The organism is Chryseobacterium sp. TQ-BC-N36, assembly GCF_058382295.1.
Genome location: NZ_CM178175.1, coordinates 1,845,490 through 1,960,832, shown reverse-complemented (window position 1 = coordinate 1,960,832; position 115,343 = coordinate 1,845,490). Strand labels below are relative to the sequence as shown.

The window sequence follows — 115,343 nt, the reverse complement described above, 5'->3', positions numbered from 1 at the left end:
CTTATTGTATGTCTTTTTACTTGTATACTTGGAGGCGTATTCTACAGGTTTGTGATAGAAAAACCTTTCTCTGTTCTTAAAACAAAGGCTTTAAAAAGAATTGTATAATATCTACCATCTTCGGGATTGATTTTCAAAAATTGAATGCTGTTTATTTTAAAAGCGTTTGGCAGATACTTTTTAATAGTTTTGGGCTATTTAGGCGTGATTACTTTCAGAACGGCATTCTTTATCGCAGTTTCTTTGAAACTCCAGTATTCACGGTTTTCAGGCATTTGATTTTCAAGAATAATGAGAGTAGTATCTGTGGAAGGAAAATAGGTGTTAAGGCAGGTGAAGCCATCTCCAAGACCCGTTACTGCATAATAATCCAGCCCTGCCTCTTTGATAAATCTTATATTATACCCGAATCCCATACTTTCCTTCCCGAAAACATTGTGTTGAGAGGTTGTGGAAGGTGTCATCATCTTTTTTTGAAATTCAGGTGAGAGAAGTTTTCCTTTAAATAATGCCTGATCCCACTTTGCCAGATCCAGTACCGTGGAAATGACGCCTGCGGCGGGTGCTATGTCATCATTCAGGAAGGTTTCCTTTACTTTTTCAAACGTATTGTTCCCGTTCATATAACCTGGGACAACGGATAAGTTATTTTTTGCATCATATACCGTTGTTTTGTCCATTTTAAGCCTTCTGAAAAGTGTCTGAGCCAATTCTGTAAAGCTTTTCCCTGTTGTGTTTTTAAGGATTTTTCCCAAAAGCATATAAGAAAGATTTCCATATTTGAACTGAGAACCGGCCTTGAAAGCTGCTGGCTTTTCAATGTCTGTGATTCCATGGGTATGATTCAGAAGATGATGCACCGTCACAGTATCAGCCCAGGTTTGGGTAAGGGAGGGAAGATATTTTTTGACAGGAGTATGAAGATTCAGTTTTCCCTGTTCGGCAGCCTGCAAGATCAAAACAGCGGTAATCTGCTTTGAATTGGACATGATTTCAAACTGATCATCTGTTTTCAGAGGAATTTTCTTTTCGAAATCTTTATACCCATTGGATTTCAGATATTGTATTTTTCCTTTTTGGGCAACCAAAACAACACCATTGAACGCTATGGGACTGGAAGCCGTTATAATACTGTCAATTTTATCAATATATATGTCTTTTTTCTGAGCTGTTACGGTAATAGCTAACAGTGTAGAAAATATACCTGTGAAAAATAATTGTATTTTGGTCATTACTTATGCTGTATTACTGAAAATTGAAATACTCTGAACGGTTGTCCAAAGATTTAAGTTTCCAAATATATCTTTTTCTCAGGATTGAACAAATAATATTTTCGTCAATCCGTATGAGTACAAGCATAAACCCACCGTATAAATATACTTACTTTTATACTTAGTTTTTGAATATTATCAGGATCAGCTGCTATTCAATAATGTTTGACTTGTTTGACTGTGCTATTCAGAAATGATAATCAATTAAATTTCTTTTTTATGGAAAATACACAGCATAAACATGGAATATTTTCTTCCGGAAACGCTGAAAAGCATTCAGAGCCCTCTTCAATGTACAGACAATTTGTGCTGATGGCTTTTATAATGTTCTGCGTCATGTATATCATTATGTATGCGATGATAGACAGCCTTCGGAATCTTATTTCAAATATTAATAATCTATATATGACACTGCTGATGACCTCAGCGATGCTTCTTATTGAATTGTGGATCATGCGAAAGATGTATACCAGCAGAGCAATAAACTGGGCCATCGTAGTTATTGCTGTGGCAACAGGTGTTTTTTCATGGTTCGGAATCAGGGAACAGATGAATGTAGATGACAGACAGTTTGTAAAAAGTATGATTCCCCATCACGCCGCCGCTATTTTAATGTCTGAAAAAGCCCATCTCAGCGATCCTCAGCTGATTACGCTGCAGAAAAATATCCTTAGAACCCAATCCGAAGAAATCCGATTGATGAAACATAAGCTCAGAGAATTTGAAAAAAGGTAGGATGGGAATACTATAAATAATAAGGATATTATTATTCTATTCAGAATATTTTAATAATTTAGTTTCCATGAAAATTAAAATTATTGGTCTTTCTGTACTTGTTTTCTCTGTTATTTCCTGTAAAAAAGATAAAGAATATCCGAAATATGCCGAATTGGAGTCAGGTAACGGAAGCTATACACTTTTTATCAAAAACGGAATTTTCGAATTTTTAAAAACGGAACGTATAAGCTATGATCAGATCGTAACTGCTCCTTTCTCAGAAGGTAAATATGAGATATCTGGAAATGAAATAATTTTAAAAAGTGATAAAGGAAAAAAATACACTTTCAAAATTGGGAACGACGCTGAACTGATCCCGGATAAAATGGATTCCCTGAAAGACCTGAAAGGATTATATCCTGTTCAGATTCTTCATAACAACAAAATGCCGAAAGAAATGGGACGTCTGGATTCTTTAGGAAGAAAAAATGCTTTATGGCTTTACTTTAATGAAAAAGGAAAGGTGGTTAACCAGAGGTTATATAAAAATGGTGAGCTAGTGAAAGATCATTACAAATCTGATATTGTTATAAAATAAAGAATCTGCAAGAGACTTGAAAATAGACAGTATTCAATTTTATTGCAGATAAAATCCTTGCGCCTTATATCAGCCTTCTTCATAGAATTTTACGTCTTTGCGTTTCCAATTATACCTTTCTTATTTGTATTTTTTTGGAAAATCGCAAAGCTTTTTTAATTCTATGTATAATTTTAAGGCGTGAAAAATCAAAGATTTTAACAAGTAAAAGTCAAAAAAATATCAGCACCTTACTTTAGTCAATAAAAAAGGCACCACTTACAAGTAAATGGTGCCTCGTCACTGAATATATTTGAATGTAAAATTGTTTTTTGTTTATCTACTCATTCTGCTTGATTTGTGGGTTATTATTAATCTCTTTGTTAGGAATCTGGAACCTGAATTTATCCGGTGTCAGATTGAATCTTCCAAAAGTATGGTTGGTTCCTGTGTATATACGCTCTAATGGGATATTTAATCTTTTCATATCGAACCAAGCATAGCCTTCACCCCAGAGTTCTATTCTTTTCTGGAGAATAATTTCATTGATCAGTTCACTGCCTGACTTGGTAGATAGGGTATAAGCCTGATCTCTTTTTGAAGTAATATCAAATAATACCTGTCTTGCTTCTGCTTCTCTTCCCTGTCTGGCCAGGGCTTCTGCCTGAATATAATAAAGAGAAGAAGCCCTGATGTAGATATAATCTCCTTCAAAAAGCGTAGGATCTTTAAACTTCCAGCTTACATAAGGCGGATAATTTTTAGTTTTTCCATTAAAGGTATATGCTGCATTCTGGCTGCCATTGAACACTTTCTTACGGTAATCTGTGGCCGGAATAGCTTCATAAAGGCGTTTGTCTATCAGCTTACGGATCTGCGCTGCTCCTGCATAGCCTTCATTGGTATTATCAAACATAGAAAAAAAAGAGGCATAGTAATTTCCGATACTCATCGTAGAAATTGTATTATGAAAACCCCATATTACCTCCGGATTATTAATGTTGGAAAATCCGGTAGTGGTATAGTCATCTTCCGTCATCAGAGTAATTCCCTGCTTACTTTCCCCTGCGTATTGGGCTGCTTTGATATAATCTCCTGTTTCCAGGAATATTTCGGCTGCAATAGCCTTAGCGGTTCTTTGATCGATCTGGGCTCTGGATGGACGGGAATAAGTATCTAAAAGTGAAACAGATTCCTCAATATCTTTCTTGATTTGTGCATACACCTCAGCAATCGTTGATCTTGGAAGACCCTGGCCTGGATTACTGGCAGTAAGAACCAGTGGAAGTCCCGGTTCAGACTGATGTCCGTTATAATCATGAGCATAGAAACGAACCAGATAAAAGTAGGAATAAGCTCTCAAAGCAAGCAGCTGTCCTGCGATGGCTCTGTTTTTTGCATTGGCATTTTTATCCAAACCGTCAAGCAGTTTGTTGATCACAAATATTCTGGCATAGAAAGTAGTCCATACAATTTCAGAAGCGATATTGCTGGCATTGGTGGCTTCATAGTTATAAAACATTCCCAGATGCTGGTTGGTAGACTGGATGACATCGTTAGACATCAGATCAGCACCCGCTTTGATTCCCATGATTCCGAAATCTGAGTGAACCGTAGTACCGCCGGCCCCGTTGCTGCGAAGATCAAGATAGATTCCGCCCAGTATTTTTTCCGGGCTGTTAGCGTCGTTATTTAGCTGTTCCCCGGAAATATCTCCTTCCGGTAACGTGTTGAGATCATTGGCACAGCTGGTAGTAATAAAACCTATAGTTACCGCTGCAATAAAATATTTTATTTTGTTCATTCCTGTTCTTTTAAAAATTAAGTTTAAACCCTAAAGAAACACTTGACAAGAGAGAATAGCGGTACGAATCAGAAACTCCCGTGAGTGAAGCTCTCGGATCATATCCTTTTCTCTTGGACCACAGATAAAGATTGTTTCCCGTTACATAAATTTTCAGACCTGACAAGCCTGCCTGCTGCGCAAAATCATCGGGAAGCTGATAGGAGAGCGTTACATCCTGAAGACTGATATAATCTGATTTAATCAGATAAAGTGTTGAATTTCCATTCTGGTTCGTTGCCGTAAGATCTACCCTTGGCAATGCTGCATTTGGATTTTCCGGAGTCCATGTTTTATCCAGATCTGTTGAATAGTTGGATCCATAGCTATCAGAATGAAATAAGCTTCTGTAAATGTCATCATATCCATAACCTCCGAACTGATAAGCAAAATTGACTGCCAGATTAAATCTCCTGTAAGAAAAATCTGTCCCAAACCCACCATATACCTTTGGAATGGCAGATTTTCCAGTGTTATAGTCGGTAGCCTCCTTATAATTATTGGTAACTGTTCTTTCTTCTTTTTGAGTAGTAGGATTTATCGTTGTCCGGTACCATAAGGCATCCCCGTTTTCAGGATTTACTCCGGCAAATTCTTTGAGGAAATAAGTATAACGGTCCCCACCTTCTGTAAGAATAAACAAACCGGTTACAAGACCTGTATTTCTCTGTTCAGCCGGTAACCGGGTGATCTTATTTTTATAATGAGTGGCATTGGCATAAACTCTCCACTGAAACTCATCACCACGAAGAATATCTACATTTAGATTAGCCTGAACTCCTCTGTTGGTCATATCCCCTATGTTTCCATACTTTACATAAGAACCGGCATTGGAGGGAGGAAGGGGAAGGGTATAAATCATATCCGAAACTTTCCTTTCAAAATAATCTGCATTCAGGGTGATTCTGTTTTTTAAAATGGAGAGCTCAAAACCGGCATTCAGATTTTTCGAAGTTTCCCATTTTAAATCTTTATTCCCTTGCTTCTTCAGAGACAGAACAGGTTTGTCATCCCCGAAATTATTAATTCCATAAATATCCTGATAGGCATAATAATCCCTGCTGGAGCCTCCTAAAAGAATGTTGTCATTTCCCTGCTGACCGTAAGAAGCTTTTAATTTTAAAGAATTAATCACGGTGTTATCCTTTAGAAAATCTTCTTTTGCAATATTCCAAGCTAATCCAAGTCCATAGAAGTTTCCCCATCTGCTTTCCGGCGAAAAGACTGAAGAGCCATCTCTTCGGACATTGGCATTGAAGAAGTATTTACCGTCATAATTATAGAGCAATCTTGTGAAATACCCTTCTACAGCATATTCATAGCCGCTTCCGGACAACCCGGTAATTTTTACAGCATTGTCAAAAGCTTGTGAATCAGGTAATAAAAGCTGTTGCTTTGATCCTGAAAACCCATCATCTTTTATCTTATTCAATTCATGTCCTATAAGCAGGTTAAAGCTGTGATTTCCCAGTTTTTTCTGATAGGTAAGCAATTGCTGGTGGTTTAAGGTATATTTAAAGTTAGAACTCTGTGAAATCGTTCCTCCTACAGAAGAAGAAGTTCCTCCTTCCGTATTTCCGAACTGCAGGTTTCTTGCATTTTCGAGATAAGCCCCGAAATTATAGGTAAAATCCAGCCCTTTGATGATTTCATAATTTAGGCCAAGATTAAGGTTGGTAATATTACTTACCGTTTGAGATTTGTTTTTTTGAAGGTTGCCTACAGGATTTTCGAAAACAGCATAAGATCTTGTGGCTCCGTTGGGTCCCTGGCCGTCTCCGTAATCATATAAAGCATTTCCATACTTGTCATAAAGCCTTTGGTAATTGTTATCCCGCAAGAAAACAGGATAGAAAGGAGCAATATTTCTGGCAAACTGGAATGGGTTGGAAAAACCGCCGGTCTCACCGAAATCCTGTTTGCTGTAAGTATAAGATAAAGCACTGGTTAATTTCAGTTTTGAAGTGATGGAGTAGTCCACATTAGACCTGATCCCGAATCTTTCAAATCCTGAAGAAATCAAATATCCTTTATCATCCAGATAATTAAGCGAAGTATATGATTTTACCTGGTCACTGTTGGCATTGATTCCTACGGTGGCTTCTCTTCTCAAAGCTGGTCTGAAAAGCAGTTTTTTCCAATCGTCCTGATACAGTAATTTCGCATCAGGATTGAATGATCCATCCTTTGAGATCAGTTGATTGAAAGGAACATTATAAACATTGTAACCCAGTTTGGCCAGTGCTGCAAGTCCCACATCATGTGGAGAAGGGCCGGAAGGAACAGCTCCCGGCTGTTTCAGCCTTGCGATTTCACCTATTCTGGCTCTGTTGTAGTAGGCCGTATAATAATCCTGCGGAGAAGTATACACAGAATAATCTTCAATGGATCTGAAGTTAACTCCCGTTCTGACATCAGCTTCAATACTTAATCCCTTGCTTTTCCCTCTTTTTGTATTCACAATAATTACTCCGTTGGCCCCTCTGGAACCATATAAAGCATTGGAGGATGCATCTTCAAGAAAGGAAATACTTTCAATATCCGATGCGGCAATACTGTTGAGATTTCCACTGTACGGAATGCCGTCCAGTACAATTAACGGGTCGCTGGATGCATTGATAGAGCCAATTCCTCTCATCCTGATGGTAGGCTGGGAACCTGGCTGTCCTGAGGAGATTACCTGTACTCCCGCTACTTTTCCTCCAATTCCCTGAAGAATATTTCCGTTTTGAAGATTAGAAAGATCCTTGGCCTTCAACGACTGTACAGATCCTGTAATCTCTTCTTTTTTCTGCTTTCCAAAGGCTACCACCACTACTTCTTTGATGGAGGTTTCCCTGGAAAGGCTGTCTTTGCTTTGGGCAAAACCATATTCCGCGAATAGCAGTAAGGCCAATACACCAAGCTTGCATTGTTTCTTTTTCATTATATTAATCTAGGTTTAAATTTGACTGTGTATTACTGCTGATCCTCTGGTAGAAAATGTAACTTTCTGCCTCCTTTTTCAGGGAGGTTATAAAAAACAGAAGGTTTAAATTTACAGGAGATGTACCCGGATGAAAGAAGCCTTGAACGCTTTGGCTTTAATTCCTACAGTAATGAATGTACCGCTTAAAAGTCAGCACATCATCATGCACATCATATCAAAGCACATGTCTTGAGAAATACAGTTGTGCAGTGAATGGGCAGGCATTTCACAACACATTTGCTGTGTGGAAGCTGTCGCCGTAATGGTGCATAGGTAAGAATTAAAGGTATTCTTATTCATGAGAATAAAGTTTATTTTTTTTTAACTGGGTCAAAATTATTTAATAATTGGTAAACCGGTATAAAGAAGGGATATGAGATAAATCATATTAGTCTACTAAATTAGTAGATTAATATAAAAAAACCAGAATGTATAAATTTATTTATTTGATAATCAGTGTTTTGTTTTATTATTCAAAATGTTAAAAAATGATAAAAAAATTAGATTTTGATAGTTTAATTAAAATTAATATCAATAAGTCTACTTTTTTTATAGACTTTTATTTATTTTATAGCATTATCAATCATTAGAGTAGGCATCATAAGCTTTATCCTGCTATCCGCTCATACTCCTCGCACCTGGCTGAATCCACATTCTGCTGTGGGGTAACCGCTGCTATCAGGGCTAGAATAGAATTATAAATTATAAATTATAAATTATGAATTATGAATGGAAGAAATATACTCAAACCTCTGTGTCAAACCGTGAGATCTGCGGTTAAATAGCCCCTAGATTGTTATATTCAATAGAAATGGGCATTAGCCCGTTTATTAAAAAATAAAATTTCATCTGGCTTCAGCCAAAACCTAAAAAAAGAAGCCCACCTTTCGGCAGACTCCTATAAAAACAAGATTGAAAAGAATTTTATTGTTTGGTAATATCCGGAACAGCCAAAGGAGTCTGGTCCCAACCGCCACCAAGCGCTCTATAGACAGCAACACTCGCCTTAAGTTGGTTCACTTTCTTTTCTACCAGCTCAAACTTTGATTCCAGGGCATCCCGCTGAGTCAGCAGGACTTCCATGTAATCGGCACGGGCATATTTGAACAGGTCGTTGGAAATATCTATAGACTTTGTTAAGGCATTTACTTCCTTCGATTTGATGTTCACACTGCTTTCCAGATTATGGATTTTAGATAACTGGTTTGCCACTTCAATATAAGCTCCCAAAACGGTCTGCTCATAATGATACACAGCCTGAATCTGTTTTGCATTGGCATTGTAATAAGCGACTTTAATGGCTCGTCTGTTGATCAGAGGAGCTGTAAGTTCTCCCGCAAGAGAAAACAGGAATGACTGAGGCTTGATGATGTACAGAGGATTAAAAGCCCGTAAACCGATTCCGGCAGAAAGATCAAGAGAAGGGTAGAACCTTGCTTTGGCCACTTTAATGTCCAGCTTGGCTGCAGCCAGCTCATATTCAGCCTGCTTGATATCCGGACGGTTTTCCAGCAAATCAGAAGGAATTCCTCCGTACACAGCTTGCGGAACAACAGAATCAAAAGAATTCTGGCTTCTTTCTACGGGCTGAGGAAATCTTCCTACCAGATAATTGATCTTATTTTCAGTCTCCACAATCTTTTGCTGGATATCATACTGCATTCCCTGGGTTTTCAGAACCTGGGCTTCAAATCGCTGCACTGCCAGCTCATTGGACCGGGCATTCTTTTTTAAATCCTTGATAATCTCCAGCGCATCATTCTGAATTTTGATATTCTGATTCAGAATAACCAGTTCATTATCCAATGCCAGCAGCTCATAATAAGAATCTGCAATCTCTGAAATAAGATTGGTGGTCATGAAGTTTTTGCCTTCAATGCTGGCAAGATATCGCTGTACCTGAGCTTTCGTTGCATTATGAAGTTTTCCCCAGATATCTGTTTCCCATTGTGCCTGGGCACCTACTCCAAAATCAAATAATGGCTCCGGCATTTCACGGCCGGGTTCTATTTCAGTGTTGGCCTCCATAGCCCCGATATTGGTATAGCGGCTTACCTTATCTACTCCTGCACCGGCTTTTAAACCCATAGAAGGAAGATATTCCCCTTTCCTGGCTTTGATTTCATTTTTAGACATTTCAATTTCCTGAAGAACAATATTAAGTTCCTGGTTATTCTGAAGAGCCTGGCTAATCAGTTCCTGAAGATGAGGATCACTGAAGTATTCATTCCACTTCATTTTTCCTGTATTGATGGTGTCATTTTCTGCCGGACCGTATTTTTCGGGAACGGTTTTATTCTCAGCACGCTGTTCTATTTCGATAGGTTTACAGGCAGTAAGACTTAATAAGAAGACTGCCAGACCTGCATATTGATATATTTTTCTTTTATTCATAATGGATCATGTCTTCGCTTAATGGAGATTCATCTTCGTCTTTAATCATTTTTTTACCATCAGACCACTTGGCAAATATGTAGTAGAGCCCCGGAATAACAATGACTCCGAATAGTGTTCCTATAAGCATTCCTCCCAATGAAGAAGCCCCGATGGTATGGTTTCCGATAGCTCCGGCACCTCTTGCAAAAACAAGCGGAACCAATCCTGCAATAAACGCAAAAGAGGTCATCAGGATCGGTCTGAAACGGGCTTTGGAGCCCTCAACCGCTGCTTCCAGGATAGAATCTCCCGCCTGGCGCCTTTTCACCGCAAATTCAACAATAAGTACTGCGTTTTTACCCAGTAATCCGATAATCATAATTAATCCTACCTGTGCATAAATGTCATTTTCCAGTCCCATTGCTTTTAACAGTAAGAAAGATCCGAATACTCCCACCGGAAGCGAACACAGTACAGCAAAAGGAATGAGGAAGCTTTCATACTGAGCTGCCAGAACCAGATACACAAATACCAGAACAACAAGGAAGACATAGATGGCCTCGTTACCACGCTGCGCCTCATCGTAAGACAATCCTTCCCATGCCACTTTATATCCGTGAGGAAGCGTTTTTGCCGCGGTTTCATTGATGGCCTGAATAGCATCAGCGGTTGTATATCCAGCGGCCGGAAGTCCACGGATTGCAGCTGAATTGTACATATTGTAACGGGTAATCTCGTTAGGTCCCTGTGTTTTTTTCATCGTCATAAAGGCTGAATAAGGAACCATTTCATCACGGTCGTTTTTCACATACAGATTCATGATATCTGTAGGAAGTCTTCTGAATTCCGGGGACGACTGTACATATACCTTAAAGAACTGTCCGAAACGGATAAAGCCCTGCTCATAGGTACTACCGATCAGAATGTTGAGGTTATCCATCGCTTTTCCTATAGAAACTCCCTTCTGCATGGCGGCATTATTGTCAAACACCAGCTCATACTGAGGATAATTGGCAGCAAAGAAGGTGAAGACCCCTGAAAGTTCTTTACGTTTTTTTAGCTGGGCGATGAAATTTTTATTGGCTTTATCAAATTCCTGATAATCGGTAGTTCTGTTCAGATCCAGAAGTCTCATAGAGAAACCTCCAGAAGATCCGAATCCTGGTACAGCCGGTGGTTCAAAGAACTCAATGGTAGCTCCAAGATCTTTTGATTTTTCTTCCAGCTCTTCCATGATTTCCTTTACAGAATGATCACGGTCATTCCAGCTTTTAAGGTTGATCAGACAGGTCCCTGCATTGGAGCCGCGCCCTTCCGTCATAATCTCATATCCAGCCAGTGACGATACAGATTCCACACCGTCTACGCCCATACATATTTTCTGTAAGGTCCTCGAAACTTTATTGGTCTGCTCCAGGGTAGAACCCGGAGGAGTCTGAATAATGGCATAAATAGTTCCCTGGTCTTCATTCGGGATAAACCCGCCTGGCAATACTTTGTTGATCACAAAAATTCCTGCACAGAAAGCAATCAGAATTCCCCATGTCACCACTTTTCGGCTCACAATTTTTCTAAGGAATGAAGCGTATTTTCCGGTTACTTTATCAAAACCGCTGTTAAAAGAGTCTAAAGCTTTGGTGAAAATATTGACTTTTTTAGGCTTTCCATGATGGTTTTTCAATAACATTGCCGCCAAAACCGGAGTCAGCGTAAGCGCTACTACTGCAGAAATCACAATAGAACTAGCCATAGTAATAGAAAACTGACGATAGAAAGTTCCCACCGGACCTGTCATAAATGAAATAGGGATAAAAACGGCTACCATCACGGCTGTAATGGCAATAATGGCTCCGGCAATTTCACCCATCACTTCTTTTACCGCTTTATAAGGCGAAATATTACTGTCTTCCATCTTGGCATGAACGGCTTCTATCACCACAATCGCGTTGTCAACTACAATACCGATGGCCAGTACCAATGCGAAAAGGGTAACAAGGTTGATGGTTAATCCGAAGAACTGGATCACAAAGAATGTTCCGATCAGAGAAACCGGCACGGCAATAATAGGAATCAGGGTAGAACGCCAGTCACCCAGGAAAATGAAAACCACGATGGCCACAAGGATAAACGCATCTCTCAATGTATGCATTACCTGCTCAATAGAAGCATCCAGGAATTGGGAAACGTCATAACTGATTTTGTAATCAACCCCCGGAGGGAAGTTTCCTTTCATTTCTGCAAGTTTTGCCTTGACATCCCTGATTACATCATTCGCATTACTTCCGTAGTTCTGTTTTAAAACGATAGAAGCGGAAGGATGCCCATCAAGATTGGAATAAATATCAAAGAACTCACTTCCAAGTTCCACTTTGGCAATATCTTTCAGCTTTACATTCTCTCCTTCAGCATTGGAACGGACAATGATATTTTCATACTCTTCCGGCTTGTTGTACTGTCCTTTATAGGTCAATACATATTCCAGCGACTGTGCTGCAATACCGGAACTTTGCCCGATTCTTCCCGGACGCCCGATAATACTTTGTTCTCCAATCGCTTTCATCACCTCATCTACCGAGATATCGTAAGCACGCATACGGTCGGGGTTCAGCCAGATACGCATGGCATATCTACGGCTTCCCAGAATCTGAGATTTTGCAATCCCGTGGATACGGTTGATTTCCGGGATGATATTCACCATAGAGTAGTTGTACAGGAATTTTTCATCCATACTTTTATTCGTACTGTAAAGATTCACGTACATCAGCATACTCGGCTGGATCGGGTTTACCACAACCCCTTCTTTCTGTACAAGTTCCGGTAATAGAGGCATTACCTGGTCTACTCTGGTTTTTACCAGTACTACCGCTTCATTAGGATCGGTTCCGGGATCAAAGACCACATTGACAGTAGCTTCTCCGGCACTGGTGGCATCGGTAGTGATGTACCGCATTCCCTGAACACCATTGATGGCATTTTCAATTGTAATCAAAGATGATTTTACCAATACATCTGCACTCGCTCCGGGGTAGGCAATAGATACAGCTACTGTTGTAGGCGCAATTTTAGGAAACTGCTCTGTAGGAAGCTGCTTCATCGCGATGCCTCCCATAAACAGGATTACAACCGATATCACAATGGCGAAAACCGGTCGGTGTATTACTTTTTTAAACATAATGCTGCTTTTGGGTTACTCGGCGTACAGATCCAGATTCGACATTACTTTTTCAGGCTTTTGGTATTTTGAACTGATCTTTTGATTTTCCTGAACCATTCTAAGACCCTCCAGAAGGATTCTGTCATCCTTTCCAAGCCCTGAAGCGACTACATAAATATGTGGTAATTCAGCAGCAACTTTTATTTCTCTGGCATGTACTTTGCCATCTTTGCCGATCACATAAACGTATTTCTTTTCCAGCTCCTCGAAGGTTGCTTTCTGGGGGATCATCATGGCGTTGGCATAAGGGGATGTGATGACGATGTTTCCGGTTTCTCCGTATCTCAGCAGTCCTTTAGGGTTAGGAAATGTTGCTCTGTAGGCAATATTCCCTGTTTCATTGTCAAAGTCAGACTCTATTGTCTGTACAATACCGTCCTGAGTGAATTCTTTGCCATTGGCCATTCTCAGACGTACATGCATTGGATTGCTGTCCTTTTTGGCGTCCATCTGATTAAGATATTCAGCCTCCGGTACATTAAAATATACCCACATTTTACTGTTGTCGGAAAGTTCAGTTACCAGTTCACCTTCATCCACCAGGCTTCCTTTTCTGACATGCAGTTTTCCTACAATTCCATTAAAGGGAGCCCGGATTTCTGTGAATTTCAAATGGGTATTCATTGAAGCAAGTTCAGCCTGGGCTTTTTCATATCTTGCTTTAGCCATCGCCATTTCCTGCGGGGCTACAATGTTTTTGTCTGAAAGGTTTTTGGTATTCTGATATTCGATTTGTGCATATTTCGACTCTGCTTTTGCACGGTTTACATCAGACTCATAAAGATTAGGCATGATTTTAAATAGCAGCTGCCCCTTTTGTACAAATTGTCCTTCATCTACATAAATAGACTGAATGTATCCCTTTTCCTGAGCACGGAGCTCAATATGATTGATAGAACGGATTTGTGCTACATAATCTTTATTGACCAAAGTATCTTTTACAAGCGGACTTGTAACGTTGAATGATGCTGCTTCTGTCTTTTCCTTTTTTTCAGGCTGACAGGCTGCTAACAAGAAAATAAGGCACAGATTAATATACATGAGACTTTTCTTGACCATGATAATATTGTTTTATAATAATTTATAATTGAAAAAATAGAGTTACCTGCTCTCAAATAGAATTGAAAGCCTATAAAAAGATTTCGGGAAAATTATTATAAAATCACAGTCTGATGACCCTGTACTGAATGTACAGATCATCATGTAAAGTTTTTAAATATTCTGACTGAGAAAGTGAAACAGCGATTTTTCTGTCATGAAAGGTAGTGACAAAACCTGAGATCAGGTGCCAGAAACCATCTTTGAAAAGCACAAGAAGCTCTGTAGAATCGGATGTCTCTAGATTGTCGTCATTTTCGTTGTCATTTTCAGAAAGATTAGCTCTGATCTTGTTATAGCGGGGATGACTGATATTGTAAGCATCATTGGTCTCTTGATTTTTAATAAAGGCAAAAGATTTTTTGATGCTTTTTTTCTGATGAACCAGAAGATCTGTAGTAAAGTGAAGATCAGAAGAAGTATCTGTTGAAATATACTGCTGAATTTGCCCATAATACCAACCTAAAACGGTAAGCAAGGCAAATAATAAGCTGTATAAATATTGATAAAATCTTTTCCGCATCCAGAGACAAAGGTAACTAAAACTTAAAAATAAGTGCAACCGCTAAAGATTAAAAAAGTGTTAAAAAGTAATAGTCTTACTGAAAAAATCCGTTTGTTTTCCAGACTTTATTGAAAATTAAAGAGAAGTGGTGTATCTATGAAAGGTAAAATCAATAAACAGGATAGAAAAAAGCTAAAAAATTAAATAGACAAATTTGTCTATTTAATATCTATCTTTGCTTCATGAAACAGAGAGGACAGGCTGTCATTGACAAAATTTTAGATACCGCAGAAAAATTATTCTACGAACAGGGGTATAACAATACCGGAATTAACCAGATTATAAGTGAATCTGATATTGCAAAAGCTTCTTTATATAAGCATTTTGAAACAAAAACTGATTTATTAATTGCCTATATCCAGCGTATGCATCAGCTTTGGTTCAGCAGGCTGGAAGCCAGTGTAAATGCAGTCAGCGACCCTAAGGAAAAGCTGCTGGCCATTTTTGACCATCACACCAAGCGACAGGAAATCAGACAGTATGGAGGATGTCCGTTTATTAAGGCCAATGATGAAGCCGGAACAAGTGATCCCAGGGTGTTAGCAGAGATTCAGGCAACAAAAGTTCACAGTAAGGAATTTATAAAAACACTTGTGATAAATTCCGGTCACAAACAAATGCTTACCGATGAGGATCTTACCGAAATGATCTATGTAATGCTGGAAGGTTCTATAGTTACAGCTTCCGTTTTTAAAAATCCGGATGAGATACAAACAGCAAAGAAAATTATTCAAAAACTGATTTAAAATGAAAACTACAAATAATAAGTGGCTGGAACTCATCATTGTTCTGGCAGCCCCTTTACTTTCTGTTATAGACGTGTTTATTATCAATATAGCCATACCCACTATCAAAAAAGGGGTTCATGCGACCGATGGTGAAATGCAATTCGTTATTGCTGGCTATCTTCTCGGTTATGCTGCTTTTCTGATTACAGGAGGAAGGGCAGGGGATCATTTCGGAAGAAAAAAAGTATTCTTCTGGGGAATGCTTGCTTTTACAGTAACTTCCTGTTTATGCGGGTTGTCACAGTCTGCATTACAGCTGAATATCACACGGTTTTTTCAGGGATTAAGCGCTTCGTTTATGGTTCCGCAGACCATTGCATTTATTCAGATCCTTTTTACAGAGACTAAAGAGCGGGCGAAAGCATTTGGTCTGTACGGAATTACTCTGGGAACAGCTGCTGCAATAGGTCAGGTACTTGGTGGTTATTTATCTGATACACATTGGATGATAGAAGGCTGGAGACTGGTTTTCTTTATAAACCTTCCCATAGGGATTATCACCCTTTGGGCAACCCAGAAATACGTTACTGAAACCCCCAGACATGAAAGTACAAAATTTGACTACACCGGAGTTGTCATATTAACCTTTGCTCTGTTCTTTCTTATTTATCCCCTGATTCAGGGACGGGAGTCAGGATGGCCTTTGTGGAGTTTCGGACTTTTAATGCTCTCTTTTGTTCTGTTTGTTATTTTCATTTATAATCAAAAAATAAAACTGGGGAAAAATGGTAATCCTTTGATTGATGTCAGATTATTTAAAATAAAGGATTTCAATATCGGGCTTACGGCTGTTTTATTTCATTTTATGCTTCATACTGCCTATTTGTTACTGAGTGCCGTATATCTTCAGAACGGACTTGGGATTTCAGCACTGGATTCCGGATTATACTTTATTGCACCGGGGATTCTGTTTGTTGTTTCTTCTGTTATGGCTTCCAGACTGATTGTAAAATATGGAAAGAAAGTACTGCAGATAGGTGTGGTGATTCTTTTCTTTGCATTTTATCTTCAGATGACACTTTGGAAGCCGGGAATCAGTACCGGGCTGATCATAGGATTAATGGCAATGTGGGGATTTGGAAATGGTTTGGTTCTTCCTTCATTATTGAATGTTGCCCTTAAAAATGTGCCTTCCCGGTATGCAGGAAGTGCGGCCGGAATATATTCTACTTTTCAGCAAACCGCTTCTGCATTAGGGGTTAGTGTTATTGGCGGGGTATTTTTCTATTTTTCAAAAGACGGTTGGCAGACAGCTTATCATTTTGGGATTATTGGTGTTCTTATCTGTGTGATTATGGTAGGTTTGATGTTACAATTATTACCGGCTTCTGAACCCGTAGGTGAACATGGGAAGAAAACAATTAAAGCATAATAATCTTGGAGGTTTTTAACAAAATTAATTTTATTTTTGAAATAGCTTTATTCTGCACAATTTTTGCTGTAACAAGCTACTTTTAACGGTTAATACATGACCGCAGTACAAAATTCTCCAATATTATGATGAAAAAATACCTTATTTATATATCGCTTTTAGGAGCACCTTTATTTTGGGGACAAAGTAAAGTGACTGGAAAATCTGCTTATGAGCAAAGCCTGGCTTTATCAGAGAAGGAAAATGAGGCAATGGCATTTGATGCTAATGTCAGGTTAACTGATGCAGAAATAGCTTTGGATAAAAAAATATTCCAGCTCCGTAAACAGTTTCTCAGTGATACAGAAGCGAAGAAAATATCTTTATATAACAGTTCTTTTAATGAATTAAAACCATTGATAGAAAGCAGCAAGCTGTTTGAGCTCCTTCAGGGTATGCCGAAAGGAGGTCTGCTGCATACCCACAGCGGAGGAATAACAGACGTGAAATGGGTCATTTCGGCTGCCAGAAAATATCAGGAATGCTATGTTTACGATCAGAAAGATAATGATCAGTTTATTTTCGGACAGTTGGCTTTTTTTGAAAAAGGAAAAGTTCCGGCCGGATTTGTAAGTCTTGATAAAAAGCTGGCTTCAGATCCTGGTTTTGAAAAAGAACTGCAGGACCTTCTAACCCTGAAAAGGGATAATCTATGTTCTTATACAGATTATTGGATCGAGTTTGAAAAACGGTTTAAGCGCATCAACCTGCTGCTTCCGTATCGTCCTTTCTTTAAGGAGTATTATCTGAAAGGATTTCAGGATCTGATAAAAGACAAGGTGCAGCACGTAGAAATAAGATATATCTTTGATGAACTTTACGATTTTCAGCATGGAAAATATCCTTTGAAAACTTCTGTCACAGATCTGCAGGACATTATTAAAGAAATACAGAAGACAGATCCGCAGTTCACACTGAAGCTGATCTATTCAAGCTTTAAATTCTTGGATAACGAAAGTATTGGAAAACAATTGGAAACTGCTTTTGAACTGAAAAAAGAGTTTCCGGATATGATTTCAGGCTTTGATCTTGTAGCAGATGAAGCTGCCGGGCATCATATCAGTTTCTTTGAGAAAAGCTGGGCAAAAATGAATGAACTTAATAAAAAGTATGGTGTGGAAATACCTCTTTTCCTTCATGCCGGAGAAAGCAATTCTGCCCTGAACAAAAATGTACTGGATATTGTTCCATTGAACAATAAAAGAATTGGTCACGGGCTCAATCTGATTTACTTCCCGAAAACCATGGAACAGATCAGAAAACAGAATAAGCTGGTAGAAGTAAGCCCGATCAGCAATCAGATCTTAGGATATGTAAGCGATCTGAGAAATCATCCTGCAAGAGTGTTATTGAGCAATGGAGTGCAGTGCTCTATCAACAGTGATGATCCTTCCGTATATGGCTATACAGGCTTAAGTTATGATTTTTGGGTTACGCAGGTATATTGGGAACTGGATCTGAAAGCAATAAAAAAACTGGTTTTCAATTCTATTGATTATTCTTCTTTGAATGAAACAGAGAAAAAGAAAGCTGTAGCTTATCTGGACCTGCAATGGAATAATTTTGTTCAGAAAACAAACCAGAGCTTAAACTAAATAAGTTTTTCCTGAAAAGATAAAGAGGCTGCCTCAAAAGTCATATAACTTGGCTTTTGAGACAGCCTTCTGTTTTTAACAGAGATGCCAACTATTTTTTTAATTTTAATCCGGACAGTTTTTTCCTTATATCAGGACTTTGTTTTGACGGACTTACATTGGTCAGAACCAAAGACTCACAGCCATTAAAGATTGCAAAACGCTTTACGGTTTCCATAAAAGGAGTAAGCCATAATTCAGTAGCTATAGCGCCGTTTTCAATATGCAGATGAATAAGCTCAAATTTTTTTTCTTTTCTGTGCGCTTTACAGTCCACTCTTCCAATAAACTGGTCTCCGAACAGGATGGGAAGACAGAAATAACCATACTGCCTTTTTTCTTTTGGAGTATAGCATTCCAGACGGAAATCAAAATCAAAGATCTGTTTGATTCTATCCCGGTGGATAATAGAATTATCGAATGGAGAGAGCAGCCATACACCTGGATCAGCAGGATCAAATGTTTTTTCCAGTATATCATTCTGGATGAAAACAGCGTTTCCTCCCTCAGCATTGACTTTGGAAATTATGCCTTCTTCAAGCATGCTTTGCAGTATCTCATTGACATTCTTCTTCAGGTCATTTCCGTTCCTAAGGTGAGTAATCTGTTTTACTGTGGTAAACCCATAGGAACGAAGATTGGTTTTTACCAGATATTCCGCTAATTCAGCAGACGTAGGTTCTGTAGTGCTAGTGAAAGAAGGTAATACTCTTTCTGACAGATCATAGGTTTTCTGCATTCCGGAGCGTCCGCTGATCATCAGATCTCCCTGCATAAAAAGTCTTTCAAGTGCGAGTTTAGCAGGTTTCCAATTCCACCAGCTTCCGGTTTTTTTGCTTTCATTTTCAAAATCCCTTGCTTTTTTAGGACCCTCATTGCGAATGGTATCTGTGACATATTTCATCACTTTAGGATCTGCATTATAGTAACGGGATTCTCCTCTTTTGATCATCAGCATTTGCGGTAAAACATAGCGGAAATCCTTCATGGGAAGGTAGGATGCTGCATGAAACCAATATTCAAATACTTTACGCTCTTCCACCAGTTCTTCCAGATAATCTGCCTGAAAATCAGGAACCCTTGTCCAAAGGGTATGATGATGGGCACGTTCAACGACAGAGAGTGTATCGATCTGTATATATCCAAGATGTTCCAATGCTTTAAGAACAGCTGTTTTCCCGGTTCCGAACGGCGTATTGTGTATTAAGCCCTGGCTATGTAATGTGATGAGTTTTAATTGCTGTGATGTTAACTTCTTTTCCATCTTTTATATCTGAATGATAGAGATTGTATGATGTTTTTTCAAATATACTGATTTAGCGGAAAGTCATAGGATGAGAAGATAGATAGATCTGTTTACCGTTACAGTTTTAGATCAGCATTTTTTACTATTTCCAGCAACCTGGCAGCAGCCATTGTGCCCATATTGAAGCCATCGTTGATAATACATTCATAAGATTCGTCAAGATATTTTGGAAGAGTACCTTCCGTTATAGCAATAACTTTGGTTTCTGAAGTTGGTATTTTTTTCTTGATAAGAGAGCTGTGCAATCCGGCGAGCGTTTCATCACTCATGGCAAAATATCCGTCAAAACGTTCATAATCCAGGATGATATTCAGTTTTTCTTTTACACTTTCGGCAGATTCACAATAGATTATTTTACACTCTGTTTCTGGTGATTCTTTTAATTTACCGATAAAAAAATCTCTTCTGGTCTGTGTTATTTTCAGGTTTTCATCACCAAATATGGCCAGTATCCTTTTACAGTTGTTTTTTATCAGTCTTTCGGCAGCTGTTTCAGCGTTGAGCCTATTATCGAAAATAATCTCGTCAAAATGATTCTGCGGAATTGTCTTATCAAAAATAACAACAGGAAGATCAATATCTCTGGCTTTCTGCAGGTGGGAGAGGTCTTTCGTATATCTTGTAAGAGAAATAAGGATACCGTCTACCCGGGAGTTGATGCAGGTAACAATATTTTCTATTTCCCTGTTTAAAGATTCTTCTGACGACAGTACAAAAAAATGATAACCCTCTCTGTGAAGTACAGAAGATATTCCTTTAATAATAGAAGGGATAAAAAACATGGACATTTCAGGAATAATAAGCCCAATCATTTTTGATGATTTCTTCCGGAAGTTGATGGCAAAGTCATTCGGGATATAATTAAAGGTTTCTGCTGCCTCTTTTACCTTAAGCTTTACAGCATTGCTGATATCAGGGTGATCCTTCAGTGCTCTGGACACTGTAGATACACTGATATTAAGCATTTCAGCAATGTCTTTTATTGTGACTCTTTTCATTTTTAAGTTAATTGAGGCAATTTTTGGGTTAATTTAGTGATGTTTTGGGAGTAAATTTAAGTTAAAAAATGTTAATTTATACAATTGAAGTGTTATAGAAAAGTTAAAATTAAAATAAGTTATCCACCGCAAACGTTTGCGCAAACGTTTGAATTTAATAATAATTTAACACTGTGAACAAACCATATTTTACATATGGTAAAAAAAATACTTTTAGACCATAATTAAAAAACTCCTAAAAATATGGAATCGAAAATTTTTACCAGACTGTTCATTTTGGGTGCTATGAATACCGCAGCATTTATGTTTTCCCAAAGTACAGAAAACGATACAATTGCAAAAGGTAAAGCAATTGATGAAGTAGTCGTTACAGGGAATTCAAACCCTAAAGCTTCTATTAAAACCAGTACTTCTATTTCAACATTAAAAATGAAGGACATAGAAAATGCTGCCCCAAGAACAACTGCAGAAATTTTCCGAACAATTCCCGGAATACGTTCAGAATCATCAGGAGGGGAAGGTAATTCCAATATTACCGTAAGAGGGGTTCCGGTTTCGGCGGGAGGTTCAAGATATTTACTGATTCAGGAAGATGGGTTACCGGTAATGCAGTTTGGAGACATCGCTTTCGGAACGCAGGATCAGTTTACAAGGTTTGATTCTTTTGTTTCCAGAGTAGAAGCATTAAGAGGAGGGTCTGCCTCTGTTTTTGCAAGTAATTCTCCGGCAGGGATCATCAATTTTATCACAAAAACAGGAGAAAAAGAAGGGGGAAGCATTACTCAGCAGATTGGGCTTAACTATAAAAATTACAGGACTGATTTTGATTACGGAACCCCAATAGCAGAAAATACATACGTAGCGGTAGGAGGATTCTACAGAATAGGAGACGGGCCCAGAAAGACCGGATTTAATTCCAATAACGGCGGACAGTTCAGGCTTTCTTTACTGAGAAAGTTTGATAGAGGTAGTTTCAGAATATACGCAAAGATACTGGATGACAGAACAGCAGCGTATATGCCGATGCCGGTAGGGGTTATGGGAACAGATGCAGATCCTAAATGGTCTTCTCTGCCGAATTACAATATTCTCAGAGGAGCTTTACAAACCATTAATCTGCAGCATGACAGAACCTTAGGGAATGACGGGAATATCTTTAACAGTGATGTTTCAGATGGAATGCACTCTCTTTCTAAAGTGATAGGTGCAGAATTTAATTATGATCTTGGAGAAGGCTGGAAGCTGGAAGAAAAAATTCGTTATGCAGCCAACAGTGGGCAGTTTATTGCCCCGTTTCCTGCGAGTGTAAGCAGAGGTAGTGATTTCTTTACTGCGGGTAATTTTACCAATTTCGGAAGCGCTGTTTATGCAGGAACCAATACTCCGGTCGATATGAATGCCTATTATATGAAGCTGGCTCTTTTTAATGTAAAGCTGAATAACTTCAATAATTTTGTGAATGATTTTAATATCAACAAAAAATGGAACGGATTAAAATTAAATGCAGGTTTGTATAAATCTACACAAAATATCAATATGTCATGGATGTGGAACAATTATATTCAGGAAGTAAACGACAGTAATGCCAGATTGGTTGATGTGAAAAATACGTCCGGAGCATATATAACAGATCATGGTTTACTGAATTATGGAATGAAAGACTGGGGAAATCTGAAGAGAGACTACAATACAAAATACGATATCACTGCCCCACATGCACAGATCGAAATCAATGCAACAGATAAACTGACGATAGATGCCGGAGCAAGATATGATATCGGGAAAGTAACAGGAACGTTCTCAGGAGCCACCGTTACCTATACAAGCCTTGATATGAATGGTAACGGCGTCATTGATATTCCTGAACAAATGGTTGGCTCAAATGATAATATCATTGTTCCTGTAAATTACAGATACGGAATTTTCGGATATTCAGTAGGTGCCAATTATGCGCTGAACAGTAAAAATGCAGTATTTGCAAGAGTAAGCCAGGGTGGAAGTGCTTCTGCAGACAGAATTTTGTTTTCAGGGTATAACTACACCAATAATGATGATCCTGCACTGGATGCTGTAAAGGTAAATAAGGTAAATCAGATAGAAGCCGGATACAAACTGAGAGGAGCCGGATATTTCCTGAATACAACACTTTTCTATGCAGGAACAAAGGAGGCCAATTATGAAGCGACAACTCAGAGAAAAACAGAAAATAAATACCAGTCCCTGGGAGTAGAACTGGATGGATATTACAGGATTACAAAAAGCTTTGAAGTAAAGGCAGGAATCACTTATACTCACGCCGAGATCAAAAATGCACTTGATCCTTCCATTATTGGAAACACACCAAGAAGAACACCTAAGCTGATGTATTCCGTAAATCCAAATTTCAATATGAACAAACTGAATGTTGGCTTTTATTTGATCGGAGCTACAAAAGCTTATACCCAGGATTCCAACAAGTTAATTATGCCAGGTTATGCTATTGTAAACCCTTATATTTCTTATCAGATCATGAAAAATCTTTCGGTAAGCGTGAATGCCAATAATATCTTTAATACCATTGCGGTTACAGAAGCAGAAGAAGGAAGCATCGCAGGCGGAAACGGAATCGTGAGAGCAAGAACGCTTCCGGGAAGCAGCTACAGTGCAAGTGTGAAATTTGATTTTTAATAGTTTGCTCATATGTGGAACGAATTTTTATTCGTTCTGCATTTTAAAAAAATAATAATATGTTTAGACAGGAAGCCATAGAGATTATCAGAAAAGCGATTACAGAAGAAGGAATTCTGGCATCTGCACAACAAAAAGACAATTACGCAAGAGTATGGGCAAGAGATTCTATGATGGCAGGGTATGCCGGAATTTTAATCCATGATGAAGAGATTCTTACGGGGCTTGAAAGATCTATTCTGACATTGGTCAAACATCAGGCAGAAAACGGGCAGATTCCCTCCAATGTGGTGAATGGCAAAGCAAGCTACGGAACACATGTTGGAAGGACAGATGCTACGGCATGGTGGATTGTTACCGCTTGCGAATACCTCAGAATAACATCAGATGACGCTCTTAAAAGCAGTCTGAAAAAAAAGATTTATCAGGCACTTTCATGCCTTAAGACTTGGGAATACAATCAGAGGGGGTTGGTTTACAGTCCATTGGGAGGAAACTGGGCAGATGAATATGTGACGTCGGGCTATACACTGTATGATAATGTTCTCAGATACTGGGCCTTGAAAAATGTATCAGAAGCCTATAATGATCCTGAATTAAAAACGGTATCGGAAAACACCAAAAATCTGATCCAGCAAAATTTTTGCAAAAATGATTCAAATGCAGCCAGGTATCATGAAACAGCTTATGCCAAAGCTTCAGCAAAACCCTTCTTCTGGGCATCTCTGAATGCAAACGGGTATGATGAGCGGTTTGATCTTGCCGGGAATGCACTGGCTCTGCTTTTAGATTTTGAAATTGATGTTCAGGATTTTTCAGAATTTTTAAGGGATATGAGTAATGAGTTTAAGCACTGGATGCTTCCCGTCTTTTACCCGGTTATTTTTCCAGGAGATGATGATTGGCGTCTGCTGGAAAACAATTACAGTTACAGCTTTAAAAACCAGCCTTGTCATTTTCACAACGGAGGATCATGGCCTATATTTTTAGGGTGGCTGTGTCTGGGTCTTAAGAAAAAAGGAATCAAGGAAATTCCTGAAAAAATTATTACACAATACGAAACATTAATGAATGAAAAGGGTGAGCATTTCAGAGAATTTTATTCAACAGACAAGCTTTTGCCACTGGGAACAGAGCAGCTCTGCTTTTCTGCGTCCGGATATATTTTAATGTCATTATAAAGAACCGTTTTCAAAATAACCTGGCTCAAAAAATAAAAAAATGATTGGAGATATTATAGAATTGGAAGATAAACATCTGGCTACAGCCAAAGAGATCACAGAGATACTGAAAAAACATTTTTCGTTAGGCAAAGAAAGGAAAATAGCAATAGGAATTGCTGGAGAAAGTGGCAGCGGAAAATCGGTAACGGCTTTTGCCATTCAGAAAGTTCTGGAACAGGATCATCTTAAGAGTCTCGTTGTACAGATGGATGACTATTTTAAGCTTCCTCCGAGAACGAATCACGAAAACCGCATGCAGTCCCTCGATAATGTAGGTATCCATGAAGTTGATCTTAATACACTTTCCCGGAATATAATGGATTTTAAAAACGGAGTTCCGGAAATAGAAAAGCCTTTGGTGAACTATGGTAAAAACTCAGCCGGTCATGAAATAATAGAAACTTCTGAATACAATATTATTATTGTAGAAGGTACTTATGTCTTTGAAATTGAATCTTTTGATTTTAAAATTTTTATAGACAGGAATTATAAGGATACTTACAGGAACCGGATGAACCGTAACCGCGATGAGCAAAGTGATTTTATAGAAAAAGTACTGGAAATAGAGCATCAGATTATCAGAAATTTTAAAAATGATGCAGATCTTATATTGGGAAAAAACTATGAACTTGTAACCTCCAATTTATGAAAGTAAAAAGAATCATTCCCCATCTGAGCTTCTGGCAAATCTGGAATATGAATGTCGGTTTTTTTGGTATTCAGTACAGCTTTGGACTTCAGCAGACGGCAGTTAATCCTATTTATTCTTTTTTGGGAGCCCATGCCGAGCAGCTTCCTATTCTGAATCTTGCCGGGCCTATTACAGGATTATTGATACAGCCATTGATTGGGGCTATCAGTGATAAAACCTGGAGCCCTAAATGGGGACGCAGAAAACCATTCTTTTTGCTGGGTGCTTTATTTTGCAGTATCGCTTTATTTTTATTTCCCTTCAGTTCTACCATCTGGATGGCCGCAGGTTTGTTATGGATTTTGGATGCTGCCAATAATACAGCCATGGAACCTTACCGTGCATTCATTGGAGATAAACTTCCTGAAGATCAGCAGACTTTCGGATTTCAGATGCAGAGCCTGTTTGTGGGAGCAGGGATTACACTGGCCAATCTTTCACTGTTTGTTTTTCAAAAGTATCTGGGAGGAAATTCTGCGAACGGAGGTATTCCTGTGTGGGTTTATTATTCATTTTTCTTAGGGTCCTTCTGTTCTATTGCATCGGTAGCATGGTCTGTGTATAAAACGCCGGAGATCCCACCCACTGACGAGGAGCTTAAGGAGCTAAGAAAAGCTAAAGAAAGCAGTACGTTTTTTACCCCTTTTATAGAAATAATAATAGCCATCAGAGAAATGCCGAAAATTCTTTGGCAATTGGCATCGGTATATCTCTTCCAATGGTATGCCCTTTTTGTATACTGGCAGTTTATTACTCCAATGCTTAAATGGTCACTGTATGGAGTTTCCGAAGCCGATGACATGAAGGCCAGCCAATTTCTGGAAAACGCGAAAAGTGGAATATCCGTTGCAGTATCCGACCTGACATGGGCAAAAAGTGTGTTGCATCAGGTAGAAGTAGCAGTAGGGCAGACTGGACTTATGAATGGCTCTTATAATATTGTAACCATGTTTTGTGCGTTGCTCTTAGTTCCTTTTGCTAAAAAATTCAGCTCAAAAAACACCTATATTTTCTGTTTATTTCTTACAGGATTGGGAATAATGACGCTACCTTTTATCAAAAATGAATATGGTATTCTTATTCCGATGGTTGCGTTGGGAATCGGATGGGCTTCAATGATGGGACTGCCTTATTCCATTGTTTCCCCTTCTATTCCTCACAGTAAAAGAGGAATTTATATGGGAGTGATCAATATGATGATTGTTATTCCCATGTTGATCCAGACCCTGTCGTTTGGTTTTATTTTTAATAATTTTTTAGGGGCTGATCCCTCATCTGCAATTGTTTTGGCCGGAGTGTTGTTTTTGGCGGCGGGAGGCTGTGTGTTTTTTATGAAACCGGGCCGGCATGTAAATGATGAGTAAAACTATAGAAATGGATCTCTTAATGCATTGAAATGTTCTTTGTATTACCTTTGCTTTTAGCATGAATACCCGGAATAAAAAGAAAAGATCTGAAATCAGGAAAATATGATAAAACCACAACTTATTGGGTTGTGGTTTTTATATTATTTGTGTTGCAGGGTACTTAAGCTATTTTTAATCAAAATTTTATTCAATTGGAGAAAGCTTCAGTATAAAGGTCTTTGGGTATATTGTTTTTAATTTCTGCTCAACAGTTATTTGTTAGCCCATGTAATGATCAATCCCTTCTAAAAATAGCATATATCTGCCGGGCTGAAATTCCCCATAGGAAAACAGATAGATGCTATCATTATTTTTTACATAATGAATTTCTAATCCCTCTTCAGATAAATATGTTTCAATAAAATTATTCCTTAGATTAAAATGGCATTCACTGATAATGGCGTCAAAACTTTCATCATCTATTTCTTTTTTTAAATCTCTTAGCGGACTGTTGTAAAAATCAATTAATCTGATTTTCTGATTTTCAATTTCAAAAACTTCTTTCAGGCATTCTTGTTCATCGCCATCAAATAATTTTTGTCTGGTTATTTCGTTTTTTTTGATCATATTTAATTTGTTATAAGTTTAATATACCCTCAATGATAAACTCTTTTTTAAAGATTTATCTGTATATTTTTGATATGCATTAATTTATTCTTCAATCATAGTCGGATATAATGATATTCCCCAGACTATGTCTTTTAACATATTGGCATAATCTGTATTGGCTTCCTCTGCTAAGAAATTTTTTGCTATCATTACTGCCATTGGATATTTTTGATAAGCCTCTTCTTTTGTATAAATTTCATTATTGTCAATTACTGTTTTTTTTATATCCAGTAATTGATTATAAAAAGAGATGTTCAATGAAGTATCTGGAGACTGTTCATATTCTTCTTTTGCCTGTAATAAGGCTTTTTCAACTATTTCACGATAATATTTTTTCGTTAGCTTGTCTTCTAAATCTGTATACATTTATCTATTTTAAAGTTAAACTTAAAAGATAACTTTTATATTTTACCTAGGAAAGATAATTAAATGTAAAACCACAACTATTGTGTTGTGGTTTTATAGGATATTTTTTTGTTAAAGTTGATATACTATTCTTATCTCCATGAATTCATTTTGTAATTTGAAAAGTTAATTTTCATATCCTCTATCCTGTCTTCAAGAGCTTTAATCCCTGTCTTCAAATACATTACTTTTTCAGATTCATCCAGAATATAAATGATATCAAATCCTGGGCTGGGATTGGGAATAGGAACAGATAATTCAATATTGCTGTCTTCTTCAAAAACATAATATTCCCAATCTTTCTTTTCTAATAGTTTCTTATTCATTTTAATTTTTTTACATAAAAAATGAGGCTATTCATTGTAAAGATAGCCTCTTTAGAATTTATTTATAAAGTACTATTCATTTTTTCTCCTTGGAACAGGATCTCCTGTTTTTGGATCGATAGTATATTTTTTTTGAAAACTTTCAATAGTTTCAGACTCTCGGGTTAAGGGATTTACACCGTATTTTATGATATAGCTTGTAACCGTATCAGGTTCGCCTACATTGCCCATAAAACCAGGTGTTGCTGCATCATATTGATCCCACCATTCTTCTCCTTTTCTTTTTTCCTCGTCAGACATTAAAGCTTACCTTTTGGCTTCCTCTTCTCGTATTTTGTATTCAAATCGTGCAATTTGACCTTTATGGTCCTCTGAAATCAAATCAAATATAGCATCCCGAACTTCTCCTTCTTTTTGATAGACCATTATTTTTTCTAATAATATATCATCAAGAGTTTCGGGTAAATTTTTAAAATCAACATAAGGTAGCCTGATATTTCTATCTTCTCTGTACTTTTTAGCCTCTTCAGATTTTTTGAAACTAATGTACTGTTCTTGCTGATGTAGCTTGAGAATATTCAAAAATAGAGTTATTTAAATCTTCGATATTTAGTAATTCTTTTAAATTAAATTTAGGCAATTCATCTTTAAAGGGGTAAAATCGTATATGGCAAAAATCATATTTATTTAGTTTAATGGTTTTACTAATTCTTTATATTTATTGGCTACTCATCCCTCAGCTACTGCACAAATCTTTTCGTATGGCTTAATATTATAAATCAAATATTTTAAAAACAAAAATATGATTAAAAATGCTTTAAAAATATCCATATAAATGAAAGTAAAAGCCACACAATGCAATCGTGTGGCCGTGAGTAGAATTAAAGTTTGACTTAAATATCAGTTTACTTCCGCATAAATTTAGAATGATAAATAAAAGAATGCATACATATACGATATATTGTCTCCTTTTATATATTTACCAATAGCCATTATCTAGCATTTGTATGGTAGAAATTATAAATGTTATTTTATTAAGGATGAAAATCTCTTATAGCAATTTTTTTAAGTAGATTAAGAGAGAATTTGCTAATTCTGTGTTCATTTTAGACGATACTATTTGTTGAAATTTGGGCTGTTCTTTTTGATACATATCATATAGTTTCTTATTATTTTGTATCAAACAAAACTCTACATTAGCTATTCTGTCAGCTAATTTTACAACGATACTAATTTGATTATGAATAAGTTTATTATACATATTGTCTTTTCTTTCTTCTCTGTTTTTACCATCTCCATCAGTTAAAGAATACACAATTTCAGTAATTTTTTTTCCAAATCTTTTTTCTAACTCCTCAATTGAAACTGTAGTATCTTCTAATATATCATGAAGCCATGCACTTATCAGGATATCAGTGTTTTCTTGATTTGTCGGAAGAATAGAAAATCTCATTAATACACTTACTACATTGCCTAAATGAATTTCATAAGGGTATATTCCATAAAGTTGACCATTGTGTTTTTCTATTGCAAATTTTCTAGCATTATACAGCTGGTCTTTATAATTCATCTTATTTCTTTATCTATTATTTTCATGATCTCTTTTGCCCGTATTTCATCTACAAATTCTCCCGGTGTTGGATCCGGATAATAACTCAATGCAGCTTTTTCGCTATGCCATTCTCTATTATAGTATTCTTCTCCCTGCAATCCTGCATCTTTATACATTACCGCTCTTAGTAATGAATAGTTTTCCTTATTATTGATCTTTTCTATTTCAAAGTGATAGTATAAAATCTTTTCTATTGTATCTTTTTTATTCATTTTCAAGTAAATTTATATTTTTTGGTGTTTTTATTTTTTGAATTTCCTGAATTGTATTTTTGACGATCTGCATCTCTCTGATATCCGCTACATTTGTTTCTTTGTTACTGATAATGATGTTATTCAGTTTCTTTGGTCTAATATACATTTTTTGGCAAGTGAAATAGATTGACTAAATAGTTGTTGGTGATTTATTTTTAATAATCGAAATCAATAACCCTAATGGAAGTTACGTGCATTGACGGTAAAATAAAAACCACAACTTCTTGTGTTGTGGTTTATTGTTATTTGCGTTTGCTAAAATTAGTTAGATTTGATCTAATATGTTCACAGGAATATAATCCGTTGGATTTCCATATTTTCCGAGCCAAGTTTTATCTGGTAAGTAAGTTTCTACTTCAATATAGTCAAATATACTGATGTATTCTTTTTTATCGAAATCAATGAAAAATGTAATTACAGAATATTCTTCTGTGAAATTTTCAATAATACTTTTTACGTCTGATATAGAAATTTGATCTTCAGAAATAGACGTAAAAAAGAGATTTATTTTATCATCGGTTACATTTAGAGCCCCATTTCTAAAATTTTGACGAGAAATATCTTGTAATATTGATGGACTGTATTTTTCATAATTTAAAATCCACCATGCAATTGGCATTAAATAAAATTGATATTTATTCTTATGTTTTATACAACCTAGTATATAATTTTCATCTAATCTTTGTTTTATACTTTTCATACAATTTAATTTATGGTTGTTCAATTTTCCAACTTCCTTTGATAGCTTGTTCTTCTATTTTTTTTATATATTCTTTGGGTAAACCAAATGCTCCTGTGGATTTTGTGGGATCTGAAATCTGTGGTTTTGTAGGATGCGCTTTACCTAAGTCTTGAGCTACTGCAGTTTCTCTAATTTCTTTTGCTAATGATTCCGGTATTTCAAAAGAAACTATTTTTACACCCAAATCTTTCCCACCTCGTTTTTCATAAAAATAAACTTGATGCGATCTATCATCTAATGTTACATATAGCATATTATCTCCATTTATTTTTACATTTCCACTTTCATCTAACCTTATTCTATGTTGGCTAGCATTCGGTTTTTTACCCCCTTGCGTTCTATAAACTGTTGCATTTTTTTCTTCAAGCTCAATCAAAAGCTTTTCTTCACTTTCAATATCAAAATCTATATTACGAGTCGTTGTACCCTTATTATCTTCCAGCAAACTTTTCACCTTAGTAAGATCATTATCTGCCATTGCTTTTTCAAGTTCGATAGCCAGCTTGTCATCTTTGGCTAGGGTTTTTGCCTTCTCAAAAACATTTTTCGCTGCTATCAGCTCTTCTGGATTTAATCCTGTTTCACTTACTATTTTGGCTAGTTTGAGCTCAGCTATAAAACTATCAAATGTAACAATTCCTTTTCGAATGGCAAACACAGCTCTGGCTAATAATTCACCTGTCTCTATTAGGAATGGTATTGTTACATAAGTAAGTTTTTTTGCCTGTCTAAAACCATGTAATACTTCATCCTTTTGAGTTTTTATTTTAGTTTGTTTAGCAACATTTTGCTGTACTTTGCTTTCAAGTGCTTCAACTCTGGCCAAATCATTTTCCAGGGCTTTTATCACTTGTTCCCGAACTGCAGGAGCTAAGTTTGCCTCAGTAAGAAGTTTTCTGGTTTCCGTAATATCTTTTGATACTTCAAATGCTCTGCCTGCATTCACCAATTTAGCCGATATTTTTGCAACAGCAGCAGCATCTAAAACTGAACCTACAACAGAAATAATAACCCAAACAGCACTTGGCTCATCATTAGAAATATTTACTTTATAAGCAGCAAGCTGGGTGCGGTATGATTCTATTTCTTCATAAGTTAAATAACTGCTTAAAGCAAAATTTCCTGCGGCTAATAATACGGCTACCGTTCCCGTACCAAAAGAAAGTAATCCTAATGCAACAGCTAAAACACCTATCAGTAAACCTTCTATGAGATGTCTGGTGCTCTCCTGGTCTTCTTTATCATTTATTATTAAATCAAAAATGCTGTCTTTGGCTATTCCCTGTTGCTCTTTTGATTTTTGAAGCAGGCTTGAAAAACCATAAATAGAAAGTCCTTGATCTGATTGTAATTTTGCAATGATTTTTGTTATATTTTCTTCCTGATCGTTGATGTAATTCTCCAGAAAATCGTGAAGCTCCTGTCTCGTTTCTACATTGGCAAAACCTTCTTTATTAAAACCATTATCTTCAACGAGTGGAGTTACAGATGATAATTCTTTGATTGCTGTATTACCCTCTGCTCTTTTACTCCTGGCAAGTGCCTCCATTTTATTTTTGAAATCCCTCTCTTCAGGAGTCGGTTTTTCGATGATGATTGGTGTGTCGGCATTATTGGCTACTTCATAACTTTCTTTGGCTTTAGAGGCTTTTATTTTTTCTAATAAATTTTTTATGAAAGTGTCATTGAGTAATTTCTTTTTTTGTTCGAAGAGAACATGTCTGTACTTTATCAAAGAATCTTCTGCAATGTGAACAGTTTCTTTACGGAAAGAAAGCTCGTAATCTATAATTGTTTTTTTGAATGAGTCCAGAGTAAATCCATTTATTTCAAGCAAAACCAGTAATTCTTCTAATTGCTTATTTAAAGCATTTTCGAAAAGTGCCTTGTTAGGATCGTTTCGTTCGTAAGGGGTGCTTTCGTGACTATGCTTAAATTTAATATAGCTTGTATATTTTTTGTATAAAGTTTCTAGTCCTGCTAATCGATTTTGTAATTTTTCTCGATTATCTTTTTCTTTATTTCGGTCATTTCTATTTTTAATATATTCTTTAAGAGATTCTTCGATCGCATTCAAACTATTTGTTTCCTGTGAAACTTTACTCTTATAATCCGCCAGATCTTCCTCTGATAATTGTTTTAATAAATCAAGGATACGCGTATTTTGAATATAATCGGCAGTACTTGCTGCATCCCTGATAAATTGCTTTTTATCTGGTGATAATGCCTGTGTCTCTTGTTCTATATTATTTTCTTTTGCAGATATTCTATAGTTTACAGTTCCTCCTTTGGCAACTTTTTCTTGAACATATTCATTCGTAAATGCTGGTTTCCAGACCAGATGACGGGTAAGGTGCATCTTAAATTCTGCAAAGTGGTTGAGATCTTCATCTGTCTGAATCAATTTACCATTAAACTTTTGATTTTTCGCGATAATAATGGTATAAGTAATCGAGTCATCATCTTTGGTATTATTGGTTTTAGGGTTTTCAAATGTTGCGGATAAAGCAATATTTTCATTATCCTTTTTAGTTTTTTGAACATTAAGTTTCGCAAGCTTTCTGTCCATTTTCAACAAAGTTTCTTTATCAAAAATTCCAGAAGCTGTAATGCCATTATTGCTTTGAAAATTGATGAGAGCAATCCTTGTTTTATCACCAAAATAAGCTTTGTTTTCTGATACTTTATGCCCTAATTTATCAAGTGCATTATTAAGTACTGTTACATGTGGTCCTTTATCAAACAACTGAATGACAGATCCGTCTTTTTCTACTTTACGGAATGCTCTGTTTTTAAAAGGATCATAGGTTATTTGGGTAACTTCTGTTTTGGCAAGGGATACTTTACTGTCCTGATCACTGATCTGTTCGTGTTTTTTTTCATCCTCTTTATGATCATTCATTTGCGCCTCAGACCTGTTGGTCCTTGGCGCAAATGTTTTTTTATGTCTGCTCATGTTGCTGGTTATTAGATTCGTTATTATGCTGTTTTAGGAACTTATTCTGACTTTTGTATGAAGGGGCTGATGCGGGACTGGTTTTTTCCGAAAGCCTTTTCGTTTTCTATCATTAAATAAGTGCTCAGCAGCGAATGGGTAATCATAGTTTCATTACGCTCATGCAAGGCCATCGTAATGTTTTTCATAATGTTGCGGATATTGGCTCCGGTGTAAGAATATTCTTTGGCTAAGTGTTTTAAAAGTTCATCACTTTCAAAGGTTATATTATGAGGTAAATAATGCTCCCAAAGCGATTTTCTGGTGTTTTCTGTCGGCCGGATTACATTTACAGATACGTCTATACGACGTTTGAAAGCATCATCCATATTGTTTTCAAAATTGGAAGCCAGTACTGTTAATCCGTCAAATTTTTCAATCCGCTGTAATAAATAAGACACTTCCTGGTTGGCATAACGGTCATGGGCGTCTTTTACATCAGAACGCTTTCCAAACAAAGCATCGGCTTCGTCAAAAAACAACATACAGTTTTTGCTCTGCAGCCTGTTGAATAACACTTCAAGATTTTTCTCTGTTTCACCAATATATTTGCTGACCACCTGTGAAAGATCCACATGATACATATCGATACCAAATGTATTGGCAAGGATACCTGCCAACATTGTTTTTCCTGTTCCCGGCGCACCATAGAATAAAGCTATAAAGCCCGGTTTAAAGCTGTGTCCCTTGGTTTGGAAAAAACCGTTTTCCAATGCTTTTATATAATGTCCGATGGGTTTTATCTGTTCTCTGACGTGATCTTCTAAAATGATGTCATCCATGGTGAGGTCAGATTTGTAAAGCCTTCCCGGGAAGTAAGAGCCGTGGTCTAACTGCGGTTTTTGCCCGGATAGAAAATAATTCAAATAAGCGGTATCCAGTTCAATTTTTCCATGAATAAATTCTGCTGAAGAACGGTTGTAAATAATGTCGTTTTGTAGCAGTATACTGCCATTGATCAGCTGGGCACTATATCGTGACCACAATGTTAAATCTTTACCGGCAAGTAAAAAAAGAGCTGTTTGGAAAGTTGGCTTAAAACTGCGGTTGACTTTGTTATATTCCCCGCCTGCTTCAATAGCAAATGCATTACTGCTTTCTTCTATTTGTACAAATGTTTTCAGTATGGATGGATAATGGGCAGAAGCAATGCCCAGAGCCAGAATTACCCTTTCTATGGTGGTAAGGCTGTATGAGTTTACCGTAATAGCGTAGGGGGATTCGTTATCAAATTCCGGAGGGGAAGGTATTTCATAAGCATTCAATTCCATCTCATCTTCTAAAAATAACTCTTTGCATCGTGTTTCAATGAGCGATTGCAGCCATTTCATTTCTTTATTTAGAGATTCATGACGTATTTCGCTGACCTGAAATACGGGATTAGCTACTTTTATTTTTTCATTAACTTTTGTTTTTATCAATGATTTTTGTTCATGGTTAATTAGAGATTCCATAGGTTTATTTTGAGTTGATGTTATTGAAAAGATTAAGGAAGGAGAGGGGCTTCAGAAATATTTTCCTTGCCGTGGGAAACAGATCTGCAGAAAATTTTGTATCGTAAAAATCAATCAGTAAAAAAGAGTTTTACCAGTTTACCAATATGAATTTTTTGTGCCAGGGCAGCTTAACAAGACCGATTCCCCAGGAAAGTTTATCAAGCAGAATATCCTGTGCCTTTCGTTCTACTGTAAGGGTATAATCATAGTCGGTCATAACCAGTTTCCCTGGCCGTTGAAAAAATTCGTTTTGTAGCAGTGCTACAGATGACTTTCGCATGGGATTCCAGTTATGCTGAACACTTTCTATTACATTCTTAGCCTCTGCTTTATGTTTTCGGGAGAGCTTAATATGTCTGTTAATGGCTTGGTTTGCCGGAATATTACACAGGAATTTTTCGAAGACCATATCATATTCCGGGGCATTTGTTTTTCCGGTAGCAATATAATGCAACAGATGGGCACCTGTTTCAGGATCAATGAGATCCTGGGTTTTGGGATCCAGAAGACCACAATGTTCAAAGAGGGTCCTGATGAAGGGATGTATCAGTATAAGTCCTGCATTTTGAATATACTGGCCATTATCCTGACTTAAATCTGCGTGGGTTATTTCATTTTTATGATGAGTTGTTTCTGCCAATGATGGTCCGTTTTCAGAAGTATGTATTATTTTATTTTTCAGACGCTCAGGAATTTTTTTTTCTTTAATAAAAGGGAATATCTGGGTTATTACTTGCCAATTTTGGCTACTGCTTTTTCCCTGTACTAAGGCCGCCTGTTCTATTTTTGATATTTGCTCAAAAAGATATCCCTGAATGTTTTTATTTGATCGATGCACATATTCTGATACCATATTGAGAACCAAACGCCATACGATAGCTCTGTCAGTTGGGTTTAGTTTTGACAGATGGCGTATTATTTCAGCACTTAAGTCTAATTTTAGTTCTTTATTTTTTAATGCTGCCAGGCATAACTGTGCAATCTGTTCGTTTGAAAACTGATTGATGATTCGATCCTGAACACTTTTCTTTACCAGAATAGGAGCGATATCCCTTTGGAAATGGTCTGTTGAAATAAGACTGTCAAATACTGGTGAGTCTAAAAAAGCAATACCTTTTCTCACGGGGTTCCACCATGGCATGCATCCGTTTTCTAAAAAATAAATAAAAGCCTGAAATATTTTTTCCTGATTGTTGATCAGATACGCTTTTGGATCACTTTCTGTTTTTTCATTTATGCTGATAGCAGGATCTGTGATTTCTGACAGTTCTTCGCTAAAAAGCTGTACAATTTTATCTTTCAATTCAGCGTTTAAAGAGCTGTTTTTTACATCCAGATTCAGCTCTAACCGGAGGATTTGAAGCGTATGGCCAGCTAACTTATACTCTAAAGTATTGATATACTTTTCTATTTCCGGAAAAACATCAATAGACAGAAAGCTGTTAATATCATCTTTTATACTAAAAGCCTTTTCTTTATTGTTGACTGTAATTTCGACAAAAACTTTCTGAATGATATGTTCTTCTTTCACATTTAATAGGTTTTAGTTATACAATATGGGATTGCTGATACGGTATTATTTCCGGTCAAACTCTCCACCCCAAAAGCCGGCAGGGCAAAGGCTTAGCTTTGATCTTTGTTTTGCACTCAATCTGCATCCGCAGCCTCTGATAAATCCATCTTTAGGAGAATCTGCAACCTCAAGTGTTTCAGGATTCATCCATTTCATAGCGTTACAGTTGTTTCCGTTTTTTAAAGGACACTGATTGCAGATTTCCTCTCTTAAAGAAAAAATAGCTTCTTCATTTTGATCAGCGACACCCAGTTTTGCACGTAATTCGTTGAAATGGCCACCAATGATTTCATTGCGTTTGCCAAAAAGTTTTTTGATGTTCATATGATTAAAGTTTTAAAATTATTGGGTCAAAATTAGAGGAAGAAAAATCATCCTGCTAATTATGAGGCTGCTGCATTCTGTCTTTGCAGTAAAAAGGAAAAATCATGTCTTAAGTTCTCAGGTTGGAAATTTTTAGATACTGACAGATATAAAAGATAATTCTAAATCGGAAAACTATAAGCCTGAGAAGAATTTGTGTTTTGATGTTGGAGATGGAACAAAGGATTTTACAGTACCTCATCTGGAGAAGACCAGCCATCGGAAGCATGCAGGTTTTGCTCCTTTATAAAAGTTGAAAAGGATGAGAAAATAGTGACAGAATTGGAGTAGAATAACAAGCTCAGATTTGGCCGCTGTTAGGTGATGAAATTCTTTGTTCAAAATTGATGTGTTTTTTAATGAGTTTTTAATTGTCTGCTTATCAGTGTTATGCAGTTGTTTTTTTTATAAGGAGTAAAATTCTATTTACTGCAAAGACAGGTTTGAGGCCCCAAAATATTTGTCTTTTGAAGAGGTCTGATTGTATGTTTGCATCATAATAATTAAGAACAGAAATTATGATTGATAAAGTATTAACCGTTTTAAAAGACCAGCTGAATGCTACGGATGGTTTATGGGATCCGAATGTTCCTAACGAAATCGATATCGCTGTTGTTGGGGACATCGCAAAACATGAGGACGAAACCTCAGGCCTTGATAATAAGGTGGTGATTACCCTTCTGAGCGTTGAGGAAGAATCAACATTAAAGAACAGATCCAGGTACGAAAAAGTAATCGTAGACAACAACCCAACCCGATATGACAGAGAAAGCCCGCCAGCTTACTTAAACTTATATGTAATGGTGGCTGCTAACAGGAGTATGTATGCCAGGGCTTTACTGAACATCTCAAAAGTTATCGAAATATTTCAGAAAAAAAATGTACTGGAATATGTTGATACGGATCCAAATAAAAATTTCAGGTTCAGAATCGAGCTGCATTCTGTTCCCTTTGAACAGCTAAGTTACATCTGGGGACTGCTGGGCGGAAAGGTAATGCCTTCTGTCTTATATAAAATCAGTGTGATAAAAATTGTGGCCAAAGATGTAGTTCCTGTTGAACTGATTAATGAGGTAAATATACAAAGTATCAAAGTTGATTAATCAACAGCAAAAATAAAACAAAAACTAATAACCTTTAACTTAAATTTTAAAACATGTTGAATTCAACAGCACCAGGTGTTTCAGTGGAAGAAATATCCAGACTCCCTTATTCAGTGGCATTAGTAGAAACCGCTATACCTGCATTTATCGGGTATACCGAATTGACTCCTGTAGACTATGACAAGCCGCTAAAAATCAGTTCTCTTCTTGAATATGAGCAGTATTTTGGACATGCAAAAAAAGAAAGTCTCCAGCTCAGAGATATACAAGGAAAGGGAGTAACGGTTGTAACCCCTCAGGTACAGTTTTTAATGTACTATGCTCTTCAGATGTATTTTGCCAATGGCGGTGGCCCATGTTATATTATTTCTGCCGGGAAATATTCTTCAGGGGGAACAGTACAGCTGTCTTTACTGGAAACGGCATTAAATATGATCGATGCTATAAAAGAACCCACACTTATTATTCTCCCTGATGCCATCTCATTATCCAGGGAAGCTGATTTTTATACGCTTTACAAGAAGGTCATTGTAAAAGCGAAAGATGAGACAAAAAATAGGTTTGCTATCCTGGATACTTATTACGGAAATACTACAATCATATCAAACGGAAGTAACACCATTGAATCTTTTAGAAGAGAAATAGACTCAACAAGCCATGCTGCTGTTTATTTTCCTTATGTGAAAACTATTTTGAATTATACTTTTGACGAGAAGGCTATTATTGAACACAAAGGTTTACAGGATGGGCAGGTAAATAGTGGAAGCTTCTACGGTAGAGAAGCTGATGCTTTGCGAGAGTTAAAAAGACTGGCCAGTGACGAAATATTATTTGCTTCAGCAAATGTTGCAGTACTTGCTGATCTATTGGCCCAGGCTGTAGCAATTGTAGAAGAAATTAATGAGACTGCTGATCAAAAAGTAGATCTTACCGAGCCTTTTGCTATCATAGAAGCTATATACAATGGAACCATTGACAGTGTTGATATACACTTCCTGGATGAGTTTGATGAATTAATTGATGGAGTATCAGCGGCAAAAGACCTTTTGGGAAATGCAAACGGCAGCACTTTGGAAAGCTTACAGACCTCCGATTCTTTACTGTACAGTCAGATTAAGGACGCCATAAAATCTTTAAAGGTTATTTTACCGCCATCATCTGTAATGGCAGGAGTATACGGGAGAATAGACAGTATAAGAGGGATTTGGAAAGCGCCTGCAAACGTAAGCCTTAATTATGTTATGGCACCAACAGAGAAAATTTCAGATCAGGAACATTCGGGTTTAAATATAGATATCTCAGGCAAATCAATCAATGCTATCAGAAGTTTTACAGGAAAAGGGACCTTGGTCTGGGGTGCAAGAACGCTTGATGGAAGAGACAAGATAGGAACTGAAGATAATGTATGGAAATATGTGCATGTGCGCCGTTATTATGATATGATTGAGCAGTCAATCAATACAGCCCTTCAAACATTTATTGATGAGCTTGCCATTCCTTCTACTTATTTGAGGGCAAAAACAATGTTGGAAAATTTCCTGAATCAACAGTGGATCGAAGGTGCATTGGCAGGAAACACACCAAAAGAAGCTTATAGAGTAGAGGTTGATGGTACTAAAGATGAAGTTACCGGTCATCATATTCTGAATGCAAAGATCGAAATAGCGTTGGTACGTCCTGCAGAATTTATTATCCTGAAATTTTCGCACCAATTACAACAATCATAAACAACTGTCAATCACGGATAAATATTCGAAGTTTTATTTCGAGATATAATTAATATTAATTTAAAATTTTTTAACAAATGAATTACAAAACCCCTGGAGTCTATGTGGAGGAACTGGAGAAATTTCCGCCTTCCGTAGCGCAAGTTGAAACTGCTATTCCTGCTTTTATCGGGTATACCGAAGTAGGAGAGCAACACAAACCAACGAGAATCTCTTCTATGTTGGAGTACGAAGCTCTTTTTGGAAAAGCAAACCCTGAAACTTTTGCTGTAGCTTTCAAAGACGGTGTTGCCACTGCAACGCAGCCTAAAGTAAGCGATTACAAAATGTATTATGCGATGCAAATGTATTTTGCAAATGGCGGAGGGCCTTGCTATATCGTGGCAGTAGGAAACTATACAGATCCTGTACTTGTAGAATCTGCTACATCGGATAAAACTTTATTAAAGGGTCTTGAATTGCTGAAAAAAGAAGACGAACCTACGCTTATTGTATTTCCGGATCTTCAAGGTTTAGTGGCTACTGCTGCTGAAGTTGCTGCTGCAGATGCTGCTCTTCAGGCTACCATGGATAACAGGAATGCAGCTATTGCTGCTGAAGCTGCTGCTAAAGCAGTTTCAAACGCTGTTGATGGCGCTAGTGTAACTGCTGCTGTTGACGCCGCCGCTGCTGTTGCTGATGATTATGAAATTAATGATCCTGGTAATCTTGCCGAAGTTGCTGCTGCTCAGGCTGCTCAGGCTGTTGTAAACGCTGCCAGAGCTGCAGCTGCCGTTACAAATCCTAGTGTTGCCGCCGTTAAGGCTGCTGCCAAAGCTGTTGCAGATGCTTATACTGCAGATCTTACAACTACCAACACCATTTCTGGTTTTGCTTCTCAAAATGCCGATAATGTTTCTGACGCTAACATAGCTTCTGCTATTACCGAGGCTTACTCTGCATATAATACTGCTTTGGATTTGGCAGAATCGATGAAAGACAGATTCGTTATTATGGATGTATTGGGTGATGATGTTATTTTCAGAAAAGAAGTAACGGCCAAAGGGTTAAAATATGGAGCTGCTTATCATCCAAAATTAAAAACAGTTTTGAGTTATAATTATAAGGAAGCGGATGTTTTGATTACCGGTGCATCGGGTATTGCAACCTTAGCAGCGTTGAAATCAACAAATTCTGATTTTTATAACCAGGCTAAAAAGGCTATTGAATCTAAAAAAGTCGTATTGGGTCCATCATCTTCAATGGCAGGAGTTTACGCCAAAGTAGACAGCACTTCAGGAGTATGGAAATCACCGGCTAACTTAGGACTGAACTTCGTGGAAGCCCCAGCAGAAAAAATTTCTGATAAACAGCAGGATGCGCTTAACGTAGATACAACAGCCGGGAAATCCATCAATGTGATCAGAACGTTCACAGGAAAAGGAACATTGGTTTGGGGAGCAAGAACACTGGACGGAAACAGCAACGAATGGAGATATGTTTCGGTACGCCGTTTCTTCAACATGGTGGAAGAGTCTGTGAAAAAAGCGACAGAACGTTTCGTTTTCGAACCGAATACGGCTAATACATGGATTCGCGTACAGACAATGATTGAAAATTTCCTTAACCAGCAGTGGCAGGATGGAGCTTTGGCAGGAAGCAAGCCTGAAGAAGCATATTATGTAAGTGTAGGATTAAACAAAACAATGTCTGCCCAGGATATTCTGGAAGGAAGAATGATCGTTGAGATCGGTATGGCTGCTGTACGTCCTGCTGAATTTATTGTGTTGCGTTTTTCTCACAAACTACAGGAAGCTTAGAAAAATTTAAAGTAAATAACAAAAAAATATAAAATAATTATGAGTACATATCCATTAGTAAAGTTTGCCTTTGAAGTAGATTGGGGGGGAACAAAAGTAGGTTTTCAGGAAGTATCGGGCTTAAATATTGAAGCTGGTCTTATTGAATACAGACATGGCGCGAGTCCGGATTTCAGCAAAATCAAAATGCCGGGCCTGAGGGTTTTCAACAACATCACTTTAAAGAGAGGAACTTTCAAACAAGATAACGAGTTTTTCGAATGGTTCCAGTCGATTCAGCTGAATACGGTGGAAAGAAGATCTATTACGATTTCTCTTCTGGATGAAAACGGAGAGCCTGCCGTAACCTGGAAAGTGAAAAATGCGTTTCCGCTTAAATTGCAGTCAACAGATTTGAAAGCTGAAGGTAACGAGGTTGCTATTGAAACTCTGGAACTTGCACACGAAGGATTAACTATTGAAAATAACTAATTATTAATTTAAAAATTTAAAAAAATGAATTACAAAACACCTGGAGTCTACGTAGAGGAACTGGCAAAATTTCCACCATCTGTAGCACAAGTAGAAACGGCTATTCCAGCTTTTATCGGATATACTGAAAAAGGGCCAAAAAATGAACCGACAAGAATCTCTTCTTTGTTGGAATACGAAACGCTTTTCGGAGGAGCAAAAAATGAAAGCTTCACATTTACTGTAGTTGAAACAACAACAACTCCGCCTATTAAGCCTAGAACTGTTACGGCGAATTTGACACCTAGCCCTTTCAAAATGTACTATGCTTTGCAAATGTACTTTGCAAACGGTGGCGGACCTTGTTATATTGTTTCTGTAGCAGCAGACTATCCATCCACAGGAGTGAAATTAGCTGATTTGACAGCAGGTCTTAAGACTCTGGAAAAAGAAGATGAGCCGACTCTTATTGTTTTCCCGGATGCTGAAGGATTAGCTTCAGAAAATGATGCTTATCAATTGTATAATTTAGCTTTAGATCAGGCAGAAGATTTGAAAGACAGATTTGTTATTATGGACGTTCTTGGAAATGTTTCTGCATTCAGAACTGCGGGTCCTAGTTCTGGTCCAAGCGGTGAGCGTCTAAAATATGGAGCTGCTTATTATCCAAAATTAGAAACTGTTTTAACTTATGGATATGATTCAAAAGTTGTTGAGGTTTCGGGTGAAACTTTAGAGTATTGGAAAACTAAAGATTCAGAATTGTACAACCTGGCCAAGGCTGCAATCGAGTCTAAAAAAGTAGTAATGGCTCCATCATCTTCAATGGCAGGAGTTTACGCCAAAGTAGACAGCACTTCAGGAGTATTTAAAGCACCGGCTAATATTGGACTTAATTATGTGGTAGCACCTACCGTTAAAATTTCTCATGAAGATCAGGAAAATCTTAACGTAGATGCAACAGCCGGGAAATCCATCAATGCGATCAGAACATTCACAGGAAAAGGAACATTGGTTTGGGGAGCAAGAACACTGGATGGAAACAGCAACGAATGGAGATATGTTTCAGTACGCCGTTTCTTCAACATGGTGGAAGAGTCTGTGAAAAAAGCGACAGAACGTTTCGTTTTCGAACCGAATACAGCTAATACATGGGTTCGCGTGCAGACAATGATTGAAAATTTCCTTAACCAGCAGTGGCAGGATGGAGCTTTGGCAGGAAGCAAGCCTGAAGAAGCATATTATGTAAGTGTAGGATTAAACAAAACAATGTCTGCCCAGGATATTCTGGAAGGAAGAATGATCGTTGAGATTGGTATGGCTGCTGTACGTCCTGCTGAATTTATTGTGTTGCGTTTTTCTCACAAACTACAGGAAGCTTAGAAAAATTTAAAGTAAATAACAAAAAAATATAAAATAATTATGAGTACATATCCATTAGTAAAGTTTGCCTTTGAAGTAGATTGGGGGGGAACAAAAGTAGGTTTTCAGGAAGTATCGGGCTTAAATATTGAAGCTGGTCTTATTGAATACAGACATGGCGCGAGTCCGGATTTCAGCAAAATCAAAATGCCAGGCTTGAGGGTTTTCAACAACATCACTTTAAAGAGAGGAACTTTCAAACAAGATAACGAGTTTTTCGAATGGTTCCAGTCGATTCAGCTGAATACGGTGGAAAGAAGATCTATTACGATTTCTCTTCTGGATGAAAACGGAGAGCCTGCCGTAACCTGGAAAGTGAAAAATGCGTTTCCGCTTAAATTGCAGTCAACAGATTTGAAAGCTGAAGGTAACGAGGTTGCTATTGAAACTCTGGAACTTGCACACGAAGGATTAACTATTGAAAATAACTAATCATGGCTCTTTTATATCCTCCAACCAGTTTCTCTTTTATTGTTAACGGGATTTCAACAACAGAGGGTATTGACTCCAGATTTCAGTCTGTATCTGGTTTATCAACAGAAATTGCAACTGAAGAATATGCCGAAGGAGGCGAAAACAGATTTCTTCATCAGCTTCCTTTGAGGCCAAAATATCCGAATTTAGTTCTTAAACGCGGATTAATTGTAAGTTCCGGACTGATAAGCTGGTGCAGAAACGCTATGGAAAACTTCGAGTTTGAACCCAGGGATCTCCTGGTGACCCTTTCCGGAGGGCTGCAGTCTACGGCACCTTTAATGGTTTGGAACGTAGTCGGAGCATATCCCGTAAAATGGGAAGTATCGGAATTCAACGCAGAAGAAAGCAAACTTGCTATTGAAACAATAGAGCTGAAATACAGATATTTCACAATACCCTCATCGTTAGCAAGCTTAGGCTTGTAATTTCTAAATTAAATCTAAGCACCTGAAAGTGTTTTAGTCTAAAGATAACTTTTAGCAAAATAATTTTTTCACATAAAAAACAACAGATTGGTCTATCACAAGGCTGAACAGACTCTTCATGTGCTTGGATTTTTTTTAAATAAATATTTTAAATCATTGGTTGTTAGTGTTTTGAATATTAATGATCGATTAAAAACAAACGAAATGCCAATAGAAATAAAAGAGCTTCACATTAAAATCAATGTGGACGAGAAAACAGCAACGACCACTTCTGCAGCTTCTGTAGATGAAGCACAAATTATGCGGGCAGTCAGCGAAAGTGTAGAACAGGCAGTAAAGATAGAACAACGTAAAAAAGAAAGATAATGGGAGGAGAAATAAAAAAAATAACAATAGGAACCTATGAAGATTCTACATACGGAAGAAGGATTAGCAGTAGTGCTTTTGTGGCTCTCATTAATCCCACAGGTTTTTCTTTTACACGTAAAAATGAATATAATACGAAACTGGAACCTGGAGCAAGTGAAGCTGATCCCAAATATATCAATGCATCTCCTCAATCCCTACAATTGGAATTTTTATTTGATGGTACAGGAGTTACAAAGGCCAACCCAGGTAATAAACTTATAAATAAGATAAAGGAAGGTTTAGGAAAAAGAAACCCTTTCAGCAAAAAAGCGGTAGAAGATCAGTTGGCAGAATTTTATGTAGCTACTGGAAATTATAATGGGTCTATTCATAAACCATATAATGTTATCATTATTTGGGGTGAATTTGAATTCAAAGGCGTTCTGACTGAATTTACAATAGACTATAAATTGTTTAATAATGATGGAACCCCTCTCAGAGCCATAGGAAAAGCAACATTTGCAGGAGCTGTTAGTAAAGAACTTGCAGCAAGAACTGTAAAAACCTCTTCTCCGGATCTTACCCATAAAAGAACAGTACAGGATGGAGATACATTACCATTGATGACGGAAAGAATTTATGGAGACTCCAAATATTATCTTGAAGTAGCCAGAATCAATGGCCTTATCAGTTTCAGACAGTTAACACCAGGGCAGGAGCTATTCTTTCCGCCATTAGAAAAAACATCATAACATGAACAATAGCGGATACATACAAACAGCAAAAAACCCGGATCTTATCACCTATAAGGTAATGTCCGGAGGTTCAGAATTGCCCGGCAGGTATGGTGTGAAAAGCATTGTCGTGGAAAAAGAGGTAAACAGAATTCCTTATGCCCACATTGTTATTTTAGACGGAAGTGTACCGGAACAGGATTTTAAGCTAAGTAACGAAGACCTGCTGATTCCCGGAAAAGAAATTGAAATTACCGCAGGATACCATTCCAAAGAAGAAACCATTTTTAAAGGGGTTGTGGTAAAGCATAACATCAAAATCAGGAATGGAGATTCTTACCTGATTGTTGAATGCAGAGATAAGGCTGTAAAAATGACCTTAGGAAGAAACAGCAAATATTTCTACGACAGTAAAGACAGTGATATCATCGAAGAACTGATAAATAACAGCGGTGCAACTGCCGATGTAGAAGCAACAGCTAATACCCACAAGGAACTGATACAGTACCGGGCTTCTGACTGGGATTTTATGCTGACCAGAGCGCAGGCCAACGGTAAGCTTTGTTTTGTTGAAGATGGAACCATCAAAGTTGCCAAACCTGATTTTAGTGGGGAAACTGTAGAAACAGTGGTTTATGGATCATCTGTACACGAATTTGACGGAGAAATTGATGCAAGGGATCAGTTCAATAAAATTACAGCCAAAACATGGAGCTACACAGATCAGGAACTGACAGAAGTAGAAGCGCAGGACCCGGCCATCCGTCTCAATGGAAATCTTTCATCAGGTGATCTGGCAGGTGTCTTTGGTATTGAAGATCTGCAGCTGAAGCATGGCGGGAATCTTACTCAGGATGAACTTCAGGAATGGGGAGATGCCAAAGCTACTTTTCAGCAGTTGGCAAAAACCAGAGGAAGAGTGAAATTTCAGGGAATTCCCTCTGTAAAGCCAGGGGTTACATTAACACTGCAGGGAGTAGGCAACCGGTTTAACGGAAAAATATACGTAACAGGTGTCCGCCATGAAATTGCTGATGGAAACTGGCTGGTTGATGCTCAGTTCGGACTTTCGCCAACATGGTTTTCTGAAACCTATGATGTAAATGAAATGCCTGGTTCGGGAATTATTCCTGCCATAAGCGGACTGCAGGTAGGGGTAGTATCACAGCTGGAATCTGATCCGGATGGAGAAGATAGAATCCTGGTACAGATACCTATCATTAATAATGAAGAGGAAGGAATCTGGTCACGAATAGCCACCCTTGATGCAGGTGAAAACAGAGGCTCATTTTTCAGACCGGAAATCGGAGACGAGGTCATCATCGGATTCATTAATGACGATCCCAATGACGCCGTAGTGCTGGGAATGTTAAACAGCAGTGCAAAGCCGGCTCCCATAGTAGCTTCTGATGATAACAATGAAAAAGGATTTGTAACCCGAAGCGAAATGAAAATGATCTTTAATGATGAAAAAATCTCTTATACCCTTGAAACACCAAAAGGTAAAAAAGTGATTGTAGATGAAGATGCCGATGTCATTAAAATACAGGATGAGCATTCTAATACATTAACTCTTAATAAAGATGGTATTAGCATGGAAAGTGGAAAAGACATCAAAATCAAGGCAAAAGGTGATATCAGCATGGAAGGAACCAATATCAGCGTAAAAGCGAGTGCCCAGCTAAAAGCAGAAGGAAGTTCAGGTTCTGAACTTAAATCAGGCGCAGTAACAGTCGTAAAAGGATCTCAAGTTAAAATCAATTAAATCATGAAACCGGCAGCAAGAATTACAGATATGCATACATGCCCTATGGTGACGGGAAATGTTCCCCATGTAGGAGGCCCTATAATCCCGGCAGGCGAGCCTACAGTGCTCATCGGCGGGATGCCCGCAGCAAGGGTTGGTGACAAAGCAGTATGTACAGGGCCGATAGATACTGTCGCATCGGGATCTTCAAGTGTTTTGATAGGCGGGAAACCCGCTGCAAGAATGGGAGATTCTACCGCCCATGGAGGAGTAATAACCGCGGGTGAGGCCACTGTCCTGATAGGAGGATAAAGAAGAATAGACTGATATGAATCATCATCTGCTCTATCAATATTATCCGGCCAAATTAAAATGTTAAACATCCATAACAAAGAGTTGAAACAACTGAATTCTATGTTACAGATGCAGGATGTTACAATTAAATATAAACCAATAACGTATGAAAATAAATACAGATTTTTTAGGAATAGGCTGGAGCTTCCCGCCTGAGTTTAATGAGGCTGAAGGAAAGCTGGCCATGACCACCGATGTGGAAGACATCAATAACAGCCTTATTATTTTGTTGTCAACACGTCCGGGAGAACGTGTCATGTTCCCGAACTATGGATGTGACCTGCAGGAAATGCTTTTTAAACCTCTGGATTTAACACTGATCACCCAAATGAAAGGGATCATTGAGCGGGCCATTTTATATCATGAACCCAGGATAAACATTCTGAATATTGATATTGATACTCAGGATGAACTTCAGGGTGAAGTTCTGATCCAAATTGACTACGAAGTAAGAAATACTAATACAAGAAGCAATATTGTTTTTCCTTTTTATAAAGGGGAAGCTACTGAAATATAATGAATTACGGGATGTCTGTAGCCATTTTGAATACTACCAAACATTACATGAAGTATTGCATCTGACCATAGAAAGATAAATATAAACAAATGAAAAAAACAGATACATTTTCACATTATCGTGAAGGAAAATCACAAATGCAGCGCTTTTTAGCAGAACTAGATCCTGGTAATCTTGAATTACACGATTTCGATCTGTTTGACTGGCTATTGTTCGCAAACAATTTTGCTCAGCGTGTAAACTATTTTGAAAAAGATGATAATACAACACCAAAAGGAAATTGGGGAAACTTCTTCCTGGGTGATGATACCAATGCCATCCCACGCAGGGAAAGCGTTGAGTATAAAAGTATGAAAAAACAGGTTACAGATCTGATGTCCCAGTTTGAACAGGACAGTAATCTGACTCCGCACCTGACATTATTTGTCTGCTTTTTAAAACTATTGGATTTCTCAAAAAAAGCTTTTAATAATCTGACAAAAAGACATTTGGATTTCTATTATAACGAGATCCTTCAGATTGAAAAAAATGAAGCTAAAGCAGATAAAGCCTACGTCATTTTTGAATTGGCAAAAAAAGCGCTTCAGGAAAGAATTCCAGGTGGTACATTGCTGGATGGAGGGAAAGATGCGAATGGAAAGAAGAGAGTTTACAAAACAGGCGAAGAGCTTATCGCTAATCAGGCAAAAGTGGTTCAGATAAAAAGCTTTTTAAACGATGTTGAAAAAAGAGAGCTGAAGATGGCTCCGGTAGCCAACTCTGCTGACGGTCTTGGAGATACATTGCCAGAAGAAAGCAGCTACTGGTGGCCGTTCGGATATAATTCTGATGAAACCGTTTCGGAGAAATCTGCCTATAAAAAGCTTCCGACAGCTAAACTGGGCTTTTCCATTGCATCATCTTTATTTGATTTGAAAGAAGGGGAACGAACGGTCACACTCCGAATAGATTTCGATAAAAATTCAACGCAAAAATTACAGAATATTTCAAAAGCGGATATTGCAAATAATATCAAAGTGCTTTGCAGTGGGGAAAAGGAATGGCTTTCAGGTATTGTTTTAAAATGCACCAATAATGAGGAAGATCAGTTGGAACTTTCTTTTACATTATCCAAAGATTTTCCTGCCGTTGTACAATATAACCAAGAAGTGCTGTCAGAAACATTCCAGACCAGTTATCCGGTGGTAAGGCTGATGATCGAAGGAAAGAAATACTACGATATCTACGAGGCACTTTCAGAAAAACTGGTGAAAAATATAGCCGTAACTGTTGATGTAAAAGGGATAAAGTCAGTTCAGATAGAAAATGACAACAATACTTTAAATTCAGAAAAGCCATATTATCCATTCACTGCACAGCCCGTTAAAGGATCTAATTTTTATATCAAATGTCCTGAAATGTTCTCCAAAAAATGGAAAGAGGCAGACATTACGATCAACTGGAAGAATACCCCCAATTCCATACAGGAATTATACAGCGGATATGTCATTAAGCCTAATCAGAATATTAGTTTAAAAGAGTTCGAAGCTTCTGAAAACCCATCTGTTGTAAGAGGTGATGATTACTTTAAAGCAGATACTGCACTCCTGGAAAAAGAAGTATGGTACAATAAAGCCCAGGATATTGACTTATTTAAAAAAGTAGACGGTGTTTATAAAACCCGGTTTTCTGTTAATAATTTAAGTAATGAATCGGGCACCAGTGAGGCGATCAGGTTGACGCTGAAACAGTCTGCACTGCAGGATGTATATCCTAAATTATATACATTGGCATTATCCAGTAATCCGACAGCTAAAAAGCTCATTCCCAACGAGCCTTATATCCCTTTTGCAGAAGATATAGAACTGAACTACAGAGCAAGTGAATCTATATACTCATACCTAAATGAAGAATCCATAGGTGAAGCGTCTAAAAACAACGGAGTACAGCTGTATCATGAAGATGCATTTGGGCAGTATGAAAAAGAGACTGACACCAGAAGCATTGTCCCTGTACATAAGGGCGGGGGTGAATTATACATCGGGCTGGAAGCAACGCCGGAAACCACTGTTTCACTACTGATCCAGATGTTGGAAGGAAGTGAAAATCCTTTGGTTGAGACCTTCGGGGAAAAAGAATTTATAGAATGGCACATCCTTTCAGATAATACATGGAGGAGCCTTTCGAATCATATGCTGAAAAATGAAACCAGAAAGTTTCTGGAATCAGGAATTGTAAAATTCAAAATTTCTAAAGATATCAGCAACAGCCATACCATGCTTCCTGATGGATTAATCTGGATCAGAGCCCAATCTCAAAGAAGTTATGATGCCGTATGTAAAATACAGGGAATATATACCCAGGCTGTTTTAGCTACATTCCAGAATCAGGACAATGATCTGGATCATCTGAATAACGGATTGAAAGCTAAAACAATCTCCAAACTGATCACGAGAGTTCCTCAGGTGAAATCGGTTAGCCAGCCTTACAATTCATTCGATGGCAAATATAAAGAAGCGGATGTAGAATTTTACAGACGTGTGAGTGAACGGCTGAGACATAAACACAGAGCCATCACACAATGGGATTACGAACAGTTGGTATTACAGGAATTTCCGGAAGTCTTTAAGGTAAAATGTTTAAACCATACTTCTGAATCTTCATATATGGCTCCCGGCCATGTCACTCTGATGGTGGTACCGAATATTAAAAATAAAAATGCCTTTGATATCTATCAGCCTAGAGTTAGCAGAGCCAGTCTGAATAAAATTCAGAATTATGTCAATGAATTAAATACCATGCATGTAAAAGCTCAGGTGGTGAACCCCAATTACAAAGAAGCAAAAGTAGATACGAAAGTTAAGTTTTTTCAGCAGTATGACGAAACATTCTATATCAAACAATTAGATGAAGATATTAAAAAATATATATCCCCCTGGGCATTTACAGACTCTAAAGATATTGACTTTAATGTGGAGCTGAATATTAATCATTTAATCAACTACCTGGAACAGCTGTATTATGTGGATTACATCGATGAAGTCAAAATTTTGGTGAATGATGTAATACAGAGAAAGTCATTAATCGAAGTGGATCCAAAATCAATTTTGGTCTCTGCCAAGCAGCACAAGATAACTATTACGGAACAAGTATGTATTTAATAATAAACAGAAGAAAACATCATCATGTCAGAAAATAAACATATCAGTATATCAAAAAATATAGAAACCGGGGATCAGACCGATTTTCATTTTCTACGCAGAACAGGTATTGAATACATAGAAAAATTAGGAGGAAAACTCTGGACCGATTATAATTCTCATGATCCCGGTATTACCACTTTGGAAGTTTTAAGCTATGCCATCACGGATCTTGGTATGAGAATGAACCTGGATATGGAAGACATCCTGACCTCTAAAGATGCCGATAAAGACATTCATACACAGTTTTTAAAAGCCACGGAGATTTTACCTTCAAGACCTTTAAACGAGCTTGACTATAGAAAGCTGTTTATAGACATTCATATGGAGGGGGGCCATCAACGTCCTGTACGCAATTGCTGGTTAGTTCCTAAAACTGAAACATTGTATGTAGACTGTAAAACCGGAAAATTAGACTTTAAACCTGTTGGAGATAAAACACAGAGCTTTAATGTAAAAGGATTATACGATCTTTATGTAGATTATGCCGAAGATATTGATGCCGAAGACAGCGGATGCGATAAATCTAATGTCAACATTAAGATATTAGACCGCTATCACGCCAATAGAAGTCTTTGTGAAGATTTAGCCGAGATTAAAGAAGTTGAAACCCAGAAGGTGGCTGTATGTGCCCGTATCGGACTTGTAAACAAGGCTGATGAAGAACTGGTGCATGCCAAAGTAATAAGAGCGGTGAATAACTATTTATCTCCTGAGGTTTATTTTTACTCGCTGAAGCAAATGCTTGAAAAAGGACTGACTACAGATCAGATCTTTGATGGTCCACTTTTAGATAACGGTTTTATTGATACCGAAGAACTTAGAAACAGCCAGTTAAGAACAGAAGTCCGTCTTTCTGATATCATCAGTGAAATCATGAAAATTGACGGAGTGAAGGAAATTCATGATATTTCTATAGCAGGTTGTGATAACGTGATCAGGCAAACCAACGACTGGGTGATCTGTATTGAAAAAGGCAGAAAACCTGAATTGTGCGAGCTAAGTTCATTCAGCTACAGCAAAGGTGCGCTCCCTTTAAATATCAATGACAAAAAAGTAAAGGATTACCTTGAAACTCTTAAAAGAGAAGAGGAAATCCTGAGAGAGGATGCAAAACAGAATAAAGAACTGTCCTTACCGCAGGGAACATCATACGATATAGGAAACTATGCTACTATTTTAAATGAATTTCCGGATACCTACGGAGTAGGAGTATCAGGAATTATAGGACATCAGACTCCTGATAGAGAAGCTCTGGCCAAACAGCTGAAAGCGTATTTGCTGTTTTTTGATCAGATCCTTGCCAGCTATTTCAAACACCTTGAAAAAGTAAAAGAAGTACTGAGCGTGAATGGTCATTTAAAAAGAACCTTTTTTACACAGGCACTCAAAAATATTAAAGGCTTTGATGAATTGGTTTCCGATTATAATACGGAAAATGATGATCAGCTTACAGATTCATTATATGAAGAACTGGACAATAGTGTAGAACGCCGAAATGAGGTTTTAGACCATTTGATCTCCCGTTTTGCAGAAACATTCAGTGATTATACTTTCGTAATGAAATCACTGTATGGTAAATCTACTGATGAAATTGTCCTGAGTAACAAGGAAAATTTCCTGAAAGAGTATATCTCTCTGAGTAAAGACAGAGGATTAGGTTACAATTATACCTTAATTGGAGATTCAGATATCTGGAATACCACAAACATTTCCGGGGTGCAGAAAAGAATTGCCCGTCTTCTGGGTATTAAAAACTATACTCAGCGAAACTTATCCCAATCACCGGTGTCCATTATTGAGACAGTAGACGGAAATGGTAAAAAAAACTATACATGGAAAATAAAAGATAAGGATGGTAATATTGTCTTATCATCTGTCAATACCTATACAACTGAACATATTGCAATCAAAAACCTGAATGAGGCCATTTATCAGACCATTCAGATTGATCAGGAAGATCTTGATAACGCATTAAAGGGGCCTATTGAGCATAACCGGTTAATCGGAAATATAATCATTCGCATTTCATTGGGAGGTAACTATTATTTTGAGATTGTAGATGATCCTGAAAAGAAAAATGTAATTGCGACTCATAAAAAAACAAACCCTTACACGAAACCGGAGGATTTGATAGAAGGAATTAAAACCACAGTGAATTATTTTAAATATGATTTTACAGAAGAGGGTATTTTCCTGGTTGAGCACCTATTACTGAAGCCAACTACCAAAGATTATAAACAGATGGGTGGAATTGGCTGTATGTCCATAGGAGGTACCTTCAAAGTGATGTATGACATTGAAGAAAGAGCGCCTTCAGAAGATCCTATAAAATATTCGGAAGCTTTCATGTCTTCCTGCGAAGAAGATTGTGAAACAGATGTTTTTGATCCTTATTCTTACAGGGTAAGCGTTGTTCTTCCGGGATTTGCCTATCGTTTCCAGGATCCTGATTTCAGACGCTATGCTGAAACAGTGATCAGACAGGAAATTCCAGCCCATATTTTAGCCAAAATTTGCTGGGTTGGGGATCGGTTGAGCGAAAAACAAACTGCTCAGGGAGACCTTGCTGAATTTGAAGCTGCTTTTAAAAAATATCTGTCAGATAAATCAAGAAACAATATTGTGAATCTGGGAAACAGCATTACAGATCTATTGACTGCTCTTGCCCACTTAAATAATATTTATAGACCGGGAAGGCTTCTGGACTGTGCGGCGGATGATAATGATGATCTGGATGGAAAAATCATATTAGGACAATCAAACTTATCAAAAATCAAAAAATAATGAATACTAAATTAGACAAGGTAACAACCCAATATAGAAAGTTCAACGACAATCAGGCGTTAACAGAAGGGCAATTAAACGAATTTATCGACTATTTTGAAGATCAGGACAGATTATCAAGAACCCGTCTGAACGGGGTGGGAATCGTGTGCGGCTTCCAGTCAGAATACATAGAGCTGGAATTGCAGCCTCAGGCTTCAATGGAAAAAACAACTGAACTTGGGAGAGATTTGATTGAAATTCCCTTCGATACTATTGCAATTACACAAGGAGCCGGAGTTACTACAGATGGAGACTTAATCACACTGCGTCAGACAGCAAATACCTCAGAGGCAGTCATAGACTTCCCTGTTAAAAATTACAGATATTACAGAAATTATGTTGATACCCTGGGGTATAAGCATTTTCATATCGGGGGACAGCAGATCCCTCTTTTAGAACTGTTTACAACTCAGGAGTATAATCAATTGGTAGCCGGAGGAGCTAATGCCGGGGATTTTAAACAGATAAAAGATATCCGCAGTTCATTAAATAATAAAATTGTCATTCTGTATTTAGAAAGTTATTCTAATGATGAAAGTCCATGTCAGGATGCTGATTGTGATAATAACGGAGCAGAACAGGTATCTGATCTTAAAGTACTTCTGGCAGATTCGGAGTCTGTTTCACAGCTTATTACGAAAGGCGATGCAAAAGATATTATCTATAAACAGCATAATGCCTATGAAAGGCTTTTTGACAGTTTACCAAACATTGAGACTAAGAGAGTTATTCTGGATACTCTTGTTAAATCAGCATCACAATTAAAAGCAAAATTTCAGGGTGCTATCAGTACTGTTGCCGAATTAAGCGAAGGTTTTACTTCTATTGCAGGAGCTTTTAATGTCAGTGTTAATCTGGGAGGGCAGACATTGTTTAATAAATTGAATGCTATACTTTCTACTACTTCACCGAATTTAGAAGATTATCAGTACCGGTATGATTTATTGAAGGATTTGATTGATACTTACAATGAAATAAAAGGATTGATCCTGCATCTGGATGTTGAATGCTGTCCGGATATCACTTCATTCCCTAAGCATCTGATGTTAGGCCCTGTCGGAGCAAAGATGGAATTAGGGCAGTCTGTCCCTTTACGTCATAGCTTTTATAATTCACCGGTAACGACCAATGACGATGAGAATTACGAAAGAGTTGTAATGCTTGCCAATCGTTTTGTGCAGAAAGTTAATGGATTCCAGTCCTATATCGGGCGTATTAAAATTACACCTTCAAACCAGAATGTGAGATTGGGAAATAAGGCTATACCATATTATTATAATGTAGATAAGCCTTTATTGGCTCAATGGAACTTTGAAAAAACAAAAACTGACAGAGAAACCTATAATTTAAGTTATCATACCGCCCATCTGGCAGGAGATGATTTTGTTCAGAATCCATTGAACTATAACATCGATAACAATGATTTCTATAGAATTGAAGGTCACATCGGGATGCCTTATAAAACAGCCTTACAAAACATCAATGACCTTAAGACCCAATACGGATTAGCTTTTGATGTCATTGCACTGGTTTTACGTAAAGATGAAAAACCTGGTAGCGAAACGCCAGTCAGAGAAAAAACAGTATCCATAGAAGAACTTAGAAAGCAGCTGGTGTCTATTTCCAGCGATGTCAGCAACCGGGCGGTTAATTCACAAAATACTTTGCTTAATATTTCTAAACTGGATGATCAGTTAAGATTGCTGAACCAGGCTGAATTTTCAAAAGAAGGATCATCAGAAGGGATTACCGTTGTAAAGCAGGACCCTAAAAAAGAAGTGGTCAGCGAACTTTTAAGTGAATTTGTAGAACGGAAATCAGGACTTGAGCATAGAGCTGGTGTAGAACCGGGCGGAACTTTTGCTTTGCTCTATGATTCGGAAACAAATAATCAGGTTCTTGCAGATTTCTCATTACCTTATTTGTGCTGTTCTAAAAAAGATCCGGTATTTTTAGCGTTACCAGACAGTAAACTATGCCAAAGTGATGCCCCAATGGCTATTACAATTGTTCCGCTGGATGGACAGGTAAAAGCATTTGTAAACGGCACTACCCAAATACCAGCCATTAAACAGTCCGGAGGCCAAAGTTTCTTTGATCCTGGTTTGGTCAATGCAGCTTATTTAGGGCAGACCATTACCTTTACGGTTAATGATGACCCTGTGGAGGCACAATTGATTGTGTATGAACAGCCAAGTGCATCTGTCGCGATAGGAAATATAACGTATGGGGTAGATACATCAGATCCGGATGCAACAGTTAATTTCCAGGTTAGTACTTCAAATAACAGTGCAGGACTTACCTACACATGGAATTTTGGGGACGGAACACCTCCGTTGTCATTAAGTACTTTACCTGCTAATGGAATTGTTCAGCATACCTATGATCTTATTGCCGGGCAGGAAGATGTCTTTAACCCTACACTTACTGTGACCAATAAAAACGGTTGTAGTAAAACAATTGCTGTAGGTCCTGTAAAGCTGAAAGGTCAAATGACCGTTGCATGTTTAGACGGGATGAGAATTGTGATTCAGTACAGAGCAGGAATAGATCCTGGTCATGATTGTAATAATGCGAGTTTCAACTTAAAAGGAAATGGTACTCTGATATTAGGTAAAATACCATACAACGATCCAAGAGGAATCATCAAAGGGAATGTTCATTTAAGTAATACAGGAGGATCTCAGGATGCAAGAAATATTGCTCCTTTAAGTGGTTCCAGCAGATATAATGAGATTATCATTACCAAAGATGAGGCTCAGGCAATAGCACAGCAGTCACCTGATGGTTTTGTGAAATTCTCCCTTGAATGCGCACTAACCAATTGTCATACCGGGGTTGCTTATACTCAGATATTCCTGGCCAATGCCGCAACACCTATTTATTCAGGTTATCCAAATGGTAATTTCTTAGAAATAAATCCTTGTACAGGTGTAACAAAATAAGAATTCTGATAAGGAGAGATGTGTTTAATAACTTCATAGACAGTTTGCTGTCTATGAAGTTCATTAACCGATCTTAATAAATCATTAAAAAATTAAAAATAATGAAGAATAGATTAAGTAATATATCAACCCAATACCGCAAATTCAGTAAAGGGCAGTACATCGAAGATCCGGATCAGTTCAATGAGTTCCTGGATTTTTTCGAAGATCAGGATCGTTTGTCCAGGGTGCTGTTGCAGGGAGTAGGTATTGTATGTGGCCTAAAACACGAACTTATTTATAAAAACAGAATTTTAAGCGGTGTACAGCTTTCTCAGGGAGCAGCTATAACGACTGATGGAGACCTTCTTACCTTAAATAGTACCAGTGAAGTGAGTAAGGATTTGTATATGAGTGACTTAAAAACTGTTGCAATAGAAAATAAAAAGTATACCTGTTTTAAAACATATGATAATTTTAAAATAAAATATCCTGCATTTTATGATAAGGACCAGCAGATTGAGCTTTGGGAGCTGGCAACAGATGAAGAAGCAAAATCTGATTTTCAGCCTGTCAGTAATCTTACAAATTTAGAGGACAAATATCTGCTGCTTTATTTGGAGGATTATGAGAAAGAAGTTAAGCCATGTAGGGGAGTCGACTGTGATAATCACGGGATCCAGCAAATCAGAAACCTAAAAGTATTGGTAACTACATCAAAAGGAATCACGGACCTTCTTGGAGAATACCGACTTGTCTATGATCCTTTGAGCAATACCTATAAGCCTGGTGTAAAAGATGCAATTCAGCCTCATCCCTTATTTATAGATGGCATTATGGAACCTGTAAAACAGGAACGGATTATTTTAGAACGGTTTGTGTCAAAAACAAGCCTGACAGTATCTGATTTAAAAAATCTGTATATCAAGGCTGTGGAAAAAAATAATTATGGTAAGATTGTTTTTGAAAGAATTGAGGCTATCGGTAAAATACTGGGTATTCCAGTTGCCAGCTATGCTGCATTCAAAGAAGCATTCGTGAATATTTTTAACCAGGATTCCGGCTTTCAGTATGCTTATGATGTTGTAAAGGACTTGATGGATACTTACGCTGAAATTGCAGAACTGCTTCCTAAGGCATTTACTAAAGCATTTCCCGATTTTGTTTCCTTTCCTAAACATATCATGCTCGGAAAATTAGTGTCAGATAAACAATTGGATTCCCTGAGGCATCAGTTCTATAATTCACCTGCCTTAGATAGTGATAAAGCGACCCAAAGAGTCAAAGTATTGATCAATCGTTTTAATCAGCAGGTACAGAATTTTAACTACGGTAATATTTTTGAGAATAAAGGACGTATAAAAATTACACCATCACAAAAATTAAACCCTCTCAGTAATAAGGCAATTCCTTTCTATTACCGTATTACAGAAGGATTTTTGAAAGTATGGAATTTTGATAAGACAGGCAATCGGTCATTTAGTAATAATTTGAATTTTAATACCGATTGGATGCCAATAGGCCTGGAAAAAGAATCACCTCTAAATCTTACGCTGGATGATTATTCGTTTTATAATATTGAAGGCCATCAGGGGATGAATTATCAAACGGCTTTTGAAGAAATAAAGCAAATAAAAGAAAAACATCAGTTGGGATTTGATATTATGCTTTTATCTTTAGAGGAATTGAAAGATAATAAAGATCTGTCAAAAGCCTATTTCAATGAGTATGTAGAAAAAAATTCAGGATTGGAACATAAACATGGAGTTGGCAAAGGAGGCACCTTTATCATGGTTTATGATCCTTTAAACAGTCAGAACGTTATTGCAGATTTCTCGCTTCCTTACATATGCTGTACACCGAAAGCTGTAGTTAAACTGAGTTTGCCGGCTTCTGTTATTTGTGCTGAGTCCAGCCGCATACCTTTTACGGTATTCCCTATGAATGGAACTGTAAAAGCGAATGTTGATACAAAATTAAACGGTGGAGTGGAAATCATCAATGGACTCTATTTCTTTAATCCGAAATTAGTAAGCCCCGAATTACAAGGTCAGGAAATTACCTTTACGGTTAACGGCATGCCTACTACTTGCAGCATCAAGGTTATTTCACAGCCGGACATACAGATCTCTGTTGGCTCTGTATATTATCCGGAAGGTGTCTCACCGGCAACAATCGTAAACTTTACAATAACCGGAGCCAACTTTGCAGATTATATCTACAGTTGGGATTTCCTGGATAATGGAAGTTTCGTTACCCTAAAACCTGATAAGGATGGAAATGTAAGTTATACCTATTATAATCTGAGTCCTACAAAAATTCCAACGATCAAGGTGAAGGTGAACGGCAACGGATGTACTCAAGACATTCTGATAAGAGGTTGGTACGATGCTCCTGTTAAATTAAGTTTGCCTACTTCTGTTATATGTTCTGAATCCAGCCCTGTAGACTTTACGGTATTTCCTGTAGACGGGATTGTAAAAGCCAGTGCGGGTGATGGTGTAAAATTCACCAATGGGAAATATAGCTTCGATCCACGGTCAGTAGATCCCGGGTTACATGGTCAGGTGATTACTTTTACTGTTAATGGGGTATCAACCAGCTGCAATATCACTGTTATTACGCAGCCTGCGGTTAATGTGAGTGTTAAGTCTGTTGATTATCCAAACGGTGATCCGACAGAGGCTACCGTAAACTTTATCGTTTCCGGGCCATACTTTCAAAATTACACCTACAGTGTGGCTGGCAGTGCAGATCTTCTAAAGCCGGATACCGATGGAAATATGAGTTATACAGTGAAAAATCTTGATCCTAAAGGAAATCCGACGATAAATATGCTTGTGAGCAACGGCGGATGTACTCAGACCATCAGGATAGGGAACTGGTACAAGCCTCCAACGGTTGTCATAAACAGTATTAAATTTCCAAAAGGGAACTGTTGTGATGGGAACCTTTCTACAGTCAAAGCTGAAGTGACGGAAGAGAACAAAAATGTTGACTTAAATGATGGAGCTTTTATATTGGAAGGAAAAGGATATGGACCTTCGGATCTTGAATATTCATGGTTCCAGGTAGATAGTGATACAGGATCAAAATTAATACTTGATGTGAGTAATCAACCTTCTGTAAGGGTTACAGGTTTGAGGGATTATGGTAATTATATATTCCAATTTATGGTTATTGATCCTGCTTCCGGTGCCTTTGATACTAAAACTGTGAAAGTATTAATATTTGGGTATGATTAATAGAATAGTTACCTCTGTGATTGCAGGTGAAAAATAAATTTACCTGACTCCGGTCAAGATCAGATATACCCAGAAAAGGGTGTTTAAACAGGCTGTAGAACTGAAACACCCTTTTATATATTCGGAAAAATATAGTAATAATAAAAAAATATAATATAATGGCAGCAGCACAATGCGAGATTTCATTTGAGATAGATTATACATCATCCATACCGATTACAAGTGCGAATTCAACTACCACTGCGTCCTATGAGATTCATGGATCAGGGAATCCAACCAATATAGGGACCATTGATCCCAATGGTATAACAATTCTTCCACCGATTCAGACTCCGGGCAATTACGATTTGACAGTGCAGATATCTGCAGGTGGGGTTCTTGCCACCCGCACTGATTCATTTCAGATTGGAAACTGTTATGGAAATGAGACAAGGATCATATTTTATAATCATGCCAAAAGGACTCTGAATGGAGATTCATTCAATACCTTAGTAAACTTTGTCATCAGGAAGAATGGTGAGATTGTAGTAGACAGCAGGGATGCCAATACTCAATACGATACTCCTATAGATAAGTGGAAATCATTTGAAGCGAAAGTTGGAGACCGTATTGAGTTTTTGACAGATCTTATAAAAAGTGCAACAGATGGTAAAACGACAGGTGATATGTTCACTTTCAGTACGACAGGTACATCTGGTACGGTAAACGGCACCAATCCTACAGCGTCTGGCCTGCAGTTGCTGAATTCTCAGGCTATCGGGCCAAACAACGGGACAAAAAGAATTTTTGCTTTTGTAGTCGCGCCAAAGGTGAATTATGCCTTGGGGACGGATTTCTTTCAGTAAATGATTGATGATATCGGCTTACAGAAGAGATGTTCCACTTCTGCTCCTTAGGATATCAGCAATATCAGCCTATAGTTCAGGTTGTATGCCGGTAACGCAGGCGGGTTCCTTATGAAACGGAATAAATTCTCAAATTATAACGAAGATGAAATAAGCTCATCGGCCGGTATTACGACCTGTACTTCATCTTCGTTACTTTGAGTATATAATTATTTAGAAAGATCTGAAATCAGAGACTGAAGATTTTTAACTCAGTTATCTTCTGTTGTTTTTACGTCTCGTACTTATAATATTGAAAAGTTTTGCAACATCTTTTAAATGGATTTCAAAATCATCATAATATTCATTCAGGGAGTGCAGGGTGATAATCCCTTTCTCCACATCATGATTGATAATCCGCTTTACTAAAATCCCTTTCTCTTTGTGAACAATGACGAAATCCCACTTATCATAATGCAGCTTGCTCATCCAATAATCCTGTCTGATATTTCTGCATAAGATAATATCACCTTCCAGATAGCTCTCGTACGATCCGTTGTCCATGCTGTCTCCCTTTACTTCGAAGCACATGTATTCACCACGGTGTTCTACATCATCTGTAAAAGGAATTGTTGGCAGGCTTTCTATATATTCTTCATCTGCGAAATTACTCAGATAACCAGCCTGCGCATATTGATTTGCCAGAGGAACATGCATAATCTTTAAATCTGAAAAAACAACAGGTGCAGCACTGTCATTATTAAGTTCCTCTTGTTGTTTTAGCAGCAGATTGGTCACAAAGTAAGCAGTTGTTTCCGGTATTTTTCGTTCGCCTTTTTCCCAATATTGTACAGCTCTGGTACCAACTCCTATAGATTTTGCAATATCAGACTGCTTCATATTGAGTTTTTTTCTGATCTCTTTGAATTCTAAATAGGTCATTTTGATATGTTTATAGTTTATTTATAAAAAAATATGAAAAATATTCGTTTAAATATTTTGAAAAACGAACAATGTTCGTATATTTGTTTCGCTGTTAAGACGTAACCGCACAAATATACAAAAATATATTTATAATTAAATGTTTTTTTGCTATTTAAGAGCTTTTTGAAAAATTCGTAAGTGCTTGTAATCAGATGTTTGTATTTTGTTTTTTTACCTGGTTTATTTTGCGTTCGAATTTTCAATTCTTGTTTGTTTTCGATGTCTTATTAAAAACAAAAAAGATGTTTCAGGTTTATTAAGTGTAAATAATGCGTTTGTTGATTGCGTGATTTTGTTTTTTGTGCGTTTTATGAATGACTTTATTTGTGATAAAAGTGCGTTTATTATCAGTGGGTTTAAAATAAAGCGGCTGTCTGGCTCTTTATTTTTTTCGGAAAAGTCCAAAACGGTCTCTAAAATGCAGCGAATACAGCTGATTAACATATAAAATATCGATTAATTATAGTTATCAGTAAGAGGGTTTGTACATCCTGAATAGTAAACCAAAGTTGGCAGAGCAGACTTAATGATTCTTAAGGCTTAAAAAGTCAGATGATGAGAGACCGAGCTTTTACAACCAGATACGGGAAGTAAATAATGTCCGTTTACATGTTTATAAACACATCAGTTTCTTATAAACATCAATACAATATTTACTGAATGTAGAATTAAAGAAAAGAAGTCGGTGTATGATCTCTATTGAGAGAAACACCTGGTATCAGCTTCTGAAACCAAAATTTAAAATGTGATTGACATCTGTTTAAGGGCGTAAAATTATGCCTTTAGGGTTTCTTATTGACCTAATTAAACACTAGAAATGTAAGAAATCGACAGCTGGCCTCATAAAAACAAAAACTTAACCATAAAAACTTTAAACATAGAAAAATGAAACGTAGTAAAGAATTACTAGAGAAAAGAAAAGATTTTGTCATTGAATACGTAAAACGTAATCAAAGCAAACAAATGAAAGTGATTGTAACTGAACTGACAGAAATGTTGTTTTTGTCCGAAAGAACAATATATAATATTATTCTTCAGGCTTAGCAGGTAGGTGAAAACAGTTCAGTGAATATCGGAGAATGCCGTGTCGAACATTATTAGGTAAATCTTTTTAATCCTAATGCCCAATCATCCGCCAGATCTTAACATATAATATTCTAAAAACAGATAGAAAAGGATCCAAAGTTATTATTCTGCCAATAGCTGCCTGAGAAATACTCATTCAAAGGTTTTCCTGACTTCTTTCTCAAATTAAAATTTATAAATGTATCCTAAAGTGAAAAAAGTTTTTGCTTTTAGTTCTGTTGTTTCAGATGAATCTGAGTGCGGATAATCGGGGGTTAGAAAATTGAAAGATGAAAAGCAATTTCAAAAAAATGAGAAACCATGAAAAAGAAAGAAAAGAAAAAAAAGAAAAAAAATAAGGAAAAAGGACAGAAACCCAGAAGAGATATCAGTGATATTATTGACGAGTTAGCTTATATGAATGAGAATGAAAACATCCTGAAAAGTAAAAGGTTTTTAGATGACATGTACATGCTGGATCAGGAATAATAAGACCCATCTGAAAATCGCAGAAAATTAAAATTTTAATAAATAATATAGAGGAAAACAAATGAATTTGGATAGTATAAAAGCCCTGTTGATAGGAACTGCAATAGCATTTTCAGGAGGATTATTAAGGGTGTTGATTTCCATACAAAATAAGGAAAAAAAACAGCCATGGGAACATTTTATCACACTGGTAATCGTGGTAATTGTTGGTTTTACAATGAGCTATTTGATGAACAGAGCTGAGTTAGATGACAAATGGTATTCAACAGGAGTCCTGTTTGTTCTTGGCTACGGCTATGATAAATTTCTGAAAATGATCACAACCAACCTGCCTAACTGGATTGATAAAGCGGTGAACCTTTTTATTGAAAACCGATACGGCATCAAAACAGACAGACAGCCTGAGGAAGAGGAAGAGAAAAAAGATAACATCGGCCAATAGAAAACAATAAAATGTAAAAGCAGAAAATACAGTTTTCAGAATAAACCAATAGCTAACAGCCATAGTTCTGTCAATAAATTCAGGATGCTGCCGACCTGTTAGCCGACCGGATCATCACAGGAATAAAAGTCCCGGAACTCTTTACTGTAACTACTGAAACTGTAGCCCAAAAAAATAGGAGCCATTCTGAAAAAAAGTGAATTTTGAATTTGAAAACCTGAAAACCAAAACAAGAGAATAAAACCGAAGTGGATCACTGTTGCCTGTTTCTTATTGTCAAAACCACTTCTATTTACTTAAATTCTTAAAGAATCATCCGCATGGTATGATTTTTCAAACCCGGCAGGCACCATATAAAGCACAACCGTTTTTAGTTGTGCTTTGTATGTCTTTTAAAAAATATGAATTAAAAAACTAAGTCAATGAAAGCAGCAAAACCTGTAGAAAAAGACAAAAATGCCCACCAAAGCAAAAGCAAAAAGCAAAAGCCGAAAGAGTCGGTGGCTGTTCATCAATCCGGTGTAGAGATGGTGGGTATACAGACGAAAAAGCAGAAAGGGACCGGATCTGTAAATCCCAATAATAAGCAGCTTAATCTCAATGGGATTATTCCAACCGTTTATGGTTTGCAGACCATCTACGATCAGGGAGCTGAAATAATGTATAAAAAGCATCAGGAGAGTTTAGCACAAACCGGAGACATCAATCATCCCGATACTAAAAAGATGGAGAAAGGATACAGGTCAACCCTCAATCTTCATCAGGTACAGGACGATAATGGTGCTAAACCAGAAATATCTCCAAATATAGCAGAAAAGCAGATTATAATTCAGCAGCAAAATAAGAAAACTGAAGAAACAAACCCTGCTGTAAAGCCCGCAGAGAAAAAAGGAGTGTCTAATAAATCCGATCTTGCCAGTGCCGATCAGTCCCAGGCAGTAAATCCTGATAAAGCAGAAGTAATTGATACTGAAACTGCAATATCGGCAAATGCGAACAGTAATCCTGCATTTACGGCATTAAGCGGAAAAATAAGCAGTACTGCTAAACTGCAGAAACAACACGAACCATCAAGCAAGTCGACAAATGATGCACAAGCTGCTGCGCCATCACCTGCGAACGAGCGCCAGAGTATGGCACAGGCAAGTCAAGTGAACACTATGGACGAACAAAAACCGGGGCTGTTCAAGAAAGAAGATTTCAAAGCTTTGCTAAGTGAAAAAATACACAGCATTAAGCTTCCTGAAAATGAAGAGCAGGCAGATGAGTTTGAGAAACACAACAATATACAGGAAGTCAATCAAAAGGCAGTAGGAGATGTTAAAAAAGAGAAGAATGTAGCCTCTAATGATATTGCTTCTGCAACAGCTGCACAGCCTGATACCGCCGCACAGCCTGTTCGTGCCGTGGCAAAAATGCCTACACAAAATGTAGGGCAAGCTCCGGGTACACCGAATGCAGCGAAAGCGATGCCTGTGAAAAGAAATACCGCAAGCGTAGAACAGCCTATTAAAGAGCAAACGGCAAGTCTCGACAGCGAAATGAAAGCCAATGGAGTTACCGATACGATGTTGGCGAAATCTAATGAACCATCATTTACGGATGCTTTGGCCCAAAAGAATAAAGCCAAAGCGCAAAGTGTTGCAGCAACTCAACAGTTTAGGAATAACGAAAATAAGGAGTTGTCTAAAACCCGCAGTGAAGCACAAACACAAGCGGCACATCATATTAGTGGCATGCATGGTGCGAGAAAAGGAGGCCTGGGCAATGTGCATGGTGAACAAAAGCAAACCTCAAGTAAAGACAGCCAAAAACGTAAAGAAATAGCCGATCATATTAATGAGATCTATCTTACTTCCAAAACCGATGTGGATGGTATTTTAAATAATCTGGACAAATCGGTGGCCGAAAAATTTGATAATGGCAGCAGAGAAGCTAAAAAAGCATTTGAAGCCCATGTCGATAAAGAAATGAAAGCCTATAAAAAGAAACGTTATGGGGATGCTTATGCAAAATACGGAGCTTTAGTCGCGGCTGGGAAATGGTTATGGGACAAAGCTACAGGCTTACCTAAAGAGGTCAACAAATTTTTTGACAGTGGTAAGGACCTGTACATTAAGGTCATGGATAAATTTATTGACCAAATTGCAACCCACGTTACCACTCAGCTTAATGCTGCTAAGACCAGAATTGCGAAAGGTAAAAAAGAGGTACAGACCTATGTCAACAGTTTATCTCCAAGTTTAAGAAAAATTGGAAAAGAAGCCATTGCAGAGATCCAAAGAAAATTCAATGCATTGGAAGAAAGTGTAAACAGTAAGAAGGATGCATTAATTGATGTATTGGCTAAAAAATATGCAGACAATATAACCAGTATTGATGCCAGAATTGCAGACCTAAAAACACAGAATAGTGGATGGGTTAATCAGGCTCTTGATGCACTTAAAACCAGCGTGTTTGCTGTTATCATTGAAATTAAAAATACACTTACCAATTTATTATCAGGGGTTATCAGTGCCATTCAGGCGATCATCATGGATCCGATAGGGTTTTTCAAAAATCTTATTGCCGGAGTTTCGCAAGGATTTACTAACTTCGGAACCAACATCTGGAATCACCTTAAAACAGGTTTCTTCGGATGGCTGACCGGAGCAATGAAAGGGATTTCTTTGACGATGCCGGAAGATGTATTCTCATTGAAAGGTGTTTTCTCCATTGCCACGCAGGTGCTTGGTTTAACCTGGAGCGGAATCAGAGCGATTGGATCCAGAGTGATCGGTGAACCTGTAATGAAAGTCCTGGAGACCGCTTCTGAAAAAGGCCTTGAAATCGTGAAGGTTGTCCGTAAAGAAGGTGCTGCCGGACTTTGGGGATATCTGAAAGACCAGTTTGCCGACCTTAAAGCTACAGTGATGGATGCCATAATGGATATTATCCGGTCACAGGTAATACAGGCAGGTATTAAATGGGTGATGGGATTGCTTACTCCGGTAGGAGCATTTATAAAAGCCGCAATGGCCATTATAGATGTAGTGAAGTTCTTCGTCCAGCGGGCAGCGCAAATTATGGAATTGGTAAAAGCCTTTACCGATAGTATAAAAGCAATTGCCAGCGGAAATGTAGGAGCCGTGGCCAAATCGATAGAAAATGCATTAGGCAGAGCTGTTCCTGTACTGATTGGTTTCTTAGCTTCATTACTAGGAATTGGAGGATTAGCAGATAAAGTACTGGGCGTTATCCGAAAAATACGCCAGCGTATTGAAAATGCGATTGTCAAGTTCTGGAACTTTGTGAAAGGAAAGATTAAAGGATTGCTTGGGAAGATCGGAGTTGGTGGTAAGAAAGATAAGAAGGAGAAAAAAGGAGAAGATCTACGTACTACTGAAGAAAAGAAAAGTGATTTAGATGAAGGAGTAAAAGAAGGGACAAAGCTATTACAAGATGAGAGCTTAACTTCAGAAGAGAGAGAGAAACGTTTAGAAAATATAAAACAAACTTATGAACTAAAAGAATTAAAAATTGTTACGGAAAAGGTAGATTCAAATGAAAAATGGGTTTATATATTTGGTGAAGTTAATCCGACTAAAAAAGGATCGGTAGTTAAAACAGTATTAAAAATAGAAGGTGGTAAGGAAATTGAGTTGAGGTCCAATCAAGTAGCTATGATTAGAGAACCCAATCCGCATCATTTTAGAGCAGTCTTACCAAAAGGGATAATATTTGATCTTGTAGGAACCGATACAGATGTAAAGTTAAGATTATTAAGGCCAGATGATGGAATTGTTAATGTAAAAGCTGCTGGAAGAATAGGTAAAGATATTGTAAATAATTATATTATTCTAAATGTTAATCCGAAGAATGTTGCAAATATTGTTGATTCTGCAAGCACAAAGTTAGATCACTACAAAGAGACATGGGAGAATTTGGAGTATTCTTACGGAGTTGTAGATTGTTTTGCATTTGCTATGTTTATTTTAAAGGATAAATTATTATCAGACATAAAGCCTAAACCTGAAGGAGCAGATAATGCGGCAAAATTTGCAGATTTAATAAGATATCAACAAAGAGGAAATAGAAAATAAGATTATGACAGATTTTATAAAAAAATTAGAAAAAGAGTTTGACACTCAAATTATCCATTCCAGTAAACACCTCAAGGTAAAAAATTACTATGATGTGGATGAAAAGGGGAATATTAAAACATTATTTTTACGACATGTCAATTTAAATGAACTAGATGTATTATTACCCATAGCAGAAAATGTAATTAACCTTGCTGTTATAGGGTGTAACATCAAAACTTTAGGGGTGTTAAAATCGTTTGCTAGGTTAGAAACATTAAGTTTACGCCTTAATAATTTACACGGATCAACACTGAGGTATTTAAGTTATCTGAAAAAACTAAAAAAGCTGGATTTAAGAGGTACAAATCTTAAAGACACCTCATCTATTGGGTATCTTACTAATTTAGAAATGTTGTTTATTGGTGGTAGCGACCGTCTTGATGAAGTGAAAGACTTGGAAGGTCTAGAATCCTTGTACCACTTAGATGCATCCTATAGTCAAATTGATAGTATTAAAAAAATAAGTGCAAATAAAAATATTCGTTTATTGAATATAGAGGGAACCAAAATTAAGAAAATAACACATTTGGAGCAATTTCCTTATTTGGAAAGCATTAATTTAGATGGTTCTTTAGTGGAAAAAATTGAAGGATTAGAAGCTTCGAAAAATCTTAAAGAATTTTTCATCTCAACAGGGCGTATAAAGCGCATTGAAGGCTTGAAAAACTTAACGAAATTGGAAATTCTTGATTTAAATTTTAACCAAATTTCAAAAATACAGGGATTAGATGGTTTAATCAATTTAAAATGGTTGAACCTTAATGAAAATCAAATAGGTAAAGTTGAGAATTTGGACAGTCTTATAAATCTTGAGCTTTTATTGTTGGAGCCTAATAATGATGTTACCTTTTTTGATACTGCATTTTTTAATAATTTGGTTTCAGAATGTCAGATATATATACGTGGTATTAAGGATCTTGACAAGATTGAAGCTATGGCACCAAAAAATGTTAAGATTAATTTTAACAAAGACTATCGCTATCCTACAACATTGTATCGCGGTCCCAGAGATATTTTTGAATAATTTTTGTTTATAATAGTATTCCCTAGCTGCCGCACGAATCCTTTCGTGTGGCTTTTTTTAACATTTTCTCAAAAGTTTTTATCTTTATAAAAACATAATTGATGAGTCGTAATTACAAGTTTCACAATCCTGAGGGATTATATTTCATAAGTTTTGCTGTTGTAGGTTGGCTGGATGTTTTTATTAGAAATGAATACAAAGAAATTTTTTTGGAAAGTTTAAGGTTTTGCCAAAAGAATAAAGGAATGGAAATTCATGCATGGTGCATCATGTCAAGTCATGTACATTTAGTTTTCAGGAGTATAAATGAGCAGAAGCCAGAACTTTTGATTAGTGATTTAAAAAGGTTTACAAGTAAAGCAATTGTCGCAGCAATCAAAGAAAATCCTACAGAAAGCAGAAAAGAATTTTTATTGGATTTCTTTCTTAAAGAAGGTTTAAAAACTTCTAATGTAACTCAATATCAATTTTGGAGACATGATAATAATCCTATTGAGTTATGGAGCAATAAAGTGATTTGGCAGAAGATAAATTATGTACATCAAAATCCGGTAGAAGCGGGTTTAGTTTTCCGTGCAGAGGATTACAGATACAGCAGCGCAATAGATTATTGTGATGAAAAAGGGCTTTTAGATCATATTGTTGTTTTTAGAATGTTTGATTTGTAAATAATATAAACCACACGAAAGGATTCGTGCAACAGCGGAGGGCTATGGATAAGATTATAAACTATCATCAATCAAAAAATATTTAATGAAGCAACTGTTCCGATGTTCTAATATTCTAAAATAATTAATAATAAAATGAATACCCAAATAAACGAACTCCTCTATCACTACAACGAAGAAGGGTACGAAGGATATGATTTAAGCGAAGTACAACTCCTTAAAAATATAGATTCAGAAAGAGTTGAAAAGCTAAAATTACTTCTTCACAATGACGATCAGTATATTGCTTACCAGGCCATGCTTATTTTATTGGCGTGGGCAATACCGGAAGGGTTTCAACAGCTTGACCGGTTTATTTCCGAAAAATGGGATGAAAAAGAAAGTTTTGAATCCCATAGAATACACAGCGAAGATAATGTATATGATGTAATTACGGACGCTCTATATATTTCGACAATAAACGGAAAGAGCGAACAGGAGCTTTACCCTTACATTAAGTATTTTCTGAGTATTTATGGAAATAAATTTTTTGAATCGAATCTAAAAGACTTTCTTTTAAAGAAAAATTGCACACCGCTTTTAAAAGAAATAGAGCAGGCGATCCACGATTCCTTACAAAATAAAAGGTATTATCAGGCAAGTCAGCTGTTTCCGGTACTTGTTCATTATGATAAAAGTAGTTTTAATAAATATGCAGATATTTTTAAATCTTTGATAAAAGAAGATGATAGAATTGCATATAATATTGAAGAAGCAGAAAAGAGTATGCAATGATCTGTCATACAGTTTGATATAAATTTAAAAGAAAATCTACTACTGCCGCACGAATCCTTTCGTGCGGTTTTTATTTTCAATTATTTTATTTTCAAGTTTTATCTTTATAAAAGAATAATCAATACTTTTGAATACATCAAATAAACCAAAATTAATAATCCATTAAAATCTTAAATATGAAAAAAACACTATTCATTTGCTCTCTTCTGTTCAGCTTTTCTATGATAATGGCACAGACTATAGAATCCGGAAGTCACAGCACTACAGGGTATATCAAAAGTGATGGAACCATAGAGAACAGCAGTCATTCAACAGTAGGTTATATTAAAAGCGATGGTACTATAGAAAACAAAAGCCATGGAACGATTGGGTATATCAAAAGTGACGGAACTATTGAAAACAAGAGCCATTCAACGGTGGGATATGTAAAAAGTGACGGAACGGTAGAAAACAGCAGCCATTCCACCATTGGTTATATCAAGGATGATGGAACAGTAGAAAGCAGCAGCCATAGCACGATTGGTTATGCGAGAGGAGTTAAAAAAGAGTGGGCGGCAGTCGTGTATTTCTTTTTTAAGATGAATTGATGGCAGATCTGTAAAGAATAAACAGGATAAATAAAAATAAGGCTTGGATTTTATAATCTGAGCCTTTTTCTATGATAAACATGTATTGTTTTAAAGAATTTTCTGATATACTTTCTGCTCTTTTTACCATACAGAATATCCAGGCAGATGAAATAATTTTATCATGAGCCCTTGAAAATACAAAGGCTGCTGCAGCTACAGAATGGAGGCTCCAAAAAACTTTCACAGGAATTAAAAAAAACTGAATTTTGGATCTGCAATCAGATAATCAATCATCCTTTTTCTGAAAAAAAACAAGGGTACTGCAGCTACAGAATAGAGCCCTCAAAAAATTTTCGCAGAAATAAAAAAAAGATGAATTTCGAACTTTAAATATCACATCAATTAAACCGAAAATTTAAGCAGTAAAGAATAATAATGTATATGGAAGAAAATAACTTAATCCCAAGAGAAAAATTAAAGAACTATTTTGAAACAGGTAAATACCCTACAGAAGGTCAGTTTTCAGATCTGATCGATTCGCTAAGACACAAAGAAGATATTCTAACCAATGACGAAATGGTAGCTTTTGCCAATAATCTGGCCTCCATTAAAAATGGATTTATTACCTATAATCTATCTGGTGGTATCAAAGGGCAGAAATTCCCGATCGTAATAAGTTCACAAGATAGAGAAGATCAGGTGATCATGTTGGGAGAATCGGGCAGCTATAGATTTCCGGAAGGAAAACGATATTTTTTTGGGAGCGCTCCTTATACTGTTAGAACAAAGGAGTTTTCAGCAGACCGGCTGGAAGAAAATCAATATTATGTACTGACCTCTGAGGTACAGCTAAAATATTCTATTGCAAGAATGTTCGGGAATAATCTTCCTACCATTCCTGATGGGTTTGAATTCGGAATACTGGAAGGTGATGAAAAATGGTTTTACCTGCAGGTGGATAAGCAGGATTTCGGAAGAAAGATAAGTATCGTAAACACCGTTATTAAGTTTGTCAATAAAACAGAAATACCTATTCAGTACAGAACATCTGCCATCAACTGGAGTGATAAATACAGATCCAAGGATATTGTTACCGATCATTATGATATTTGGGATGATTTGGCTATCTATTATGAGGCAGATCTTACGGCAACTGATGATTCTGTGGTATGCAGGATTTATGATGAGGATAAAGACAGAATTTTAACAGCATGTCAGCTGGATGCCAGACGATATAACCACGATGTCTGGGCTGGCGATCAGGTGTTTAAAATCAGAAATATAAGAATTGAATGTGAGTATGGAATTCTGAACGAATAAAGATTTTTGCAGCTACAGAATAGATAGGTCCAAAAACTTTTACAGAAACCAGGAAATAATGAATTTTGATTCATAAATCATTGAACCCAAAAACAATAATGTGGACAGTATAAGATATAAAAGAATAGTGAAGTATTATGAAAAATGACAAATTAACCCCAAGAGAGGAGCTGAAAACTTATTTTGAAACCGGTAAATATCCCACACAAAACCAATTTTCAGAACTGATAGATTCCTTGCAGCATAAAGGAGATGCCTTGACCAACAAAGAAATGGTATTGCTCGCCAATAGGCTGGCAATTATTGATAATGCATTTATTTACTATAATACAAACAGTGTAGGAGATTTGAGATTACCAATAGTAGTAAGTTCTCAGGATGAAGAAGATCAGGTGATTACGGTAAAAAATACTGACAGCGCTGTGGAGAAACAGTTTATATTAGGTAGTCCGCCTTATATCCTGAGAACAAAAAAAGCCTCCGGAGGAAATCTGAAAGAAACTGAATATTATATTTTTAGCTATCAGATCAGTCAAAATTATATGATCTACAGGTTGTTTGGTAATAATCTGGATACTGTTCCTGAAGGTTTTGAATTGGGCGCAATGGAAAGTAAAAGGGTTCCTGTACAGATTGCCAAACAGGATTTTGGAAAAAAAATAAACATTGTAAATACAAACGTTAAGTTTATTAATAAAACCCAGGTACCAATTGAGTACAGGGTAGAAGGAATTACCTGGAGTAACAGGTACCGGTCTGAAGACACTGTTACTGATCATTATGATGCATGGGATAATCTCACCTTTTATTATAAGGCAGACCTTAAGGAGATCAATCAGTCTATACTCTGCGAGATCTATGATGAGGATAATAACAGTCTTTTAACTACAGGCAACCTAAACGCCGGACAAAGTCATAGTGACTGGTATGGAGGGCAGGTCAATGAAGTCAGAAATATAAGAATTGAATGTAAGTATGAATATAAATAAAAGATTGTCATACTGAAATACTGAGAAAGAAGCTAAAAATTAAAAAGCTCATCTGATGAAAATAAAGGTTACTGCAACTACAGGATGGAGAGGTCAGAAAACTTTTATAAGAAGAAAAAAAGACCGAATTTTGTAATCGAAATCATTAATAATAATGACATCCGGAAAGCAGATCAGCAGCATTCCTAATTCATAAAAATCATCCAACCAGGCATAATACCCTTTTATGGGGAAGCTCTTACTCTTGAGATACGGGAATTTCCAGCACAGGCATTGTCATTTCATCTTACACCTGCAGGAGTTACTGCAACGATAGGATGTAAACGCCGAAAAACTTTCATAAAAACAGAAAAAGGATGAATTTTGGAACTTCTGAATCAGAAGTGGTAATGGGTTCCGGAAAGCAATTATACCAAAGATATAAGCAATAAAGAACATTATAATAATCATGGAAGAAAAAAATAAACTAATCCAGAGAGAGGAGATCAAAACCTATTTTGAAACAGGTAAATATCCTACACAAAGTCAATTTGGGAGGTTCATTGATAATTATGTCCATTTGAATGAACTTAATTTCGGACTGGATGTAAAAGCATCATCGAGTTGGACGGGTAAATATTATCATTTCTATCTGGCTGAAAACATTGAAAAATCGGGCAGGGGACATATCAATCTCGAAGCCGAATCCGGAAGCGACCCGAAAAAGATCGACAACTACAAATATGTTTTTAGTAAAGATATAAACTATAAATTTTTAAACATAAAACTATCAGGTGAGCTGGATATTGATAAATATCAGCCAAAGCTTATCATAAAACGTTATAAACAGAAGAAAAAAGTTAAGCGTGGGGTGAAGGATTCGGGCTTCTACAGAGAGCACCTGGAAGATGCAAAATCCTGGGGCAGAGAATCTGAATATCCTGTAACGGCTAATGAAATGACGCTGGATATTAATCCTATTCATTATTTCAAACCCGGGGCAAACTATAACGAGTTTTATCCGTCAGGCACACTCAACAGACCCGGTTCATTCAGATATACGGTTCATCATAGAAAACCATTTTCTCTTATTCAGATGTTTCTGGAAATTGATATAAACGGTACAAAGTACCAATCATATCCCGTCAATATAAAAATTATTTTGGGAAAAGAAAGGATGGATTTGGTTAACTATATTATTGATTAATAAAAAATACCTCAATCGGAGAGACTTTCTCTAGTGGGAAACCTTTTGCGCCTGAAATACCTGAATTTTCTGATGTATGATCATCAGGATCTCATCAGGGAAGTAGAATACCGGCTCTTCGGATCTGATAGCCTCTTTCAGGTGTAGATTATTCTTTAAAAAGTAGGAACTCCGGTGATGGAGTGACTTTCCCCAAAAGCAGCTGCTCTGGCAGTTGCGGAGAGATGCTCAAATGTGAAAGACTTTCCGGTTGAGGTTTCTTAAAGCATACGCACTATAGTGTACTCTTTCTGCAGGCTGAGTACATGATATCTAAAAATATAAAATAAAAAAATACCTCAATCGGAGAGACTTTCTCTAGTGGGAAACCTTTTGCGCCTGAAATACCTGAATTTTCTGATGTATGATCATCAGGATCTCATCAGGGAAGTGGAATACCGGCTCTTCGGATCTGATAATTTCTTTCAGGTGTAGATTATTCTTTAAAAAGTAGGAACTCTGGTGATGGAGTGACTTTCCCAAAAAGCAGCTGCTCTGGCAGTTGCGGAGAGATGCTCAAATGTGAAAGACTTTCCGGTTGAGGTTTCTTAAAGCATACGCACTATAATGTACTCCTTCTGAAGGCTGAGTACATGATATCTAAAAATATAAAATAAAAAAACACCTCAATCGGAGAGACTTTCTCTAGTGGGAAACCTTTTGCGCCTGAAATACCTGAATTTTCTGATGTATGATCATCAGGATCTCATCAGGGAAGTGGAATACCGGCTCTTCGGATCTGATAATCTCTTTCAGGTGTAGATTATTCTTTAAAAAGTAGGAACTCCGGTGATGGAGTGACTTTCCCAAAAAGCAGCTGTTCTGGCAGTTGCGGAGAGATGCTCAAATGTGAAAGACTTTCCGGTTGAGGTTTCTTAAAGCATACGCACTATAGTGTACTCCTTCTGCAGGCTGAGTACATGATATCTAAAAATATAAAATAAAAAAATACCTCAATTGGAGAGACTTTCTCTAGTGGGAAACCTTTTGCGCCTGAAATACCTGAATTTTCTGATGTATGATCATCAGGATCTCATCGGGGAAGTAGAATACCGGCTCTTCGGATCTGATAATCTCTTTCAGGTGTAGATTATTCTTTAAAAAGTAGGAACTCCGGTGATGGAGTGACTTTCCCAAAAAGCAGCTGCTCTGGCAGTTGCGGAGAGATGCTCAAATGTGAAAGACTTTCCGGTTGAGGTTTTAAATAAGATCACAGAATTGTAGCATATAAACTTCAAAATAGAAAAACTAAAACCAATGGAGGCCAGTCAATTACAAAAATTATTTACCCATTTAGAAGAAGTCATTACATGGCGTATTAACAATTCTTCTGAAGATTTTAATACAGGAGCACCTGAATTTAGCGCTAATGACCATGAAGGATTTCAATTAGGCAATTATATTTCAGGGAAAGGGCTTGCCCATCAGGAAGTTATTATTCTCTTAATGGCCTTGCTGCCACGGTTGGATCCTGCATTGCTGAAACGCATGTATTTGGAATTTCCCAATAGTGAATTGTTTGACTTTTGTGCAACCAATGACAGTGGCAGGCTCTTTTATCCTACCATTCAGGCCGTTCAGTATATTTTAGGTGGAGACAGTATTTCAGGACGATTAAAGGCGCTGGATTATTTCGGTCCGGATTCGGTGATGATGAAAGAAGAGCTTATTGCTTTTTCAGTTCATGATCATATCGCCATGAATAGCCAGATAAGTGTCCATCAGGAAGCTTTTAATGCAATCATTTTCGGATTGGAATTATTACCAAAAATGAGCAATGACTTTCCGGCAGAACAATTAAACACCCGTAGATCGTGGGCAGATTTAATACTTCCTCAGGCCACGTTACAGGAACTTCAGAGTATCGAAGCCTGGTACCACAGCAGCCGGATCCTTATGGAAGAATGGGATATGCAGAAAAAGCTTAAGCCGGGCTTCCGGGTGTTGTTTTACGGGGAACCGGGAACAGGAAAGACGCTTGCTGCCAGTCTTTTAGGGAAATATACAAAACGTCCGGTTTTCAGAGTGGACGTTTCTATGCTGGTCTCAAAATATATCGGGGAAACAGAAAAACAGCTGGCTAAGTTATTTGATAAAGCCGAAAATAAAAACTGGATCTTATTTTTTGATGAAGCAGATGCCATTTTTGGAAAACGAACCTCCGTAAAAGATGCTCATGACAAATATGCCAATCAGGAAGTTTCTTATTTGCTGCAGCGGATTGAAACGTTTTCAGGGCTTATTATCCTGGCCTCCAATTTTAAAAATAATATGGATAAAGCTTTTACACGACGTTTTCACAGCTGTATACCATTCAATAATCCAAAATACGAAGAACGCCTGCGTATCTGGCAGCAGAATCTCCCGGAACAGTTACAGCTTGAAGACATTGATCTGGAGCAGATTGCCAGACGGTATGAACTTACCGGATCCAATATTATGAACATTATCCAGGATATAAGCTTAAAAACCATTGCCTCAAAAGAACCGGGCTATAAAGTAAATTCAGACATGCTGCTGGAAGGGATTAAAAAAGAATACGTGAAGGAAGATAAAATATTCATTTAGAAATCTGAATTCCGGCTTCTGTATTGAAAAATTCAAAAAGATCAGTGATCTAAACTGTTCAATTTAAAAACTAAGACTCATGAAAACAATGATATTTATATTGACGCTGCTGAGCTGCGTCGTGCTAGGCTGTCGGAGCAAACATAAAATAACCACCACTTACAGAGAAAACACAAAGGAATCAGAAAAAATGAAAATGGATTCTTCAGGTGTAAAAAGTTCCACATCAGTTCAGAGTAAATCTGATGATACATTGCTGAAGGAAGAGAAAAATGAAATATCCGGAGAACTGTTCATTGAAGGGAAATCGGATCTGTTGAATCCTTTTGTTTTCCATAATGTGGTGGGAAAAGATACTGTTCAAAGCATTTCTATCATGGGAAATGCAGAATATATAATCCGTAATTATTATACAAAGGCCCATCATCAAAAGGCAGAGGTTAAAAAAGAAGAATCTGCCCTGAATATGCAGGAGGTAGCCCATAAAGCGGTTTCAAAAGAAAATCATAAAGAAGTAGCTTCAAAAGTTTCTGAAGAAACAAAAAAAGTACAGCTGAATGGATTGGATGCTGCCGCCTGGATTTTCATTCTCATCATGGGAATCACTTTAATACTTGTTTATTTCACCTATACTTATTTTAAGAAATGAAAACATCACAGAAAGGAATACATCTGATCATATCGTTTGAAGGATTCAGTTCAAAACCATACCTGGACTCAGCGGGTATTCCGACAATAGGCTATGGAAATACGTATTACCCCGGAGGTAAAAAGGTAACCATGAACGATCCTGCCATCAGTAAAGAAAAAGGAGTGGAATTATTTTCGTCTGTTTTACCAACTTATGAAAAAATAGTGAATTCAAAAATCAAAGTTCCATTGGCACAAAACCAATTCGACGCTTTGGTTTCTCATACCTATAATACCGGTGGCTCAGACGGTCTGTTCAAGCTGGTAAATGACCGTGCATCAGAAGCCGCAATCCGGAATTGGTTTACTACGAAATACATTACTGCCGGAGGTAAGATTTTAAATGGCCTGATCCGGAGAAGAAAAGTAGAGGCGGATATGTTCTTTGGGAAATAAGCTGAAGTACTACAATGTTGTTTTTGGGAAATAGGAATGTTAATAAAAAAAAGAATAATTATTCTTTTCTTTGAGATTTAAGAAATTCTTTGAAAGAATTTAAAATTTCCAAATCGTATTCTTTTTCAATTTTTGCCTTTTCTAACGTAAGTAGTGTTTCTTCTTTTTGAATTTTAAAGTTGCGTTCTATTTGAGATAGATTAGCAATAATTTCTGATTGCTTTTCAATATTTTTTGTTAATACAGCAATTTTCAAAGCCGAACTTTTTGCTGATAAGTTTGTAAGTTCATTTTGAAAGTATTTCCCGTCTTCCAAATTGTTTTTATATAATCTAAGGAAGAAGAAGGCAAAAAGTTGAATGAAAATTGCAAAGGTTACACGAGGAATTATTTGTATAGAAAAATCTTCTATATTAATATATGTACGATTGGATAAAAGAGAAAAACCTAAAGTAAGTATAGCGAAAATACTACCAGTAATACCAATCGCCAAATTAATTATTGAATTACGTTGGGTTGTATGAATATATTTAATAGTGTTGTCAACTAAAGGGGTTAACTCAGAAGATATTTTTTTATTTAAAACAGAGTTTGTAATAGTTAGTTCTAATTTACTTTCTACTTTTTTTAAAATTGATTCTTCAAAATTATATTCTATTCTTCTTTGCAAGCTGTTCTCAAGTTCATGAATATTATTATTTTTATCCATAATTTCACTTATTTTATTGGCTACAAGGTCATGGATTCTTTTGCTTTCTCGAAGTTTATTAATATTATTCCTTAATACTTCCTCCCTTTTTAAATAACGATCATTGTAAAGAAACTTAACTATGAATGGTATTAAAATTGTCACGGTTGCAATGATTATTACTGCAGCAATAAAATATTGATTACCAAATAGCTTTATTAGATTTTCGTATTTAGTCTCATTTCCTAAACTTGAAGCTATTTGTACTACTGTAAAAATGAATACTAGCAATACGAGTAATTTTTGACCGTTGTTAGCTACAAATTCTATTAATTTTTCTTTCTTTTTCATGGACTCAATTTGGCGGCGAATATACAAACAATTCTAATACAACAATTACGATTTCCCGGAGAGTTATTACGAAAGTTGTATCCGGGAAAATACGGAGAACATTATTTTTTGTGGATAACTTTTTAATGCGTCAAGTTCTTTCGTATAAAGGCTTTTGCTTTGCTGTGTAATTTATGATGCAAAAAATATCAATCAGTTTGTGATAGTTGGTTAAAAAATATATCTAATTTTGTAAAATGGAACGGTCGATTGTACATATGGACTTGGATACTTTTTTTGTATTCTGTGAGAGGCTTATGAACTCTGAACTCAATGGAATACCTCTGATAATAGGTGTGGAGATAGGGGAGTTGTGTCTTCATGTTCCTATGAAGCCTGGAAATTTGGCGTGCGTTCTGCCATGCCAATGCGTATGGCTTTGAGGTTTGTCCCCAAGCTAGAGTAGGAGATATGGAATTGTACTCGAAAATGTTACATACTGTAACAGAAATTATCGAAGAGAAAGCTCCGGTTATGGAGAAGTCATCCATCGATGAATAATTCTACTTAGACCTAACTGGAATGGACAAATGAATTAGGGAAATGTCAATGGTAGGTAATGCTACTTTTAGGTTTCTTTCCTGAGTGGGGATAAGAACAATTGGGACACTTTCGGAAACGTCAGGCATAAAAAAAGCATCGCTACGGAGGTGATTTTATTTTTCGTATTACTTAAAAACTATACAGCTGTCAAATGGCTCTTTATTAAATATTCTTATTGAATTTTCATCTATAAAATAACAGGTTTGTGTTACATTAGGTGTTGGAGCTTCTTTTGGCCCCAATCTTTAGCCGTAAATGTTTGTGTCATAATTATTAATTTTTTATTGGGTTCGAATATACAAACAATTAAATCCCATACCTTACGGTTTTCCGTAGTATTATAACTACATAAAATCCGTATTTTCACTGTGGTTTTAAATTTAAATTAATTAGTAACTTATTGCAGATAAATATATTAACCATGAAAAATTTGAAAAAGATTTCCAGAAAAAGACTGGTCACTATTAACGGAGGAATTGAAGCTTGTACTCAAAACTGCCTGCCTGGAGAAAGAAAATGTTGTACACGAGGTAAAGCATATTATTGCGCACCCGTAACAGAAGCATGCTTGTAGCATCATATAGCGGATGCTGTAAATTCTCTTAATCTAATGCTGCCTCTCATAATTGAGAGGCTTTTTTGTGAGTGATAGGGTTGGTATTGGTTGGTCTAAGTTTATAAAATGATCTTATATAAGCAGCTGTAATCCGGAATTGGTTTACCACAAAATATTATTACCGCCGGAGGAAAGGTTTTAAATGGCCTGGATTCGGAGAGTAAAAACTGAAGCGGAATATTCTTCGAAATAAACAACCCCACTATTAGGGTGGGGCTTTTTGTTATTATTTCATTCTAAAAATAGCTTGAAAGAAGCTTTTATCGTTAGCAAATATTCCTCCTTGTAACTGCCATCCAACCAATAAATGAGCATTTACTTGTTCTTCTAAGACTTGAATAAACTGACTGTTTAAAACTTTGTATTCCATAATAATTAATTTATGAACCCTAATATACAAACAATTCAAACTCAACAATTACGGCTTTCCGCAGGCTTATGACTACAGTCATATCCGTAAAATCCCGGATACCTTATATTTGAATGCTCGAAAATTTCGCATTTACGAAATCTACACTTTTCCTCCTGATGATTCGGGAGGTTTTGCTTTTATGGAAACCCGTATTTTATCTTTGATTGGGTACTTTATTTTTGTCAAAAATAATTTTACTTAAATGAAAAAAATAATTTTACTATTGATTATTGGGGGGATTGCTGCATCTTGTGATGGAGGGTCGGGTGGATGCTCTTACAGCGGACATACTTTACACGTAGGCGATCAGGGAGGTTGTTATTATATAAACTCTTCCGGTAATAAAGTATACGTGGATAAAAGCCACTGTCATAACTGCTATTGAATAAAATACAGCTCATGTTTTTTGAGTTTCATAGTTATTAGTTTTACCCTCAGAGAAATCTGAGAGTTTTGAGGTCTCCGGATTTGCATCAGGGCTTTACCTTGTGAAAATAAATATAGTCGATGGAATAGGGAAGGACTGTAAAGGCCATCAGGCTTATCTGTAAAAACAGCGCCACTTATTTTTAAGTGGCGCTGTTTTTATTTTTTTAAGTCAGGCTTTAAGAGTTTAAGAAGAAAAATCCTTTTCTCATTACCGGAAAGCTGAAGAAAACTAACGGACAAGAAGGTAGATTCCAACACCAATTGCGGCATAGGCTGTAACCGTAAGAATATCAGCAATGGGTTGCGAAAAGCGTTTTTCGGCAATTTTCTCGCTATTGATCTGGTTTTTATGGAATTTCATATTCTTTTTAGCATTACGGACAGGGTGTACAACCAGGCTGTCACCTTCCCATCGGTCAACAATGACTTTATAACTCTTGTTATCCACTTCAATTTTAACATTTTTACCGGCTGCCAGTTTTTCCTGAATACTGATGGGAGCGGGTGCCTGTTGTACTGCATTCAGGTTTTGGGATGCAGCCCTTGCCCCATTGATCTGCGGTGAAGCAGCATTGGCAAGTGCTGTATTATTCTTTTTAGGATCCTGTTTACTGTCGGTTGCCGGATCTGCCGGCTTTTTTACCTGATAGGTATAACAGCTGGTAAGAGAACATAATATAATGATGAGATATAAATTCTTTCGCATAAGCCAAATTTAAGAATTAAACGGAATATTTGGGTGTTTCTTTTGAAAGATGGTGATTTTTTTGAAATATCTATTGGAAAAAGCGTCTGACTTTGAATCAGTAAAACTAAAATGATTTCTTGGACAGTCACACTCTTTTGTTGTTAAAAATACTATTAATCATATGGTATTACCGTTATGTATATTAAATTATAAAGCAGGCTGTTCACCCATGATGAAACAGCCTGCTTTTTTGGTTTTTTATTAGGTATTAAAAATCATATCCAACTTTAAAACTTATATCTGGAATAATCTGCGGATCGTAACCTTTTTTTAAAATTTTACCTATTCCTAAACCTAATCTTAATTCATAATTGAAATGAGATGCAAAATTTCGGCGTAACCCCCAGTTGGGTATTACAGAAATCATATCATTTACATGAACATTTTTAGTATTAGAGATCACAAAAAGATCAGGTAAATATTCCAGTCTGGCTGAGAAATAATTCCCCGAATTATTTTTTACACTGTATCCTTTGTTTACTCTTTTACTTATATTATAGTAAAACTTAGGCGCTATTGAAATAGAGGGTGACAAAGCAAATCCTGTTTCACTGTAAGCATCTCCACCCCATAGGGAGGGGTTTAGAGATACTTGAGTTCTTAATGATATATGATCTGAAATACGCATTTCATTATATACATCCAGGCCAATTAAACCGGCTTGTATCCCTGTAATTGATTTGGAGATTTTTTCAGATTCTTTTTGAGAATAAGAAAATGTATAAAATAATAATAAAATGACTGGAGATACTTTTTTCATTGCATATTATTGTTTAGTTAAGTGCCAGGTTCCTGTTAGGTTTTGCTTCTTCCATACCCCATTTTTAGATTTTAAATTACCTTGTAAAATAAAACCTGATGATGATTGTGTGTTCAGCATTGATCCGTCACTTAATATTAATCCCGACAAGTCTTCTGAGTTAAATTGGCCATTTACATATCCCTGTTTATTAACGTACATATTGATTGTGCCCTTAAAATCACCGTCATAATATCCTTTCCAATTTCCCATAAATGATGAGGTATTTAGAGATTCTTGTAAATTTTTATGCTGTTGATCTAATAGTCGTTCACAGGAAATTGTTAAAAAACAGACTAATATAAATACGATTTTTCTCAAAATTTCTAGTATGTATTTATTTTACTACCATGCCACTGTCCGTTTCGCTTCGCTATTCCGTACATTGTCACTTTAAAGTTGCTAGGTTTTTTAAGTCCTGAACCTGATGTATTAGGTGAGATCTTTCCATCACTTGCAATATTAATTCCAGCCTGGAACCCCCAGTCAAATGATTTTTCAACTTTGTCTCCACCTGGCTCATTTCTGTAAAGCGTTTTATGAATTAATAATTTCCCTTTTTCAACAACATTTAATGAATAGGTTATATTATTATCAGGTTTCGGCTTGCCAAGTGCCTGCCAGGTATCACCCAGAAACTTATATGATTCATCCCAGAATTTTTTATTCATATAGGCACTGGCCAGGTTTTTATTTCCAGCATCCAGAGCAGACCATATGGCTTTATCTATTAAAAAGTTGTTAGAAGAAAAATCAACCCATCTATTTAAGATATCTTCAATAAAGTAATCATCTCTAAATAATTTAGGGTAATTCTGTGTACTGTATCCGGTCATCGTATATGCATTCGGATAGAAGCCTGGTGCCCAGTTTGTTGTAGCATCAAACATTAATCTTGAATTGTTATTGTATATGGTTGTTATTCTGTACTGGGATGGTACAGGATCAAAATAAGTGCTGTAATCATAAACGAAAGATCCGGAAATAACACCTAGCCTGATATCATCAGTATTTTCCTTTCTCCAAAAGCCAGTCCATCCTCTATATTGGTGCTTCACTTTTACTCCTAAATTATATACAAGCACGTAATTATAGTTGTAAGCTTTTGTTTTCACTCTACGTCTCTTTTCATATTTATCCGTGCATACGTCATTATCTCCGAAAAGATTGTCAAAAAGTCCATTTGTAGGTGAACAGCTTTGAAGATTATTGATATAATTATACATCGCATCTGAAGGATTGGTAGACACTGTAGGTTGGGGTGGCTGATTTCCTGCAGGCGGATTATAAGGTGGTACAGTGATCTCTATAGGAAAATAGTAGATTCCGTCATTGGGATCGATGAGTTGTAAACTATTGTTCGGTGATACCCGCTCCTGTACAAAGTTTGTTCTGACATCATCATTGGTAGGATACAAGAAATTATCTGAAATATTATTCATTGCTAAATATTTATTTAAGGCCAGATAATTATCTTCATTGATAACGAATAGTCCGGTATCTGTATACTTGTAAATATCAGTTCCAATTTGTACTTCTCCATCGCTATTTAATAAAGCTGCAAAAGTATCGTCACCAATCTGAGACTCGATATTTTCAATATCTTCAATCATAGACTCTTTGTTACTTAGCCTTTCCTTGGCATCTTTTGTCTCCATAAACCGAGGATTGTCTTTTAAAGCCTCAATTCTTTTTACAGTAAGGTCATTAATCAACTGTTCATTGCCTTCTGTAACAACAGGTCGTAACGAAGTTATCCCCTTGCTATCAATAAAGCTGGCAATTTTTTCCTCCTCTAAATCTTTTAGCTGGTCAAAAGTATCCTGAAAATCTTCTTTTGTATTAAAGAATAATCTTCCATTAACTACTTCTCCTGTAGATCTGTTAGCTAATGATTGGTGTAAGCTTACACTCTCTGGTGTGTTTTCAGCAAACGTTTCTTCTGCACAGGACGTGCAAATTGTGCCCACTATGATCAGTGGCAGTAATTTTCTTAGCATGGTTATTAATTTTGAGCTGCGAAAATACAATAAATTCTGATATATCAAAAAAAACTTTCACTTATAGAGTAAAAAATGGGATTATCTGATTAACTTTTTAAGATAATGTTGCATCAGTTGCTGTTCTTTATGATCACCATAGCTTCCTTTTCTCAGCTTCTTTCTTCGAAACTAAAAAGCCTTCCATAGCAATGGGAAGGCTTTTCTATATTCGGTTGTATTACTGAAATTCCTGTTTTTCCAATATGCCGTCTCTATAGGTTTCAGTGTATATCAATTTCCCCTTTTTTCTTGTATTGATAAGCGGTTTTCCTGTTTTTTCATTATAGTTCTGCAGCAACTTATAAAACTTCCATGTTCCCGCAGGCAGTCCGTTTTTATATTCCGCTTCCAGATAGGTATAGGGATCTGTAAATTCCGGATACTTCTGTAAATCTATGGAACTGTTTGATTTGAATTCTATCCATTTTCCTTCTTTGTGATGGTTTTTCACGATGCCCTGTTCTTCCTCATCTTTATAAATGCCGTCATGCTCATAGTATCTGACCCATTTTCCGGAAGGCAGAATCTGGTACTGCTGTAAAGGTTTTACTGTAAAAGGATCTTCGGTAAATTCATAATCCTGAAGGGAAATAATATAATTCTTATCGATATTGAACAAGGTATAGCGGGCAAATCCCATTTCGCCTTCATGATGAAGATAAATTCTTTTCATATCAACAGGTGTATTGTCCCTGGTTGAAATTAAATATATTTTTTCAATAAATGGCTGAGCGTAACGGACCGTATTATACACCGCCATAAAGTATAATGATTGGTCTCCATAGCACAGAAAATCGGAGGCCACAGCAATGCGGTTATTTTTCTCATTGACATTTTCTCTGAAAGGCAGAAAAACATCATATTCTTCAGGGAGAGATACCCAATCTTTCCTGATGGGCGTTTCAAATTTCAAGGCATTGAGCTCCTTCAGTTTATTTTCATCCTGCAGGACAGGAAGAACGGCATCCGAAGTTGTTCTTTTTGAAAGATCGGAATATCCGAAGGGCAGGCTGATACAGTCAGTTTTATGGGTATTAAAGGAGATCGATCCCTGAGCTGCTGAAGATTTTTCTGTATAAATGGTCTTATTTTCTGTCTGGGCTCTGGTCCCACAGGAAAAAAGAAAAAACAGAATACTGAAACAGGCGATATTAATTTTATGCATAAATATCTGATATTTGATTGAACCCGTGAATATGCAGGTGGTTGTTATGTCTGGGGGTAGCGGTATGGGTCGTATGAGGCAGCCGCGTTGTTGTATTGTCTGCAGTACTCGTATTGGAAGTATTTGAAAAATCCTCTGACCGGCCTAATATAAATCCAAAATCATAAAGAATATTCCGGAGAATGACCTGGTTGTCATAATCAAAATTGGCCGCTGTAAGGATGGTATTGACTCCATCCTGCTGGGTCGTTAATAAATTCAGATCCCCGGCTTCTCCATTGACGTGTTCGGCACTGGGATAGCATGAGGCATCAGCATAGGAAAACCCTTGGGATACGATATAATGCTCGTGTCCTTCCTGTCTGAACTGTGCCAGTGCTCCTAAGAATCCGGAGAATAAGTCCGGCTGAATGCTCCTTCTTCTGGTATGCTGAAAGCCGTATCGGATGATGACGCCATCACGGTTATAATTGAACGCTTCAAAGATCTGTGACCCAACCCCTGTATTCTGTAAAATATCCATATTGACAAGCTCTACATTGTCTTGCTGATTGGCATACCATTTATCAGTGGCTCCGTCACCCAGTGTCCCGTTGGAATACACCAGCAGCTGATGGGCATCAATCTGTTCTCCTGCAGCTCTGTTTGCCGTGAAATCTATAGTCTCCAGCAGAGTTCCTCTCTGGGCCACCGGTGGAATGGTATTGACTCTTCTTTTTCGGGTTACCCTTTCCTTAATTCTTGAACAAATTCTGTGCTCATTATCATTCTGGTCATAATAAAAATAAACGGCTTCAGTAGAATGGCGATTCACAACCTTCTGGATTCTTCTTCTTCCTCCCGCATTATTCAATGGTAAAGTATTATAAACATTACTGCCATGATGAATGGTATATATATTTTTATTCACCACCCTGAATCTTGTGGTATCATTCAGGAAAATACCGGCTCCGTTTACTTCTTCCTGCCCCTCTCCGTAAGCACAGGGATTATTGTCTGTTCTTTCTACGACCACTTCCAGGTTGATGCTGCCGTCTCCCAGTCTTTGGGACCATTCATCGAAAGTAGCTCTTCCATCCGGTCTCAGCTGTAATTTGATAATCGCTTTATTGATATGATCACTCTGCAGATTGCTGTAATGGGCATGGCTTCCATCTCTGTTGTTAAGAGCATCAAAATTTCCAACCCGTACTGTAAACAATCTCTGTGCCTCATACCGGTCAGGAGATATAAAACGCATTAGCTGTAATGTATCTGTATTTTCTGTCATGGTACTGGCTGAAGGTCTTATCACCACATCGATATCCAGGTCTGTCATATTACTGGTTTCTATAACCAGATATACTGTTTTTCCCAATATCGAATCATAGGGAATGTCCTGGTTCTGATGGTCTTGCTGTACATGGGCGGAATCAATTTTTGTGAAATTGACTCTTGTTCCATTGTCTGTCGTGACCTTCTTGGCAAAATAAACATCCGTAATACGCTGTAAAGAATTATCGGGAGTATCCGGAGCCAATGGGCCGTTTAATGTCTGTGTCTGCCCGGAGTCTGTGATGGTAATGCGTGTTGCCATTTTAAAACTTTTCTTTTTTTAATATGGGAGTTACTGCTATTTCCTGACGGGGATGGTCCATGATTGTATTTTCCTTAGCTGAAGGAAAGCTCATGCATCCAACTAATAAACATACACTGCCGGAATGGCATAATCCTTCGCTGAATTTTTTATCCGGCGGGCTCAGTATTTCTTCAATCCATCCTATTTTTTTATAATTCTTCATGGCTTATTTCTTTTATATGATAGATGATTTTCTTTTGGTAGTTTTCTCCCAGGGAAAATTCTATGGTAAGTTTATGTTCCAGCACTTCTTTGGTGGTGGAATCTAATAACATCTGTCCTTTGTATTTTTCAAGTTTCGGAACATCTGTTTCACTGTGATAGGTTATTTCTTTTCTTTTCATTGCACCATAAAACATTTCCCAGTTTTTCTCCGAAGGAATATTGCCGGTGTACTGTAAAAGCAATAATTCATCATCACAGCGCATGGCTTCCGTTTGTACAGTCTCATTGATATCTATTATGGTACTGTCCATAAAATTACTGTAGCGTACCTTATGCGTTACCAGATTTTCCTTGTCATACCAGCCATAAAATTTATGGAGGATCATCCCAAAATGAATATTTTTTAAAAAATCCTGACTCACTAATTTTTCATTTTGGTAAAATGTTTTTAAAAACTGATAAATATCTTCTGCCTTTTTACCAATATAAGACCGGGAGAGCCTTTCCACAGCCTTTTCCGCTCTGTCCTGAAGAATTGATAATCCCTGTACATGTTTTAAACGGCCATATTCATCGGTTATAAGAACTACATCATCATTGATATCTGCAACTCTGGCTAAAAAATCCTTTTCAGATAATGAAAGTTCCTTATCGCGGTGAACTCTGTCAAAAACTTCAATATGGTATTCAAATCTATCAGCTTCCAAACGCTTCAGCGTGACATGAAAGTTTTTGTTAAGCTCGCTTCTGTGTACTTTCCCATAGATTGTGGTGTATTCATTACAGGAATAGCGGTAAAATTTCTTTCCTTCTGAAAGATTTAATTTAACATTGATGGGAAATACAGGCTCCATAATTTCTCACTCGTTTTATCAACTTGTTATTGCAGTTTACCCCATTTTTTATTTGAAAACTACTTTTCCACCTGAAGAAATCCACTGGTTTTTTTTATTCCATGATCCGTCACAGTCCTGCTGCATCTGTTTTACTATTTTGGCTTTTTTCAGATCAATAATGGCACAGGTATAGTTTTCATGAAGGGTGCTGTCTTTATCACTTTCATGCACATAATCTTTGATGATGGCATCTACCACTACATAGTTAGCATTAGGAGACAGCCGGTAGAAGAGCTCACTTCCAATGCCTTTGTATTCATTGCCTTTATCCACTTTTATACGCTTCTTTTTATTCATGATATAGAGATTGTACCACAGTTTCGTATTGTTATTATAGGAGGCATAGTATAATGATAAAGTATTATTTAAAGCAATAAGGGTGTCCTTCTTTACTGTTTTATTGTGCTCATAATGATCTCGCCGGGAAACGGTGTTTCCGCATGTAATACAAATGACTAAAATCATTACGATGGATGTAATTTTTTTCATGACAGATTGGAATTTTTTTTCATTTTTTCATACCGTTTATCCATATCGGTACCTCTTCTGTTATTACCGTAATCATCAAGGATTTCCTGCTCATACTGGCTATGCTTATCTCCCCATTCAGCAGGGTTTCTTGATAGTTTTTCTACCTTTTCTCCTTCCTTTTTAGTTTTATTTTCTTTCGCTGTATTGGCATCTTTTTTAGCAAAAAACCGGCCTAATGCGGCACCGAAATCATCTTTTACCAATGCCGGTCTGTTGATGTGATGATCCAATACGGTGGCCTTGCCCAGTTTGGATTGTAAATAATCTGACAATTTATAAGAGTAGCCTGTAGGAGTTATAGGAAGTACGACCTCTTTCAGCCTCTTGATAAAATCCAGCACCTGTTTTTCCTGAAAAGTCTTATCAATAACAGCATTTACAATCGGCTGAAGAGGCTTACATTCCACTGTTTTGCCAAATAAGGATTCTTTACAGTTTTCTCTGATTTTGTTTGATAATGTATTCCCCGTAATTTTTTCTGCTTTGGAGTTTGAAGGGTCTTTATAATACAGAATTCCGGATTCTACTGTCCATCCGCATGATACAAATAATTCGTCATATTTCTCAGGGTACTGGGCTTTAAACTCTTCAACCTGTGTTGTAAACTCACCTTTTCCTGTATGATCCACCGTTTTCTGCATGGCACCGGCAGTTAATATCATCTGTTCGCCGGAAAGGTCCCAGTCATAGGACTGCACAGAATCTAATTTTCCTTCATTTTCAGACATTCCTATCAAAATAGCCTTTTCTTCAGTCGTGATTTTCTTGTCTTCGATCAGTGTATCCCAATCAGCATAGTTTTCAAGTTTTTTTGTTCCCCAGTAGGCAGGTCCGTATTTTCCGCTATACCGGGTGCATGTAATATCATAATTGTTTCCGCAATTACAGTATCTGATCTCAAACCTTTCATTGTCCTTATTTAAAAATTCATGCGTATCATCCGGAAATTTCACTTCATCCTCAGTTCCCGTTATTTCTACTTTGAAATATAAGAAAGCATTCCTGTCGTCTCTTTTATTAAACTTATCAATCAGTTTTTTCAGATCTTCATCAGTTTTGGGACGCATCGTTATTTCTTTAGCATACACCAGTGTTCCGTTGATCGTGAATTCTATTTTGTTTTTTTCTTCTTCACCATCCAGAAACTTTACGGGATTTTCATAAATGTTTTCTGCATTTTTCAGTTTATTTTCATGGATCTCAACAGAAAGCTTTCCGCTTGCACCTTCACAGTTAGCGACTACCCATACTTTCTTTTTAATGGTCGTACTGTTTATTCTCTCAAAATCAAAATCCGGGCTGCCATCTGTTTTTTTTGCCTGTACCTCTTCTTCCCAGGTGACTTTTACCGATTCTTTTGCTTTTAGTTTTACCGAATCTTCTTTATCAGCCTGTATGTTTCTTCTTCCTTTTTTTTCATACTTCTTTTTGACATCAGATACCATACCGCCACTTTTCACTGTGTACGTTTCTTCCTTGGTTTCCCAGGTCATTTTGGGAACCTGTTTTGCAAAATATATTTTTACCACATTCACTTCATGATCTACCTGGTGTGGCAGATCATAAACCTTTTGATTGGGGTTTGCAGCATAATCATCTTGTTTTTGTGTTTCACTCATAGCGTTCTATTTTGAGCTTATTAGTAAAAATCATTGGATTGATTATATTTTGTTTCTAAGTCTTTGAGTACTTTTAACCTTAATTTTGAAGGTAAATCTTTCAATGTAACATTCAGATTATCTTTGAGCTTACATTTGCCTTCCTGTTCGCAGTAATACTTTATATGGTGTAAATACTTTTTACGGTTATACAATATGATGTAGGAGACTTTTGTATCATTATCCCAGTTTCCGCAATAGGTAAAAGGTATTAAAACAGCCTGATGTTTATCTATGTTATTAATGGATATATTCTCAGCTTTTACATGGATTAAACCGGATTGTGCATAGGGATAATTGTAATCTATGCTGTTACTGTAATTTTTATTTTTAACAGTGGCACTGATCAGGGTTACGGCTCCGTCAAATCTGTTTTTTTCAGAATTACAGGGATTAATTACTTTTACTGTAAGCTTATTGGATATGCCTCCGTCCTTGAAGTTTTTATGTATGATCAGTGAGTCCTGATAATACCTTTTCAAAGTATCATTCACAGACTTTTGTCCGCAAACAGGAATACAGAAAAGTAATACCATACTAGTAACTGAGCTTTTCATTTTTTGTATAATAAATAGGTAATTCATCATCTTCAGATTTTTTGGTATACTCTATGGGATATATGGAGGAAGTCCTTTGTCCGAAGGTTCCTACACAGACTTTGTTTCCCTGATTTCCTCCCAGATAATAGATGGTTTTGCCATCATTACTCTTTCCGACAGCTATGCTTACGTGGTGTTTGTTTAATAAAACACATATTGAACCCAGTAGAGGCTGATTACCAGCAATAAGCTTCCCCCATACCGGATCGTCAAATTCTTCTTTTTCCAGTCCTTTTTTATCAGTCGGGTTCTTCTTAAGCCCGGCTCTGTATCTTGTCTTTTCTTCTCCGTATGAATAGGCACCCGGGTCTAATTGAGCAGAATATCCTGTGTTTTTTAAACACCATCCCACAAATGAAGCACACCAGGAGCTGTTATCCGTATTGGCGCAGGCTTTTGGCTTATTTTGCCGGTTTACAGCATGATATTCATCTACAATTTTTGAACAGTGCGTGGCTTCTGAAACGCCAAGTTCCTGCTCCTCCCGGGCCTTAACAACCCATGGCTGCTCAAGGTATTTTATTTTAAAATATTTACCGGCTTCATTTAAGAAGGTGTTTTTCAGACTGCTGCTTCCTTCTTTACCCAGATATTCAATTTTAGGTTCATCAGAAGTAACTTCTATATATACTGAGGCTTCTTTGTCCGGACTTGCAGCTATAAGCTTGGCTAAATTAAATGACAGGTCATCAGCACGCTGATTGAGCATCAGCTTTAGCACTGCTTTGTTTTTGAACTGGCTTGAATTTTCTATTGTGGGATCATTGGCAAAATTATCAACATCTATTTCAAATTCACTTTTTGCTTTTATGCCCGCATATTTCGAAGCATCAGTAACTTTTTCTACATCTTTTATATCAATTAAGCTTACTTCAGTATCAATATCCGTCAGAACTTTATTTTTACCGCTTTTAATCTTAACTTTTATTTTTTTTCCTGAAAGTCCTTCCGTCTCAACAATTAAGGCAACCTGATAACTTAATCCCCGTTCTGTTATTTTTTCCATAGATATTTTTGTAGTATCTACTTTCTTTTTTACAGAAACTTTTTTCCCCAGTTTTTTGTTATAGACTTCCTCCTCCTTTTCAACAGGAGATCCTTTCTCTGCGGTCCATTTTACAAAGTAGGCATCAATTATTTTTGGAGTTTCATTATTTTGAATTTCGCTTTTTATACTTTCAGCTTTCGGAATCGGTGTCGCAGCCGCAGCATTAAACTCAGGGTCACAGTCTATATAAGACTCTTTTACCAGCACAGTCTGTTCCTGGATAACAGAGGTTCCCAGATTTTGCCAGGGCGTTAATTTTATCACACTCATACAGGGTGGAGGAGGTATTTTTCTGGCAGGCCATTTTGGATGTCCGCAGGTTCCTTTGAACTGAAGGTTGACCATATTGTTCCCATCGCCCTTTGTAGCAAATAACTTATCCTGAAGGATGATCTCGTTTGAGGTTACTTTCAATTCTCCCGGCGCCTGGGCATAAGGACACTTCAAGGTGGCTCCATGCATTACCATTTCCCTCTTTTCTGAAGGAGAATCATCGTTGGATCTATTTTGTTTTTCTGCCCTTTTCTCAGAAAGTTTCTTATCATGTGCTGAAGTATTCTGATCTTCCATGTGTTAATATTTTAGATTGGATTCAAAGGTTGAGGTTGGAATCATTCGTTGGTAACAGATGAAACCGACTTTCCCCATCCGAAGCAGGCCTAACCTTTACTTACTTTAACGTCTTTTCCTCCCTGAAATACGGCCAATGATGTTCCTCTCAGCTTTAAATCACCTTTAGAGGTCTGTATATCAGCTTCTCCGGAAATACTTCTAAAGGTATTGCCTGTGCTTTCTGTCTGATCTTTTTTTACGGTAACACTTTTATTCTCAGAGGTCTGAGTATATCTCTTTGTAATTGATTCGGTATGGTCATTGCCAATATGCAGGGTACTGTCCTGTCCAATCTTAGTGGTCATATTTCTTCCCACAGAAATCTGCATATCTTCGCCTGCCGTGAAAGTCATATTTTTCGGTGCAGTAACATGAATATTGCCCTGTCCATCCATAAAATAGGTATTTCCGCTTGGATCTTTAATGGTTACACTTTTTTCGGCATCATTCATTAATACCTTAATACCGCTTCTGGTTTGTATGGACTTCAGATGATTGTCTACGCCTCCGCCCAGACCTACCTGGCCATGGAACATTCCCCCCATTGCAAACGGGAAATCGGGATTGTGGTATTCAAATCCTACCATTACCTGATCGCCAACTTCAGGAATGGCTACAAAACCTCTGTTTTGAGCTACAGCATCTGTTCCTCCCGCATCAGGACTCATCATTCTGATAAAATGGGTGGTGTCATTTAACTGCCAGTCAAACCGAACCTGTATTCTGCCCTGATTCAATGGATCTGTGTTCGATATTACGGTGGCCACCTGAGGTTCTGCCTTAGGCATTTCAAAATCAGGTTTTGGCATAAAGCCGGTGCCTTCAGCAATAGCTTCAAAGCTTCCTGTATAATATCCTCTTGCATTCACTTCGTGGCTCACCTCCGTAATCATAAGGGTGGTAAAATGCGAAGTATCATTGGTATCGGTCTTCCTCATAGCTAAATCTGCCACACAGCCAATGTACAGGAATGGCACTGTCGTGTGTCCTGTAACCGTAAATACTTCTACCGCTTTACTTCCCCTTGCACTCTTCTGGGAGTCATCCACATCCAGAAACATATTGGCATTAACGGGAGTAGGAGTCAGTGAACGGGTGGTAAAAATAGTGTCATTCAGTTCATAGGCTTTGGCAGATAATTCTCCTAAGTGCTGTACACGGTCATAAGAACCCACCATCTTCGTATGGCTGCTGCTGTTATAACCAAAGTATTCCGGCTTGGTGTGAACTGCTTTTAGTTCCACAATCACATCCGTTACATTGCTTCCGTATACCAGTTGGATCGGTTTTTCAGAAGGGGGAAGCTTTCCGAAATGAAGAATTTCTCCGTCATAATAAAACTGCTCTCCGTAGGCTTCTGCAATCCTTGTAAGATAATTGTAATGGGTTTCGTTGTATTGTGAACTGTAACTGATGTAACTTTTGTTTTGTGGGTCTATCCTGAAATCGAATTTATTTGTTCCCAATGTTTCCTTGATAATCCGGTTGGCAATAATATTCGTATTCACCGTCTGGCTTCCTCCGAAACTTTGGGTATGGGGAGCAGCATCCATCAGAATAGTAGGGCTTTTTCCTTTTAAGATGATATTTCCCAGGCTCATTTTTTCCTGACTGAATGCTACCTGGGTAATGAGACCCACAAATGTTCTTTCAGGGCTCTCATTTTCAGCATCTTTATATTTAAAAACAATGGTGATTCTCTTACCTAAAAACTTTTGGGCCTGCTCCAGGTTGTGATTTTGTACCTCACCTAAAGAGTCATGAGCCAATACCAGTTCAAAATCATGGTGCTTTCTTGCACTCTGCTGTAAACGAAAGTGTTTAAAGTGATTGATAGTCTTGCCCTCAACCACAATATCCAGTTTTACCACCCGGTTAATGCCCGAAATGTGGTTGTCTGAAACTTTCTCAGAATTTGAGGAGTTTTTCATAATATTTTGTACGTTTTTTTTTGGTATTATGTCACCGAATTTAGATAAAAAATAGATTACATAATGTAAATTTTCGTTAAATATGTAAAATTGTAGTAAAACTACGATCAATAAAAATCCTGTTCGCAGCAAAATAAAAAGAGCCTTTCAGGAAATGAAAGGCTCTTTTTAATTATTTCAAAACTTGCTGGTCATACAGGAGATTGTCATATTCATCAAAGCTTATGATCAATACTTTATATTGCTTTGCACTGTCGTTATTGAAGAACTTAATTCTGGGAGGAACATAGTCACTGTCAAACAAATTAGGATTCCAATACAGGGTTTCCCGGGTATCATTTTCAATTTTCGCACTATCATCTATCATTTCAATAGGGAATTCTGAAGGTTTATCATATCCTTTTATGACAGAAGAGTTGTTCTTTGGAGCATCCTTTTCAGTATTTTTAGATTTCATATCACCTCTCATGGTGTAAACGGCTACTGCATCACCTATTAATCCAGCTCCCTTGATAATTTTTACCATAGCAATCTGGGCGATAGGAAGACTGGAAATCATGCTTGGGTCAACAGGTATTTCATCTAAATAAAGTTTAGCCTGCTGATTGCGGATATAAGGTATATTAACCCCTGAACTGTTTCTTTGAAATGTTAAACCCGCAGCTCTTCCCTGCAGCCAGTCCAGTATATTGGTTGATCCTGCAGCATGCTGATCTTCATTTACAAAATCAAATATAGTGGAGTTGACAGAGTTAAACATTCCGGTGGAGAGCTGTTTGTTGAGCTCTTCTTTTGGGTCCTTCTTTTTTCCTACCAATTTTACCTGTTCAATCTGTATTTCATTAGTTGCTATTTTTTTATTGTTATTCTGAGTGTTGATGGCTCTGGAAATTGCAGGCGGAAGGGATTTATTTTTGTCGGCTTTTACCAAAGTATATTTTGTACCCGGGAAGTTTCCATTAAATGGGGTGGGATTGACCAGGGGTTCAATGGTAACAAATAAATTATCAGTACTTGATTCTTTATTCTCCGAATTTACAAATAATGAAATATTCAAAGGTTCATCATTGCTGAGATTATTTAAATATACATAGCCGTTCTGATCCGTTTTGAATTGGTTAAAAGCAGATGCATTTTTACCCAATTGTGATATTATATTTACATTGGTATTGATCAGCAGGGCACTGTTTTTAATAGGTTTTATCCTATAAGAAAGAAATTGCTGTGAATTGGTTTTAATGGAAGGTGCAGATCCGCTGAGAACAGAATTCCAGTCGAATCTTTTCCAGTTTTCAGAAATAAGCAGAGCATCCAGAGCTTCTGTGTTGGCATTCTTAGAAAAGTATTGTGCAGGATTATCTATTCTTGTTGTAAAATCACCGGTAAGCCAAAGTGCACTCAGGATATTTTCTTCTTCCGGATTCTGAATCCCGTCATCTTCGCTCACCAGAACAGTATAATTTTTAAAATTGGATTCCGGAGAGAGATCAATGCTGTTAAACGATCTTGGAGTTGGTTTTAAGCTTTGAGCTATGATTTCAGGTTTGTCAATCTTTAAATTTCCGGGTTTTATAAAGCAAAGCCTTTTGGCAACCACATTGTCCTGTTCATCAAAGATGGCCAGTTGTAAAATGCCGTTGGCACCATTGCTTATTTTGGTAGGAATAAGACTTGAAACTTCATTGGTCAGGTGGTTGATATTAGCTCGGTACGCAAGGTGGTTGTTGATCGTTCCGATAATTTTATAATTTTGAAGCTGTTGTTTAAGATTTACCCCTTTTAAGGTGTATTTTATTCCTTCTTTAGAGCTTGAAACTTCCATATTCAGGCCGCTGTCGGCAACGGGTGGCAGATCTATTGTCTGTTTCTTTCCGTTATTATCCTGAATAATAGCCTGGTATTTTTTTCCTGAAGCGGGAGTTATTTTAAAAGAGGCAACATTTTTATCAAAAGATTTGAATGTGGTGATGGGTGTGCTGGGGTTTTGAACGTCGATTACTTTTCCGGTCCAGTTTTCCGGCAAAGAAGAATTTCCTGATAATCTTACCGCAAATTTTGTAGGCATACCGCTAATGAAAGTTCCGCCTTCGGGAAAGGTTTTGACAGACCAATCAGAGCTTTTGGCGATAATTAATGATTCTGTGGAATTCGGATTGTAAATCGGAAGTGTTTTAACAATCTGGAAATCTTCATTAAAATTAGTCATGTAAGGAGTGTAGGCTCTTACAAAATAAACCTGTTCAGGGAGATCGTCTTTCAGCTGAAAATCACCGCTGCCTTCGCCATTGGTAAGAAGGATGGTTTTCCAGTCTATTAATTTTTTATCAGAATTGTACAGTTCAACAAATAGGGTTGTGGATGATGCAGAGCGGTTATATCCGTCAAATACAAAACTTTTGAACCATATTTTATCACCGGCAGCATATTGTAATTTGTCGGTCAGTAAATATACCTTCTCCTGTTCATAATTATTCTCAAGATTGGTAATTGCTTTTTCTAATTTGGTCTGTGCCAGTACTGGCTGTACGATTGAAAGAAGCAATACACAGAATATATTTTTCATAGAAATCTCAGGGCATTTTAATTCTGTGCTAATGTAATGATTTAAAGACTTCGGAAAATGATATTCAATGCCTAATTTAAAGAAAAAAATCAATTAACTGATATAAAAGATAAAAGCTGGTAAAAAGTGTAGTCTAAAAACAGACTGTCTTTATAATTACCAGTTGTTTAATCCATTTTTTAAGGCAGCATTGTAATGCTCTTCATCAAAAGAATATAAATCCGGTGCTTTATGTGCACCGCCGCGCCTTTGTTCGTCTAATCTTTTCAGGATTCCGAGATTTTTAATTTTTCTGTAAAAATTTCCCCTGTTCAGTTCTTTTCCAAGAATGGCTTCATACAGTTTTTGAAGTTCAGGAAGCGTGAATTTTTCAGGTAAAAGATTATAACCGATAGGTTTAATAGAGATCTTTTCTCTTAAAGTCATTAAGGCCTTTTCAATGATTTCTCTGTGGTCCATTGCCAATTCAATTTCAGGAAGCTGGCTGAGGTAAACCCAACCGCAGGTTTCACTGAACTTATCAGGAATAGGGTTAAGTGTCAAAGAATTGTACAGCGCATAGAAGCCCAGTGTAATGAAGCGCTGCTTGTGGAACAGAGTCTCATCAAATTCATCAAAAAAAGACTGGCTTCGGTCCTTCCTTCCAAATACACCAAATTCCTCCAGATAAACTCCGGAAATTCCTACACGTTCTTTAAGCACACGGGCCACCGCATCATTCAGGTCTTCCGAAAATTCAACATAACCACCAGGCAAAAGCCAAAGCTTTTTGTAGTCGGTCTTCAGCAGCAGAACTTTAAGTTCATTCTGTTCAAAGCCAAAAATGACAGAGTCCACAGACAGATTGGGAATATAGCGGGCTTTATTGTATTCAGATTGTTGTATGATTAGTTCTCTGGAATCCATAACATCATTTTGTCATTCTGTACAAATTTAATACTAAAAATTTTAAGAAAAAGTCAAATTAGGCAAACTGAGTACATTTTTTGGTTAATATTTTGTTAATGTGTTCTCATTGATTCGTTATGAAACAATGAAAAATCCATAAATAATCAATATTTAAGTTTCTGATTTTTAAATACTTGTACTAATTGTTAATTTTTTGTTACATTTTTTTTGAATTTCTCACAAAAATTTATAGTATTGTAATGCTTCATATTGAAGCATTGATATGATTTTAGAATCAGCAGTTGAAAAATATATGAAGCAGCTTTAGGAAAGTTTGAAATTATTGAGCAGAGATTGAACAATTTGAAAGTTGATTAGTAAACATTCAGATGTTTGAAAAACAATCTTTTATTGGGAAAAATTGAAAATATATATACTGAAAATGAGAAAATCAACTTTAAGAATTTCTGCACTTGGACTGATGCTTTCCTTTGCCACTGTCTTTGGTCAGCAAACCGACAGCACAGCTGTGAAAAATGTTCTGAAATCAGCTTCTAAACCTGAAGAAGGCGTAAAAACGGTCACATCCAAGGAAGACAACAACAGAAATGTAATGCTCAATGCAGCCAATAATACCAGCCCAAGAGATGTAAATATCGGTCTGCCTGGAACAGTGGGGGGAATTACCATTCTCGAAAATGATCTGCCGGTTGTGTACTTTTTCTGGCCGGAGCTTCCCAATAAAACCTGGAGACAGAGTGTTGGTTTAGAAAGAACCGGACTTCTGAAGATGGACCAGCTTGCCAACACCATGGGCGACCTTGGGTTTGCGGTAAATTCTTACGCGCAGACAGGAACAAAGGAATTTAAGCTCAAAGGGAAATTTACAACCAGTACTTTCGGATGGCTGCAGGGTGATGTGAATGCTTCCGGACCTATTTCTAAAAACGGCTGGACATATACGGTAGGTGCTTTTGCCAACTATGATCCGAGTACCTACAAATTAGGATTCGCCAGAAATGCAGATGAAACCAAAATTTTCAGAGCAGGAGTTACAAAATATTTTAAAGATGACCGGGGTAAAATCTCATTCCTTTACAAATACGCAGATTCTTACAGTATCACCAATTACGCACTGTTCCAGTATGGTGAGAACGGAAAAGTGACTGAACTTGACAATTTTACCATCGGTAGAGATTCTTATGTAACGAGGGACGGAAGAATTAAGTTCAAAGATATTCTTTCCGGGGAAATGCAGTGGGCTTCAATGAATGGGAAAGACAACAGAACTACTTCCCACAATATTGATGTGCTGGGAAATTACAAGCTGAATAACGGCTGGAATTTTAAATTCTCCACAAGGGCACATTTTGCAACAACTAAAATGGCCAATATTATTCCTTTGAGTATTTTTAATGCTCCTGCAGCATCAGGATATACAATTGCTTCAACGGGCCAGGCTTATTCCGGTCCGGTAGGAACGCAGCTTGTACTTTATACACCGAAAACACCGGTTACCAATATCGCAGGTCGTTTTTCATTAAATAAACAGATTGAAAATCACAACCTGACCTTCGGACTTCTGGAGCAATACTATAACGTAGACAAATTTACGTCAAACCGTTCGTTCTTCTTTCAGACTGCAGAAGCACAGCCTCAGAGATTGGTGAGCCCTACGACGGATGCAGACGGATTCTACAATTACAACGTAGGTGGTGAATTCCACAGCGGAACCGAGAACAAAATTTCTGTTTATGCCAATGATGAATGGAAAGTTTCAGATAATTTCAATCTTAGCTATGGTTTGCACCTGAGAAACCATATCATCAACGGACAGTTTTCAATGACGCCAAGGTCTCCGAATTTTGTTTTCGGTCCTAATGATTTCCAGGATATCAACGAAAGCTGGTTTCACATTGCGGGAAGCGTTAATGCAGTCTACAACATCAGCAAAAACTTTGGTCTTTTGGCTAATTTTCTTTACACCGAAGAAAACCGAAGACTGGAAAGTTATTCTCAGCCATTCAGCCCTGATACAAGAAAAATTAAAAGTCCACTGGGTGCACTCGGCGTATTCTGGAATACCGATTATATTCAGTTGATTTCTCAGGCAACCTGGCTGACGAAAAACGGATATTTAGGAAGATATAATCTTGTTAACCCAAATAACTCCACTCAGGCTCTTGTGGCAAGCGTGGATTACAGCATCCAGACCTTAGGATGGACGACAGACTTTGTTTTAAAACCTTTTAAAGGGTTTAATTTACACTATCTTATAACTTTTCAGAATCCGGTTTACAAAGATTTTGCCTTTGATGCCTTCGGACAGAACTACAATTACAGCGATAAAAACGTAGTGGGAATTTCAAAGGTTTTAATGGAGATAGATCCAAGTTATACGATAGAAAAATGGAGATTCTGGGCAAGTTTCAGGTATTTTTCCAAGCAGTATGCCAATATTACGAATGCATTGTATTTTGCCCCAAGATGGGAAACCTTCGGTGGGGTAAGCTATACCGTTAATAAAAATATCAATATCGGTGCAACGGTTATCAACTTCCTAAATCAGAGGGGAGCAAGCGGAACCATCAACGGAGCTGAGCTGATTACCGATGCAAGCCAGTATTATGGAAAACTGCTGACAGGAACATACATTATGCCATTGACAGGTCAGTTATCAGTAAGCTTTAATTTCTAAAATTTGAAAATGAAAAAATCAGTATTCAACATAGCCGCTTTATTCTTAAGTGTGACCGCTTTTTCTCAGAATATTCAGATCGTGACCAATTCAAAAGGCCCGGTGTTAGGGTATTCCACAGATTCAGGAGTGAAAATTCTAACGGTTGGCGGAAATAAATTCAAAGATTTAAACAGAAACGGCAAACTCGATAAATACGAAGACTGGCGACTTTCCGCAGATGAAAGGGCGAAAGATCTGGCTTCAAAAATGACCATTGAGCAAATTGCAGGTCTGATGCTGTACAGCGGACATCAGTCTGTTCCAGCTCCTGCAGACGGTATCAGAGCAGGAAAATATAATGGCATGTTTTATAAAGAAAGCGGAGCAAAAGCTTCTGATTTGACCGACCAGCAAAAGAAGTTTTTAAAGGAAGACAACCTTCGTCACGTCTTGGTAACAACCGTTGAATCTCCTGAAATTGCAGCCCAGTGGAGCAATAATATCCAGGCATATATTGAAGGTCTGGGATTGGGGATTCCAGCCAACAACAGTACAGACCCAAGACATTCTGCAACAGTAACGGCAGAATTTAATGAAGGAGCAGGTGGACAGATTTCGCTTTGGCCGGATGGTTTGGCTATGGGGGCAACTTTCGATCCTGAGTTGGTAAAGAAATTCGGGAATATTGCCGCGCAGGAATACAGGGCGCTGGGAATTTCAACGGCCTTATCTCCGCAGATCGACCTGGGAACAGAACCTCGCTGGTATAGAATTGCCTATGTTTTCTCTGAAAGTCCTGAACTGACGGCTGATTTGGCAAGAGGCTATATCGATGGTTTCCAAACCACCGTTGGGAGCAAAAACGGTTGGGGGAACAAAAGTGTCAATGCAATGGTAAAACACTGGCCTGGAGGCGGACCGGAAGAGGGTGGCCGCGATGGACACTGGGCAATGGGAAAATTTGCGGTGTATCCGGGCAATAATTTTCAGAATCACGTAAAACCTTTTACTGAAGGCGCTTTCAAGCTAAACGGAGGAACAAAGGAAGCTTCTGCAGTAATGCCTTATTACACGATTAGCTTTAATCAGGATACGAAAAACGGGGAAAACGTTGGAAACGGATACAGCAAATATTTAATCACAGATTTACTTCGCGGAAAATATAAGTATGATGGTGTTGTTTGCACTGACTGGCTCATTACAGCCAATGAACCAAAAACACCGGGTGGATTTGCCGGAAAACCCTGGGGAGCCGAAAAACTATCCATTGCTGAGCGTCATTATAAAGTGTTGGAAGCCGGCGTTGACCAATTCGGAGGAAATAATGATAAAGGCCCTGTTCTGGAAGCGTATCAGATGGGGGTAAAAGAGCATGGGGAAAAAGTATACCGAGCAAAATTTGAACAGTCTGCTGTTCGTTTGCTGAGAAATTTCTTCAGAACAGGGTTATTTGAAAATCCTTACGTTAACGTTGAAGAAACCAAAAAGACTGTTGGTAATCCTGAATTTATGAAAGCAGGTTACGAAGCTCAGGTAAAATCTATCGTGATGTTGAAAAATAAAGCCAATGTTCTTCCCATCAAGGAAAGAAAAACGGTTTATATTCCCAAGCGGTATTCTCCTGCAATGTTCAACTGGTGGGGAATTTATACTCCTCCGTCTTTGGATTATCCCGTGAACATTGAGAAAATCAAAAAAGATTATAACGTAACCGAAGATCCGACAAAAGCTGATTTTGCATTGGTTTTTGTGAAAAGCCCGCACAGCGAAGAAGGCGGTTACAGTGACATCGATGCCAAAGAAGGCGGAAACGGGTATCTTCCGATTTCTCTTCAGTACCAGACCTATACAGCGACTGATGCGCGTGAAAAAAGTATAGCTGCCGGAGACCCGGTGGTGGCTCCGGATGTACATAACAGATCCTACAAAAATAAGACCTCAACAGTTACGAACTTTACCGATTTGCTGACCATTGAAAATGCGTATAAAGCTATGAATGGGAAACCTGTCATTGTTTCAGTAACAGCTTCAAAACCGATGGTTTTCAACGAACTTGAAAAATATGCTGATGCGATTCTGATGAACTTCAACGTATCCAATCAGGCAGTTGTAGATATCATCACCGGAAAATACGAACCGTCAGGATTGCTTCCGGTTCAGATGCCTGCGAATATGGCTACGGTAGAAAAGCAGAAAGAAGATGTTCCATACGATATGGAAACGCACAGAGATACTGAAGGCCATAATTATGATTTTGGGTACGGGATGAATTGGTCTGGTGTGATTAAAGATGCAAGGACAGAAAAATATAAAAAGTAATTGAATGTTTCTGAGCCTGTATTGTACGGGCTCAGAATTTTATTTTTTGAATTAAAAACAGTTTTCTGTCAACTACAAATCAAAAGATTCGACGGAGTCAAAAGTCACAAAAGCTTTAAGTCTAAAATAATAATTCTAAAAGTCTACAAAATCGAAAATCAAGGATTTTCAAAATATAAGTGGCCTTTAAAAAAATAGCATTGAACTTAAAATAATTAAGTGTTAAAAACTTCTGTGCCTAAAAAACAACTTAATATGAAAATCAAATTCACACTATATTCATTAATGCTGGGTTCATTAATGTTTGCCCAGGAAAACCTCGATTTCAGCGGAAAGAAAAACCTGGTTTCTCCGGAAATCAACGGTCAGAATGTTACCTTTCGTCTGCTGGCTCCCAATGCAAACAGTGTAAAACTGCAGGGAAACTGGTTTCCGTCAAAAGGAATGGAGCCGGGCTCCGTTGACTTACAGAAAGACAAAGACGGTGTCTGGTCGTTCACAAAAAATGATTTTAATCCGGATATTTACACCTATTCGTTTATTGTTGACGGGGTAAAAGCCAATGATCCGAACAATTCTTACCAGGTTCGTGATGTTTCTTCGGTGATGAGTATGATTTTAATTGACGGGAAGCCATCGGAAAATTACAAAGTTCAAAACGTCCCTCACGGAACGGTTTCCAAAAGATGGTATCACTCTAACGGAATGAAGGAAGACAGAAGATTAACCGTTTACACTCCGCCGGGGTACGAAAATTCCAGGGAAAAATTTCCTGTTTTGTATCTTTTACACGGAATGGGCGGAGATGAAGAAGCATGGATGACTTTAGGGCGGGCGTCACAGATTTTGGATAATCTGATAGCTCAGGGAAAAGCAAAGCCTATGATTGTCATAATGCCGAATGGTCACACCAGCAATTCAGCGGCGCCTGGCGAATCTTCAAAAGGATTTTATAAAATAGATATGAGAACGCCGGATATTTTCAGTGGCGATATGGAAACGTATTTCAAGGAAATTATGGATTTCACAGAGTCCAGTTATCGTGTAAAAGCGGATGCTAAAAACCGTGCGATTGCCGGACTTTCAATGGGTGGTTTCCATTCACTGTATATTTCTGCCAATCAGCCGAAAACGTTTGATTATGTAGGTCTTTTTTCTCCGGCGATTCTTCCGCCTGACGATAAGAAAAGTCCAGTATATCAGAATTTAGATCAAAAGCTAAAAATCCAGCAAACCAATTCCTACCAACTTTATTGGATTGCCATTGGAAAGACCGATTTTCTCTACAAGAATGTCAAAGAGTATCGTGAAAAACTCGACAAAATGAATTTCAAATATCAATATGCAGAATCAGAAGGAGGGCATACCTGGAGCAATTGGAGAACCTATCTGAACGAATTTGTTCCACAGTTGTTCAAATAAGATATTAACAGAATTTTTGACATTCCATAGAATCTCAGCTATGGTCTTGAAATGCTGAATCCAGATTCCAGCCGAATGACGGATTAACTGTTATTTAGCTTTTGTTCTTTGCTGAATGAAATGAGGATTCAATGCAGTCAAATGCTTTTGTGAACTTAAAAACAACGAATTGCACAAAAAACTATTTAACTGTTTGCATTAAAACTTTAAAATCAATAAAAATGAAAAAAATCATCATAGCAAGTTTATTCCTTTTCGGTTTAAACAGTATCAATGCTCAAAAATCAATTCCGTTATACAAAGGAAAAGCACCCGGAACAGAAAACTGGACCCAAAAAGAAGCACAGCAGTTCAATGAGCTGTTCAAAACAGAAGTCGTTTTCAATGTTTCACAGCCTTCCATGCTGGTTTTTGAAGCCGATAAAGCAAAGGCCAATGGAACTGTAATCGTTATCGCTCCGGGGGGAGGTTTTCAAAGTTTATCCATCAACCGGGAAGGGGTTGATATGGCAAAAAAACTGGCGGAAAACGGAATTACCGCAGTAGTTTTAAAATACAGATTGCTGGAAACAAAATCCAACGATCCAGCCAGAGAAATGATGGAAAATATCAAAGACAGAAAAGCTTTTGACGCGAAAACTGCACCTATTAAGGCAATGGCTGGAGATGATATCAAAATGGCAATTTCTTATATCAGAACCCACGCGAAAGAGTTAAACATCAATCCTGAAAAATTAGGTGTTATTGGATTTTCGGCAGGGGCAAGTGTAATCCTGGAAAGTATTTTTCACAGTAAAGATGTTTCAACGCTGCCTAATTTTGCAGCATCCATTTATGGTGGTCCCAGTCAGGAAATTTTAGATACAGAACTTCCAAAATCTCCTCTTCCTTTATTTATTTGTGCCGCAAGTGACGACCAGTTAAAACTGGCACCAAAATCAGTTTTGCTTTATAATAAATGGCTGGAAGCGGGACAGCCAACTGAGCTTCATATCTATGAAAAAGGTGGGCATGGTTTCGGAATGGGAAAACAGAACCTCCCTGTTGACCAATGGTCAGATGTCTATCTGGACTGGCTGAGATTCCACAAATTTCTGTAAATCATTAAACTATAAATAGTAACCACAAAAGGAAGGTCAGTTTTAAATCTGAAATTTTATATAACCCATTGATAAAAAACTTTTGTGAGTAGAAAATAAAATATCAACAGTATGAATAAGAACGAAACTACCTTGCTGATGCTTTCGAAAAAAGCAAAATTTGCAGGATTGTTCCTGGCTTTATTAGCAGCTTCGCCTTTTGTAAAGGCTCAAAATAGCCCGACAGTTACCGTTGGCGGAAAAGTATTCAAAGACCTCAACAAAAACGGGAAGCTTGATGTTTGGGAAGACACAGGACTTTCAGTGGATAAAAGAATTGATGCGATTATCAGTCAAATGACCAACGAAGAAAAGGTTAATCTTTTAATTGGAACCGGAATGCCTGGAATTGAAGTTTTGACCGGTCCGGTTGGAGATTCAAAGCAGGGATTAGTCCCCGGTGCAGCCGGAGGAACAGCCAGTTTTGACCGGTTCGGGATCCCTGCAACAGTGGTTGCTGATGGACCTGCAGGTTTAAGAATCTCGCCAACCAGAAAAAACGACTCTAAAACTTATTATGCAACAGCATTTCCTGTAGGAACAGCTTTAGCTTCAACCTGGAACAAAACTTTGCTGGAACAGGTTGGAAAAGCAATGGGAAATGAAGTAAAAGAATATGGTGTTGACGTGCTTTTAGCGCCAGCTTTGAACATTCAGAGAAATCCGTTGAACGGAAGAAACTTCGAATATTATTCTGAAGATCCTTTGATTTCAGGAAAAACGGCGGCTGCTATTGTAAACGGAATTCAGTCTCAGGGGGTTGGAACTTCCGTCAAACACTTTGCAGCCAATAATGAAGAAACGAACCGTTTGACCATCAATGCCCATGTTTCTGAAAGAGCCATGAGGGAACTGTACCTGAGAAATTTTGAAATTACAGTAAAAGAATCTCAGCCATGGACCGTAATGTCGTCTTACAATAAAATAAATGGTGTTTATACATCCGATTCAAAAGATTTGCTGACCCAGGTTCTGAGAAACGAATGGGGCTTCAAAGGAATTGTAATGACAGACTGGTTCGGTGGTTTCCCTGGATTTGAATCAATCAGAAGCGGTGGTATTTCTGACGTTGTAAAACAGATGAATGCCGGAAATGACCTTTTGATGCCGGGAATTCCTGCGCAGAAAAAAGTTTTGCTGGAAGCTTTAAATTCAGGGAAAGTATCTCAGGATGTTATTAACCTCAATGTTAAAAGGATTTTGGAGTATGTTTTCAGAACGCCCACTTTTGCTCAATACAAATACAGTGATAAACCCAATCTGGAGGAACACGCGGCAGTCACAAGAAATGCAGCAACAGAAGGAATGGTTTTGCTTAAAAATGAAAATAATACATTGCCTTTTGCCGATAAACATAAAGAAGTTTCTTTATTCGGAGTGACTTCCTACGCATGGATTACAGGAGGAACAGGAAGCGGAAGTGTAAATAACAAACATACCGTTTCTCTATTGGAAGGATTGAATGCTGCAGGTTATCAATTAGACAAAGAGTTGGTTGATCTGTACAAACCTTTTGCAGAAAAAGAACAGGCTTCAGAAAAAGAAAACAGAAAAAAAAGAGGAATTCTGGCGTTGCCGGAAAGACTTCCTGAAATGAAACTGGATGATGCGTTTTATGCTAAAAAAGCAGAAACTTCCGAAATTGCTTTTGTGACTTTGGGAAGAAATTCCGGTGAAGGTGGAGACAGAAGAGTGGAGAATGATTTCAATATGGCAGCAGAAGAAATCAATATGCTGGATAAAATTACCAAAGCTTTTCACGCAAAAGGTAAGAAAGTGGTTGTGATTCTGAATATAGGTGGAGTTATCGAAACCGCTTCGTGGAAAGACAAAGTGGACGCTATTCTTTTGGCCTGGCAGCCGGGACAGGAAGGGGGACATTCTGTGGCGGATGTAATTTCCGGAAAGATAAATCCTTCGGGAAAATTAACAATGACCTTTCCTGTAAATTATACAGACCATGCATCAGCAAAGAATTTTCCGGGAATTCCTGTGGACAATCCGAAAGAGGTAACCTATCAGGAAGGAGTGTATGTCGGATACCGTTATTTCAATACGTTTGGGGTAAAACCTTCGTATGAATTTGGTTATGGGAAGTCTTATACAGATTTTGAATATTCGAATATTAAAATCAGTTCTAAAAGCTTTAACAGCAATGTTGACGTAACTATTGATGTGAAAAATACAGGAAAAGTCGCAGGAAAAGAAATTGTGGAACTGTACCTGTCTGCTCCGAAACAATCTATTGATAAACCCAAGTCCGAGTTGAAAGCATATGCAAAAACAAAAGACTTAAAACCCGGAGAATCTCAAACCCTTACGATGACTTTAAATCCGAAAGATCTGGCTTCATTTGAAACAGGGAAATCCGCCTGGGTTGCAGAAGCCGGTAATTATAAAATTTCTGTGGGGGCCTCTTCTCTAGATATCAGGCTTACATCAGAATTTTCTGTTCCGAAAGAATTGGTGGTTGAAAAAGTACAGCATATCTTGCCTGCAGACGAGAAGTTTGAAGATTTGAAACCGTAAAGTTTATAAATTTCAGAGACTCAATAACTGAAATAATTGATTAGTGGCTGTCTCCTATGTTTGCTTTGTCAAACGTAGGAGACAGCTTTTTTATTGACCTTGAAAGGGGCGAAGTATATTTTAGTCTAAAGCTTAACATTATAAAGGGCTTAACCGGATTTTAGAATATAAGTCCACTGCAACTACAGAACAGAAGGGGCAAAAAGCTTTCATATGAAGTTAAAAAAAATGAATTTTGAACATTGTAATTACACAACAATATCGCCTCAATTCAGAAAAATAAAGCTTGCTGCAACTACTGGACAGAGGGATCAGAAAACTTCTGTAAGAGTGCAGGAAGGATGGAATTTGAGATTCTGGATGTATCATCATACAACTTACTTATATCATCTATCAGGAGAATAAACAGAAGGTATTGCAGAAAAAGCGTGCGTGATATTGTTGATAACATTGACAAAATGTATGGTCTTTCTGGGGATGACCATATAAAATAAATAATTCACAAATTGATGGAATGGTAAAAGAGAGATAATTTAAAAAAATCACTCAAAAAATATAATTCCATTAGTCTAATAATCCCTATAGAGGTTTTTTCGAATTATCAGTTTTATCAAAATTAATTTCAATCAGATGAGTACACCATTAAATATAATTTTCAGTTGGTTTGAAAAAGGTGATATACCTACAGAATACCAATTTAAACAGACCTTTTCTTCATTCCGTCATATAGATGAAAAAATCAGAATAAACGAAGTGTCAGGCTTAACTGAAGCTTTTCAGGAAACACTCTCTATTAAGGCTTTTACCAATCATCTGGAGGATGAAAGTGCACATACTTCAGTACTGGCAAAACGCAACGCTTCCAATCTTACTGCAGCCAATATAAACGAATGGAAAGAAAAATTAGAAATCAAATTAGCTGCTACTATCGATGGAGATGGAAACACCGGAAACGTCTATACAAAAGAGCAGATTGGTGAAATTGTGAATGTATTTCAGGCAAAGGATGATGAATTGTTTGAGCATCTTTCGAAAATGAATGAAATACTGGTGTCTGATGATGGTGATCTTGATACGCTTCAGGAAATCGTAGGCTATATCAAACAGAACAGAGAGGAGATAGAATTGCTTAAACAGGCTGTTATCGGAGGCAGTTCGGATGATAAAATCAATCTTGTCGGAATATATTCAAACTGGGGTGCGGTCACTTATCAAAATCAGTTTAATGATTTGGTATATGATAAAATTAAAAAGATCGAAGATGCTGCCAGTTCCGAGAAAATCAAGCATGAAGAAAGAGTTAAGGGGGACTCCAGAATAAAACATGATCTTGATACATTAAGTTTTGTAATGGATGCTTATGACACCGTTACCATGTTTACAGTTCCCCTTAAAGTGAAGAGGATAGACAACAATAATATTGAAGTACTATTTGATTCATTACCCCCAAACATCATTCAGTTAACAATTAAAAAAATATAGTTATGGACATTAAATACGCTTATTATCGAAGTTCTGTTGGATATAAAATAGAAGGGAAAACAGACAATGATATTTTAACTGCCGGCGGTGGCACAAGATCAATCAATTCTTTCTGGCATGATGGAAATTTAAATCCTTTAGATTATGTACCAAAAACACGGACTTTAACGATTAATGGTACCTCTTATGATCTCTCAGCCAACAGATCATTTACAACACCGGACACAATTACCCGCCTGAAAGGTGGTGCTTCAGGATCTTTGGTATCCGGGGATATTACCCTGGCAGCAGGAGCCAATACCTCGATTAGCCAGACTGGAAGTACCATCACATTAACCTCTACGGATACGACTTACAGTGCGGGCAATGGTCTGACACTTACGGGGACTACATTTTCCTTGCCGGTCACTACTTCAGGTACGGGGAATGTGGTTACCGGAATAAGTCAGACAACCAACGGAATAACGGTGTATCTGGGCTCTATGGCTACCGCTTCGGATCTGGCCAATTATATCCCGTTATCACAAAAAGGTGCAGCGAATGGAGTAGCAGCTCTTGATGCATCCGGGCAAGTCCCAGCATCCCAATTGCCATCTTATGTGGATGATGTTTTGGAAGGATATTATAAAGTGGCTGACGGAAAGTTTTATAAAGAAGCTGCTTATACTAACCTTATCACCGGGGAAACAGGCAAAATTTATGTATCTCTGGATACTAACAAAACTTACCGATGGACGGGAACAACATTCGTGTATATCACTTCCGGAGCTGTAGACTCTGTCAATGGATTAACAGGAGTGGTAGTTCTGAATAAGTCTCATGTTGGGTTAAGTAATGTTGATAATACGGCAGACGCTGCGAAAAGCGTTCTTTCCGCTACAAAATGGTCGACAATACGAACTATTACACTTTCCGGAGTTACAGCTACGGCACAGAACATTGACGGTTCCGGAAACGTAGTGGTTCCTGTTACCGCTGTGCCTGCAACATTACTGACAGGAATAGCATCAATCAATACCACCGGATCAGCTGCAAAACTGACAACACCGAGAACAATAGCGGCTACAGGTGACGGAAGCTGGAATGTTACATTTGACGGTTCTGCCAATGTAACTTCAGCGTTGACTTTAAGTGCAACGGGTGTAGCTGCCGGGACTTATGATGAGGTTACTGTTGATTCCAAAGGTAGGGTAACAGCCGGAAATACCACAGTAAAATCATACACTACTTCTATTTCTGGAACTGCAAGTGTGGCTCACAACTTAGGAACCAGAAATGTAGATGTTGCCATGTATGATACGGTGACTTTTTACAAAATTGACGGCAGAATAAAATTAACTGATCCGAATAAAATAGATATTGAATTTGATTCTGCTTTGCCTAATACTGTATCCGTAACAGTAACCCGTAAAGATATTTAGAATGGATGTAAAATACGCATATTATAACAGCTCTAAAGGCTATAAAGTGACGGGTGGTACAGCTGCCCAGTTTTTAAAAGCGGACGGCTCTCTGGATAATAATTCCTATGTTAATAGATCGGGAGACTTGATGAGTGGTACCCTTACGTTTAATCATGCTGTAAATAGTACAATTAAAAAAGATCTATCTGCAATCACTACGGCGTCAGGATTTGCCAGGGATATTTTACAATTAAGCGGATCTAATGGGGTGGTAGATGCTGTTGCATGGTTTGGGGCTGTGGATGCGGATGGTACAGTAAAAATGACGTATGGCTACTTTGGAGCGACAAGTTACAATGCCACTAAAGCACTCCTCTGGACCTCAGACCAGAGAGTAGGAATTGGTTTAGGCGGGTCTTCATTACCGTTGGATGGATACAGGCTTCATGTTGCCGGTAACAGCTATACATCCGGTAATATAGGAGTTGCAGGAAGTATTAACAGTACAGCAGGTGAACTTCTGGTTCAGAGAATAGGAGTCAATAGAATCAGAACGGGTTCTACGTTTACATTAATCTCAGGAGATGGGACTTCGGGAGTTGTGTATCTGAGGCCTCAGGGAGATTCCGTAATGGCAGGTCAGGTAGTTATCAATGCCAATAACACACAGTTTGTAGATGCTTATAATTTACTGTTTGGCAATCAAACAACAACAGGATCTGCTATTTTCCATACGAATATAGCTAATGCAACGCATGGCTATGGGGTGTGGCTGGGGCAGAATTTACAATTTAATGGGACCGATTTTATTCAGCCAAGAGGAGCCTTAAATTCATGGGGACTTTCAGTGAACAATCACAAGTACTTTTCATTTAATTATGGGAGTGCTACCGGTACGAATGGAAATGTTCCGACATTAACTGAGGTTGTAAAAATTAATAATACCGGTAGAATTACAACGCTCAATGACGGAACTTCTTCCGATTGGATATCAGCATATAATACAGGTTTTCTCTACAGAGGTGTTTTGGGCTCTACAGTAGATCTGAACAGTATTACTTCTACAGGATGGTGGGTTCAGACAGTAAACATCAATGCAACTTCTGCAAATAATTATCCTGCAGCCTTAGCGGGACAATTAAGAGTGTACTACACAGCAACCCATATTGTTCAGGAATATACTACCTATGCAAATAGCAATGATGTTTACAGGAGATATTATTATAGTGGAAACTGGTATCCCTGGACAAAAGACTGGGATTCAAATGACTTTTCCGGAACAGATGTAAGCAACTGGAATACTGCATTTAACTGGGGAAACCATGCCAATGCATCATATCTTACCACTTCGGCACTATCCAATTATTATACGAAGAATGAGTCCTTAAATATGTTCGTTGGAAAAAATGGAGTTGAAACAATAAGCGATACAAAAACATTTACCCACAGTCCTGTTATTCCCAATGGGACGCTTGGAAGCCATGCTGTCAACAAAAATCAGATTGTATTGGGCACTGCTCCTGAAAATGAAGGAGGGCAGCAATTAAGTATAAGCGGAAATAATGCTGTTACCGTTACCAATTTTTTCGTTACATCTAGGGACGGATCAAGAAATGCAGATGATATTGCTCCTAATGCTACCCCAAAAAGAGTTAGATTTGATTTTGCTAAGTCTAACAGTGCGGGCTTGGGAGCGTCAGGAAATTATGCTGGTATCATGACTTATTCGCCTTGGGATGGTACAACTGCCTCTACAGGAGATTCGTCCTATCAGTTGGCATTTGCAAATCAGAGTGGTATTAATGGCTCCGGAATTCCGATGCTCAAAATCAGAAAAGGAATTGATGGAAACTGGACTACACCATGGTATAAATTCTGGACAGATGCAGATTTTACACTCACAGATATTCAGAAGTGGAATTATATGACCCAGTACAGCTTACAGCTGAACTTGGATTTTACAGTAAATACAGGATCAGGGCTGGTCATTGCAGATGATTATTTTGGAGGTGAGTCAGGTATTATCGATAGCAAAGAGGGTAAACAGGTCGCTACAAAAAGAAAAGAATATTATTGTTATGGTTCAAAGAAGAGTGACTTTGATGGTTTAAACTATCATTGGGGTATACAGAACTTTGGAATGGGGAGAAAGGCCAATGATGCTGATAAGTTAGTGGTTGAAGGTTCCATAAAAGCCAGTGAAAACTTTAAATCGAACGATGAAAACCCGGATACAATATTTATTCCTAATGGTAAAGTAGCTGATCTCAGAGATGAAATTGTAAACGATAAATCTGATTATACCATTAGGTTAGATCCGCACGAATATCAGATTGATTCTTCCGGGCTGCTTGAAGTAGATGACAGAAACAGACTGATCCATATTATCGGAGAACAGATTAAAATGGCGGTTAACTTCAAAGAAATCTACCCAAAACAACAGATTGTCATTTACAATTTTGACAAATATGGTGCCCCGATGGAAGTTAGAATATATAATAAGCCCATATATAATATTAAACCGGGCTGCTTTGTAAGATTGTATATTACAGAATTACGCAGAGTGATTGCAGAAAGAGAGCAGCCATGTGATTTTGTCTGGTAAAGAAGCATGATCACTGATTTGATATATAGCCCACAGTTGGAAAAAGAAAAATTTCTGATTGTGGGCTTTATAGCGTGTATACTGATGAAAGTATTAACAGTGCATTCTTTCTTAATTTCCCGTTGATTTATTTCTCATAATTTGCTCGTGCACTCTTAAGTTCTTCACTATGACGGGCGATCCACAACCAAAGTGGAGTAACCTGAATCAGTAAGCCACGACCCAGAGATGTTAATTCGTACTCCACCTTTGGAGGTACTTCAGGATATACACTTCTTAAGATCAATCCGTCTCTTTCCAATTCCCGTAAACATTTTGTCAACATTCTCTGGCTGATTCCATTGATATGGTTCTCCAAATTTGAAAAGCGCATTTTACCGTCTATTCCCAGTGCGTGGAGAACAAAAAGTGACCATTTATTACCAATATGACTTACTATATCCCGCTTAAGTTCATCCTGGTCTTTATTCAGTACTTTGCAGATGTCATCCCAGGCTTCTTCGATTTCGGCATCTGTCATCAGTCTATCCATAATTAAAACATGTTATTGCTGTTTAAAGATAGATTTTTCTGACAAAAGAAGGTGTATAATAAAATGAATTTGTTAGTATAGATCATGTTGTCGTATAAGTATTTTCTGTATTATTTAAAATAATCTGACTATCAATCAAAAAACTAACATCTGTGTAAGTAGCTCACAACGAGGTGCCTTATTGTTTTCATTATCTGATCATAGTAACTTTGCTCAGGGAAATGAACTTATTGTATCAGGTTAGATCAGAGTTTTGAACCTTAAATTTTTTAAAATGAATAATACATCAATTTTAGTTTTGGGAGCAGGTGAATTAGGAATGCCTGTCATCC

The 115,343-nt window shown here is 37.3% G+C and carries 94 protein-coding genes and 1 pseudogene (2 of these 95 only partly in view); 54 read left to right on the top strand and 41 right to left on the bottom strand.

Annotation, left to right across the window (positions count from 1 at the left end; genetic code table 11):
* Positions 1-108: the final stretch of an acyltransferase family protein gene (locus AC3FI7_RS08770; protein ID WP_491461868.1), read on the top strand. 1,008 nt of this gene lie to the left of the window's left edge; only the last 108 of its 1,116 coding nucleotides appear in the window; its start codon lies beyond the left edge, outside the window; its stop codon occupies positions 106-108.
* Between the two features lie 86 nt (positions 109-194).
* Here the strand turns inward: AC3FI7_RS08770 and AC3FI7_RS08765 are convergent, their stop codons facing one another.
* A complete protein-coding gene (locus tag AC3FI7_RS08765) occupies positions 195-1,232 on the bottom strand; it encodes a serine hydrolase domain-containing protein (RefSeq protein WP_491461867.1) in 1,038 nt (345 codons plus the stop codon).
* Positions 1,233-1,490: 258 nt separating this feature from the next.
* On the opposite strand from AC3FI7_RS08765, the gene AC3FI7_RS08760 reads away from it, so the two are divergent.
* Both AC3FI7_RS08760 and AC3FI7_RS08755 read left to right on the top strand, forming a co-directional pair.
* Entirely contained in the window at positions 1,491-2,006 is a 516-nt protein-coding gene (locus tag AC3FI7_RS08760; RefSeq protein ID WP_142726234.1) for a DUF305 domain-containing protein, read from the top strand.
* Between the two features lie 67 nt (positions 2,007-2,073).
* Positions 2,074-2,586: a hypothetical protein gene (locus AC3FI7_RS08755; RefSeq protein WP_142726235.1), complete on the top strand. Its 513-nt coding sequence runs from the start codon at positions 2,074-2,076 to the stop codon at positions 2,584-2,586.
* Positions 2,587-2,905: 319 nt separating this feature from the next.
* Here AC3FI7_RS08755 and AC3FI7_RS08750 read toward each other — a convergent pair whose 3' ends face one another.
* From AC3FI7_RS08750 to AC3FI7_RS08725, 6 genes are all read right to left on the bottom strand, one after another.
* Positions 2,906-4,369: a RagB/SusD family nutrient uptake outer membrane protein gene (locus AC3FI7_RS08750; protein ID WP_343659033.1), complete on the bottom strand. Its 1,464-nt coding sequence runs from the start codon at positions 4,367-4,369 to the stop codon at positions 2,906-2,908.
* A gap of 10 nt (positions 4,370-4,379) precedes the next feature.
* A complete protein-coding gene (locus AC3FI7_RS08745; protein WP_491461866.1) occupies positions 4,380-7,334 on the bottom strand; it encodes a SusC/RagA family TonB-linked outer membrane protein in 2,955 nt (984 codons plus the stop codon).
* A gap of 966 nt (positions 7,335-8,300) precedes the next feature.
* On the bottom strand, positions 8,301-9,770 hold the full coding sequence (locus tag AC3FI7_RS08740) for a TolC family protein (protein ID WP_491461865.1): 1,470 nt from the start codon (positions 9,768-9,770) through the stop codon (positions 8,301-8,303).
* Positions 9,763-12,924: an efflux RND transporter permease subunit gene (locus AC3FI7_RS08735; protein ID WP_291895993.1), complete on the bottom strand. Its 3,162-nt coding sequence runs from the start codon at positions 12,922-12,924 to the stop codon at positions 9,763-9,765. Before AC3FI7_RS08735 ends, AC3FI7_RS08740 begins: the two co-directional genes overlap by 8 nt.
* Positions 12,925-12,939: 15 nt before the next feature.
* Positions 12,940-14,025 (bottom strand): efflux RND transporter periplasmic adaptor subunit, encoded by a 1,086-nt coding sequence (locus AC3FI7_RS08730; protein ID WP_142726240.1) that lies wholly within the window; start codon positions 14,023-14,025, stop codon positions 12,940-12,942.
* A 103-nt stretch (positions 14,026-14,128) separates the two neighbouring features.
* Positions 14,129-14,587 (bottom strand): hypothetical protein, encoded by a 459-nt coding sequence (locus tag AC3FI7_RS08725; RefSeq protein ID WP_343659028.1) that lies wholly within the window; start codon positions 14,585-14,587, stop codon positions 14,129-14,131.
* A gap of 224 nt (positions 14,588-14,811) precedes the next feature.
* On the opposite strand from AC3FI7_RS08725, the gene AC3FI7_RS08720 reads away from it, so the two are divergent.
* The 3 genes from AC3FI7_RS08720 (at position 14,812) to AC3FI7_RS08710 (ending at position 18,423) form a co-directional block, all read left to right on the top strand.
* On the top strand, positions 14,812-15,375 hold the full coding sequence (locus AC3FI7_RS08720; RefSeq protein WP_491461864.1) for a TetR/AcrR family transcriptional regulator: 564 nt from the start codon (positions 14,812-14,814) through the stop codon (positions 15,373-15,375).
* 1 nt (position 15,376) lies between these two features.
* Complete coding sequence (locus AC3FI7_RS08715; protein ID WP_491461863.1) at positions 15,377-16,789, top strand: MFS transporter; 1,413 nt, start codon at positions 15,377-15,379, stop codon at positions 16,787-16,789.
* A gap of 125 nt (positions 16,790-16,914) precedes the next feature.
* The gene (locus AC3FI7_RS08710; protein ID WP_491461862.1) at positions 16,915-18,423 is read left to right on the top strand and encodes an amidohydrolase family protein; all 1,509 of its coding nucleotides are present in this window, start codon (positions 16,915-16,917) and stop codon (positions 18,421-18,423) included.
* A 91-nt stretch (positions 18,424-18,514) separates the two neighbouring features.
* On the opposite strand, the gene AC3FI7_RS08705 is transcribed toward AC3FI7_RS08710, so the two are convergent.
* Both AC3FI7_RS08705 and AC3FI7_RS08700 read right to left on the bottom strand, forming a co-directional pair.
* On the bottom strand, positions 18,515-19,726 hold the full coding sequence (locus AC3FI7_RS08705; protein WP_491461861.1) for a winged helix-turn-helix domain-containing protein: 1,212 nt from the start codon (positions 19,724-19,726) through the stop codon (positions 18,515-18,517).
* 98 nt (positions 19,727-19,824) lie between these two features.
* A complete protein-coding gene (locus AC3FI7_RS08700; protein ID WP_491461860.1) occupies positions 19,825-20,766 on the bottom strand; it encodes a LacI family DNA-binding transcriptional regulator in 942 nt (313 codons plus the stop codon).
* A 243-nt stretch (positions 20,767-21,009) separates the two neighbouring features.
* Here AC3FI7_RS08700 and AC3FI7_RS08695 point away from each other — a divergent pair, with 243 nt between their 5' ends.
* Genes AC3FI7_RS08695 through AC3FI7_RS08680 form a run of 4 tightly spaced genes read left to right on the top strand, consistent with a single transcriptional unit; the run spans position 21,010 to position 26,711 of the window.
* The gene (locus AC3FI7_RS08695) at positions 21,010-23,433 is read left to right on the top strand and encodes a TonB-dependent receptor (protein WP_491461859.1); all 2,424 of its coding nucleotides are present in this window, start codon (positions 21,010-21,012) and stop codon (positions 23,431-23,433) included.
* Positions 23,434-23,492: 59 nt separating this feature from the next.
* A complete protein-coding gene (locus tag AC3FI7_RS08690; protein ID WP_491461858.1) occupies positions 23,493-24,614 on the top strand; it encodes a glycoside hydrolase 100 family protein in 1,122 nt (373 codons plus the stop codon).
* A gap of 40 nt (positions 24,615-24,654) precedes the next feature.
* Positions 24,655-25,305 carry a uridine kinase family protein gene (locus tag AC3FI7_RS08685; protein WP_491461857.1) on the top strand — a complete coding sequence of 217 codons (651 nt, stop codon included), beginning with the start codon at positions 24,655-24,657 and terminating at the stop codon, positions 25,303-25,305.
* Positions 25,302-26,711 carry an MFS transporter gene (locus AC3FI7_RS08680; RefSeq protein ID WP_491461856.1) on the top strand — a complete coding sequence of 470 codons (1,410 nt, stop codon included), beginning with the start codon at positions 25,302-25,304 and terminating at the stop codon, positions 26,709-26,711. The genes AC3FI7_RS08685 and AC3FI7_RS08680 overlap by 4 nt, the downstream gene beginning before the upstream one ends.
* A 261-nt stretch (positions 26,712-26,972) precedes the next feature.
* Here AC3FI7_RS08680 and AC3FI7_RS08675 read toward each other — a convergent pair whose 3' ends face one another.
* The 12 genes from AC3FI7_RS08675 to AC3FI7_RS08620 form a co-directional block, all read right to left on the bottom strand.
* Complete coding sequence (locus AC3FI7_RS08675) at positions 26,973-27,320, bottom strand: hypothetical protein (protein ID WP_491461855.1); 348 nt, start codon at positions 27,318-27,320, stop codon at positions 26,973-26,975.
* An 84-nt stretch (positions 27,321-27,404) separates the two neighbouring features.
* Positions 27,405-27,728 carry a hypothetical protein gene (locus AC3FI7_RS08670; RefSeq protein ID WP_491461854.1) on the bottom strand — a complete coding sequence of 108 codons (324 nt, stop codon included), beginning with the start codon at positions 27,726-27,728 and terminating at the stop codon, positions 27,405-27,407.
* 131 nt (positions 27,729-27,859) lie between these two features.
* Positions 27,860-28,093, bottom strand: coding sequence for a hypothetical protein (locus AC3FI7_RS08665; protein WP_491461853.1), 234 nt, complete (start codon positions 28,091-28,093; stop codon positions 27,860-27,862).
* A 72-nt stretch (positions 28,094-28,165) separates the two neighbouring features.
* A complete protein-coding gene (locus AC3FI7_RS08660) occupies positions 28,166-28,393 on the bottom strand; it encodes a hypothetical protein (RefSeq protein ID WP_491461852.1) in 228 nt (75 codons plus the stop codon).
* Positions 28,394-28,399: 6 nt separating this feature from the next.
* Positions 28,400-28,675: a hypothetical protein gene (locus AC3FI7_RS08655; protein ID WP_491461851.1), complete on the bottom strand. Its 276-nt coding sequence runs from the start codon at positions 28,673-28,675 to the stop codon at positions 28,400-28,402.
* 469 nt (positions 28,676-29,144) lie between these two features.
* Positions 29,145-29,663: an HD domain-containing protein gene (locus tag AC3FI7_RS08650; protein ID WP_491461850.1), complete on the bottom strand. Its 519-nt coding sequence runs from the start codon at positions 29,661-29,663 to the stop codon at positions 29,145-29,147.
* Positions 29,660-29,917: a hypothetical protein gene (locus AC3FI7_RS08645; RefSeq protein WP_491461849.1), complete on the bottom strand. Its 258-nt coding sequence runs from the start codon at positions 29,915-29,917 to the stop codon at positions 29,660-29,662. The genes AC3FI7_RS08650 and AC3FI7_RS08645 overlap by 4 nt, the downstream gene beginning before the upstream one ends.
* A 307-nt stretch (positions 29,918-30,224) precedes the next feature.
* A complete protein-coding gene (locus AC3FI7_RS08640; RefSeq protein WP_291896025.1) occupies positions 30,225-30,659 on the bottom strand; it encodes a hypothetical protein in 435 nt (144 codons plus the stop codon).
* A gap of 10 nt (positions 30,660-30,669) precedes the next feature.
* On the bottom strand, positions 30,670-33,657 hold the full coding sequence (locus AC3FI7_RS08635; protein WP_491461848.1) for a peptidoglycan-binding domain-containing protein: 2,988 nt from the start codon (positions 33,655-33,657) through the stop codon (positions 30,670-30,672).
* A 41-nt stretch (positions 33,658-33,698) separates the two neighbouring features.
* Positions 33,699-35,150 (bottom strand): ATP-binding protein, encoded by a 1,452-nt coding sequence (locus AC3FI7_RS08630; RefSeq protein WP_491461847.1) that lies wholly within the window; start codon positions 35,148-35,150, stop codon positions 33,699-33,701.
* 130 nt (positions 35,151-35,280) lie between these two features.
* Positions 35,281-36,723: a contractile injection system tape measure protein gene (locus AC3FI7_RS08625; RefSeq protein WP_491461846.1), complete on the bottom strand. Its 1,443-nt coding sequence runs from the start codon at positions 36,721-36,723 to the stop codon at positions 35,281-35,283.
* Positions 36,724-36,768: 45 nt separating this feature from the next.
* On the bottom strand, positions 36,769-37,089 hold the full coding sequence (locus tag AC3FI7_RS08620; protein WP_142724318.1) for a hypothetical protein: 321 nt from the start codon (positions 37,087-37,089) through the stop codon (positions 36,769-36,771).
* Positions 37,090-37,646: 557 nt separating this feature from the next.
* Between AC3FI7_RS08620 and AC3FI7_RS08615 the strand changes: the two genes are divergently transcribed.
* The 17 genes from AC3FI7_RS08615 (at position 37,647) to AC3FI7_RS08535 (ending at position 61,253) form a co-directional block, all read left to right on the top strand.
* Positions 37,647-38,231, top strand: coding sequence for a Pvc16 family protein (locus tag AC3FI7_RS08615; RefSeq protein WP_142724319.1), 585 nt, complete (start codon positions 37,647-37,649; stop codon positions 38,229-38,231).
* Positions 38,232-38,284: 53 nt separating this feature from the next.
* Entirely contained in the window at positions 38,285-39,958 is a 1,674-nt protein-coding gene (locus tag AC3FI7_RS08610; RefSeq protein WP_142724320.1) for a phage tail sheath family protein, read from the top strand.
* A gap of 77 nt (positions 39,959-40,035) precedes the next feature.
* A complete protein-coding gene (locus AC3FI7_RS08605; protein WP_491461845.1) occupies positions 40,036-41,757 on the top strand; it encodes a phage tail sheath family protein in 1,722 nt (573 codons plus the stop codon).
* Between the two features lie 39 nt (positions 41,758-41,796).
* On the top strand, positions 41,797-42,228 hold the full coding sequence (locus AC3FI7_RS08600; protein ID WP_142724321.1) for a phage tail protein: 432 nt from the start codon (positions 41,797-41,799) through the stop codon (positions 42,226-42,228).
* Between the two features lie 24 nt (positions 42,229-42,252).
* Complete coding sequence (locus AC3FI7_RS08595) at positions 42,253-43,590, top strand: phage tail sheath family protein (RefSeq protein ID WP_491461844.1); 1,338 nt, start codon at positions 42,253-42,255, stop codon at positions 43,588-43,590.
* Positions 43,591-43,629: 39 nt separating this feature from the next.
* Complete coding sequence (locus tag AC3FI7_RS08590) at positions 43,630-44,061, top strand: phage tail protein (RefSeq protein WP_142724321.1); 432 nt, start codon at positions 43,630-43,632, stop codon at positions 44,059-44,061.
* 2 nt (positions 44,062-44,063) lie between these two features.
* Positions 44,064-44,531, top strand: coding sequence for a phage tail protein (locus AC3FI7_RS08585; RefSeq protein ID WP_142724323.1), 468 nt, complete (start codon positions 44,064-44,066; stop codon positions 44,529-44,531).
* Between the two features lie 204 nt (positions 44,532-44,735).
* Positions 44,736-44,897, top strand: coding sequence for a DUF5908 family protein (locus tag AC3FI7_RS08580; RefSeq protein WP_172617057.1), 162 nt, complete (start codon positions 44,736-44,738; stop codon positions 44,895-44,897).
* Positions 44,897-45,631 carry a CIS tube protein gene (locus AC3FI7_RS08575; RefSeq protein ID WP_142724324.1) on the top strand — a complete coding sequence of 245 codons (735 nt, stop codon included), beginning with the start codon at positions 44,897-44,899 and terminating at the stop codon, positions 45,629-45,631. Before AC3FI7_RS08580 ends, AC3FI7_RS08575 begins: the two co-directional genes overlap by 1 nt.
* Position 45,632: 1 nt before the next feature.
* A complete protein-coding gene (gene vgrG / locus AC3FI7_RS08570; protein WP_491461843.1) occupies positions 45,633-47,378 on the top strand; it encodes a type VI secretion system tip protein VgrG in 1,746 nt (581 codons plus the stop codon).
* A 3-nt stretch (positions 47,379-47,381) separates the two neighbouring features.
* On the top strand, positions 47,382-47,672 hold the full coding sequence (locus AC3FI7_RS08565; RefSeq protein ID WP_228451240.1) for a PAAR domain-containing protein: 291 nt from the start codon (positions 47,382-47,384) through the stop codon (positions 47,670-47,672).
* A 148-nt stretch (positions 47,673-47,820) separates the two neighbouring features.
* A complete protein-coding gene (locus AC3FI7_RS08560; protein ID WP_142724326.1) occupies positions 47,821-48,231 on the top strand; it encodes a GPW/gp25 family protein in 411 nt (136 codons plus the stop codon).
* 89 nt (positions 48,232-48,320) lie between these two features.
* Positions 48,321-51,371 (top strand): baseplate J/gp47 family protein, encoded by a 3,051-nt coding sequence (locus tag AC3FI7_RS08555; protein ID WP_343658981.1) that lies wholly within the window; start codon positions 48,321-48,323, stop codon positions 51,369-51,371.
* 24 nt (positions 51,372-51,395) lie between these two features.
* Positions 51,396-54,197, top strand: a complete 2,802-nt coding sequence (locus AC3FI7_RS08550) for a baseplate wedge protein (protein ID WP_491461842.1) — start codon at positions 51,396-51,398, stop codon at positions 54,195-54,197.
* Positions 54,197-57,184 carry a PKD domain-containing protein gene (locus AC3FI7_RS08545; protein WP_491461841.1) on the top strand — a complete coding sequence of 996 codons (2,988 nt, stop codon included), beginning with the start codon at positions 54,197-54,199 and terminating at the stop codon, positions 57,182-57,184. The genes AC3FI7_RS08550 and AC3FI7_RS08545 overlap by 1 nt, the downstream gene beginning before the upstream one ends.
* Positions 57,185-57,285: 101 nt before the next feature.
* Entirely contained in the window at positions 57,286-60,408 is a 3,123-nt protein-coding gene (locus tag AC3FI7_RS08540) for a hypothetical protein (RefSeq protein ID WP_491461840.1), read from the top strand.
* Positions 60,409-60,566: 158 nt separating this feature from the next.
* The gene (locus AC3FI7_RS08535; protein ID WP_491461839.1) at positions 60,567-61,253 is read left to right on the top strand and encodes a hypothetical protein; all 687 of its coding nucleotides are present in this window, start codon (positions 60,567-60,569) and stop codon (positions 61,251-61,253) included.
* 255 nt (positions 61,254-61,508) lie between these two features.
* Here the strand turns inward: AC3FI7_RS08535 and AC3FI7_RS08530 are convergent, their stop codons facing one another.
* Positions 61,509-62,174 (bottom strand): S24 family peptidase, encoded by a 666-nt coding sequence (locus AC3FI7_RS08530; RefSeq protein ID WP_142724332.1) that lies wholly within the window; start codon positions 62,172-62,174, stop codon positions 61,509-61,511.
* A 927-nt stretch (positions 62,175-63,101) separates the two neighbouring features.
* Between AC3FI7_RS08530 and AC3FI7_RS08525 the strand changes: the two genes are divergently transcribed.
* The 8 genes from AC3FI7_RS08525 to AC3FI7_RS08490 all read left to right on the top strand — a co-directional run bounded on the left by AC3FI7_RS08525 (position 63,102) and on the right by AC3FI7_RS08490 (position 71,389).
* Positions 63,102-63,260 carry a hypothetical protein gene (locus tag AC3FI7_RS08525; protein ID WP_172617058.1) on the top strand — a complete coding sequence of 53 codons (159 nt, stop codon included), beginning with the start codon at positions 63,102-63,104 and terminating at the stop codon, positions 63,258-63,260.
* 342 nt (positions 63,261-63,602) lie between these two features.
* Positions 63,603-63,770: a hypothetical protein gene (locus AC3FI7_RS08520; RefSeq protein WP_172617059.1), complete on the top strand. Its 168-nt coding sequence runs from the start codon at positions 63,603-63,605 to the stop codon at positions 63,768-63,770.
* A gap of 67 nt (positions 63,771-63,837) precedes the next feature.
* Positions 63,838-64,212, top strand: coding sequence for a hypothetical protein (locus AC3FI7_RS08515; protein WP_142724333.1), 375 nt, complete (start codon positions 63,838-63,840; stop codon positions 64,210-64,212).
* A gap of 422 nt (positions 64,213-64,634) precedes the next feature.
* On the top strand, positions 64,635-68,294 hold the full coding sequence (locus AC3FI7_RS08510) for a phage tail protein (protein ID WP_491461838.1): 3,660 nt from the start codon (positions 64,635-64,637) through the stop codon (positions 68,292-68,294).
* Positions 68,295-68,298: 4 nt separating this feature from the next.
* Positions 68,299-69,360 (top strand): leucine-rich repeat domain-containing protein, encoded by a 1,062-nt coding sequence (locus tag AC3FI7_RS08505; RefSeq protein ID WP_491461837.1) that lies wholly within the window; start codon positions 68,299-68,301, stop codon positions 69,358-69,360.
* 101 nt (positions 69,361-69,461) lie between these two features.
* On the top strand, positions 69,462-70,028 hold the full coding sequence (locus tag AC3FI7_RS08500) for an REP-associated tyrosine transposase (protein ID WP_491461836.1): 567 nt from the start codon (positions 69,462-69,464) through the stop codon (positions 70,026-70,028).
* A 135-nt stretch (positions 70,029-70,163) separates the two neighbouring features.
* Positions 70,164-70,802: a hypothetical protein gene (locus AC3FI7_RS08495; RefSeq protein WP_142724336.1), complete on the top strand. Its 639-nt coding sequence runs from the start codon at positions 70,164-70,166 to the stop codon at positions 70,800-70,802.
* 176 nt (positions 70,803-70,978) lie between these two features.
* Complete coding sequence (locus tag AC3FI7_RS08490) at positions 70,979-71,389, top strand: 5-fold beta-flower protein (RefSeq protein WP_343658973.1); 411 nt, start codon at positions 70,979-70,981, stop codon at positions 71,387-71,389.
* On the opposite strand, the gene AC3FI7_RS08485 is transcribed toward AC3FI7_RS08490, so the two are convergent.
* On the bottom strand, positions 71,376-71,615 hold the full coding sequence (locus AC3FI7_RS08485) for a hypothetical protein (protein ID WP_491461835.1): 240 nt from the start codon (positions 71,613-71,615) through the stop codon (positions 71,376-71,378). The two genes, AC3FI7_RS08490 and AC3FI7_RS08485, sit on opposite strands and share 14 nt — an antisense overlap.
* Positions 71,616-71,812: 197 nt before the next feature.
* Between AC3FI7_RS08485 and AC3FI7_RS08480 the strand changes: the two genes are divergently transcribed.
* From AC3FI7_RS08480 to AC3FI7_RS08450, 7 genes are all read left to right on the top strand, one after another.
* Complete coding sequence (locus AC3FI7_RS08480; protein WP_491461834.1) at positions 71,813-72,691, top strand: hypothetical protein; 879 nt, start codon at positions 71,813-71,815, stop codon at positions 72,689-72,691.
* A 137-nt stretch (positions 72,692-72,828) separates the two neighbouring features.
* A complete protein-coding gene (locus AC3FI7_RS08475; RefSeq protein WP_491461833.1) occupies positions 72,829-73,680 on the top strand; it encodes a hypothetical protein in 852 nt (283 codons plus the stop codon).
* A gap of 448 nt (positions 73,681-74,128) precedes the next feature.
* Positions 74,129-74,866, top strand: a complete 738-nt coding sequence (locus tag AC3FI7_RS08470; protein ID WP_291896077.1) for a hypothetical protein — start codon at positions 74,129-74,131, stop codon at positions 74,864-74,866.
* Positions 74,867-75,862: 996 nt separating this feature from the next.
* A complete protein-coding gene (locus AC3FI7_RS08465) occupies positions 75,863-75,994 on the top strand; it encodes a hypothetical protein (RefSeq protein WP_491461832.1) in 132 nt (43 codons plus the stop codon).
* 168 nt (positions 75,995-76,162) lie between these two features.
* Complete coding sequence (locus tag AC3FI7_RS08460) at positions 76,163-77,473, top strand: ATP-binding protein (RefSeq protein WP_491461831.1); 1,311 nt, start codon at positions 76,163-76,165, stop codon at positions 77,471-77,473.
* Positions 77,474-77,552: 79 nt separating this feature from the next.
* On the top strand, positions 77,553-78,122 hold the full coding sequence (locus tag AC3FI7_RS08455) for a hypothetical protein (protein ID WP_491461830.1): 570 nt from the start codon (positions 77,553-77,555) through the stop codon (positions 78,120-78,122).
* Positions 78,119-78,559, top strand: a complete 441-nt coding sequence (locus tag AC3FI7_RS08450; protein WP_491461829.1) for a lysozyme — start codon at positions 78,119-78,121, stop codon at positions 78,557-78,559. Before AC3FI7_RS08455 ends, AC3FI7_RS08450 begins: the two co-directional genes overlap by 4 nt.
* Positions 78,560-78,617: 58 nt before the next feature.
* Here AC3FI7_RS08450 and AC3FI7_RS08445 read toward each other — a convergent pair whose 3' ends face one another.
* A complete protein-coding gene (locus AC3FI7_RS08445) occupies positions 78,618-79,598 on the bottom strand; it encodes a hypothetical protein (RefSeq protein WP_491461828.1) in 981 nt (326 codons plus the stop codon).
* A gap of 236 nt (positions 79,599-79,834) precedes the next feature.
* Between AC3FI7_RS08445 and AC3FI7_RS08440 the strand changes: the two are divergent.
* Positions 79,835-80,135 (top strand): annotated as a pseudogene (locus AC3FI7_RS08440) (DNA polymerase Y family protein); the annotation flags it as partial.
* 466 nt (positions 80,136-80,601) lie between these two features.
* A complete protein-coding gene (locus tag AC3FI7_RS08435) occupies positions 80,602-80,754 on the top strand; it encodes a bacteriocin-like protein (protein WP_491461827.1) in 153 nt (50 codons plus the stop codon).
* Between the two features lie 268 nt (positions 80,755-81,022).
* On the opposite strand, the gene AC3FI7_RS08430 is transcribed toward AC3FI7_RS08435, so the two are convergent.
* From AC3FI7_RS08430 to AC3FI7_RS08355, 16 genes are all read right to left on the bottom strand, one after another.
* Positions 81,023-81,166: a DUF1737 domain-containing protein gene (locus AC3FI7_RS08430; protein WP_142724345.1), complete on the bottom strand. Its 144-nt coding sequence runs from the start codon at positions 81,164-81,166 to the stop codon at positions 81,023-81,025.
* Between the two features lie 700 nt (positions 81,167-81,866).
* Complete coding sequence (locus AC3FI7_RS08425) at positions 81,867-82,343, bottom strand: hypothetical protein (RefSeq protein WP_142724347.1); 477 nt, start codon at positions 82,341-82,343, stop codon at positions 81,867-81,869.
* A 250-nt stretch (positions 82,344-82,593) separates the two neighbouring features.
* The gene (locus AC3FI7_RS08420; protein WP_343658964.1) at positions 82,594-83,145 is read right to left on the bottom strand and encodes a hypothetical protein; all 552 of its coding nucleotides are present in this window, start codon (positions 83,143-83,145) and stop codon (positions 82,594-82,596) included.
* A 6-nt stretch (positions 83,146-83,151) separates the two neighbouring features.
* Positions 83,152-83,505, bottom strand: coding sequence for a hypothetical protein (locus AC3FI7_RS08415; RefSeq protein ID WP_172617061.1), 354 nt, complete (start codon positions 83,503-83,505; stop codon positions 83,152-83,154).
* Positions 83,506-83,510: 5 nt separating this feature from the next.
* The gene (locus AC3FI7_RS08410; protein WP_142724350.1) at positions 83,511-85,184 is read right to left on the bottom strand and encodes a hypothetical protein; all 1,674 of its coding nucleotides are present in this window, start codon (positions 85,182-85,184) and stop codon (positions 83,511-83,513) included.
* A 220-nt stretch (positions 85,185-85,404) separates the two neighbouring features.
* Positions 85,405-86,391, bottom strand: a complete 987-nt coding sequence (locus AC3FI7_RS08405) for a toxin-antitoxin system YwqK family antitoxin (protein WP_491461826.1) — start codon at positions 86,389-86,391, stop codon at positions 85,405-85,407.
* A complete protein-coding gene (locus tag AC3FI7_RS08400; RefSeq protein WP_491461825.1) occupies positions 86,384-87,967 on the bottom strand; it encodes a hypothetical protein in 1,584 nt (527 codons plus the stop codon). The genes AC3FI7_RS08405 and AC3FI7_RS08400 overlap by 8 nt, the downstream gene beginning before the upstream one ends.
* Position 87,968: 1 nt before the next feature.
* Positions 87,969-88,172 (bottom strand): hypothetical protein, encoded by a 204-nt coding sequence (locus AC3FI7_RS08395; RefSeq protein ID WP_491461824.1) that lies wholly within the window; start codon positions 88,170-88,172, stop codon positions 87,969-87,971.
* Positions 88,159-89,028: a hypothetical protein gene (locus AC3FI7_RS08390; protein WP_343658960.1), complete on the bottom strand. Its 870-nt coding sequence runs from the start codon at positions 89,026-89,028 to the stop codon at positions 88,159-88,161. The genes AC3FI7_RS08395 and AC3FI7_RS08390 overlap by 14 nt, the downstream gene beginning before the upstream one ends.
* Before the next feature lie 48 nt (positions 89,029-89,076).
* Positions 89,077-89,559 (bottom strand): hypothetical protein, encoded by a 483-nt coding sequence (locus AC3FI7_RS08385; RefSeq protein ID WP_142724355.1) that lies wholly within the window; start codon positions 89,557-89,559, stop codon positions 89,077-89,079.
* Positions 89,556-91,220: a hypothetical protein gene (locus AC3FI7_RS08380; RefSeq protein ID WP_491461823.1), complete on the bottom strand. Its 1,665-nt coding sequence runs from the start codon at positions 91,218-91,220 to the stop codon at positions 89,556-89,558. The genes AC3FI7_RS08385 and AC3FI7_RS08380 overlap by 4 nt, the downstream gene beginning before the upstream one ends.
* 20 nt (positions 91,221-91,240) lie before the next feature.
* A complete protein-coding gene (locus AC3FI7_RS08375; RefSeq protein WP_491461822.1) occupies positions 91,241-91,816 on the bottom strand; it encodes a hypothetical protein in 576 nt (191 codons plus the stop codon).
* Complete coding sequence (locus tag AC3FI7_RS08370; RefSeq protein ID WP_491461821.1) at positions 91,797-93,476, bottom strand: PAAR-like protein; 1,680 nt, start codon at positions 93,474-93,476, stop codon at positions 91,797-91,799. The genes AC3FI7_RS08375 and AC3FI7_RS08370 overlap by 20 nt, the downstream gene beginning before the upstream one ends.
* 89 nt (positions 93,477-93,565) lie before the next feature.
* On the bottom strand, positions 93,566-95,449 hold the full coding sequence (locus AC3FI7_RS08365) for a type VI secretion system Vgr family protein (RefSeq protein WP_142724359.1): 1,884 nt from the start codon (positions 95,447-95,449) through the stop codon (positions 93,566-93,568).
* Positions 95,450-95,621: 172 nt separating this feature from the next.
* Positions 95,622-98,012 (bottom strand): hypothetical protein, encoded by a 2,391-nt coding sequence (locus AC3FI7_RS08360; protein WP_343658956.1) that lies wholly within the window; start codon positions 98,010-98,012, stop codon positions 95,622-95,624.
* 156 nt (positions 98,013-98,168) lie between these two features.
* The gene (locus tag AC3FI7_RS08355; protein ID WP_142724361.1) at positions 98,169-98,918 is read right to left on the bottom strand and encodes an NUDIX hydrolase; all 750 of its coding nucleotides are present in this window, start codon (positions 98,916-98,918) and stop codon (positions 98,169-98,171) included.
* Between the two features lie 424 nt (positions 98,919-99,342).
* On the opposite strand from AC3FI7_RS08355, the gene AC3FI7_RS08350 reads away from it, so the two are divergent.
* The 9 genes from AC3FI7_RS08350 (at position 99,343) to AC3FI7_RS08310 (ending at position 114,479) form a co-directional block, all read left to right on the top strand.
* The gene (locus AC3FI7_RS08350; RefSeq protein ID WP_491461820.1) at positions 99,343-101,598 is read left to right on the top strand and encodes a TonB-dependent receptor; all 2,256 of its coding nucleotides are present in this window, start codon (positions 99,343-99,345) and stop codon (positions 101,596-101,598) included.
* 9 nt (positions 101,599-101,607) lie between these two features.
* Positions 101,608-103,899: a glycoside hydrolase family 3 protein gene (locus AC3FI7_RS08345; RefSeq protein ID WP_491461819.1), complete on the top strand. Its 2,292-nt coding sequence runs from the start codon at positions 101,608-101,610 to the stop codon at positions 103,897-103,899.
* A gap of 255 nt (positions 103,900-104,154) precedes the next feature.
* Positions 104,155-105,321 (top strand): esterase, encoded by a 1,167-nt coding sequence (locus tag AC3FI7_RS08340; RefSeq protein WP_142724363.1) that lies wholly within the window; start codon positions 104,155-104,157, stop codon positions 105,319-105,321.
* Between the two features lie 221 nt (positions 105,322-105,542).
* Positions 105,543-106,421, top strand: a complete 879-nt coding sequence (locus tag AC3FI7_RS08335) for an alpha/beta hydrolase (RefSeq protein ID WP_142724364.1) — start codon at positions 105,543-105,545, stop codon at positions 106,419-106,421.
* A 111-nt stretch (positions 106,422-106,532) separates the two neighbouring features.
* Positions 106,533-108,989: a glycoside hydrolase family 3 N-terminal domain-containing protein gene (locus AC3FI7_RS08330; RefSeq protein WP_491461818.1), complete on the top strand. Its 2,457-nt coding sequence runs from the start codon at positions 106,533-106,535 to the stop codon at positions 108,987-108,989.
* 213 nt (positions 108,990-109,202) lie between these two features.
* Entirely contained in the window at positions 109,203-109,394 is a 192-nt protein-coding gene (locus tag AC3FI7_RS08325) for a hypothetical protein (protein WP_491461817.1), read from the top strand.
* Positions 109,395-109,619: 225 nt separating this feature from the next.
* Positions 109,620-110,471, top strand: a complete 852-nt coding sequence (locus AC3FI7_RS08320; protein ID WP_343658949.1) for a hypothetical protein — start codon at positions 109,620-109,622, stop codon at positions 110,469-110,471.
* A 2-nt stretch (positions 110,472-110,473) separates the two neighbouring features.
* A complete protein-coding gene (locus AC3FI7_RS08315; RefSeq protein ID WP_185150436.1) occupies positions 110,474-111,892 on the top strand; it encodes a phage tail protein in 1,419 nt (472 codons plus the stop codon).
* A 1-nt stretch (position 111,893) separates the two neighbouring features.
* Positions 111,894-114,479, top strand: a complete 2,586-nt coding sequence (locus AC3FI7_RS08310; RefSeq protein WP_343658948.1) for a pyocin knob domain-containing protein — start codon at positions 111,894-111,896, stop codon at positions 114,477-114,479.
* A gap of 127 nt (positions 114,480-114,606) precedes the next feature.
* Here AC3FI7_RS08310 and AC3FI7_RS08305 read toward each other — a convergent pair whose 3' ends face one another.
* The gene (locus tag AC3FI7_RS08305) at positions 114,607-115,011 is read right to left on the bottom strand and encodes a winged helix-turn-helix transcriptional regulator (protein WP_142724369.1); all 405 of its coding nucleotides are present in this window, start codon (positions 115,009-115,011) and stop codon (positions 114,607-114,609) included.
* 274 nt (positions 115,012-115,285) lie between these two features.
* Between AC3FI7_RS08305 and AC3FI7_RS08300 the strand changes: the two genes are divergently transcribed.
* Positions 115,286-115,343: the 5' portion of an aromatic alcohol reductase gene (locus AC3FI7_RS08300; protein WP_491461816.1), read on the top strand. Its footprint extends 875 nt past the window's final position; 58 of the gene's 933 nt are visible here — the first part of the coding sequence; its start codon is at positions 115,286-115,288; the stop codon falls past the right edge of the window.

What these genes read in the sequence shown, in the direction of transcription:
- AC3FI7_RS08765 (WP_491461867.1), bottom strand. Translation starts at nt 1,232, where the DNA reads ATGACCAAAATACAATTATTTTTCACAGGTATATTTTCTACACTGTTA.
- AC3FI7_RS08760 (WP_142726234.1), top strand. Translation starts at nt 1,491, where the DNA reads ATGGAAAATACACAGCATAAACATGGAATATTTTCTTCCGGAAACGCT.
- AC3FI7_RS08755 (WP_142726235.1), top strand. Translation starts at nt 2,074, where the DNA reads ATGAAAATTAAAATTATTGGTCTTTCTGTACTTGTTTTCTCTGTTATT.
- AC3FI7_RS08750 (WP_343659033.1), bottom strand. Translation starts at nt 4,369, where the DNA reads ATGAACAAAATAAAATATTTTATTGCAGCGGTAACTATAGGTTTTATT.
- AC3FI7_RS08745 (WP_491461866.1), bottom strand. Translation starts at nt 7,334, where the DNA reads ATGAAAAAGAAACAATGCAAGCTTGGTGTATTGGCCTTACTGCTATTC.
- AC3FI7_RS08740 (WP_491461865.1), bottom strand. Translation starts at nt 9,770, where the DNA reads ATGAATAAAAGAAAAATATATCAATATGCAGGTCTGGCAGTCTTCTTA.
- AC3FI7_RS08735 (WP_291895993.1), bottom strand. Translation starts at nt 12,924, where the DNA reads ATGTTTAAAAAAGTAATACACCGACCGGTTTTCGCCATTGTGATATCG.
- AC3FI7_RS08730 (WP_142726240.1), bottom strand. Translation starts at nt 14,025, where the DNA reads ATGGTCAAGAAAAGTCTCATGTATATTAATCTGTGCCTTATTTTCTTG.
- AC3FI7_RS08725 (WP_343659028.1), bottom strand. Translation starts at nt 14,587, where the DNA reads ATGCGGAAAAGATTTTATCAATATTTATACAGCTTATTATTTGCCTTG.
- AC3FI7_RS08720 (WP_491461864.1), top strand. Translation starts at nt 14,812, where the DNA reads ATGAAACAGAGAGGACAGGCTGTCATTGACAAAATTTTAGATACCGCA.
- AC3FI7_RS08715 (WP_491461863.1), top strand. Translation starts at nt 15,377, where the DNA reads ATGAAAACTACAAATAATAAGTGGCTGGAACTCATCATTGTTCTGGCA.
- AC3FI7_RS08710 (WP_491461862.1), top strand. Translation starts at nt 16,915, where the DNA reads ATGATGAAAAAATACCTTATTTATATATCGCTTTTAGGAGCACCTTTA.
- AC3FI7_RS08705 (WP_491461861.1), bottom strand. Translation starts at nt 19,726, where the DNA reads ATGGAAAAGAAGTTAACATCACAGCAATTAAAACTCATCACATTACAT.
- AC3FI7_RS08700 (WP_491461860.1), bottom strand. Translation starts at nt 20,766, where the DNA reads ATGAAAAGAGTCACAATAAAAGACATTGCTGAAATGCTTAATATCAGT.
- AC3FI7_RS08695 (WP_491461859.1), top strand. Translation starts at nt 21,010, where the DNA reads ATGGAATCGAAAATTTTTACCAGACTGTTCATTTTGGGTGCTATGAAT.
- AC3FI7_RS08690 (WP_491461858.1), top strand. Translation starts at nt 23,493, where the DNA reads ATGTTTAGACAGGAAGCCATAGAGATTATCAGAAAAGCGATTACAGAA.
- AC3FI7_RS08685 (WP_491461857.1), top strand. Translation starts at nt 24,655, where the DNA reads ATGATTGGAGATATTATAGAATTGGAAGATAAACATCTGGCTACAGCC.
- AC3FI7_RS08680 (WP_491461856.1), top strand. Translation starts at nt 25,302, where the DNA reads ATGAAAGTAAAAAGAATCATTCCCCATCTGAGCTTCTGGCAAATCTGG.
- AC3FI7_RS08675 (WP_491461855.1), bottom strand. Translation starts at nt 27,320, where the DNA reads ATGATCAAAAAAAACGAAATAACCAGACAAAAATTATTTGATGGCGAT.
- AC3FI7_RS08670 (WP_491461854.1), bottom strand. Translation starts at nt 27,728, where the DNA reads ATGTATACAGATTTAGAAGACAAGCTAACGAAAAAATATTATCGTGAA.
- AC3FI7_RS08665 (WP_491461853.1), bottom strand. Translation starts at nt 28,093, where the DNA reads ATGAATAAGAAACTATTAGAAAAGAAAGATTGGGAATATTATGTTTTT.
- AC3FI7_RS08660 (WP_491461852.1), bottom strand. Translation starts at nt 28,393, where the DNA reads ATGTCTGACGAGGAAAAAAGAAAAGGAGAAGAATGGTGGGATCAATAT.
- AC3FI7_RS08650 (WP_491461850.1), bottom strand. Translation starts at nt 29,663, where the DNA reads ATGAATTATAAAGACCAGCTGTATAATGCTAGAAAATTTGCAATAGAA.
- AC3FI7_RS08645 (WP_491461849.1), bottom strand. Translation starts at nt 29,917, where the DNA reads ATGAATAAAAAAGATACAATAGAAAAGATTTTATACTATCACTTTGAA.
- AC3FI7_RS08640 (WP_291896025.1), bottom strand. Translation starts at nt 30,659, where the DNA reads ATGAAAAGTATAAAACAAAGATTAGATGAAAATTATATACTAGGTTGT.
- AC3FI7_RS08635 (WP_491461848.1), bottom strand. Translation starts at nt 33,657, where the DNA reads ATGAGCAGACATAAAAAAACATTTGCGCCAAGGACCAACAGGTCTGAG.
- AC3FI7_RS08630 (WP_491461847.1), bottom strand. Translation starts at nt 35,150, where the DNA reads ATGGAATCTCTAATTAACCATGAACAAAAATCATTGATAAAAACAAAA.
- AC3FI7_RS08620 (WP_142724318.1), bottom strand. Translation starts at nt 37,089, where the DNA reads ATGAACATCAAAAAACTTTTTGGCAAACGCAATGAAATCATTGGTGGC.
- AC3FI7_RS08615 (WP_142724319.1), top strand. Translation starts at nt 37,647, where the DNA reads ATGATTGATAAAGTATTAACCGTTTTAAAAGACCAGCTGAATGCTACG.
- AC3FI7_RS08610 (WP_142724320.1), top strand. Translation starts at nt 38,285, where the DNA reads ATGTTGAATTCAACAGCACCAGGTGTTTCAGTGGAAGAAATATCCAGA.
- AC3FI7_RS08605 (WP_491461845.1), top strand. Translation starts at nt 40,036, where the DNA reads ATGAATTACAAAACCCCTGGAGTCTATGTGGAGGAACTGGAGAAATTT.
- AC3FI7_RS08600 (WP_142724321.1), top strand. Translation starts at nt 41,797, where the DNA reads ATGAGTACATATCCATTAGTAAAGTTTGCCTTTGAAGTAGATTGGGGG.
- AC3FI7_RS08595 (WP_491461844.1), top strand. Translation starts at nt 42,253, where the DNA reads ATGAATTACAAAACACCTGGAGTCTACGTAGAGGAACTGGCAAAATTT.
- AC3FI7_RS08590 (WP_142724321.1), top strand. Translation starts at nt 43,630, where the DNA reads ATGAGTACATATCCATTAGTAAAGTTTGCCTTTGAAGTAGATTGGGGG.
- AC3FI7_RS08585 (WP_142724323.1), top strand. Translation starts at nt 44,064, where the DNA reads ATGGCTCTTTTATATCCTCCAACCAGTTTCTCTTTTATTGTTAACGGG.
- AC3FI7_RS08580 (WP_172617057.1), top strand. Translation starts at nt 44,736, where the DNA reads ATGCCAATAGAAATAAAAGAGCTTCACATTAAAATCAATGTGGACGAG.
- AC3FI7_RS08575 (WP_142724324.1), top strand. Translation starts at nt 44,897, where the DNA reads ATGGGAGGAGAAATAAAAAAAATAACAATAGGAACCTATGAAGATTCT.
- vgrG (WP_491461843.1), top strand. Translation starts at nt 45,633, where the DNA reads ATGAACAATAGCGGATACATACAAACAGCAAAAAACCCGGATCTTATC.
- AC3FI7_RS08565 (WP_228451240.1), top strand. Translation starts at nt 47,382, where the DNA reads ATGAAACCGGCAGCAAGAATTACAGATATGCATACATGCCCTATGGTG.
- AC3FI7_RS08560 (WP_142724326.1), top strand. Translation starts at nt 47,821, where the DNA reads ATGAAAATAAATACAGATTTTTTAGGAATAGGCTGGAGCTTCCCGCCT.
- AC3FI7_RS08555 (WP_343658981.1), top strand. Translation starts at nt 48,321, where the DNA reads ATGAAAAAAACAGATACATTTTCACATTATCGTGAAGGAAAATCACAA.
- AC3FI7_RS08550 (WP_491461842.1), top strand. Translation starts at nt 51,396, where the DNA reads ATGTCAGAAAATAAACATATCAGTATATCAAAAAATATAGAAACCGGG.
- AC3FI7_RS08545 (WP_491461841.1), top strand. Translation starts at nt 54,197, where the DNA reads ATGAATACTAAATTAGACAAGGTAACAACCCAATATAGAAAGTTCAAC.
- AC3FI7_RS08540 (WP_491461840.1), top strand. Translation starts at nt 57,286, where the DNA reads ATGAAGAATAGATTAAGTAATATATCAACCCAATACCGCAAATTCAGT.
- AC3FI7_RS08535 (WP_491461839.1), top strand. Translation starts at nt 60,567, where the DNA reads ATGGCAGCAGCACAATGCGAGATTTCATTTGAGATAGATTATACATCA.
- AC3FI7_RS08530 (WP_142724332.1), bottom strand. Translation starts at nt 62,174, where the DNA reads ATGACCTATTTAGAATTCAAAGAGATCAGAAAAAAACTCAATATGAAG.
- AC3FI7_RS08525 (WP_172617058.1), top strand. Translation starts at nt 63,102, where the DNA reads ATGAAACGTAGTAAAGAATTACTAGAGAAAAGAAAAGATTTTGTCATT.
- AC3FI7_RS08520 (WP_172617059.1), top strand. Translation starts at nt 63,603, where the DNA reads ATGAAAAAGAAAGAAAAGAAAAAAAAGAAAAAAAATAAGGAAAAAGGA.
- AC3FI7_RS08510 (WP_491461838.1), top strand. Translation starts at nt 64,635, where the DNA reads ATGAAAGCAGCAAAACCTGTAGAAAAAGACAAAAATGCCCACCAAAGC.
- AC3FI7_RS08505 (WP_491461837.1), top strand. Translation starts at nt 68,299, where the DNA reads ATGACAGATTTTATAAAAAAATTAGAAAAAGAGTTTGACACTCAAATT.
- AC3FI7_RS08500 (WP_491461836.1), top strand. Translation starts at nt 69,462, where the DNA reads ATGAGTCGTAATTACAAGTTTCACAATCCTGAGGGATTATATTTCATA.
- AC3FI7_RS08495 (WP_142724336.1), top strand. Translation starts at nt 70,164, where the DNA reads ATGAATACCCAAATAAACGAACTCCTCTATCACTACAACGAAGAAGGG.
- AC3FI7_RS08490 (WP_343658973.1), top strand. Translation starts at nt 70,979, where the DNA reads ATGAAAAAAACACTATTCATTTGCTCTCTTCTGTTCAGCTTTTCTATG.
- AC3FI7_RS08480 (WP_491461834.1), top strand. Translation starts at nt 71,813, where the DNA reads ATGGAAGAAAATAACTTAATCCCAAGAGAAAAATTAAAGAACTATTTT.
- AC3FI7_RS08475 (WP_491461833.1), top strand. Translation starts at nt 72,829, where the DNA reads ATGAAAAATGACAAATTAACCCCAAGAGAGGAGCTGAAAACTTATTTT.
- AC3FI7_RS08470 (WP_291896077.1), top strand. Translation starts at nt 74,129, where the DNA reads ATGGAAGAAAAAAATAAACTAATCCAGAGAGAGGAGATCAAAACCTAT.
- AC3FI7_RS08460 (WP_491461831.1), top strand. Translation starts at nt 76,163, where the DNA reads ATGGAGGCCAGTCAATTACAAAAATTATTTACCCATTTAGAAGAAGTC.
- AC3FI7_RS08455 (WP_491461830.1), top strand. Translation starts at nt 77,553, where the DNA reads ATGAAAACAATGATATTTATATTGACGCTGCTGAGCTGCGTCGTGCTA.
- AC3FI7_RS08450 (WP_491461829.1), top strand. Translation starts at nt 78,119, where the DNA reads ATGAAAACATCACAGAAAGGAATACATCTGATCATATCGTTTGAAGGA.
- AC3FI7_RS08445 (WP_491461828.1), bottom strand. Translation starts at nt 79,598, where the DNA reads ATGAAAAAGAAAGAAAAATTAATAGAATTTGTAGCTAACAACGGTCAA.
- AC3FI7_RS08435 (WP_491461827.1), top strand. Translation starts at nt 80,602, where the DNA reads ATGAAAAATTTGAAAAAGATTTCCAGAAAAAGACTGGTCACTATTAAC.
- AC3FI7_RS08430 (WP_142724345.1), bottom strand. Translation starts at nt 81,166, where the DNA reads ATGGAATACAAAGTTTTAAACAGTCAGTTTATTCAAGTCTTAGAAGAA.
- AC3FI7_RS08425 (WP_142724347.1), bottom strand. Translation starts at nt 82,343, where the DNA reads ATGCGAAAGAATTTATATCTCATCATTATATTATGTTCTCTTACCAGC.
- AC3FI7_RS08420 (WP_343658964.1), bottom strand. Translation starts at nt 83,145, where the DNA reads ATGAAAAAAGTATCTCCAGTCATTTTATTATTATTTTATACATTTTCT.
- AC3FI7_RS08410 (WP_142724350.1), bottom strand. Translation starts at nt 85,184, where the DNA reads ATGCTAAGAAAATTACTGCCACTGATCATAGTGGGCACAATTTGCACG.
- AC3FI7_RS08405 (WP_491461826.1), bottom strand. Translation starts at nt 86,391, where the DNA reads ATGCATAAAATTAATATCGCCTGTTTCAGTATTCTGTTTTTTCTTTTT.
- AC3FI7_RS08400 (WP_491461825.1), bottom strand. Translation starts at nt 87,967, where the DNA reads ATGGCAACACGCATTACCATCACAGACTCCGGGCAGACACAGACATTA.
- AC3FI7_RS08395 (WP_491461824.1), bottom strand. Translation starts at nt 88,172, where the DNA reads ATGAAGAATTATAAAAAAATAGGATGGATTGAAGAAATACTGAGCCCG.
- AC3FI7_RS08390 (WP_343658960.1), bottom strand. Translation starts at nt 89,028, where the DNA reads ATGGAGCCTGTATTTCCCATCAATGTTAAATTAAATCTTTCAGAAGGA.
- AC3FI7_RS08385 (WP_142724355.1), bottom strand. Translation starts at nt 89,559, where the DNA reads ATGAAAAAAATTACATCCATCGTAATGATTTTAGTCATTTGTATTACA.
- AC3FI7_RS08380 (WP_491461823.1), bottom strand. Translation starts at nt 91,220, where the DNA reads ATGAGTGAAACACAAAAACAAGATGATTATGCTGCAAACCCCAATCAA.
- AC3FI7_RS08375 (WP_491461822.1), bottom strand. Translation starts at nt 91,816, where the DNA reads ATGAAAAGCTCAGTTACTAGTATGGTATTACTTTTCTGTATTCCTGTT.
- AC3FI7_RS08370 (WP_491461821.1), bottom strand. Translation starts at nt 93,476, where the DNA reads ATGGAAGATCAGAATACTTCAGCACATGATAAGAAACTTTCTGAGAAA.
- AC3FI7_RS08365 (WP_142724359.1), bottom strand. Translation starts at nt 95,449, where the DNA reads ATGAAAAACTCCTCAAATTCTGAGAAAGTTTCAGACAACCACATTTCG.
- AC3FI7_RS08360 (WP_343658956.1), bottom strand. Translation starts at nt 98,012, where the DNA reads ATGAAAAATATATTCTGTGTATTGCTTCTTTCAATCGTACAGCCAGTA.
- AC3FI7_RS08355 (WP_142724361.1), bottom strand. Translation starts at nt 98,918, where the DNA reads ATGGATTCCAGAGAACTAATCATACAACAATCTGAATACAATAAAGCC.
- AC3FI7_RS08350 (WP_491461820.1), top strand. Translation starts at nt 99,343, where the DNA reads ATGAGAAAATCAACTTTAAGAATTTCTGCACTTGGACTGATGCTTTCC.
- AC3FI7_RS08345 (WP_491461819.1), top strand. Translation starts at nt 101,608, where the DNA reads ATGAAAAAATCAGTATTCAACATAGCCGCTTTATTCTTAAGTGTGACC.
- AC3FI7_RS08340 (WP_142724363.1), top strand. Translation starts at nt 104,155, where the DNA reads ATGAAAATCAAATTCACACTATATTCATTAATGCTGGGTTCATTAATG.
- AC3FI7_RS08335 (WP_142724364.1), top strand. Translation starts at nt 105,543, where the DNA reads ATGAAAAAAATCATCATAGCAAGTTTATTCCTTTTCGGTTTAAACAGT.
- AC3FI7_RS08330 (WP_491461818.1), top strand. Translation starts at nt 106,533, where the DNA reads ATGAATAAGAACGAAACTACCTTGCTGATGCTTTCGAAAAAAGCAAAA.
- AC3FI7_RS08325 (WP_491461817.1), top strand. Translation starts at nt 109,203, where the DNA reads ATGAAGTTAAAAAAAATGAATTTTGAACATTGTAATTACACAACAATA.
- AC3FI7_RS08320 (WP_343658949.1), top strand. Translation starts at nt 109,620, where the DNA reads ATGAGTACACCATTAAATATAATTTTCAGTTGGTTTGAAAAAGGTGAT.
- AC3FI7_RS08315 (WP_185150436.1), top strand. Translation starts at nt 110,474, where the DNA reads ATGGACATTAAATACGCTTATTATCGAAGTTCTGTTGGATATAAAATA.
- AC3FI7_RS08310 (WP_343658948.1), top strand. Translation starts at nt 111,894, where the DNA reads ATGGATGTAAAATACGCATATTATAACAGCTCTAAAGGCTATAAAGTG.
- AC3FI7_RS08305 (WP_142724369.1), bottom strand. Translation starts at nt 115,011, where the DNA reads ATGGATAGACTGATGACAGATGCCGAAATCGAAGAAGCCTGGGATGAC.